The sequence below is a fragment of the Arthrobacter sp. ISL-72 genome, from assembly GCF_018613755.1.
In the GTDB taxonomy this organism is placed as follows: domain Bacteria; phylum Actinomycetota; class Actinomycetes; order Actinomycetales; family Micrococcaceae; genus Arthrobacter.
Genome location: NZ_JAGGPP010000010.1, coordinates 1 through 115343 on the forward strand (window position 1 = coordinate 1; position 115343 = coordinate 115343).

The window sequence follows — 115343 nt, forward strand, 5'->3', positions numbered from 1 at the left end:
AGGCGGTTGCGGTCAACGACGACGGTCAGGTTGTCCAGCTTCTGGTGGGATGCCGACATCAGTGCTTCCCAGTTGCTGCCCTCCTGCATTTCACCGTCGCCTGTGACAACGAAGACCCGCGAACCGCTCTTCAACAGTTTCGCGCCGATTGCGGTACCGACCGCAACCGGGAGACCGTGACCCAGCGGTCCGGTGTTGGTTTCGACCCCGGGAACTTTCACTCTGTTCGGGTGCCCATTCAGTGCGGACAGGGGCGCCATGAACGTGTCCAGTTCAGAGACGGGGAAGAAGCCGCTGTGGGCCAGAGTCGAGTAGAGGGCACCCGCGCAGTGGCCCTTGCTGAGGATGAAGTGATCCCGGTCTTCCTTGCGGGGATCCTCCGGATCGACATTCATCACCGCGTCAAAGAGCACCGTCAGGATGTCGGTGACGGAGAAGTCCCCGCCAATGTGGCCCTGGCCGGCATCCGAAATCATTTTCAGGATGGAGCGGCGCGTAGCCTGGGCGCGCTCGTGCAGCTTTGCGGCGCGGGTGGCGGGATCACCGTCCAGAACTTCCTGGCGGAGGGATCGCCAGGCTGCGGCCTGGGAAGCGTCTGCAGTTAACATTATTCATATCCATTCAGTAGTGACTGTATGTGCAACCATGTTACCCATGCCACATTTCAGCTGTCAATGCACTTGGGTGCCGGAGTCTCCGCCGGCATTCGTCGGCCGGGAGAGCGGTGGCACCTCAAAGCCCGCTCATAGTGAAGGAAAAGGGAGAGCCATCGTGACTGAATTACCTGTCATTCCGCGGGTTCACATGGCAACTGACCACGCCGGCATGGAGCTAAGCGCCCATCTGGTCGGCCACCTGATGGCCAAGGGATACGGAATGGTGGACCACGGACCCGCGGTTTTATGACGCGCCATCGTGCGCCGCGACTCTTGGCGGACCTGCAGGCGAAAGACGACACCAGCGATCCATTGCGCGCGGTGGGTGGACTGGGTGAACTTGTTTGCGTTGGCGGTGAACGAAGAAAACGCGAGCGGCGGGCGGGTGGTACGGCACCGACAAACGGCGCGGCAGGCATCATTCCCGCGGTCCTGCACTACTTCATGATGTTCACACCCGGAGCCACCAAGGAATCCGTGATCAGGTCCCTCCTCACGGCGGCGGCCATCGGCGTCCTGTACAAGGAGAACGCCTCCACCTCGGGCGCCGAGGTCGGCTGCCAGGGTGAGGTTGGGCCAGCCTGCTCCATGGCCGCCGGCGCCCTGTGCGAAATCCTCGGCGGAACCCCGCAGCAGGTGGAGAAAGCCGCGGAAATCGGCATCGAACACAATCTCGGCCTGACCTGCGACCCCGTTGGAGGCTTGGTGCAGATCCCCTGTATCGAACGTAACGCCATGGCCAGCAAGAAAGCAATCAAAGCGGCCCGGATCAGCCTGCGCGGGGACGGAAGCCACCACGTCTCGCTCGACTCGGCGATCAAGACCATGCGCGAGACCGGGGCAGACATGAAGAGCAAATACGAGGAGACCTCGCGCGGCCGCCTCGCGGTCAACGTGATCGAATGCTGAACCGGTTCAGGGCCACGTTACCGCTGGCCCCGGCCGCTCTGAACGTGGTGCGAAGGCCGGCGAGGCCGGCCATGTACTGCCGCACTCGGCCTATTTCGGGAATACAGCAGCCAGCCTGGTATTGGAGACCGTCATGAGGGGAGACTATAAGGGCGACGACGCTGCCGATGAGCATTGCCGAATCTGAGGAGAATGGCGTGAACCGGCGCGCAGGCTCCCTAACGCGGAATCCTCCGAGCCCTGTGGGGCGCGGTCACGATGGTCCGCTTGTCGCCCTTGCGGGACAGGGTGATCCGGCCCAGCTCGTCCAGAGTGAAGATCTCGGGGCCGGCGATGTTGCGAATGCCATTGAGTGGGGCGCCCGCGGCGACCTCCGCCACTGCATTGGCCACGTCCTTGGAGGCGATCGGCTGGATCGGTGCGGCGGGCAACCGCACAGTGTCGCCGTCGGCGGTCCAGGACAGGACGGCGTCCATGAACTCCATGAACTGTGTAGCCCGGACGATCGAGAGGATGACAAAGTGGCCGATACCGCCCTTCCGGGCAGCGGGTAGAAGGTTGTCCGTGGAGGTCTGGAAGAAGGTTCGGGACGCGTCGTCGAAGTCGGGGATTCGTCAGGTCGTCGACGATGTCGACTCCCGCCACCGCCTCGTCCAGTCCGGGGCCGCTGATGACATTGATGCCGGGCGGACTGCGAGTGAGGTACCGCCTGGTGCCCGGCGCTTCACACCTATGTGGTCACTCCTTACCGGATGGCAGCGAACACCGTGAGCAGTCGATGCTCACGTACGCCGAGCTGGAGTCAATTGACGACGACATCGATGCCTACCTGGTCGATGCCGGACGTCCGTCCAGGCCACGCGGCTATCTGCCAACTCTTCATCCATCAGCGGTTGCTCCACCATCCAAACCCGTCTCAGTCAAGAGTCCGGCCAGCCATCGGGCGGTGGCGAGTGTACGAGTCAGTACAGCAAAGCCCTGACGCCCGACGAACCCGACCCTGTCCTCGGAGCATTTCTCCTCAGATGATCCGACAGAGGCTGCTAGATCTGCATGGTCGGTCCGCTATCCTCGACTTCCCCGCGCCAGGCGCCGGTTTCGGTGCCGCGCGATTCGATGAAGTCCTTGAATTTACGCATGTCGGCCTTGACCTGCATTTCGTCGATCTTCAGGACCGCACCTGCTTTCTCGGTGAAGGTTTCCGGCGCCCATTCGAAATGGACCTTGACTTGGGTGTGATTGGCATCCAGCGGCGTGAACCTGATGATGCCGGCGTGGGACTTGCCGTCCGTGCTGCGCCAAGCGATCCGGTCGTCAGGCTCTTGGTCAACAATTTCCGTGTCGAATTCCCGCTGCACACCACCTATCTTTGTAATCCAGTGGTTAGTGGTGTCGGTCAGCTGGGTTACGGATTCTACGCCGGACATGAACTGCGGAAAGGATTCGAACTGAGTCCACTGGTTATAGGCCGTACGGACCGGAACTGCGACGTCAACGGTTTCTTCAATCTTTTCCATCTTCTTCCTCCTGTCAATGAGGGACGGCCCGTGAAAACGGGCCGGTAGCGGGCGCCTTTCTGCTGGAACTGGCAACCCCCACTCCTGAAAGGTAAATCCGCTGGCTACCTGTGTCCATACCTTCCAGGTCCATGAACAGCCCGCGAAAAATGACCGAGTAAGACTGGAACCGTGGTGGGCGTGGCCGCTGGCTGAATTCGTGTCGACCAAGCTCGCCGGCTCCGCTAATCAGGACTGGGGCCGGCTTACGGTTGAAGTCAAACTGGACAACCAAGGACGAATCCTGGTTGAAATCGCTGTAGCGGACCCACGTCGGCCGCAACCGCAGATACATCAAATTTGGCCGCCCGCTCCGCTCGCGCCCACCTGGAAACCTGAGGAAGTAGGGCTCCAGATCATGGCCGGCCGGCTCGTCTGCAATCCCTCATATCGCACAGTGCGTTCGTCGCCCGTCGCCAGGCCCCCGATCACCAGCGCACGCCGGGCCTCGCCCGAAGGTTCCACACCCAGCGGCAGCACGTCAGCGAGTCGAATGCACGACCTCGAACTGAGCGGTCACTGCGATCCCCACTACTCAACTCGGCCCCTTCGACGCGCCTTTCGGTGGGACCTTCACGTTTGCCGACCCCGATGGACGCTGGCTGCCCGCCGGGGACGCCCAGGAAATCCACGATGCCCTTGTAGTTGAAGGCACGCCGATCAAGATCGCCGGCCTCGACGCCGACGTCGAAGGCACCGTCTGCACGTTCGAGCGTGAGCAGGGTGCCCTCGACGCCCTCGACAGCGGGCAGACGGACAAGGGCTACTTCGTCCGCTGAGCGGCCCGAAGGGTTCAACGACCGGAACGCGGATGGCCCTACGTTGCGCCCGGGCTGCAAGTTGGAAAGAGGGCCGCGGCGGCAAAAAGGGTGTGCACAATGTGCACACCCTGGGCTCAGGACTCGTTCGTACCGCCGCCGGACTGGGCCGGTTTGGGGATTTTCTGGAGTTCCCAGTGTTTTGCAGGGGCTGGAGTCCGGTTCGAGTCCCACCTCGGGCACGTGTTTTCCTTGGTCAGAGGCTTGTGGCAATTGTTCATATGCGGGCCCCCTCGGGGGCTTTATTTCTTTTGGCAGTTACGTTCCCTGCCACCTCCATTCTGAGTGTGGCGGCCGGGTTAGGGACTGGCTGCTCTTCATGGTTTCCGCTGGCCTCCATGACATAAAGTTTGTGGATTTGGAGCGTGATGTCCAGTGGTTCCGGGTATGCGGCTGGTTCTGGATATCTGTTCATTGAGTGTGTGTTGGTTGACTACATGTCGGAATGGTGAGACGCCGAAGTGGTGTCTGTGGGCCGCCCTCGGGTCCGCATGCTGGCGCGAGCACGACCGCGCGACGCGAGGCTCCTCCGCAAGCCGATATCCGTTCTTTCATCCCTCTGGAGTAGGGGAGTGGTGGCTACCCGAGTTGGAAGTAGCTTCCCATCTAAGCGCGTTATCTCCTCCCTTTGCGGGGACAGTTCGGTTGAACCCGTATCTTGTCAGGGGCACCAGGTTGCCCGGAAGCCGGCGCTCGAGCAGTTCCAATTTTCGGAGCCGCCGTGCGGATGAAGGGACTAAAATCTGAAGCGCATATTGCTTCCTGGATTGGAAGGTTCACCATGCGCCAGTCTTCCCGTAGAAGCTCTCCGGCGGTTGGAGCCGCGGTTTCCGGGCCGCGGAAGAAGCCCGGGCGCTGGCTGCGCCGCCTGCGCATCGCGGCGCTCGTTGTCCTGGGGCTGATCCTGGTGTCCACGGTGGTCAACCTGGTCCTGGAGTGCAGGGAGAAGGCGACGATCCCTGCCTATGGTGAGCGGGTTGAGGTGGCCGGCGGCGCCTTGAACGTGGTCCGGAGCGGGAACGGCGGGGCGAACGGGGGGCCGCCGATCGTCCTGCTCAGTGGCCTTGGAACTGCCGCCCCTGGTTTGGACTTCGCTCCTTTGATCCGCGAACTCAACGGCTTCGAGGTGATCGTGGTGGAAGGGTTCGGGTACGGCTACAGCGATGTGGAAGCCAGTGCACGGATCAACGAGCACATCAGCAAGGAGCTCCACGAGGTGCTGGCCAAACTCCAGGTCCGGCAGCCCTATGTTTTGGGAGGCCACTCGATCGCCGGGTTTTACATGCTGGACTACGCCAACCGGTACCGCTCGGAGGTCTCTGCGGTGGTAGGCATCGACGCGACGATACCGAAGCCCGGGGACCATCCGGTGGAGGAGCCGCAGCCGGGCATTAACTGGGGCAAGGTCCTGGCCGCCAGCGGGTTGGTCCGTGCGGTGGTCACGGTGGCGCCTGGCGTCGTCGAACCGGACGGCAACGCTTATTCGGAGGAGGAGCTGAAGCGCATGCGCACCATGATGATGTGGAACTTCGGCAATTCCGCCGTAGCGGATGAAACTGCCCGCATCGGGAACAACGCAGCCGCGCTCCGGGGAGTCACCTATCAGGACGACTTGCCCGTCCTGGCCTTCGTTGCCGATGAAAAGAATGACAGAACAGCCACCAAGACAGCCGCGGTGCAGAAGCTCCTGGAGAACGTCAAACGGAACCGGGTTCTCACCCTTGAGGGCGGGCATTACCTGCACTGGACGCAGTCCAAGCGGATGGCAGAGGAAATCCGGTCATTCCTGACCCCCGCAGGGTAAGCCGCCTAACTGACCCCAGACATCAAGCGGGCGCCCCGACCATCTAAATCGAGGCGCCCGCTTCATGTGTGCCGCTAGGCGGGCGTCGCTACTGTCCGCCGTCGGGCTGGTGAGGCTGCAACCAGCAGGGCAGCGATGGCGACGGCGGCGCTCAGCACCAGGCCGGGCCTGTACTGCTCGAGCATGGCTGCGGCACTTGGGATCGTGCCGCTGTCCGAGTGGCCTCCACTGACCATGGCTGTGGTGACTGCCAGGACCAGGGCAGCCCCGACCTGGGTGCTGGTCTGGATGAGCCCGGCTGCCAGGCCCTGCTCGGAGTCCTTGATGCCCGCGGTCGCCTGGACGTTGATGGACGGGAAGGCCAGGGCAAAGCCGATGCCCAGCAGGACGATCGAGGGCAGGATGTCCAGGGCGTAGTTGGGTGTGGTGCCCACTCGCAGGAACAATACGTATCCGAGGCCCATGGAGGCCAGTCCGGTCAGGATCAACCGTGTGGCACCGAACACGTTGATCAGGCGGTCGGCGAACGGCGCGCTGGTGGCGACGATCAATCCGGCCGGCAGCAGGGCCATGGCCATCCCCAGCGGGCTCCACCCCAGGACGGATTGCAGGAAGAGCGTGACGATGAACTGGAAGCTGAGGTAGGAGCCAAAAAGTCCAACCGCGCTGAGGTTGGCTCGTGCCACCCAGCCCTCGCGCAGGATGCCAAAGCGGATGAGCGGGTGCCTGACTTTGTTCTCGATGACGGCGAAGGCTGCCAGCACTACGGCAGAGATGATGAATCCGGCGATTGTTGCCACAGACCCCCAACCCTGTTCCGGTGCGGACACCAGCGTGTAAACGAGTCCTAGCATGCCCAGCGCCAAGGTGACGGCGCCCCAGATGTCGTGACCGCTGTCCGTGGCATCGGGCGTGTCCCGCGGGATGAAGCGGTGGCCCAGGATGACCACCAGCACGGCGATGGGAACGGAGACCAGGAACGTCCACCGCCAGCTCAAGCTGGTCATGAGACCGCCGACGACGAGCCCCAGGGAGAAGCCGCTGGCACCGAACGTCGTAAAGATGGAGAGTGCCTTGTTGCGTTCACGGCCCTCGGCGAAGTTTGTGGTGATGATGGAGAAGCCCGTGGGAGCGGTGAAGGCGGCCGCGAGTCCCTTCACGAACCGTGTGGCGATGAGGATTGCAGGGTCATTCACGAGGCCGCCCAGCAGGGAAGCGGCCGCGAAGACCGAGAGGGCAATGAGGAAGATCCGGCGGCGGCCCAGGAGATCCGCGAGCCGGCCGCCCAGCAGCAGCAGGCTGCCGTAGCCAAGGACGTACGCGGAGACAATCCACTGCAGGGAATCCGTGCCGAGGTTCAGTTCGTGGCCGATGGACGGCAGGGCCACGCCCACCATGGACACATCCAGCCCGTCAAGGGCCAGGACGGTGCAGACAACCATCAGCAGGAGCCACTGGGCCCGGGTCCAGCGGACGGCCGTGGCGAGTGATCCGGCAGTTCGTTCGAGGGCGGTAGGTGATGTCATGTCCGCTAATCTATATGACGCGTCATTCAATGACAAGGAATATGACGCGGAATATTATGACGTGGACTTGAGTTCGCTGTTCGGCTAAAATCGGTGCATGGCATCGACGACGGACCGCACGCTGGTTGAGCAATGGCGCAGCATCCAGGACGTGTACTTCCGCACCTCCTGTGCCCTTGACCGGACACTGGAAGCCAAATTCAGCATCGGCCTGAACGAGTTCGAAATCCTGGACCTGGTGGCGGAGAACAGCAAAGCATCCTGCCGGATGAAGGAACTCAGCGAACGGACTCCCATGAGCCAGAGCGCCGTCTCCAAGGTGGTGGACAGGCTGGAGAAGGCCGGGCTGCTGACCCGGCAATCCTGTGCTGAGGACCGCCGTTCGCTGTACCTGGAACTCACTGAGGCGGGCCGAAAGCTCCACCAGGCGGCCGCCGTCGAACATCGCGCGCTCCTCAAGGAAAACCTGGCCTGAGGCTTCCGCGACCCGGCCAGGCCCGGCGCGGCGACGGACTGCTATGCACTTTCCCAGGCAATAGTCAGCTTTGCGGCGGGTGCCGGATTCGCTTTGCCTGTGAGGGTTCACGACGAGTTCGGCACTGGGACAACGCCAGGACATGGCCTTTTGACCGCATGACACGGACTGGTTGGCTGGTCCGGGCAACGATGGCGGCACTGATCCCTGGGGCCTCCATTTGCCCGTGCTGAGGCAATTGGGTCGATCGGTTGACTCGACAGCGAATGCAGCCCATCAGCTCGGCACGTCCCTTTGCCGGGGTCTTGACTGTCAGATTTGCCTGGTGTCCTGACAGCGGAGTCACTGCGGGGTTTGAGGGTCGGAAGTGCAGCCTGGGGAACCGGGCACGGCTCAGAATTTCGTGAGGAAGTAAGCGACAAAGGAGCGCCAAACGAAATCTGGATCGTGAGCGGCGCATAGCGCCCTGGTTGCGCGGAGGATCCGCCCAGTGATGATGGGGATCAGAATGACAAACAGCGAAGTTGCTTCTGGTTGTTCATGGAGGTGGGGGAGTAGGCGGCATGACGAGGAGAGGCCGGTGGGAATGCGCTGGTGCGTGCTTGAGCGCGCTGCGGATTTTGACCTCGTCGATGGGGCGCCATGATCAGTTGGGTGACAAGGTTCTTTCGCAGTGGCAACCCGCTCCTCGAGCGACGGCGAGGTGTTCTGACTCTATGGACACCTTCTCGAGAATTTTCCGACGAACATGCTTTTGCTCGTGTCCTCAAGCGAGAGTATTATGTCGATTCTTCCCAACTCACCCGCCGGTCGCACTTTCTTGGCGTTGTCGATGAAGTCTCCGATCACCGCACCCAACGGAGAGAAAACAAAGCCGAACGTCAGGGACGCAGGCCAATCGTCGGGGTCATCGCCGGAGGCAAGCGTTGCGCCCTAAGTCCGACCGACATCAGCACCACGAAGCTCTTGTGGCACTAACCTCGGGTGCTCTAGCCTATGGACTCAGGCCAAAACGAGCCTGCACAACTGGGGAGGTGTGTCATGGCTGAAATCAGCGCTTTACTGGCAGGGCTGACGGCCGAAGAACTTGAAGAAATCAGGGCGCTGGGCCCAAAGGGGCATCTGGGACGGCATCTCATCGAAGCCCTGGATCGGGCGGCAGGTGGGCCAGATGCGGGGAGGGGCTTCTACGTGCTCGACGGGTCGGTCAACGGAAACGGGGGACAGTTCCACATTCTCCGCAATGACGTTAGCGATCGGATCTTCCAACCCCAGACCGCCCAGGGCTAGGCCTGCAGAGGGTAGCCGGCTCTAACTTGCTGTGGATCAACAGCGACGCCTTGTGCGCCGGGTCGGAAGACCCGCGGTTCAGGCATCGGACGACCGGCGGGCGTGAAGGCGGCTAGTCCGCAGCCAAGTACTGCCGCACTTTGGACTCAGGGACGCGCCCGCGGAGGTTGACTCACTGGTTCACAGCTGAAAGATCCGGGCGAAGGCCCACAGGAGACGCGCGCGACAAGGGGTCCTCCTCGGGCCATGCCTGGTGGCCCGAAGGATCGGACGGATTCTCGCCTCAGCCAAGGCACTAATCCTTGATTTCGCTTCTGAGTACTTGGAACTCTTCCACTTCAAGGATCTTCATATGCTGCTCCGCGCTTGTCTCGGAGCGGATCCGGTCTGCGGCCTCACTGCTGGCCGAGAGGGCCCTCTCATCTTCCCAGAGCGATATCCGTTGAGGGGCCACGGAGGCTGCTTGCTACCAGGCTCGAGCCGTCACGTGCTCCCAAGTGGCTTGGCCTCCTCAAACAAGTAAGGATCCAATCACGTCGCTACACAAGAGCGAAGGGGGACTGGGGGTCAGGTCTTTCCCGGGGGCACTGACGTCCTCCTATTTCACGCCCGCTCGGGTTCGGCCTGCACGCCCAACAAATTTCGTTCGCCGCAGCTTGGGGCACTTCCGGGGCGGTACTGTTGGCCGCCGCGGGTTTCCTCGCCCTCCGAGTCCGCAGTCTTAGGCTGGCACACGGGCGGCTTCCCCGAGCGTGCGGTAGGGAAGCCCGTGCCTCGGATTCGTGCGGGTAGAAGCGCCCCGCCGGACCGACTTCCACGATTCACTGACCTGGGTGTAGCGTCACTTTCTCAGAGAGAGCGACATCACTTTGGCGCGCTCTCGAGAAGGTTGAGAAAGGCCGACTGCAGGACGTCGGCTTCCAGCGGTGGTTCCGACCCGGTCTTGTCAGGTCCCTGTTCACCATTGTCAGCGGGGCGGCCGTAACCGGGCCGCCGGCAATGCCACCTATTGTCACGGACCACTTCGAACACCCGGAACAGCTTTCTTACTGCGGTTAGGCCACCGCTTGCTTTCGGGTCGGGCTGCACCCGGGTAGGCGCCTGTCGATGCAAGCGACCGCCCGCGGTCATGGAGCCGACCGACGCGCTGGGCGGCGATGGCCCATGCCAGGCCTGCAAGCCCGAACAGGCCGATCACCGACGGGGGGGTAGTCGAAAGGCGGACTGCTGAGCAGGAAGGTGAGCCCTGTCCAGAAGAGGGTGAAACTCGCGAAACAGGTCACTCCCAAGGCCAAAGTCCATCGCACCGTTGTCTGCCGCCCAACCACCTGGACCACCGAAGCGATAAGCGCCGGATAGCGCAGCGGATTCCGGGCAGGCAACGCAGGGATTCCCCGGCAAAGCAACCCGGCGACGACGAGAGCCGGGACAGCCGCAAGCCGGCTGAACAGCCCTACGACTACACGGGATGGGCCTGCTGGGCCGCCCACGCGGCGACCTGGGTTCGGGAACTGAACCCGAGTTTGCCCAGGATGTTTTCCACGTGGCCGTCCACCGTCCGGGGGGACAGCACAAGGGTCTGGGCGATTGCCCGGTTGCTCAGCCCTTCTGCCACCAGCCGGGCTACTTCATTTTCCCGGGGCGTAAGCGGTGACCTTGGAGCTACCGGGCTGCCCGCCGCTGCTGTGCCGCCCAGTGTCCGTGCGATGGCCTCTTCCTTGGTGAACCTGGGCTGCTGGGCTTTCAGCTCAGCCAGGCGCCGCGGGCTCAGGTGGTTCCTGATGGCTTCCGCGGCACGGACGGAATCGGCCTTAAGGTGCGGTCCGAACGCGTCAATGCTGGTACCCAGGCCTTTCCAGGCACCGGCGGCCGCATTGCCCAGTTCCGCGGCTGCCTCAAAGTGCGATTCGGAGACCGCCGTCCATGACAGCAGCTCGATGGTCAGGGCCGTGCAGATGGCGTCCTTGAATTCCTGCTGGATTTTCAGGGCCTCCATCGCGGCCTGCCGGGCATTGGCAAGCTCCCCGAGGCGCCAGTGGCACAAGCCGGAAACCCACAGCGAATAGGCGTGTGTCCAGCGTTCTCCGTGGCGGCTGCTGAGTTCCAGGAACTCGTGGCAGGTGCTGAGCGCGCTGTTGACGTCACTGCCGTATGCCTGCGCCAAAGCCAGCTGAAAGAGGGCCGTGAGGACGGACGCTGTATCGCCGGCCTGCCGGTGGGCGGCGATGGCGGACCCGTACAGGTCCATAGCCTCACCGAGGTTGCCGCTGAAGTAGTGGTGCAGGGCCCGCCAATGCGAGGCATGAGCTGCGAGGACGGCATCGTCAAGGACGGCCGCCGTCTCGTGGCAGGCATCGAGGTAGCTCGCCGCGGCATCCCTGTCGCCCTGGATCAGCGCCACCCAACGTGGCCGCAGCTCCGAAAGCGGAAGCCCGCATCGCCGCCGCGCTGGACAGTGCGGGCGCTGTCACCGGGCTGCAACGCCTTTACAAATCGCTCGACGCCCCGCGCACCCTGCGGGCACTCGGATTTCACGAAGACCACATCACCGAAGCTGTGGACCTCATACTGCCCCAAGTGCCGCCGTCAAATCCCCGCAGCATCGACGCTGCGGATCTGCAACGGCTGCTGCACTCCGCTTGGAAGGAAAACACCCCATGATTTCACTGGTACACCACCTCGCACTGCTGTTCCATCTCAACCGCAAGCAGGACCTGATCCTCTGGGAGGAGGACCTGGCGAAGCCTGCTTTCAAGCTGACGTCATCGGCCTGGGTGGGCTGGCACGAAGAGGACCCAGTGGCCTGAGCAATGGCCGATCAAACGCAACCCTTCTGCGGGGGAGAATCAGGGTGTGCACAATGTGCACACCCTGACAGAAAACTGTGAAGCAAGTCACGGCCACCCGGCGGTGCCTGCGGTGGTTACGCCAGCCCTGGGCTCTCGGCAGCTTCAAGCGGGCCGTCTGGCTGGCGCACAGGAGCGATCACCGGTGTGTTTCCGCTGATGGACCGAGGGCACAAAACCGAGGGGTGCTGCGCGTGGCGCGGCGGAGTCAGGTCGTAGCGTGGTCCTGGCGTTCGAGCAGGCGGGATATGCCGTAGCCGATGATCACGCCCCAGAACGCGGCATGGATATTGAAGAGGTCCAGGCCGGAGATCGTGACGACGAAAGTCACCAAGGCTCCCAGGGTGAAGTTCGTGGCGAAAGCGGTAACGAAGGCCTGTTGGAGGGCCCGCAGCATCGCGAGGCCCCCCAGGGCAAGAATGAAGGCTTCGGGAGTGGCAAGCATGAACCGGGTGAGCGTGGGGGCCAGCAGGGCGCAGACCAGAGACAGCACGCCGTAGACCACAGCGGCGGTGTACTGGCGCTGTTTCTGCCCCGAGGAGGCAAGCAATGCGTTGGTGGGGCCGGTGACACAGGCCGAGACGGCGCCGAATGCGGCATTGAGCAGGGAGAACATCCCGGAGCCCATCGCGAAGACGTTGATCGGAGGGTGATGGCCTGCGGTCCGGAGCACAGCCGCGCCCTGTCCGTTCTGCACCACCAGGACCGTGAGTGCCAGGGGGATCACCAGTTCCAGTTGGGCGGCCCAAGTGAACTCGGGGGCAGTGAACGCGGGGGCGGCGAGGATCGGTCCGCCCTCCTCAACCGTGAACCGGCCGCTGAGTGCGACGGCGACGACGCCCACCGCAAGCGTGCCGAGCACCGGAGGGAGATACCTGCCCAGGGCGGGAACGGCGGCGAGCACGAGGAACGCGACCACCATCGGTGCCGCCACCGCGGGGTCGGTCCGGGTGGAGGAGACGATGTCCGTCCCAAACCGGAGGAACACGGCGGCAACCATTGCCATGACAATCGGCACGGGAATCGCGGCCATGATTGGGCGCACTACTCCGGTGGCACCAAGGGCGAGAATCAGCACCCCGGCAGAGAAAAACGCGCCGACCACCTCCGGGAAGGACAGGTGCTGCAGTGATGGCCCCAGCAGTACGGTCCCCGGGATGGACCAGGCGAAGCCCAGCGGCTGGCGATAGATCAGTGACATGACCAGTGTCGCCGCGCCGGCCGAGAGGAAAATGGCGAAGACCCAAGAAGCTAGCTGGGCCTGCGTCAGTCCGCCGAGCGATCCGACGGCAAGGGTGACTGCGATCGGTCCCGAGGCGGAGAAGGCCAAGCCGACGACCCCGTTCGAAGCGTAGTGCGGGCCGATGTCCCGCAGGACATCAAGCACTCCAGCCGGGCGGACCATGGGCCGCTCAAAGAGCGGTTGCCCTCCCGGGTCCGGGATTGGTCCTGAGTCGGTGGTAGCAGACGAGGGCCTGGAGAAGCGGGGCATGGTGGCTCCTGAGCGATGAAGGGGTGGGGACTATGTGGCCAAGGGTGGCCGTAGTGCCTGCACGGATTCCTCAGCGGATGGAGTTGGGATGCTTGGCTAGCGGTGTGACCCTTATCTTCATGTGGGGGTACATCGGGAAGCCGCTCAGGATCTGGTGCAGCTCGTCGTTGGATCCGACGTCGAACACCGAATAGTTTGCGTACTCGCCGGCCACTCGCCAGATGGAGACGAGGCGGCCTCCCTCTTGCAGGGCCTGGGAATACTCCTTCTCCAGCCCCTGCAAGCGGGTGATGTCCTCCGTGGAGAGGTGCGCTGGAAATTGCACGTCCATGCGGGCCAAAAACAACATTTTCTTCTCCTTGGTTGTCGGGCTAGGACAGGCGGTAGGCCGCGAGTTTGTCCTCGTCGATCTCTGCTCCGACCCCCGGCAGATCGCGCACGGCGATCGTGCCGTCGATTATCCGGAGCGGATCAGCCAGCAGATCGTCAGCCATGTCGAGGTAGTTTGACAGTTCCCCTGCCCGGCGGCTGGTGGCCTCGTGTGCGGCGCCAAAGGTGACGGTCGCCAGCGAGCCGACCTGGGTATCGATCTGGTTGCCCATGGTCACATCCACGCCGAGCCCGGTGCACAGCCCCAATATCTCGGTGGCTTCGGTGAAGCCCGAACGGGCGGTCTTGATACAGATGGCATTGCAGCCCCCGGAAAGCAGTTCACGGGACACGTCCCCGGCCGTGGGGACGGATTCATCGCCCACCACCGGGATTGGCGATTTGTCGACCAGACGGCGGCGGCTCATTACTTCCTTGGCGTCGCACGGCTCCTCGAGCAGGGTCAGTCCCAAGCCCTCGGTGCGCCGAAGTACGTCAAGGGCCTCATTCGCGGTCCAGCCCCGGTTCGCGTCAAGGTATAGCTCCACGTCCTCGCCCAGTCCCTCGCGCAGCACGTGGCAGGCCTCCACATCCAAGGACAGGGGCCGACGGCCCACCTTCAGCTTGAATGTGGTGATGCCGTATTCCTCGCCGAACCGCAAGGCCTCGTCGAGGAGTTCCTGCGCGGGCCGGAAGCCGAGCATATGGCTGACCCGCATCCGGTCCGTATACCCTCCCAATAGCTTGTGGACAGGAGTGCCGAGGGTCTTGCCGATTGCGTCCCACACAGCAATGTCGACGGCGCCCTTCGCTACCTGGTTGTGAATGGTCCGGCGGAGCACGGTATGGATCTGCTCCCGGTCTAAAATCTCAAGGCCGATCAGCTGCGGGGCAAAGGTTTTCTCGATGATCGTTCCGATGGACTCCTGTGTTTCGCCGTAGGTGTAAGGACGGGGAGGGGCGTCTGCCACTCCCACTACGCCGTCGTCGGTGTAAAGGCGCACTAGAACGTGGTCAGCATTTGCGACCTCGCCGCTCGCGAATTTGAGCGGATGCGTGTACGGGATGGAGTAGGGAATCACTTCAATCCGTTCGATTTTCAACGGTGCGGTTCCTTTCGGTTCGGTCGGGAGGCCCAGTGATTGGGAAGAACTGGTGCCCCAGAGCTCCAGCCCTGGGGCACCTTCAATTTGCCGATATTAGAGAACTCGACCAAGGCAAGAGCGGGAAAGGCCTCTTACTTGGACTGGCCTACCTTGGCGAGAACGTAGTCATAAGAGGCTTCCTCGCCGGCAGCGCCGTCCGTGCGCGGTTTGGTGTTGAGCATCAGTTCCGGTTTGACAGCCGAAGCAATATCGTCGGCATTGTGCGGGTCGCCGGGGAAGTAGAGCTGCTGGGTCACGGGCTGGTATCCAGGCGCTGAGACTTTGATGTGAATATGGGCGGGGCGCCAAGCATGCCACCCCGCAGCACTGATCAGCTGGCCGCAGGCTCCATCGGTGGGAATCTGGTAGGGAGCGGGGCGCATGGTGTGGACGACGAATTCTCCATCGCTGTCGGCCTGCACGTTTGCGCGGAACAGCCAGTCCGGGAGACCCGGTGCGTATTGAGAGTAGAAGCCTGCAGCGTCCGCATGCCAAATCTCCAGCTGTGCATCCGGGATGGGATTGCCGTCCGTGTCGGTGAATCGGCCGCTGAACCGCAACGGAGTTCCCTCCTCATCTTCACGCATCTCCACGGTGGCAGGTGACTCGAGCACCGGCGAGTTCGGGACATAGTATGGGCCCTCGATGGTGCCCTTGGTGCCGGGCCGGTCCTGGGAGTTGACATCTTCCACGGTGTGCTCGAGCCACACGTCAAGGAACAGAGGCCATTCTCCGTCGTTGCCCACCTTGATCAGCCAGGCTTTCAGGGCGTTGTATTCCTCGTAGGTGACTTCGTGCTCGACGACGATGTCGTTTGCAGCCTTGATGAGGGCTCCGGCGAGCAAACTCACGCGCTCCTTGGGAACCCCGGTTCCCGCGATTTTGCCCGAGGCGGCGAAACGCTCGGTCGCCTTTGAACCGGCCTCTACAGCAGTACCCTCATTTTCCTGGCGGGTGTCCAACTGATTCTCAGTCATGGTGATCTCCACACTCCTCGTTGCATCGGGAACGGGAAATGCGCCCGTTCCCCCAAACGCCGGCCGCGGGCTGTGCACCCGCAGGCTCACCGGCTTCACGTGACGTCCCTCTCATGCTAGCGAGCAGATAAGGACGAAACAAGGACTAATTTGGCCTGAATTATGTCGATTAGGAGACATAAAATCACCCTTGGTTCAGACTAGGGTTTTGCCTGATGTGAGAGCCATCACCTTGCCCCAGACTTGGTGGAACACATTCATTCCGCCCGAGGGGTTGAAACGTGGCCGCACAGTCGGTGCCCGCCCACCGTCACCCTCTCCAAAGAAGGAGCACACCATGACCGAGAATCTGACACGTGTCCGGGAAGTCCTGGCTGACGCCGTCGTCGACGATCGAGAAAACGGCGTTATCCGGGCCAAGCGTGAAATCTTCACCGACCAGGACATCTTCGAACTGGAGATGAAGCACATCTTCGAGGGCAACTGGGTGTACCTTGCCCACGAGTCGCAGCTCCCCAATGTGGGGGACTACTTCACCACATACATTGGCCGGACTCCCGTCGTCCTCACCCGGGACAAGGACGAGAAGATCAACTGCATCGTCAACGCATGCTCCCACCGCGGCGCCATGCTGTGCCGACGCAAGACCGATAACAGGACCACCTTCACGTGTCCCTTCCACGGCTGGACATTCAAGAACTCCGGCGAGCTCCTCAAGGTCAAGGACTCCCGCAATGCCGGATACCCGGAAACCTTCAACAAAGAGGGGTCACACGACCTCACCAAGGTCGCCCGCTTCGACTCCTACCGGGGCTTCCTGTTCGGCTCCTTGAATGCTGACGTTCTTCCGCTCGAAGAACACCTGGGAGACGCCACCAAGGTCATCGATTCGATTGTGGACCAGTCCCCTGATGGGCTCGAGGTCCTGCGTGGGTCTTCCACGTACACCTATGACGGCAACTGGAAGGTCCAGGCGGAAAACGGCGCCGACGGCTACCACGTCACAGCCGTGCACTGGAACTACGCCGCGACTACTGCCCGCCGCAGCGCCGGCGACTCCGCCAACACCACCAAAGCCATGGATGCCGGCAAATGGGGCAAGGTCAAGGGCGGCTTCTACTCCTACGACCACGGGCACCTGCTGCTGTGGCAAGAGTGGACCAACCCCGAGGACCGTCCCTTGTGGGACCGCCGCGAAGAGCTCGTCGAAAAGTACGGCGAGGAGATGGCCAACTTCATGATCAACATCTCCCGCAACCTCTGCCTGTACCCGAATGTGTACATCATGGACCAGTTCTCCTCGCAGATCCGTCACTTCCGTCCTATTTCAGCGGACCAGACCGAGGTGACCATCTACTGCATTGCGCCAAAGGGTGAATCTCAGGAGAACCGCTCAAAGCGCATCCGCCAGTACGAGGATTTCTTCAACGCGACCGGCATGGCCACGCCGGACGACCTCGAAGAGTTCCGCTCCTGCAACAAGACCTACTGGGCCACCTCGGCGCCATGGAACGACATGACGCGCGGCTCTACCCACGAGATCACGGGTCCTGACGAGCAGGCCACAGCACTTGGCATGTCGCGGGTCATCGCCTCTGGTGTGCGCACCGAAGACGAGGGGCTTTACCCAATCCAGCACGGGTACTGGAAGGAAGTAATGGACAAGGCCCTCGCCGACGCGGAACCCGTTGCCCAGGAATCTGTTCCGGTCACTGCGTGACCGATACCCCGAACCCACATAGAGAGTGCTGAACGCCAATGGCCAACCTGCTTAACCCCCTGACCGCGCTCAAGAGCGCCGAAGAGATCGCCACCCTCGAGACCGTCCGCGCTTTCCTTTACCGGGAAGCCCGGCTCCTGGACGACCGCCAGTTCGACGAGTGGCTCCAGTGCTACCACCCGGACTCCGAGTACTGGATGCCGGCGTGGGACGTCGACGACCGGCTGACCGTGGACCCTCAGAACGAGATCTCACTCATCTATTACGACAACCGCGGCGGTATCGAGGACCGGGTGTTCCGGATCAAGACGGACCGCTCTTCCGCTACCTCCCTGCCTGAGCCCCGCACCGGACACAACATCACGGACATTGAGGTCCTGGAGCAGGACGGCGCCGAGGTCAAGGTCCGTTTCAACTGGTTCACCCTGTACTTCCGTTACAACACCACCGACACCTATTTCGGCACGAGCTTCTACACCATCGACCTCGCCGGCGAGCAGCCGGTGATCCTGAAGAAGAAGGTTGTACTGAAGAACGACTACATCCACCACGTGGTGGATGTCTACATGGTCTGACCGCACCGGGCACCGTCCCGGCTCGACCGGGACGGTGCCGGCAGGACCAACCTGCCGGCTCATCTGCTCATAAGAGACATCCGCACTAATTTTTTCAGGGGTTGCGAGGAAGCGACACCCAACCAGGAGGAAATCATGGGCCATCAGGTAGCCCTCAGTTTCGAAGATGGCGTCACCAAAGTCATCAAGGTCGGCGACTACGAGACAGTTATGGATGCGGCCTACAAGGCACGCATCAACATCCCCTCAGACTGTCGTGATGGCGCCTGCGGCACGTGCAAGGCGTTTTGCGACTCCGGATCCTTCGACCCCGGAGACTATATCGACGACGCGATGACCGAAGAGGAGCTTGAGAAGGGCTACCTCCTCACCTGCCAGGCAGTCCCGGAATCGGACCTCGCAATCCAGATCCCGGCCACCTCCGAATCCGCGAAAACCTCTGCTGCCACCTTTACTTCCACGCTGAAGGAGCTCGACAAGCACTCGGATTCCACCATCTCCTTCGCTCTGGAGGTGCAGAACCGGGACGCCCTGGCCTTCCTGCCCGGGCAGTACGTCAACATCAAGGTCCCGGGCACCGACGCCGAGCGCTCGTACTCGTTCAGCAACGGCCCCAGGGTGGAGGGCGCTTCCTTCATGGTGCGCATCACACCGCAGGGTGCGATGTCCGAGTACCTGCGTGACCGGGCGGCGGTAGGGGACACCATCGAGTTCACGGGCCCCTACGGCTCCTTCTTCCTCCGCGAGCCCAAGCGCCCCTTGCTCCTGCTGGCAGGCGGTACCGGACTGGCCCCGCTCCTGTCCATCCTGGAGAAGCTATCCGAGAACCCCCCGGCCACTCCGGTGCACCTGATCTACGGCGTCTCCCGTGAGGCCGACATCGTCGGGCTCGACTGGCTGCGAGGTTATGAAGCGAAGCTGCCGAGCTTCACCTGGGACTACATCGCCTCCGAGCCGGATACTTCCGCGCCGCACACGGGCTATGTCACCCAGATCATCCAGCCGTCCCACCTCAACGACGGCGACGTCGATATCTACCTGTGCGGACCGCCGCCCATGGTAAACGCCGTCTCCAAGTGGCTGGACACCGAAGCCATCCAGCCGGCCAATTTCTATTTCGAACGTTTCGCGCCCAAGGAGGCCACCGGCGGGGACGCCGAGACAGGCTCTCCGGCCCCCGTGGAGCAGCTGGAGAGCGCAGGCGACACGATCAGCCGAGTGGAAGCCATTTCTTCCATGGAGACCGGCCGGCTCGAGTTCCGGAAGGAGGACAGTTTCGCACATCTGGACGCGCGCATGGGCCTTGAGCTTGCGGTCACCGAGCTGATGTTGAACCGCCTCAGCAAGGAGCAGCTGCGCCAGTTCCGTCGTCTCGCCGAAGCCACCACACATGCGGTCGACGCTGGAAGGGTGCTTGACCCGGAAAACTACGTCAAGACCAACGAAGAGTTCCACGAATACCTTTTCATGATCTGCGACAACCCCATGCTGCTGGAGTCGTACCGTCGGCTCGACGTCCACGCCCAAATGGCAGCCACTTTCGCGGAGGGCACCCACATCTTTGAGCGGGTCGCCCAGGACCACCTCGACGTCGTGGACGCGTTCGAGCGGGGCGACAAGGAACGGGCCAGGGAAGTCATCATGGCCCACGCCCGCGACGCAAAGGGCACCATGGCGGAAGCGATCAACGCCAAAGACGGCGGTTTCCAGCAGTGACGGCGTACGCTGGACGGTTCATCACGCCCGGCCGCTTCGCCGGCAAGGTGGCAGTGGTCACCGGCGCGGCGCAGGGAATCGGGCAGAAGGTAGCGGAGCGGATCGGGGCTGAAGGGGGCGCCGTCGTCGTTGTTGACCGTGCCGACATCGTGCAGGAAGTTGCCAAGGGGATCCAGGAAGCCGCGCAGAAATCCGGCTCCGGGGGATCCGCCAGCTCCGTGATCGCAGACCTGGAAAGCTTCGCCGGTGCAGGTCACGCGGTAAGCGCGGCGCTGGCTCGTCACGGCCGGGTCGATGTACTCGTAAACAACGTCGGGGGCACCATTTGGGCCCGCCCCTACGAAGAATACGACGAGGAGAAGATCGAAAGGGAGATCCGGCGTTCGCTATTCCCCACCCTGTGGACGTGTCGCGCCGTACTTCCGGCCATGCTCGACCAGGGTGCGGGCACCATCGTCAACGTGTCGTCAGTGGCAACCCGAGGAATGCACCGTGTTCCCTACGCCGCGGCCAAGGGCGGTGTCAACGCCCTGACCCAGTCCCTGGCCATGGAGGTCGGAGGACGCGGTATCCGGGTTGTCGCCACCGCCCCGGGCGGTACGGAGGCTCCGCCGCGAAAGGTCAAGCGCGGACCGGAAGCGGAGTCGACTACCGAAAAGGAGTGGTATCAGACCATTGTCGACCAGACCGTGGAGTCCTCCTTCATGAAGCGATACGGCACGCTGGACGAACAAGCCGCGCCGATAGTCTTCCTGGCTTCCGACGAAGCATCGTACGTCACTGGCAGCATCCTGCCGGTGGCAGGCGGGGACCTGGGCTGAGCATGCTGTGACGCAAACTCGTCGGCCTGGCCGCTCGGTGCGCTCGAGTAAGCTTGCCAGCATGATCCCGGGCCCCCACCACGGTGACACCGAGGAGGATCTGGCGCTGCTCGGCCGCGCCGACGTCTTCGAGGAGTTGCTGGAAACACTCCGTACTGTGCGCAAGGGTAACGTGCGTACGGTGGTGGTCAGCGGCCCGCGGGGATCCGGGAAAACTGCGTTGCTGGATCTTTTCCTGGAGCACTGCCGCGCCGTGGCGCGTGGGGTGCGGGTATTGTCCGCTACCGGAGACGAGTGGGAGGCGCAGTTTCCCCTCGCCGGCTACTCCCAGCTCATGGTCACACCGCCGCTGCGCTCGGCAAAGGACCATGGCCGCGACAGCATCCGCTCCGCGGACCCGGTCGGTACTCTCAGCCCTGCTCAGGTCGCCAACTACGCCGCGACTCTCAACGCACACCTCGATGGGCTTCAATTGCACGGGAGCGTGGTGGTTGCCGTTGATGACGTCCAGCACCTCGACGCCGAAACCCTGCACGTACTCGCCTTCGTCATGCGCCGGCTGCGCGCCAAACGCATCCTGTTCCTGGTCACTCTGGATCCCGCTCAAGCCCAGCTGGTGCCGGCGGGCGTCCTCGCGTTTCTCACCGGCCATCAGGTTTCCCGGGTTCCGCTGGAACCACTGTCACCGCAGCGGGTCCAGGATCTCGCACGGCGGCGGTTCGGCATCGACTTGAACGCGACGGCCGCCCACGAGATCGTACGGCATACCGGTGGTTGGCCCGAGCCGATTGCGGACCTCCTGGGGGAGCTTCCTCCGGAGACTTGGCAGACATGGTTTTCATCCCTGCCCCCGAGCTCGCATGTGCGGGCACGGGTGCGCAGTCTCCTCAAAGCCGCGTCTCCCGATCTGGTGGCTGTGGCGGAGGCCGTATCCGTGCTTCGACGGGGCGCCGGGATCGAAGAGGTTGCCCACGTCAGTGGAGTCGCATCTGTTATGGATGCCCTCGACGAGGGACATAAGGCCGGACTTCTGGGCCTGTCAGTAGAACAGGCCCGCTCGGTCGTGACTTTCTTTGAAGCGGGAACTATTGAATCCGTCTACGAGCAGACTGCACCAGGCCGGCGCATATGGCTACACCGTAGGGCTGCGGAAGCCGTGCAGATCGAGGGCGATCGCTTGGGCCACCGAGTGTCCGCGACCCCGGGCGCCGACGAGGCACTGGCCACGGAACTAGAGGAGTACGCCCGCCAACAGGCTCAGGTGGGTGCCTGGCAGGATGTCTCGACGGCACTGTTTTCCGCCTCCAGGCTCTCAGGGGATATCCGCGCCGGCAACGATCGCCTACTCAGGGCAGTGGACGCCCTTGTGGGCTCCGGCAACATCGCCCAGGCACAGATGTGGGCCGCGGCCGTCGATGCCATGGCACCCTCGCCGTTGCGTTCCTCCGTGCTTGGCTACCTCTCCACGGCGTCTGGACAAAACCACAGCGCCCAGACCCAGTTGGAGATGGCCTGGCGAACGAGTAACCCGCAGCAGGACCCGGCGGCCGCTGCGCAGGTGGCCCAACGCTTGGTTCTGCATGGGGTGGCCTCCTGGGATGGCCCCCTCATCACCCGTTGGGCGGAGCAGGCCATGTCCCTGACGAAGCCCGGCACCCCGGCCCACATTGAATCTGAAGCCATCTACGGCCTGGGTCTTTATGCCCAGGGCCGGATTTCGGCAGCCGAAGCTTCCTATCGCCGGGCCTTCGAACACGCCTCCGAGAACGCCCAGAAGCAGCGCGTACAGATAGGTGCGGGGTGGCTGGCCCTACGATTGGACGACGCCGAGACGGCGCTTGTAAATTTCGAAGCCGCGGCCCCCACTGAGTTCCGGGGCGGATCATTGCGGATCTCCCTATGGGCCGAGGCGTGGTTGGCCCGTACCCACCTCGTGCTCGGTAACTGGGACGCGGCCGCGGCCACAGTTGCCCGTGCCTCCGTCCGGCTTGAGACCTCGCGGATGCCACTGATCCGGCCGTTGTTGTACTGGACCGCCGCTGAGCTCTGGTCCATGCGCGGGGATTGGGACCGGGCCCGGTACTACGTCTCCCAAGCGGCCGTGCAGCCGGGCACTTATCGGGCCATGCAGGTCCCGGCCAGCCTGGCCCGGGCGCGGTTCCATGAGGCACGGGCGGACTACGAAAGCGCTTTGGCCGTGTTGCAGCCCCTAACGGAGCTGGATCCCTGGACAGAGAACAGGGTGTCGTTCTGGCCATGGCAGGACACCTACGTTAACGCCCTTGTCATGACCGACCAGCTCGATGTGGCAGATTCCTTCCTCACCGCCTTCGAGCAGGTCCCGCGGGAGCGGGCAGTACCGTCCGATCTTGCGCGGATGGCGTGGGCCCGGGGCCGGCTCGTAGCCGCCCAAGGGGATCCCGATTCCGCCAAGGAGCACTTCGAAACGGCGCTGGGGCATCTGCGCGGGCTTAACCGACCATATCTGCGGGCCCGGGTGAGCTTTGCCTTCGGGCAGAGCATGCGACGGGCCGGCAAAAGACGTTTGGCATCCTCAGTGCTGCGGGTGGCAAGGGATCTCTACGATTCCCTGGGCGCGGCCACTTATGTGGATAGATGCGATCGGGAGCTGAAGGCGACAGGCCTGGATGTCGGCAATCTGCCCGACCCGTCTGACGCCGTGCTCGCTGCTGTGGCACAACCACAGGTCCAGCTCACGGCCCAGGAGCAATCAGTTGCCGAACTAGTGGCAGCCGGTGCCACGAACAAGGAGGTAGCCCGTGCACTGTTTTTAGCCGAGAAAACCGTGCAGTACCACCTGACCCGTATTTACGGGAAGTTGGGGATCCGCTCACGCAGCGAACTGGCGGCGCGGTTCCGCCTCACGGACTGAGGAGCTGGCACCTGCCATAGGGCGGGTGTCCCATAGTCATAGGGATCCGGGAGGGGTGGGAGCGCGATTGGGTAGTCCTTTAGTTGCTGCGCCCACAACGTCGAGAAAACTTTGGAGCAGTGCTGACCGGTCCTCACGCCGCCAAGCAACGGCCAGCTCAACCTCAGGGGCTTGTTCAATATCGCGATAGACCACGCCCTCAAGCTGGAGGGCGCGGATGCTTGCTGGGATGATGGCGATGCCACCACCGGCGGCCACGAAGGAAAGCATCGTGGAGGTTTCACTAATGACCTGGGTGATGCGTGGCTGGAAACCGGCCTGGCGGCACATGGCTGCTGTGGTCCGGTAAAGCACCGACTCCGGTGGATACGAGATAAATTCCTGGTCCTGAAGTTCGTGCACGGCGACTGGTCGGTCCACGGCCAGAGCGCTGAACGAGGGTAATGCTACGATGAGCGGCTCGCGCGTCACGATGCTGTAGTCGATCTCCTGGGATGCGATGGGCGGGCGCAGCAGAGCCGCGTCGAGCGTGCCGTCCCGCAGCCCTGCCTCCATGGAGGGGGTAAGCATCTCGCCATGCAGATCCAGCGACAGCCCCGGGAGTACCTGCTTGGCTTGTCGTACGATGGGCGGCATAACCCCGTATGTCGCCGAGCCGGAGAAGCCCACACGCAGCACACCGGACGCGCCTTGACCGACCTGGTAGACGTCGGCCTGGAGCGTCCCGACCGCGTTGACGATCTGCCGCCCCCGGTCCAGCAATTCCTGCCCGGCAGCCGTGAGTTCCACCCTTCGGGTAGTGCGATTCAGCAGCTTCACCCCCAGTTGTTCTTCCAGCTGGCGGATCTGCTGGGACAGGGGCGGTTGGGCCATATGCAGGCGTTTGGCGGCGCGGCCGAAGTGGCGTTCCTCCGCCACGGCAATAAAGTAGTTGAGCTGCCTGATCTCCATTGTTGAAGCGGTCCCTCCGTGTGGTGCCTCCGGTCCGACGCCGAACACATTGATTCACGGAGTAACTATAAAGCGATCCACTCATAAATGCATCACACCTAATGACGGGCAGTGCGGTTGGCATCTGATAGCAGCAGCCGGCCGACTGCCTAAGCATGTCCCGGGCACATTGTCCCTGGACCATGGCTTGTATAGGCACCGGCCGGCCGCACCGGGTTAGAGGCGGACTGGAGGAGCCGTGGACAATGCCTCTTCCGCGCCGTGCTCTACGATTTCCTCGGCCTTGTGCTCCGCTTCTTCCAGCTTGCGCTGGTGGGGAACGAAAACCGTCACTATCGCACCCAGGAGGGCGATGCCGCCATAGATATAGAAAGCGGTAGCCCCGCCGATTCCTGCAGCAGCCAACCAGCCGCCGATAATCGGTCCCAAAATACCGCCCAGGCGGCCCACGCTCGCACACCAGGCCACGCCTGCCGCCCTGGCATTGGTGGTGTAGTAGTTGGACTGGAATCCGTAAACCAGCACCTGGGTGCCGAGGGTGCCCACTCCTGCGATGGCGATGCACAGGAACAACACCGGCAGGGGAAAGCCAAACGTCATAAGTACCAGGGTGATAGTGGCCAATACGAAGGTGCCCGCTATGACCCGCTGGGGACCCGTCCTGTCAGCGAAGCGCGAGAGCAGCAAACCTCCCGCAACAGCGCCGAGGTTCAGCGCCAGGGGGAAGAACAGGGCGTACGTCCGCCCGTAACCGTATCCCTCCATAATTTTCGGCAGCCAGGTGTTCAAGCCGTAGGTCAGCAGCAGGCCGGAGAACGACATCAAACCCAGAAGAACGGAAGCCACAGCGAACTGTTTGGAGAACACTGCCGCGAAGCCGGTCTTCTGCGGGGCGGCGCCTATCTGCCGAATGACCTGTTCTTCAATGAGCGAAACACCGGTCCGCTGTGCAGCAGCCTGGGCCTCCTCCTCCCGGCCGCGGGCCAGCAGCCAGCGAGGGGATTCGGGGAGCTTGAACCAGGCGATGGGGAGGAGTATGACGAGTGGGAGGGCGCCGATCATGAAGAGTCCGCGCCATCCAATGTTATTGAGGAGCAGAATGCCCATGACGGAGGCGAACACGCCGCCAGCGGGGACACCGGAATAGACGATCGCGTTGTAGAACTGACGCCGGCCGGCTGGGGCGAACTCTGCCATTGTGGCGCCTGCGGTGGCAATGACTACACCCAGGCCCACCCCTGTAATGAAACGCATAGCACCAAAGGCCGTGACGGTCGTGGTCAGCGCCGTGACGAACATCCCGACGGAGAACCAGGCAATGCCTAGGAGCATGAGTCGGCGGCGGCCGAAGAAGTCGCCGACCGCCCCGCAGATCAGCGACCCGACCAGCACTCCAACAAGCGCCCACGAGCCCAAGAGGCCAGCCGCGGCGGCGTCGAAGGCACCAATCTGGCTTGGGTCGGCGAGCAGTCCCGGCAGGACGGTGCCATATACGACAAGGTCGTAGCCATCGAATAACAGTGCGGCGCAGATGACGAAGGCCACCCAGTTCGTGGTGCGTGCCTCTTTGCGCGGGTGTTCGGCGATGACGGTGTGGAGCTGAGCCATATGCCTGTCCTCTCTGACGGAGCATGGAAGTAGTGCCCTGGGGTGAACCTGTGTCCCTTGGCTTGATTCAGTGTCGCAGAGGTGTGACGCCCGCCATATGCGGTAAATACCCGGGATCGGGCCGGGGGGCGATCCATACTTTCCAGATATCAATCAGAAACGTCTAGGCCTATCTTGGAAAAAATAGGACCTGCTGCCAGTAAAAGCTTTGGCGAGCCAGAGGAGATCGTGGACTGGCTCATCAAAGAGTCCGCTTCCACCGTGGGCAAGGCCCAGGTGAAGTCTCCCTGGCCGCCGGGATCACCCTGGAGGCGTCTTCCTTCCCTACCCAGGTTCACGGTCGCATCGTCGAGTCCAATACGCCCGGCAAAGAGTTGCGCGTCTACCGCCGCCCCATGGGCGTAATGCGTGTCATCAGCCCGTGGAACTTTCCGTTCCACCTGTCCGAGCGCTGTGGCCCCGGCCCTTGCCTTGGGCAACGCCGTGGTCATCAAGCCGGCCAGCGACAGTCCTGTTACGGGTGGGCTGATCCTCGCAAGGGTATTCGAGGAAGCGGGACTGCCGCCCGGAGTGCTCAACGTGGTGCTGGGGGCCGGATCCGAGATCGGCGACGACTTCGTCACGCATGCCGTTCCCGGGCTGATCTCTTCACGGATCCACACCCATTGGCCGGAACGTCGGCAAGCTTGCCGACGGCGGGAAGCACCTCAAGCACTGGAGTTAGGCGGGAACTCGCCGCTTGTGGTCCTGGCAGATGCAAACCTGGACGCTGCAGTGGAAGCTGCCGTCTTGGGCAAGTTCCTGAATCAGGGCCAGATCTGCATGTCGGTCAACCGCATCATCGTCGAGGCCCCCCTTTACGATGAATTCCTGGACCGCTTCACCGCCGCAGCCTCTGGCGTCCCGTTCGGCGACCCCGCCTCCGCGCAGACCCTAGTCTGCCCGGTGGTCAACGACAGCCAGCTTGAAGGGCTGAAAGCGAAAATCGCAACGGCCAAGGCCGAGGGTGCCCGCACCGTCCTTGAAGGCGAAATCAGGGGACGGATCGTACCGCCGGACGTGTTCGCCGATGTCAGCCCGGACATGGAGATTGCCCGCGAAGAGATCTTCGGACCTTTGGTGGGCATCATTAAGGCCGACGACGAGGCCCACGCGCTGGAATTGGCCAACTCCAGCGAATTCGGACTTTCCAGTTCCGTGTTCACCCAGGACCTCGATCGCGGCGTGCAGTTCAGCCTGGGCATCAAGGCCGGCATGACCCATATCAATGAGATGCCGGTCCATGACGAATCGCACGTGCCCTTCGGCGGCGAGGGCAACTCCGGGCTGGGCCGGTTCAACGGTGACTGGGCTATCGCCGAGTTCACCACCGACCACACCGTGGGAGTCAAGCGCATCTAAGGGCTGTTGCCCCGCCGCAGCATGGTCTTACGTGCAGCGGCGGGGCGATTCCGTCTCCTTCGTATGGGCATCAGCCACTACTGGCCGTCTGAATCGGTACGGTTTAGGTATGAATCAGCGGCTCGGACTGCCGGCTGGCGGCCGGACCAATGGATAAGGTGAATTTATGATTAATCCCGCACGCCTGCACTCCGACCTGTCCCGCCTCGGCCGGGAGACCGATATGTTCATGGCCACCGTAGAGTCGCTGTCCGACGACGAAATGGCCGCTCCATCCCTGTGCAAGGGATGGACCCGGGCAGATGTCATCGCCCACATCGCCTCCAACGGCCAGGCCTTGGTCAAGCTCATTGACTGGGCAACCTCGGGCGAGGAGCAGCAGCTCTACGCCTCGAAGGAGGCACGAGCCGAGGAGATATCCGGGCTGGCCACCTTGCCTCGCGGGGAACTGCTGGGCCGGCTTCGCCAGTCCTCCGCCTACTTTGCCGATCAGGCCCTGCGGCTGAGCGGGGAACTGGCTGTCGAGGAGGTGCACTTGCACGGTAAGCAGATTCCTGCGACATCCATTGTGGCGTTGCGTATCGCCGAAATTGTGGTGCACCACCACGACCTCGACACCGCATGGACCATAGAGGAGGCGGACCCGGACTCGGTACTCAACGCCCTAGAAGCCGCCGTACGCACGATGCGCGCTCAGGGGGCGCCAGGGATGACCCTGGTCACGGAGGAACGCGATGAATGGGTGATCGGCGACGGTGCCCTGCGCGTCACGTCCGACCGCGAGGGATTGCTCGAATGGCTCGCCCGCGGTGCAACTGACAACGTCGAGGCTGACGGCCCCCTGCCCATACTGCCGCCCTGGTAAGCCCTGCGTCTCAGGCACGTGTTCAGCACGCCGGCGGGCTGAACACCGACCTGGCCGTTAGTTAGCCCAAAGGCTCCTTGCTCTGCGGATCGATCGCTGCGGGGGACTGCTCAGCCATGATGACGCGCCCATTGGCATTTGAATTGAACAGGAGGCGGAATACGTCCGGCCTTGAGTAATGGCCAACGGGGTCGTAAGCGTTTTTCGCGGTAAGGATTTCGTTGTAATCGATCTGGCGATCCGCCAAGGACAGCTTCGCCTTGGTTCACTGCCTCCTGGGGCCCGGCGCTGGACGCTGCGCCGATGATGCCTGCCGGCAACAGGCGTTCCGTCACCTCAGACTGAGGACTCAGGAAGTGGGTGGCACTCACCTTTGGCCTATTCGGTCTTGCGCGGCAGCCGTGGGTACGGGACCGGAATGCGACAAAAAGAAGTGTGGACAGTAATGTCCACACCTTTGGCTTCGGATCGAGCCGTACGTCGTTCGGACTGGGCCGGATTGGCTATGTTTTCTGGACTTCCCAGTGCAAGGGCCGGAACCCGGCTCGAGTCCCACCTCGGGCACAGTGTCACCCAGGTAGAGAAGTGGCCAGCGGGTCACGCTAGCCCTATTCGTCGTCCCCTTTGAGGGCCTCGCTTTCGAGTTCGGACAGAACGTCTGCCGCGTCGCGATTTCCGCTGGCGGCGAGGCGACGAAGTTCTTCAACGTCGCCCTTTTCGGCGGCGAGCTCAACGAGCTGGTCCAAGCGTCTCTGCTGCCGCTGGCAGCGAGCCGACGCAGCTCTTCGAGGTCTTCTCGCTCTGCGGCAAGCTGGATGAGTTCCCCGATTGCGTCGAGGTCACCGCGGGCGGCCCGTTCCCGTAATGCTGAGAGATCAGATTCTGACATTATGAGGACCTTCCATGGACTATTGAAAAGAGATTCTCAATTTGCTGTCGAAGCCTGGTCCCGATGCCAACCGGGGAGCTGGCGACGGAAGCCGAAGATGAACTATACCGCCGTGAACGAATTAGCTGAACAGCAACGGTGCGGGCTCGAGCCGCACCGCACGCGGAGCGCCCTGCCGTGGGCAGCGTTCGGCCTCAGCTGATCTTGCGACGGTAGGTGGCGATCGCGACGGTGTAGGCGATGACGAGAATGCCGACGAGCCAGGCGAGGGCGATCCAGATGTCACTGCCTACGGGTTCCTGGGTGAACAGGGCCCGGATGGTGTTCACGATGGAGGTCACGGGCTGGTTCTCGGCGAACCATGCGACCGGCCCGGGCATCGAGTTGACGGGCACGAACGCCGAGCTGATGAACGGCAGGAAGATCAGCGGGTAGCTGAACGCGCTTGCGCCGTCGACGGTCTTCGCCGAGAGCCCGGCGATCACGGCGAGCCAGGTCAGGGCGAGGGTGAACAGGATCAGGATGCCGACGACGGCGAGCCAGGCGGCGACGGATGCTCCGGTGCGGAACCCCATGATCAATGCGACGCCGATGACGATCGCGACCGCGGCCAGGTTCGCAACGAGGGAGGTGAGCACGTGCGCCCAGAGTACGCTCGACCTCGTGATCGGCATGGACTGGAAACGGTCGAAGATGCCGCGCTGCATGTCGAGGAACAGCCGGTACGCGGTGTAGGCGATGCCGGAGGCGATCGTGATGAGCAGGATGCCGGGGAGCATGTAGTTGACGTACGACTCGTCGGATCCGGTGTTGATCGCGCCGCCGAACACGTATACGAACAGCAGCATCAGCGCGATCGGGGTGACCGCGGTGGTGATGATCGTGTCGGGGCTGCGGAGGATGTGGCGCAGGGAGCGGCCGGTCAGGACACCGGTGTCGCCGAGAACGTGGGTGGTCATCGGGATTCCTTTCCTGCCGGGACCGTGCCGTCGGTGCGGTCGGCGTGGGCGGTTTCGGCCTCGCCGGTGTCACCGACGAGGGCGAGGAAGACGTCCTCGAGGGAAGGCTGTTTCTCGACGTATTCGACCTTGGCGGGCGGGAGGAGTTGCTTCAGTTCGGTGAGGGTGCCGTTCTGGATGATCGTGCCCTGGTGCAGGATCGCGATGCGGTCGGCGAGCTGCTCGGCCTCGTCGAGGTACTGCGTCGTGAGCAGCACCGTCGTGCCCTGACCGGCGAGTTGCTTGACGGTCTGCCACACCTCGATGCGCCCCTGGGGGTCGAGCCCCGTCGTGGGTTCGTCGAGGAAGATGACCGGCGGGTTGCCGATCAGGCTCATCGAGATGTCGAGTCGGCGTCGCATGCCGCCTGAGTACGTCACCGTTTGAGATGAGGCCCTTGTATGTTCAGCTCATGAAAGAAGGGCACTCCAACCGGGCGGCATGCAGGATTCTTGGGATCAACCAGAACACGGGCCTTCGTTGGTTGAATGGACGCAACGGGGTCGAGGGCTTGGTGCAGCAGGGCTTGGATCCGCGGCCCCGTAAAGCGGTTCCGATGGCAAGTGGGTCCAGCCGCTATTTGTCAGAAGACGAACGCATCTACATTGCCGACCGGTTGCTGGTTCGGGCGAGTCTCCGATCCATTGCTCGTGATCTTGGGCGGTCGCCTGCCACGATCAGCAGGGAGGTGGCTCGGAATCGTCCCCACTCACGTCGCTATCATCCGTTTCGTGCCCAGAAAATGGCGCAGAAGAGAAGGCCGAGGCCAAGGCCGGCCAAGCTTGCCGGTGATGACGAGTTGCGGCATCACGTTGTGGAGTGTCTGTCGAAGCGCTGGAGCCCTCAGCAGGTCTGCCGAGCCCTGAAGCAAAGGTTCCCAGGGCAAAAGCACCGGCATCTCGCCCATGAAACGATCTACCGGGCGCTTTACCATTTGAGCATCCGCCCCGTCCCAACGGGGTCTGCCCGGCTGCTGCGTTCGGGCAAGTTCATCAGACGGCCGCGGTCCAGGACCAAGGTCAAGCCACGCCAGTACATTACCGATGCTCTGAAGATCGGTGACCGCCCAACCCACATCGCTACAAGGGAAGAAGCCGGCCATTGGGAAGGCGATCTCATCATGGGGAAGGGGAACAAATCAGCAATAGTGACGCTGGTTGAACGCTCTTCCCGGCTCCTCGTCGCCTTTGCGCTCCGTCCGGGAACCAGGTCCGATAACATGCGTGACCAGCTCATTGAGGCGCTCGGAGTCATGCCGGTCACGTTGCGGAGGACCTTGACGTGGGACCGGGGATCAGAGATGGCCAAACATGCCGAGGTCACCTGCCGCGCTGGGGACGCTCGTGTACTTTTGCGATCCGGCCAGCCCGTGGCAGCGTGCATCGAACGAAAACGCCAATGGCTTGCTCCGTCAGTACTTCCGGAAGGGAGATGACCTAAGCACGGTCGAACCGGCAGATGTCTTGTTCGCCGCACAGGAGATCAACAGCCGGCCCAGGGCCGTCCTGGACTGGTCCAGCGCAGCCGCCAGGTTCGCGGTCTATCACGCGGCGGCGGCCAAGTTAGATGACCCTCCACGGGTGCAGAATGTGGCTGAACCGGCAGACTCATCGGCCCTCCACTCTCGGACGACCGTCCTAGAGGGCTAACGGCTCGGGACACACGGGACACATCTGGTCAGAATAGGACACGGGTCCGGCTGTGACGCCGGGCAGTACCTCGGAGAAGCCGACAGTCCAACCGCAGATGCCGCCTCGTGACGCATGGCCGCCAGCGCAGAGGAGAATGAAATGCTGGTCGTCACAGCCGGTGAATCGCTGGGACAGATCCTGACTCGAAACGGCCGCCATTGCCGTCGCTGTTTGCAACATTAACGGAATCGCGACTTCGTAGGGACTGCGCCGGCTGAGCTATCCGCGGTGCACGCTCGTCGCTATTGAGCGCGGTGAACGTAGAGGTCGCGGAGCAGCGCGATCTCGGCTCCGTGGTGCAGGATCTCCTGGTTCTCCCACCACACGATCGTCGGAAACGTCTCCTCGGCGTCGCTGCCGTACGGGTAGCTGCTTAGTCCGGTCCGGTCGTAGTCGGACTCGTCGACACTGAGCAGTACTAGGCGCCAGTCGGCTGCGGCGTGACGGAACCTCTCGATGGCGCCGGCTGCATCTGGTCGTGATTCGTAAGTCGCTCGATCGAACGTCCGGTCGCCCCCGAGGTGGCTGGAGCGGCCCAACAGCGTCTCGGAGAGGTGATCGAGCCGCCAGGCGATCGTCGTGAGGGGCGGGGGCCACGGACTTTCAGGGGCGCCGTCTCGTCCCCACTTCCCCGCGCCGATGAGCTTGATGGCGCCCGGTCCGGGCCCATCGGTGCGCCTCCGAACCGACCAGCACGCGTTGACCGGTTCCCACAGGTACTCGGCGTCCGTTAGCACCGGTACGTCGACGTCGCTGCCATCACCTGAGTTGCTGGTGGGCCCGGCGAGGCGAGTGAGAAGTCGCTCCGTCGCCCAGTCGTACTGCTCGAGCAGTGGCTCGAGGCGCTGATTAATCATCATGGCACAAAGCCTAGTCTCAACGTCAGGCCGGTAAGGCCCCACGCACGATTGACGTTCGTCGTAAGGGCATTGGTGGCTGTCCACCACCAATGCACCATGAGGGATCTTCCTGCATTCGTCCGCCGGCCATAGAGCGCTGCGAAAACCACGCCACTTACCGCTGCGATTCACAGGCCGCGGCCCCCTGCCGCTTGGGTGTCCTACAAGGTAGGTCCCGAGCCAACCGCAAAAGGCGACCTAACTCAGAGCGCCCAAAGGCAACTTGACGAGATTTCAGAGAGTGGTTATATTTTTTTCTCGAAAGAAAAAGAGAACGGAAGTTCCCCCCACTCAAAATAGCTGTAGTTGCCTGTTTAGGGGGAAGCACCGTTGCAGTAACACCTGGTCGTCGGACAGCTTGAGACGGCCGGAGCACCACCAGTAACACCTGGTCGTCGGACAGCTTGAGACGACCAGAGCACCACCAGCAGCACCTGGTCGTCGGACAGCTTGAGACGATCAGAGCACCACCAGCAGTGCCGGGCCGTCAAGCAGTAGGAGACGGATACAGCAACACCAGTAACACCTGGTCGTCGGACAGCTTGAGACGACCAGAGCACCACCAGTAACACCTGGTCGGGACAGCTTGAGATGACCAGAGCAACACCAGTAACACCTGGTCGTCGGACAGCTTGAGACGACCAGAGCAACACCAGTAACACGGGGCGGGCAAGTTGAGAGCAACCTTATGCATTCCTTGCCCGCCCCGACCGTTCGGGTCCGCTGCCCGGTACAAAAAAGTTACCTAAAATCAACTCGGCCCCACCAAACCGGTAGACCTCGTAGCCGGCGAGCCTGAGCCGTCGGTCCTCGGAGACCATCTCGCTGTAGAGGGCTGGGCTCGCCGGTATCGCCGTTCGCGTAGTGCTGCTTCCCGTCGACCTCGAGGACCACGCGATGTCTGCTGGAGAACAGGATGAGGAAGTCCATCCGCTGCCGTGCCAACGGGCTGCCGCTCTGGCCAGCAGATAGACGAGCCGACTGGGTCGCGGGGTCGAAGTGCAGGTGGACCTGCGGGATCAGAGCCGGCCCCCACCCTCACCTGATACGTTCACGGCAAACCTGTTGCGACGTTGGTGAGAAACCGCCTTGTTTTGAACTGAGGGCTTGCCCACTATGGAAACGTGGGTATGAAGTACAGGCGGCACCGGCTTGCGGTTGCCCTGTGCCTGCTGATCCCTTTAAGCGGAACGGCGGGGTGCGTCTATGAATACCCGGAGCCGGTGCGCACGCCAACAACTGCCCCCGAACCCGTGCACACCCCGACCCCTGACCTGCCCCCCGCAGTAGGGCCCCCAAAGCCATACACTGATCCTCAAGTCCTGGAGCGCGAGGTCAAAAACTACGCTGAACTGGACCGGCTCCTTAGGCCAGTGTCGGGGCCAGTCCTCCTTTTTGAGGAGGGGCCACTGGACGGCCCCGTCAGGGGCTTCGGCACGACGGCGAAGGTGCCGGCAGCCGGGCAGTACACAGTCACTGCAGCCTGTGTTGGTGCTTCCGGTGCGAAGGTCTCCGTTGGACAAGAGTATCCCGGCGCCCCCTTTCAGCCGATGGAGCTCGCGCTGGATTGCGCCGGAGCCACTTCGCAAGTCATTGCACTTCAACAGGGGTACGTTTTCGCGCATCTGTTGCTGCCCAGCCCGGGTGATACACCGTGGACAGGGGCAGTGGGCGGAGTACGTGTGAGCGGTTGAGTCGCGTCACGCCTGCTCTGCGTCAGGCTCCCCATCATCACGATCTCGCCGGCAGCGATGTGCTCCGCGGTGCGCCGGTATGCCTCGGCGATGTAGTCTTCGAGGTCGTTGACGCCGATGCGCCACATGCCCGGCCGCCGACCTGGATGGCGTGCAGCTCCCCCGTCTTCAGCAGGGCCCGGATCTTGGTGGAGCTCACGTTCACCTCTTCGGCGGCATGCTCGATGGTCAGAAATCGGTACTTCGTGGATTCGTCGGACACCGGACTATCTGGATCGGCTGCAGAGGCCGGGACAGCCTGGATCGGGAATGAAGCTAATGCTGCGGCAATAGCCGCAGCAGAAAGAAAGTGCAAAGATTTTGTGCGCACGATATTACCCCCATAATGCCTGAACGGAACCCTGTCATTGTTCTAACCGCTTAGACTGCTAACGCGGCCCGAATGGACTTTGAGTAGTCACTCGATTATCTATTGACTAGATATATTCCCTCCTGTTTTACAGCACCCTGGCAATGTGGGCTTACGGATGCGGACGGGCGGTGGGAACAACGAGGTCGGGCTGGTTTGTGTCCGTCACGTTGACAAGGTAGTCGTACTGCCCGTCATTGCCCGTTGAGCTGCAGATAGTCGTCACTCCGACGTCGTTGGATTTCCTCGAGCAGGTGCCCTAGGTTTTCATGTCAAATCCCGTTTCGAGACCATAGCGGTGCTCGTTAACAGGGATTTCTTTGCCGGCATTCCAGCTTCGGAACATGCTGGGGCATGGTGGGTGTCAAAACAGAGAAAGCGTTCCGGTCGGACAGTGTCTTTCTCGTGGTTCCAGCCGGCTGGAATCTGAAATCGGCTGGCACGGGACTTAAAATCATCCGTGACTTTATCCTCCGCCACCCTCACCATGAAAAGAGCGGCAACCACAACGAATACAGCCACGACAACCGCGGTTATTCTGGACCACTTGCGGCCCGTCGTTGTTTGTGACCGTCGGGCTGGCTAAACCCCCGCGGCCTCCATAACCGCGACCGTTCTGGTCTCTCTGGCATAACGCTCTGTTCTTGAGCGGCAGGTCGGTCGTACTCGAAGAACCTGCCGAAACGACTTGAAGATGCCCATCTTAGGGTCGACGTTTTCCGCGGCGGACAGAGCCAATAGTGCGAGCAGTTTCTTGATGATTTCCCCCAGGTAGCAAACGGCTGTTACTGGGGACTGTATTGGTTTCACTTGCCCAGGGTCTAAGACCCGGCGCGACGGATTCAGCCAGCGCGGGCTGGGCGGCGGTTCATGTGGAGGGCCAAGCATCCTTCCCAGGCACGCAAGGTCCCTCGGGTTGCTCAGCATGTGTGGAGTCTACTGCTGCCTGGTGTGGCTGGCTGGAAGGAGGCCGGCAGCGCCTGCGGAGTTAGCTAACGCGGCGATAGCGGATGTGGGTGGCCAGCGGCGAGTGCAGCACCTCGGCGGGTTCGAAGCCGAAGAATTCAACCCCGTCGAAGATACGCTGGCCCGAACCGAGCAGGACCGGTGCGATGTCGAGGGTGAGCTCGTCGACCACGCCGGCGATCAGTGCCTGTCGCACGGTCGAGGCCCCACCGGCGATGTCCACGCCGTTGTCCCCGGCGGCGTGGCATGCCGCGGAGTAAGCCGCGTCGAAGCCCTCGGTGACGAAGTGGAAGGTGGTCCCGCCGTCCATCTGGATCGGGTCATGTTCGTGATGGGTGAGCACGAATACCGGCGCGTGATACGGCGGTTCGGCTCCCCACCACCCGGTCCATTCCTCATCCCAGTCCCCGCGGACCGGGCCGAACATGTTCCGACCCATTACATAAGCGCCCCGCGGTCGCATGAGCCAGTCGTTCGCGACCTTGTCGGCATCGTTCGCTCGCGGGTCGCCGATGTGCCATCGGTGCAGCTCCAGCCCCCGCTTGCCCAAGGGGTCCTCACGGCTCTGGTCCGGCCCGGCGACGAAGCCATCCAGCGAGATCGACATGTGGCAGGTGGTATCCGGCATCACGAACCTCCTGAGTTAACGCGACCTGCATACAGTCGCGTGAGAATTCTGGCGATCGTAGCACGTGAGGCATCCTTGCCGAGCGCCTCCGGCGGCTGGTCGCCGGCAGGTTCTCCTCTTAAGCAAACCGGGGCGCTTAGGGCGCCCCAGCGGGCGTTAAATAGAGCAGGACATCGGCCTCGAAGGTTGGGAACGCTAAGGGTGCTCTGCTGGGCGCACAAGGGGTGTCGTCTTGCCAAAACCGCCAAAACGATTTTTCGTCATGATTCAGCTTCCCGTAGGGCGGCCGTCATCGTGCGGTCAAGGGTGCAGAAGACCTCTAAGTGATGCTTGACACGTCCCTGCCGTCGGCCCTAGTGTGTTGCCAAGTCGATTTGGCAAAACGGTTTTTCAATGCGACTGACTTAAGCATTCAGGCCCCACCCCAACCGTAGATTCCGTTCAAAAGAAAGGGAGTCGACAGCGATGTCCTCTCGAACCACGATTTCCCGGATCACCGCCATTGGCGGGCTGTCCACAGCGGTGCTTCTGGCAGCAACTGCCTGCGGCGCAGGGGGCCCGGCAGCAACGTCGGGTAGCGCCGGCTCCAGCACAGTAAACGTCCTCGTCGAGGCCGGCGGCCACGCCGAACTGACAGGCGTCGCCGAACAGTGCAAGAAAGAAACAGGCGTCAGCGCCAACTTCGTCGAACTGCCCTACGACGGCATGTTCAACAGGCTCTCCAGCGAGTTCTCCTCCGGCAACGTCTCCTTCGACGTCGCCGCCCTGGACTCCGTCTGGCTGCCCAGCTTCAAAGACGCGGTTCAGCCCATCGACGAAGTCTTCACCGACGAGGTGAAGAAGGACATCTTCCCTGCGCTCGTGAAGGAAGCGAACGTGGACGGGCACTTCATTGGCATGCCCGCCTGGACCAACGCCGAAATCATCCTGTACCGCAAGGACCTGTTCGAAGACGCCAAGAACAAGGCAGACTTCCAGGCCAAGTACGGCTACGAACTCGCAGCCCCCACCACCTGGAAGCAGTATCAGGACATCTCCGAGTTCTTCACCAAGGACGGCATGTTCGGCACGGACGTCAAGGGCGGTGTGGAAACCGAATGGCTGGCCCACGTCCTGCAGGCCGGCTCACCGATGGTCCTGGACGAGAACAACAAGGTGGTCATCGACAACGCCGCCCACAAGGAAGCACTGGACTTCTACACCAGCCTCGTCAAGGATGCCCCCTCCGGTGCCGCGCAGGTGGACTGGGCCGCTGCGCAAAATCTGTTCAATCAGGGCAAGACGGCGATGACACGTTTCTGGGCCCACGCTTACCGGCAGATCCCCAAGGATTCACCGGTGGCCGGCAAGGTTGGAGCCGCCCCCATGATCGCCGGATCTGCCGGCGTTGGGGCCGTTCCCGGGCCTTGGTACCTCACCGTGCCCAAGGCCACCAAGAACACCGAAGCGGCCAAGAAATTCGTCAAGTGCGCCTACGACTACAACGACAAAGGCATTGAATCCAACCTGGGCCTGGCCTCCCGTATCTCCGCCTTCGAGAAGTACCAGGACAAGGCGGGCTACGAGAGCTTCAAGCCGCTGATCGAAACCCTCAAGGGGACCGCCACTGCCACCCGCCCGGCCACTGAGAAGTGGCAGCAGATCGTGGACACCGTGCTGGTTCCCATGCTGCAGAAGGCCGTGGCCGGCGGTGACTCCGCCACCCTCCTCGCCGACGCCAAGAAGCAGATCGAGGACCTCCTCAAGTAAGACCCCCGCGGCCGGCACCTGAGTGACCGGCGCCGGCCGCGGCCCCAACCAGCGGAAGAGAAAACCGTGCGTATCTCCGATCGCCGCTTCGCATTGTTCCTGATGACACCAGCGGCACTGTTCCTTGCAGTATTTGTCGCCTTCCCGCTGTTCCGCCTCGTAGCGGACAGCTTCTTCAAAATCTCCCCGATCGCCGGCGGCCCCCGCGACTTCGTGGGTCTGGATAACTACTTCCGGGCATTCGCCTCCGAGGCCTTCATAGGTGCCGGATGGCGGACCCTGGCCTACACACTGGTCGTGGTCACCCTCGAATTCACCCTGGGGCTGGGAATGGCACTGCTGTTCACCACCCTCGGGCGCAGCTCCCAAATCTGGCGGACCGTCTTTATGTATCCGCTGATGATCGCCCCCATCGTGGCAGGGCTCCTCTGGAAGTTCCTGATGATCGACAACTTCGGCCTCATCGGGACTCTCCTGCACCAGGCCGGCATCCTGTCCAACCCCAACCAGATCGGGTGGCTCTCCGACCCGGACATTGTGCTCTACTCCGTCGCCATCCCAGACATCTGGCTGACTACATCGTTTATGTGCCTGGTGCTCTTCGCCGGGCTGCAGAACATCCCCGGGGACCTGATCGAAGCAGCACGCCTGGACGGCGCACGCGCACCAGCGCTGCTGTTCCGCATCATCCTGCCCCTCCTGCGGCCCGTCATCGCCGTGGCGCTGGTGGTCCGCGGAATTGACGCAGCCCGCGCGTTCGATACCATCCTCATCCAAACCAACGGCGGCCCACAATCCGCCTCGGAAACCATGAGCCTGCTGATCTACCGGACCATGATCCGCTTTGGTGACCCCGGATTGGCCAGCGCCATGGGCACCCTCTACCTGCTGGCCATGCTCGCCGTCGCATTCGTCGCGGTGTCCACCATCTGGCGGCCAGGAAAGGACAGCTGATGCGCCTCGCTGAACGAACAACGCACGACGCCGGTGCGCCGGCCGGAGTGCCCGCGGAACCTGCCGTGCACACAGCCACGCGAACCACCCATAGGCGCCGGGGCGTCAACCGGGAAGGCCTGGAAGCAGGCCGTCGGAGTACCCGGGCCCTGCTCTGGGTCCTCCTCGCCGCAGCGATGGTGCTCTACGGGTTCCCCTTCCTGTACCTGCTCTTCACATCCTTCAAAACCCCCATCGATACCATCGCGGTACCGCCGACCATCCTCCCCAGGGAATGGACGCTGGAGAACTACACCAACGCACTGGGCCGCAGCGGTGTCCTGGCTTCCTTCGTCAACAGCGTCCAGACGGCCATCATCAGCACTGTGCTGTCGCTGGCGCTGGCGGTACCGGCGGCCTACGGCATCACCCGGTACAAGACCCTCAGCGGCCGGATCTTCATCATGGCTGCCCTCGTTACCCGCATGGTGCCGCCCGTGGCCATCGGCATCCCGCTCGCGTCCATGATGGCCGGGGCGGGGCTGGCGGACACTCCGATCGCGCTGTCGATCGCCCACACCACCATCTCGCTGCCGCTCTCCATCTGGCTGATGTCCAGCTTCTTCGAAGCGGTTCCACGTGACCTGGAGGAAGCAGCGACCGTGGACGGTTGCAGCAGGCTCGGCGCCCTCTGGCGGGTGGTGATCCCCGTGGTCTCCGGCGGCATCGCCGTCACCGCTATCTTCGCCTTCCTCGCCTCCTGGAACGAATTCCTCTTCGCACTCCTGATGACAGCGATCCGCTCCCAGACCACCCCAGTGGTGATCGCAAACTTCCAGACCCAGTTCGGCCTGGACTGGGGATCCATGACGGCGTTGGCCGCCGTGTACTCCATCCCGGTCATCCTCCTCACCCTTCTCTTGCAGCGAAAGATCGTCGCAGGCATGACGCTCGGCGCCGTCAAGGGCTAGACCATCAACAACGAAACGAACAACGACCAGCACGCGTTTGGCAGCACGAACCATAAGGACGTGGGAGACAGATGAGCAACAAGAACATCGGTATCAAGGACGTGGCCATCGCCGCCGGCGTCTCCGTGACAACTGTCTCCCACGTCCTTAACGAGGTTTCCTACGCCCGAATCAGCCCGGAAACCAGGGACAAGGTCAGGACCATTTCGGAGCAACTAGGCTATGGCCCCAACCGCCTTGCCCAGGCCCTTCGCACCCAGAGGACCGGCATGCTGGGTCTGGTCAGCGAGGATATCGCCACCACGCCCCACGCCGGCCGGATCATCCTCGGCGCTGACGAGGCCGCCAGAGCCCGAGGGTACAACCTCATGATCATCAACACCTCCGGCTCAGCCAGCATCGAATCCCGGCAGGCCGACGTCGAGACCCTCCTGGACCGCCGGGTGGACGGAATCCTCTACGCCACCATGTACCACCGCAATGTGGAGCTGCCGGCCAACCTCGGCAGCGTACCCTCCGTCCTGGTCGACTCGGTGGCCACCGGCGGAAACATCACAGCCGTGATCCCGGACGAAGAAGGTGGTGCACGCGCCGCCGTGGGCGCGCTCCTCGAAGCGGGCCACACCCGGGTGGGCTTCATCAACAACACCGATGATGTCCCCGCAACCCGTCAGCGGCTCCAGGCCTTCCGGGCCACGCTGACTGAAGCAGGGCTCGACGGCGACGCGGCACCTGTCGAGTCCGAGGTCTCCGAGGTGCAAGGCGGCTATGAAGCGGCCCGGCGGATCCTGGCACGCGAGAACCCGCCCACCGGCTTGTTCTGCTACAACGACCGGATAGCGATGGGAGCCTACCGCGCCGCTGCGGAGTTGGGACTCACCATCCCGGCTGACCTTTCAGTGGTCGGCTTCGATGACCAGGAACTGATCGCCGCCAACCTTCACCCGGGCCTCACCACCGTGGCCCTGCCTCACTACGAGATGGGTGCTTGGGCCATCGAGCACCTGATTGACGCCGTCGAGGGGAAGACCGACCTTACCCTCATGGCACTTCACCCAACCATTCTGAGCTGCCCCCTCGTGCGCCGCGATTCCATCACGGCTCCCCGGCAATAGGCAGCCAGCCCCTTCCACTCCCCAAGAGGAACGCCAGACATGTCCAGTTGCCTTGATGCCGCACGCCCGGAAACAGCCCAGGCCGGAACCTCCAGGTTCCGGCCTGCTATCCACTTCACGGCAAGGGATACCTGGCTGAATGATCCCAATGGCCTGGTTTTCTACGACGGCCTGTACCACCTCTTCTTCCAGAACAACCCGTATGGCAACGTCTGGGGCAACATGTCCTGGGGCCACGCCACCTCCCGTGATTTGCTGCACTGGACAGAACAGCCTGTTGCCATAGCCTGCGACGAGACAGAGGAAATCTTCTCAGGGAGTGTCGTAGTCGACCACGGCAACACGTCCGGATTCGGGACGGCGGACGCACCTGCCCTCGTAGCCATTTACACCAGTGCCTACAAAGCCGCGTCCGAACACAGCGGCACGCAGGCCCAGTCTCTGGCCTACAGCACAGACGCAGGAACGACGTGGCTAAAATACGAAGGAAACCCTGTCCTCACCAGAAACTCCGCGAACTTCCGCGATCCCAAAGTTTTCCGCTATCAAGGGGACCAAGGTGCCTGCTGGGTCATGGTCGCCGTCGAAGCGCAGCACCAAAAGGTGGTCTTCTATCGTTCGGAAGACCTCAACTCCTGGGACTTTCTGAGCGACTTCGGCCCGGCCAACGCCGACGCCGGCGAATGGGAGTGCCCCGATCTCTTTCCCTTGGCGGTGGACGGGGACCCGGACAACATCAAATGGGTACTGATCGTGAACGTCAACCCCGGCGCTGTGGCGGGCGGCTCCGGCGGCCAGTATTTTGTCGGCGAGTTCGACGGCGTCCGGTTCGTCCCGGACGCCGGTTCGCTCGCGGCGCCCGCCGGGGTGACGTCCATCAGTGATTCCGTGGCGGCTGCAGCAGCTTTGAAGGAATGCCTGTGGCTGGACTGGGGACGCGACTGCTACGCCTCCGTATCCTTTAGCAACGCCCCGGATGACCGGCGCATCATCATCGGCTGGATGAACAACTGGGACTACGCCAACGAGCTGCCCACCGCCCCCTGGCGGTCCGCGATGACCCTGCCCCGCGAGGTGACGCTCACCGCTGTCAACGGTTCCCCTCGCCTGGTCCAGCAACCGGTCCTGGCCGACCTCTGCGCAGGAGAAGATCTGCCTACTGCCAAGGACCAAATGAACGCAGACACCTTTGAGCTGCGAAATACAGCCCTTCGGTTGCCGGATTCGGTACCCGGTAGCGCCCAAATCATCGAGGCGGAGATAGTGCCCGGAAGCGCCGAAAGTTTTAGTTTCCTACTCTTCGGAAGCAGTGACGGGAGCAAAGGCACCATTCTTAGCTACAACACAACCAGCGCCCAACTCATCCTTGACCGCAGACAATCAGGAAACACGGGCTTTCACGAGAAGTTCGCGTCTGACGAGCCTGCGCCGATCGTCCTCGACGGCGGCGTGCTCAGGCTGCACATCGTCGTCGACCACTGCTCGGTGGAGGTTTTCGCCCAGGGCGGCAAGGTCGTCCTGACTGATCTCATCTTCCCTGAAACCGAAAACCCGGAGAACTGGCTATCGGCTGAGGGAGGCTCGGCAACAATATTGAAGCTCGCGGTCTCAACACTCACCTGAAGTGCCCCTTTCGCGCTTCGCGCTGAATCCGACTTGGGTGACGCTATGAAAGGTCCAGAATGCCAACAGTCCAGCACACCGACGGTGACCCCCAACCTGGGCATTGATGTCGTTGTTGTCGGTGAAGCCCTCGTGGACATAGTTGTCTCTCCCCGGGGCGTAAGAGAGCTTCTCGAGGAATCACATAAGGGCTGTGTCGTCACCTATGATCCCAACATCCGCCCTGCACGGCTCGGCAGGCAATTTGAGGCAAAAACCATCTTCGAGGAACTCGTCCCGTTCGATTTCACTGCCGTTGTCCACCCTGCTCATGGCGGGCTAACTATCATCCTGCAGCGCCACATCGTGGCTGGCCTGACTCTCGGCGCCGTCGAGGGCTGAGAAACCACAACACAAAGGGAAGAACCTATGTCAAGCAACAACTGCTACGACGTGACTACGTGGCCCGTCGGCAATCCGTCCGAGGACGTCGGTGAAGTAATCAACAGCATCATCGCTGACATCAAGGAGCGGCAGACCGTCACCGATGCGAACAATGGAGGAAAGCCAGGCGCTGTGATCTACATTCCGCCCGGGGACTACCACCTCCGTACGCAGGTGGTGATCGACGTCAGCTTCCTCAGGATCCATGGCTCGGGACACGGCTTTACGTCGTCGAGCATCCGGTTCAACGTTCCCGAAGACGAATGGCCCGACTTGCATGAGCTGTGGCCCGGGGGGAGTCGCATTATCGTCGACATTCCCTTTGGCGGAGACGGGGAGGAATCCAAGGGAGCCGCCTTCTACGTTGAGCGAAGCGGGAGCCCGCGAATAAGCTCGGTCGAGTTCTCCAACTTCTGCATCGACGGGCTGCACTTCAACTCGGATGGCTCGGGGATGCATCCGGAGAATACTTACGTCAACGGCAAGACCGGTATTTATGTCGCGAACGCCAATGACTCATTCCGCGTAACCGGCATGGGGTTCGTCTACCTTGAGAACGCTCTCACTATCTACAACGCGGACGCGCTTTCCGTTCACGACAACTTCATCGCTGAATGCGGAAGCTGCATCGAGCTGCGCGGGTGGGGACAGGCATCAAAGATCACCGACAACTTGGTCGGAGCAGGCTTCAAGGGTCACTCGATCTACGCCGAGAACCACGGCGGGCTCCTGATAACCGCGAACAACGTCTTCCCCCGTGGTGCGAGCAGCGTCCATCTCAGCGGCGTTACGCGGTCAAGCGTCACCAACAACCGTTTGCATTCGTTCTACTCCGGGATGCTGATTCTCGCAGCGAATAGTTCGGAAAACCTCGTGGCCACGAATCACTTCTTGCGTGACCATGAGCCCTGGACACCCTTCCTGGGAGTCGACAACGGACTGAACGACCTCAGCGGACTTCTCTGTGTCAGCGGCAGCAACAACTCTTTCGTCGGCAACCACTTCTCCCAGATCATCGACTCACAGAGCATCCGACCGGCAGGTGCGACGCCTGTGATCATCCGGTTGATGGCGGGGGTTGGCAACTTCGTCTCCAACAACCACGTGGTGGCGATGGACGTTCACTCCAAGTCAAGTGACTCCTGCTTCTCGGCTCAGGTGGACGCTCTGTTGACGACCGAGGCTTCGGACGGCCTCGCCGTTACGGCCGTCATGGTTGATTCCGAATCAGCTCGGAATACGATCCTTGATTCCGGAAGTGACGCCCAAGTTATCGCAGATAGGGCTGTGAACGCCCTTAGGGCCACACCCACGGTCGGTTTCCAAGCGGCACATGCACCCGTGGCCCGGTGACCCGCCCAGGCCCGGCGAGACCTCCGGAACCGCCATGATCGAGGGCGGCGGCCGCATACACGCGAAGAGGGCATGGAAACCCCGCGACCCGCCAACGAATTCAGGACGCCTCCGCGCGGCTGGGGTATGTACCCAACCGGCTCGCGCAGTCCTTGCCCACTCAGCGGTCGAACACCATCGGCCGTTGATGCTTGTTAGTTGTGACAGGAACCGACGACAGGCAAGACATCCGCAGAAAGACGCACGATTCGTGCACTTGAATGGAAACCGACCAGGACGCCGATAATGGACGTTTCGTCGTTCTGACTTCACTGGACTCGGGGGTGAGCTGATTTGGGCGCAAGAGTGCGAAAGCGTGGGGGAGGGGTGCTCGTCATGCGGGTTTCTACCCGTTTGCCCATGAGATGTACAGAACGTAGGAACCCGCTGGCATGACGCTCATCGATTCACCGCATGTGCCTTACTCCATTCGCTGGTGCTCGATCTGGGCTGTCGGCAACGTTTTGGCGCAGTCACCGGGGCCCGGCAAGTCAGGTGACGCTGTCTAACGTACGTCGTAGAACCGGCGCGCCCGACGGGCCGCGGCAGTCAGCTGGGCTGGTTCCGAGTCGGGGACCTGAGCCGTGGACCCCGGCTGGCTGCATGGCAGCGGTCGCATAGAATGGCGCCCTGCCCGGAAAGTCTCCGGAGCGGGGCGCCGCTCATACGGTTTCCTGTGCTTACCTCAACGCCGGTTCAATATTGAACCGGAGGTCACCAGAAGTGCGCTACGTCCACGACCAGCCGCGATCCGGAGCCCGGTCCGTCCAGGGTAAACACCCGGAACGGTAGCCGTGCACGGACGCCGAGGCCGATGCTTGTATAGCCTTCAAAGCTGCCTGCGTAGGCTACCTGCCGGAAGGTCTGGAACCCCGCCACGTTGGACAGTTCGGCCGCGGCAGCCGGGCTGTACGTGACCCTGCCGAGCGCGCTGTCGTAAGAGGGCGCGTTCACAGTTACCTGGAGGAACGCCCTGCCCTGCAGCGGGATCGTGAACCCGGAACCGTCCTGCACTACACGGTCAACATACTGGGCGGTGTAGCCAGCCACTGGGCCGTTGAGATTTACCACCATCCGGTCAAAGCAAGAGTGCTGCCCCGTCCTAACGTCGGTTACCGATGCGGTGCTCATCACTGGATTTGATTCGCCCAGCGATCCCCATCCGAGTCCGCAATAGGAGGTGGTTGCCGAGGCCGGCCCCGGAGCCAGGAAACCCAATCCGACAGCCAACACGATGACTGCCAGCCACGTATGAATCTTTTTCAATGTGTCCCACCCTTCGAGTGATTGGATAGCTCAAGCGTAGGAGCCGTTAACTCCCTCAAACACGGTTGTGGCCGCTTCGGAGCGGAACCGTTAGAGAGGCTAGGTTCCGGTCACGCGGGCGTAATTTCAGGGCGGTTTTGGAGCCTAAAGAAACACTTTCGACTCCGTTCCTGCACGCTACCGTTATCCGTCATAACGACGCCCGCAAGGGGTTCGCGCCGACAAAACTGCTCGTCCAAGCCGAGTTCCCTCGCTACCGGCGCAACGGGCCGGCGATGCTCCGGCGTCAATTTACGTCGTGTCGTGCTGAAGAACACCGCCGGCAGAATCCAGGACTCCAGTTCAGGTGTCTCGCAGCCCACAGCACTGCGGTGGCAAGAATGTCGCTGCTGCCGCCGTTCGCGCCTCCGACGCCAATCCGCTGGCCCGCGTTGTCGCGGCCGCAGATCTCGGGCGGATGCTGGCATATGCCATGTCATCGGTCCCCCCGCAACCTGTTGAGCTCCATGAAATCGGCCAGCGACGGCCGCATTCCCCTTCGGAACACCATCCCTTGAGGCAGCCCTTCCACTGTTACGTGGGATCCGGACACATCGATCGTAATCCGCGCCCCAGCGACTGGCAGGTTGGTGGTGTGCAGGTTTCCCCATGTTTCCGGCAACACGGGGTCCATCCAGAGCGCGCCCAAAGAGACGTGTGCCTCATAGCGCAGGAGGCTCCGGATCAACATCACCGGCGTCGCCGATGCCCATGCCTGGGGTGAGCACGCCGTTGGGTAGGGCAGGGGTTCGGGGCATTCGGAGCGGCTGAACCCGCAGAACAACTCGGGAAGCCGGTTATCTGTGAATTGGGCGGCCTCCATCAGTGCTGAGGAAAGCTGTTGCGCTTCCTTTACGAAGCCGTATCGCATGAGACCGGCAACTATCAGTGCGTTGTCATGGGGCCAGACCGAGCCGTTGTGATAGCTGACCGGGTTGTACGCACCCATGTCCGTTGCCAGGGTGCGCACGCCCCAGCCGCTGAACATTTCCGGGGACATGAGTCTGGCTGCAACCTGTGGTGCCTTATCCTCGTCGATGATTCCGGTCCACAGGCAGTGGCCCATGTTGGATGCGCAGGCGTCGACGGGTCGCTTGTCCTTGTCGAGCGCGATGGCATAATATCCGCGGTCAGGCAACCAGAAGTGATCGTTGAACTGTTTTTTCAGCCGCTCCGCCCGTTCCCGGAAATCGGAAGCGAGAGCTTTGTCGCCGACGTCGTATGCCATCCAGGCCCGGGCGATGTACGCACTGTAGACGTAGCCCTGCACCTCGCACAGCGCGATAGGGGCCTCGGCCATGCGGCCGTCGGCGAAGTTGATCCCGTCCCAGGAGTCCTTCCAGCCCTGGTTGAGGAGGCCTTGGTCGTTGAGGCGCTCGTACTCGACGAATCCGTCGCCGTCACGGTCCCCGTACTCTTTGATCCAGTCCAAGGCACGGTCTGCATGGGGCACGAGCGCTACGATGTCGTCGACGGGAAGTCCCCACCGGCTTGCTTCCCCGAGCAGGGTGACGAACAAGGGAGTGGCGTCGATGCTGCCGTAGTAGGCTGATCTGCCGCCAAGTGCCAGGCTGGTTCCGACGTCGAGCCGCACCTCATGCAGTATTCGGCCCGGTTGCTCCTCGGTCAGCGGGTCGACCTTCACGCCTTGCCGGTCAGCCAGGGTCTGCAGCGTGCCCAAGGCCAGCGTTGCATCGACGGGCAGGACCATGAAGGAGGACAGTAACGAGTCCCGGCCAAACAGTGCCATGAACCATGGTGCTCCGGCGGCGACGACCATGCGGTCCGGATGCTGCGGGTCCACGATGCGCAGCGCCCCGATGTCGTCGTGGCTGCGCAGGAGGCTTCTTTCGACGGCCGGATTGCCCACACGGGAAAGCGGAATACGCTCATCCCAGGCCTTCTGACGCCCCTCCTGTGCCGAGATCATAGCGGCTGTGAGGGAGACAGTCGGTATGCCGGCATCGACTTCGGTTTCGGCTGAAAGCAGCAGCACGGTTGCCCGTATAGCCCGCTTTCCATGCGCTGGGACGATCACGCGCAGGACGAGACCTTCGGCTGTGACCTCGGCATCGTGGACGCGCACGACGATCCCTTTCCGTGTTTCCTGCCAGGCCGCTTCGATCGTCACCGACCCGGCCTTAGCGCGCCTAGTTTGATCCCAAAGACGGTGGAATCGACCGTCCTTGACTTCAAAAAGATCTGCGAAGTCCGCATCCACGGCCAGTCCGATCTCACAGGAGGCGGGCTGAAGGCCATAGTTGTGAATCGTGATGTCCTCCGCAATGCCGGCACCCAGCTCGCGCTTCCTTACCACGGTCAGCGGACTATCGCTCCGGCCGTCGGCACGCGCGGCCCTCCCGACGTAGGTGCCCTGGTACGGCGAGGGGGTCCACGCCCCCAGTGGCTCCAGCGGTTGTCCGTTCATGGTGAGCGACCATCGTGACAGGATCCTGGTGTCCTGATAGAAAACCCCGTGAGGATGATAGGGGAAGATATCACCGTTCTGAAGCGATATGCAGAAGGACGATCCCGCCACTAAAGTCACGGCTCCCTGGCCGGTGGGTCCGGCCGCGTTTTCTGCATTCCATCCAGCCATCCCAGGCTCCTTATGAAACGCCACCTTGAATTGAGCTGAATCTACGCCCATCCCTGAACGTGTGCCAGATGGCAAGGAGACGATCCAGCCTGCAAGTGAGTTTGAAGCGGTATTTGTCCGGATCCACCAAGACTTCCCAGTGTTTCCGCCACAGACGCTATCGCGACAACCCGGCTATGGAGGTGCCCGCTTGTAGTGGAAAGACAGCCCGGACGAGCATCCCTCCACCGGTGGACAGCGGCGGGGGGATGCTCGTCCGGGCTGCGGGTATTGCCTGACCCACGTGCTAATTATCCGCAGGGGCCAATCTATGACGCCGAACTTTTCTTTGACGCGGCACCATTGACTGCCAGTGCGTCAGGGATCTCAACTGATAACGTCCGCGGGGGACCGCCCGGCGTGGACAGGATCCGAAGCCAGTTCGGTGGCAGCTGAGGTTGCGGTTTGGGTGGAGTCCGGTGACGGATGCGCTGCGACGGCCGCGGCGTGCTCTGCCAGGACGCCCGTCTGGTGGCGGATCTTCAATCGGTACAGCAGGGCTCCTCCGGCGGTGACGGTGGCGACGAAGATGACACCGCCCCACTGGAGGTACCACTCGAAGGGCGGCACCGAGTTGTAGATCTCCGGCCGCGGCCAGATCAGGTTGAGCGTCATGGCACCGCCCCACAGCACGGCCACGATATTGACCGGCAGCCCCCACTTGCCCATGCTGAACCCCGCCTTGTCGTCGCCTTTATCGCGCAACGGCCATTTCTTGAGGAACCTGTTCCGCAGCATGGGAACGGTGACCAGCAGGTAGGACAGGTAGATCAGGACGATGCTGATGCTGGAGAGGATCGTGAAGATCGCCGGTTGCATGACGTTGACGAGCAGCGGAATGATGGCCATGACGCCGATCACGATGGCCGCGATGGTGGGCGTCTTGCGGACCGGGTCCACCTTGCTGAGCTGACGGCTGAAGGGCAGGTTGTTGTCCCGGGCCATGGCAAACATCATGCGGATGGCGGCCGCGTGGACGGCCAGTGTGCACACCACTACTGCCACGACGATGCACGCCAGGAAGGCCTTGCCGAACGGGCCACCGAGGACGGAGAGCACGACGTACTGCAGGCCGCCGTCGGCCGCCGCCACCTTGGGGTCCGAGAGGTCGGGGGCTGCCAGGATGCCGAAGAGCAGGATCAGCCCGCCGAGCAGGAAGGACGCGGTAACGGCCCGCAGGATCGCCTTCGGCGCCGTGCGCTTGGGGTCCTTCGTTTCCTCGCCCAGGGAGCTGGCGGTGTCGAAGCCGTACATGACGTAGCCGGAGGCCATCGCGCCGATCAGGAACACACCAAAGAAGCCGAGATCGTGGCCCTCGCCGAAACCGGCTGTCTCAAAGAAGACCTCCGGGCCGCGCACAACGTGCCAGCCCAGTGCGAGGATGAGCAGCACGGCCGCTGCCAGCTCCACGAAGACGCCGATGCTGTTGATCCGGGTCATCAGCTTCACGCCGAACGCGTTGATGAGCGTGGAGATGGTGATCATGATGGTGGCCAACAGCACGCCGTTGATGGCAAAGTCCAGCGGCCCCGTGCCGTCGCCAACCAGCTGGAAGCCGGACCAGAGCTGCGGCAGGGTGATCTGGAGGGCCAGAGCCACTGACCCGAGGGCCATGATGGAGGACAGCAGCAGCAGCCAGCCCGCGAGCCATGCTGACGTGCCGGAGGCCAGCCGCTTGGCCCAGTTGTAGACCGAACCGGCAACGGGGTAGCGGCCTGCCAGCTCGGCAAAGCACAGCGCCACCATGAGCTGGCCCACAAAGACGATGGGCCAGGACCAGGCGTACGCAGGCCCGGCCATGGAGAAACCAAAGTAGAACAATTGAAAAACGCCGGTGAGGATGGAGATGTAGCTGACGCCCGCGGCGAAGCTGGCGAACTTGCCAATGCTGCGGTCCAGGGTCTGTGCGTAGCCAAACTCGTCCATGCCGCTTGAATCTGTACTCTTACTGGGTACTAACATCTGAGCTCCTAAGTCGAAAAGCACGATGGTGATGTCCCGCGACCGCCATTGGACGCAGGTGAATCAACGGCGCGCGCGGATGAGACCGCGCGCCGCCGTTCCCCCTTCTGGTACTGCCTAGCTGGTGACGGCCACTCCCGGTTCGGGCGATGAGCCAAACCAGCCGCTGGGTGCGGGCTGAATGTTCTGCCAGATGTGTTTGGCTTCGCGGTACTCGTCGAGCCCCGCGCGGCCCAGCTCACGGCCGATCCCCGACTTCCCGAAACCGCCCCACTCCGCTTGGGGGACGTACGGGTGGTAGTCATTGATCCACACCGTTCCGTGCCGGAGTGCGCCCGCGACGCGCTGCGCCTTCGACGCGTCCGAGGTCCAGACCGCGCCGGCCAGGCCGTACTCGGTGTCGTTCGCGATCGCGACGGCCTCGGCCTCGGTGCGGAACGTCTCGACGGTCAGCACCGGGCCGAAGGACTCCTCCCGCAGCACGCTCATCCCCGAGCGGCAGTTGCCGAGCACGGTGGGCGGGTAGAAGAAGCCGTCCGCAAGGGGCTCCTCGTCGGGGATGTAGCCACCGCACAACAGCTCTGCGCCCTCCGCGATCCCGGCCTGGACGTAGGCGTGGACCTGCTCGCGGTGTTTGGCGGAGATAAGCGGCCCCGTCTCGGCGTCGGGGTCGAACGGTCCGCCCATCCGGATCTTCTTCGCCCGCTCGACCACCTCGGCCACAAAACGCTCGGCGATCGTCTCCTCGACGACGAGCCTCGCCCCTGCCGAGCAGACCTGGCCGGAGTGCAGGAACACTGCAGTCAAGGCGTTGTCGACGGCGGCGTCCCAGTCCGCGTCCGCGAAGACGACGTTCGGGTTCTTCCCGCCGAGCTCGAACGCGACGCGCTTCACGGTCTCCGCTGCCGCCGCCATGATCGTCTGCCCTGTGGCAAGGCTTCCGGTCAGGGAGACGAGGTCGACGCGCGGGTCAGAGCTGAGCGGGCCTCCCACCCTTGACCCGGCTCCGGTGACGAGATTCGCGACGCCCGCCGGGACACCGGCTTCCGCTAGCGTCTCCATGAGCAGAATCGAGGTCGACGGCGTAAGCTCGCTGGGCTTGAGTACGAACGAGTTTCCGGCAACGAGCGCCGGCGCCACCTTCCACGCCGCCTGGAGGAGCGGGTAGTTCCACGGCGCGATGAGGGCACAGACCCCGAGCGGCTCGTAGACGACGCGACTGATGGCGTTCTGCCGTCCCGTGTCGATCACCCTGCCGGCTTCGAGGCCCGCGATCTTCCCGTAGTACCGGAAGCAAGCGGCGATATCATCGATGTCGTATTCGGCCTCGACGAGCCGCTTGCCCGTGTCGAGGGCTTCGGCCCTGGAGTAGGCGGCCTTGTCCCGCTCAAGCAGGTCCGCGACGCGGAGCAGCACCGTGCCGCGCTCGATGTCGGTGAGCCGCCGCCACGGTCCCCGGTCGAACGCGGTGCGGGCACTCGCGATCGCCCGCTCCGCATCCTCCGCCGTCGACGCGGCCACGACTGCCACCTCGTGCCCGTCAGCCGGGCAGCGCACAGCGGTGGTCCCGCCGTCGGACGCCTGCTGCCAAGCGCCGTCAACGTACAAGCCCCGGGCGAGATCCAGTTTGGTCTCGATCGTCACGCTCATGCCCTTAGCCCCTCACTGCCGCGGCGGCCGCTACGGGCCCGGATCCGCCGCGTTCCAGCGGGCTCACGCCATGCCTGTAGAACTCGGCATGCTGGGGCGCGAGCGGCGCCTTGCCGGCGATCAGGTCGGCAGCCTTTTCGGCGAGCATCATCACCGGGGCGTAGATGTTGCCGTTGGTGACGTAGGGCATGGCCGAGGCGTCCACCACGCGGAGGCCGCGTGTGCCGTGCACGGTCATGTCCAGCGGGTTCACCACGGCCATCGGATCGGAGTCCGGTCCCATCTTCGCCGTGCAGGACGGGTGCAGGGCGGTCTCGGCGTCGCGGGCAACCCAGTCAAGGATCTCCGCGTCGGTCTGCACGCTCCTGCCGGGCGACAGCTCGCCGCCGTTGAAGGGCCCCATGGCGGACTGGCCGAGAATGTCGCGGGCCACGCGGACCGCCTCAACCCACTCGCGGCGGTCCTGGTCGGTGGAGAGGTAGTTGAACAGCATCGACGGGTGAACCGTGGGGTCCGTGGACTTGATCTTCAGGCTGCCGCGGGCGTCGGAGTACATGGGGCCGATGTGCACCTGGTAGCCGTGCTTGGCGTCCGCCTTCTGGCCGTCGTAGCGGACGGCGACCGGGAGGAAGTGGAACATCAGGTTGGGGTAGGCCACGTCCTCGTTGGAGCGGACGAAGCCGCCGCCCTCGAAGTGGTTGGTGGCAGCCGGACCCTTCCGTCCCAGCATCCACTGCAGCCCGATCAGCGGATAGCGCCATAGGTCCAGGGCCGGCTGCATGGAAACCGGCTGGGTACAGGCGTGCTGGATGTAGACCTCGAGGTGGTCCTGGAGGTTTTCGCCGACGCCGGGCAGGTTTACCACGGAATTGATGCCCATCGAGTTCAGGTGGGCAGCGTCGCCCACGCCGGAGAGCTGCAGCAACTGCGGGGTGTTGATGGCGCCGCCGGCCAGGATCACTTCACCCGCGGTCACCTGGTGGGTTTTGCCGTTCTGGCGGTAGGTGACGCCGGTGGCCACGTTGCCCTTGAAGTTGACCTTGGTGACGAGGGCCCGGGTCAGGACGGTCAGGTTTTTCCGGCCGAATTCGGGCCGCAGGTAGGCGCGGGAGGCCGAGAGGCGCTGGCCCTTGTGGACGTTCCGGTCGAACGCGGCGAAGCCCTCCTGGCGGTAGCCGTTGACGTCGTCGGTCAGCGGGTAGCCTGCCTCCTGCGCGGCGGCGAAGAAGGCCTGGAACAGCGGGTTGGTGGCGGGGCCGCGCTCCAGCACCAGCGGTCCGGAGTGTCCGCGCAGTTCATCGTCGGGGTCGGCGGCCAGCGCGTTTTCCATCCGGTTGAAGTACGGCAGGCAGTGTGCGAAGTCCCACGTTTCCATGCCGGCGTCGGCGCCCCAGCGTTCGTAGTCCAGCGGGTTGCCGCGCTGGAAGATCATGCCGTTGATCGAGCTGGAGCCGCCCAGGACCTTGCCGCGGGCGTGCGCCACCCGCCGGCCGCCCATGTGGGGCTCGGGATCGGACTCGTAGCGCCAGTCATAGAACGGGTTGCCGCTGGGGAAGGTCAGCGCGGCAGGCATCTGGATGAAAAGGTCCCAGGGGTAGTCGCTCCGTCCGGCCTCAAGAACCAGGACGCTGCTCTGGCCTCCGTCGCTCAGGCGGTTGGCGAGCACGGAACCCGCACTTCCGCCGCCGACGATGACGTAGTCGTAGGTGGTCTGTGTCATGCAAAATCTCCTTCTAGCTGGTGCAGATCAACCGCCGGGAGCGGGTTGTCCTTCATCCGGAAGCTGGCGGTGGGCGTTGACGAGATGGTCAGGGAACTGCGGCGAGCGGAGTTTCTCTGAGCCGCAATCCGGATGTCGCCGCTGAAACGCAGTTATTGCCGCGCGACCCCGTTTGTGTGGTGTAGATCATACTCAAGCACAGTAGTACACCTTGAACAAGTGTTCAAGGTTAAAACTGAACCGATGTTCAAGAAATTTTAGACACAGGTCTTCCGCGGCTCGGGTTTAGTTGTTTTAGCTTGGGGCTTGTTACCGCTAGGCGGCGAAGGCAATCTGCTCCGTGCGGGCGAGGCTCCGCTGGATGGCCGCCTGGTCGACGCCAAGGAGCGCCGTGAGCCACATCCCGTTTTGCACGACGACAATGTCGGCTGCCCGCTCCCTGCATTCGTCGCGGGAAAGCTCGGGTTTGGCATTTTCTATCAGCGTCGCGAGGCCATCGAGGTACCGGTCGAAGGCAGCCGCATTAATGAGCGCAAAGTCTTCATGGGCTTGCGCGAGAGCCCAGAGGTGGAGGCGCAGGGACAGATATCGTGTGGTCAGGAGTTCCGGGCCCGCAACGCGCCGGAGTGCCGCGCGGAGCTGTTCGTCCGGGGACGACGCAGGGTCGGGCGCGACCAGCGCAAGGTCGTGCTCGTCAATTCGGTGCAAGGCCGCACGGATCAAGCTTGTCTTGTCGTCGTAGTAGTAGTTCACGAGCCCTAATGCGACGCCGGCTTCGCGCGCCACGGCGCGCATATTGACACCTGAGATGCCGTGGCGCGACAGCAGGTCCAGGGCCGCTTCGAGAATGCGCGACTGCCTGTCAACCTGTTCGCCGGAGTTAACGGTGCTTGTATCCACCCGGCCAGACTATTGCGAAACCCGGATGAGTGCATCCCGCTGACCCGGCAGAGGAAGATTGCGGGCCTTTTCGCCCCAAAAGCCCGTTGATTTTTGGCGGTGGAAAAACCCGGCAGGAATGGGGTTTCGAGCCCGAAGGCCGGACCGAGGAGGGCTCCGGCCACCGTTTCGGTGGGCGATTCCGTCGAGATCGAATACTTCGGACGGCCTATCACGGCCACTGTTTCAGAAGAGACCCTGTACGACCCGAAAACGACCAGGCTCCACGGCTAAGCAGCCGCAGCGGTAACAAGGGCAGCGGCCCGGACCCATATACCTTCACACCCGGGTCCGGGCCGCGCCTCGTTAACTATGCTGTGGAACCCGCCCAAGCTCTTCGTCCAGCGGATTCTAATCGGTGATTGTGCCGTCGGTGAAGTACTGGCCGGGCACGCCGGTCGGCACTAACCGATCGGTGCGGGGGGGCGGTCCCCGCCGAGCACAGCGAGCGCGTTGTCGGCGGCGAGCATCGCCATCGCGGTGCGCGTCTCCACCGTGGCTGAGCCCAGATGCGGCAGTAGCACCACGTTGTCGAGCTCTAGCAGTTCGGGATGCACCCGGGGCTCGTGCTCATAGACGTCCAGTCCGGCACCCGCGATCCGGCCCTCACGAAGCGCGGACGCGAGCGCCGCTTCGTCGACGATGGGTCCGCGGGCGGTGTTGACGAGGTACGCCGAGCTCTTCATCGCCCCGAGTTGCTCGGCGCCTAGCAGATGATGCGTGGCAGGCCCGTATGGGCAGTGCAGCGAAACCACATCGGAGACGGTCAGCAACTCGTTGAGATCGACACGCCGGGCGCCCAGCTCCGCGGCGACCCCGGGATCGATCTCACTGCGCGACTGGTAGACGATCTCCATGCCGAAGGCCTTGGCCCGGCGCGCGGTCGCCTGCCCGATGCCGCCCATGCCGACGACGCCGAGGGTCTTGCCTTGCAGGCTGCTGCCGAGCAGGAAGAACATGCCCCACTTCCAGGCCTGGCCGGAGCGGATGAGCCGTTCCCCCTCGCCGAGCCGGCGGGTTGCCATGAGAATGAGGCTGAGCGCAATGTCGGCTGTGGCGTCCGTGAGCACACCGGGCGTGTTGGTGGCCACGATGCCCCGTTCGGTGCAGGCTGGCACGTCGATGTTGTCATAGCCGACAGCGACGTTCGCGACGACTTTGAGCTGCGGGCCGGCCGCGTCGAGCAGCTCAGCGTCGATGCGCTCGGTGAGCAGGCTCACGACGGCATCGGCGCCGGCTACTCGGCGCAGGAGCTCCTCGCGGCCAATGGACTCCGGCCCCGACCAGGCATCGACCTCGTGCTCGGCGCGAAGCTTCTCGATCGCGGCGTCGGGTACACGTCCCGTGACGACGACCCGGCTCATGCTGTCACGATCCACTCCCGCAGGCGGCCGATGCCGTCGCGGATGTCGGCGACGTCGATACCCGAGTAGGCGAGCCGGATGTACTGCCGCTCCTCGCCTGGCTGGCGTCGGCCGAAGTGCTCGCGTGTGCAAAAGGAGACGCCGGTCTTGTACAGGGCGTCCGTGGCGAAGTCGCCGACTGCCGAGTAACCCATGCGCTCCATGACCTCGGTGACGTCGGGGAACAGGTAGAACGTCGACTTCGGCACGGCGACGTGAATGCCGGGGACGGCATTCACAAGCTCGCATGCGGTGTCCCGACGCTTCTGCAGGATGTCTAGCATCTGCTGCACAGATTCCTGGGGGCCACGGAGCGCTTCGACGCCGGCCCACTGCACGTAGTGCGTCGTGCACGACTCGTCATTGGTGTTGAGCGTGCTGAGCACTTGGGCGATCTCACGCGGAGCGACGGCGCAGCCGAGGCGTGAGCCGGTCATGGCGAACTTCTTGCTGAACGTGTAGAGGATGACGGTACGCTCGGCCATGCCGGGAAGCGATGCGATCGAGCTCGAGACCCCCTCATAACGAGTCTCGAAGTAGGCCTCGTCGGAGAGCACCCACAGGTCGTGTTCCATCGCGAGCTGAGCGATGGCTTCGCGCTCCGCTGCAGTCGACTCGGCTGAGATGGGGTTCTGCAGGTCGTTGTAGATGATTGCAACCGTGTTCGGGGTGATCGACGAGCGGATCTGCTCGAGGTCGATCGCGAAGCCCGTGCTCGTGGGCAAATAGCGGTACGGCACGGCCGTGCCGCCGAGGTACTCGATCTGCGATTCATAGATCGGGAAGCCGGGGTTGGGGTAGAGCACTTCCTGGCCGGGGTTCATGACCGCCTGCAGGAACTTCGTGATAACGGGCTTGCCGCCGGTCATCACGACCACGTTGTCAGGGGAGAGCCCGATCCCGCGACGCGAGCCGATGTCGTCGGCGAGGGCCTCGCGCAGCTGCGGGATGCCGGGGCCGGGACAGTAGCCCGTGTAGCCGTCAGCGATCGCCCGGTTCATCGCTTCCACGATGTTCGGGGCGGTGGGAATGTTGATATCGCCGAGGTGGAAGGGGTACACGCGGTTCCCCTTCGCCTTCCAGGCGGCCGCGGCTTGGGCGACGCTGAAGGCGGTTTCGGTGCCCAGCCGTTCGAGCCGGTGCGCAAGTTGCTGCATACTGTTCCACTCCTCATCGAGTTGGCAATCGATCGTCTACTGATCCGCACTAGTATAGGACTAATATATCAAACAGCGAAAGCTGATGTGCGGATTAAATCCCATGCAATAGCGAAGCGAGATCAGATGCCCGCCGACAACGAACATGTGTTCGAGCGAGGTGGGGCTGAAGAGGCGCAACGGCGCCGTGGCTAATTTTCTATCCGAGTTGAACGTTTGTTGAGCTGAGTGATTTGCTCGACCATATACCGCGCGCCTTCATCGATCTTCGCCTGCCAGCTGAGCGCTGCACCGTTCTTGTCGCCTTCGCTGATCGCCTCAAAGATGGCCGTGTCTTGCTCTACTATGCGGCTGGGGGATAGGCATAACGAATGCCTATTACAGAGATGAACGTTAGCGTTTGCTTAGATAAGGATTCCAACATGTTGGGGATGCGAGCTAAGCCTGAAGCTTGGAATAGCGCGTTCTGAAACGCCAGGTCTGCCTGTTGCTCGACGTCGATATCCTGGCGTTCAGCGCAGAGACGCAGCTCCTCAAGCAGGTGGGCAACGGACTCGCGACTATCAGGTGCCCAACGGCTTGCGGCACGGACGGCCATAGTGCCGAGAGCCCGTCTCGCGGCATAGGTTTCGACGACATCTGCGACCGCGGGCAAGCGTACAACGACCGTACTTTCTGTGGTCGCTGTAACGAGGCCCTCGTCGGCTAGCATCCGTAATGCTTGACGGATGCGACCTCTGCTTGTTCCCAGAAGCTGTGACAACGTTCTGTCGGAGATTTCGTCGTAGTTCTTAAATGTTCCCGCAGCCAGTCCTCGCCGAATGGCCAGGACAATAGCGTCGGCTAGAGCGTTTTGACTTACGGGTCGGCCCCTTGGAACACCTTGGACAGCGGAGGTTTCAGCAAGGGCTATTTGTTCTGGCTTCGCAACCCAGGAAAACGGTTCTCCACGAAACGCGCTGTCCTCCATCTGGTACCAGCGTCGCAATCGCCCTTCGACATCACTAAAGTTTTCAGCATTTGCGCGCTCAGCCAAGCGGCACAGCGCACGGAACGTCCCCTGCCAAGCCCCTACGTTCGAGCAGGCCAAGGGAGGCGAGCCGGTTTCCGGGACGGGAATATCGCCGGAGAACATGATTACAAGATGAGTGTACGGATGGCCCAAGCTGCCAATCGCACGCCAGAAGTCATCGATGAGAGCACTGGGATGCTCACAGTTCAGCTCTTTCCTGAAGAGGTCGGCAGCTAGAACGGAACGCAGGCGACGGCGGGTTTGTTCGGCCAATGGCACAAACGGTTGCAGCGCGAAATGTTCAGCGGCTGGGTTAGGTACCAGGCAGGATCCTGATGGAACGATCAGCACGCCGGTAAGCTTCATGGCCTTCTGCGACAGAACAGAATCAAGATACGAGGTCACATCCGATTCGACCATCGTGTCGCGCCACGTGCGGGCTACGAACGACTGACTGACTCCCAGTGCATCCGCACCATGATTGGCAAAGCTGTCGATTAAGGGAACGCCTCAAGGAGAAACAGAGCAAAAACGAGTCTTTGAGTCATGTCCCTTCTCTACCTGGACTGGCCGCACGGAAATGAAGGTGATCCAGTTCCAGTTCGCCTGGTGTCCGCAAGCACGCCCAGCGGGGCGGCGGCCGACTTCCGCAACTGCTTGGTGGAGGTCCGAGTGCGGTTCGGACTCGACCACTATGGTCGTCGCATAGGTCTGATCAGGCGTTGGCGAGCGGCAGCACCAGCATGTAGCCGGTCGGAATATCGCTGCTCCAGCGTCGCGGCTCGCGGACGACGAACTGCGTCGCCAACTGCTCGGGGGTGAGCAAGCTGTTGGGCGCGGGGGACGGTCCCCACTGCACGTCGCCGTACGGGTAGAGCGGATCTTGGACTCGGATGCCCGTGACCGAGAACTCCAGGAACTGGTCCGGATCGCCGAGTGACTCGAAGCCGCTCATCACCCACACGTGGCGACCGCGCCACATGACCAGCCCGACCGGCCGGTCCGTATCAGCGATGGCGCGCGCCGCGGTCTGCAGTGCTTCCTCGTAGTCGGCGACGCTTACGACAGCGTACGGTCCCATCCCGACCTCAGTCAGCACTTCCGCCCAACCCAAGGGGTTGGCACCGTTGAACGAGTTTGACGATCGTGCCCGGGCCATCTCCCACAGCTCGCCCTGCTGAGCGCGATCGGCCCACGTGCCGGCCCCAGTATCGTCGGTGAGGTTGTGCATGATCTGGATACTCGCCGCCACGCACCAGTCAAAGGTGTACTGGGGAACGAAGTCACCCTCTTGGTAGAGGTTGAGGGCGGACGCCTGTGGCGCCGGGGTGGGCGTGGGAACCGTTGTCGGTGTGGAGGACGGGGTCCCGTGAGGAACGGGGACGTCATCGCGTGCGGCTGGCGGGGCCGAGGAGGTCTGGATCGGTCGACTGGTGTTGGCCTCAAGGGTGATACCGGGCGCGCAGGCCGAGAGGAGGGTCGCTAGGATGACGAACCAGGCCAGAAGACGGAGCTGGGCACCGATCATGATCGATCCAGTTTATCGCGATGGCCGCGGGAATGCGTCGGGCAGGGGATGGCACCCATGAGCCTCCCTGGACGTCACGGCAGTGGTCCTCATACCGGAGTGGGTCGGCCGGCGCAGATATTCTTCGCATAGTGCGTTTGTCATGACCCAACATTTTAGGGAGCGATTGTCTGCGCGGTTCAGCGGCTCCGGCCAGCAGCGCTGCCGGCTTGGTGGTCGGCGACGTCTTCCACACGTTCTACATTCGCGGGTTGAGAGACGCTGATTTGGGGCTGGACCTCCGGCAGCAACCATCGCGCTTCCTCGTCCGGGGCAGTCAGAGCGCGCACGATGACCTGTAGTTCCGATCGCAATTTATCGCTATCAACGGCCGCGCTTTCCAGGACTGACCGTTCCAATCCGCGGGCCTGTTCCCTCGCTGAAGTCCCCGCATCCGTGATGGATACAACCTGGCTGCGCCGGTCGGATTGGCTGCGCTGGCGATCGATGTAGGCATAGGACTCCAGTCGCATGAGAGTTCTGCCGATTGTTTGGGCCTGTACACGGACGACCTGTGCAAGCATGGACTGCGTCATCGGTCCTTTGGCTTCCAGGACGTCCAGTGCGATCACTCCGGCGTGAGTCAGTCCAATGTCGCCCAGCTTCGCGTTCCACGCGTTTTCGACGAGCCGAGCCGCAGTGGATAACAGGCGGCCGGTAGGCCACAGTCTCATGTCAGGCATAGGCGAAGTATAGACCGGAGGCATTTGTGCGCAAGGGGCCTTGGCCTGCCAGCTCTGCACGGGGGGCAGCCTGATACCGGGAGGCATTTTCTCGCTATCAGGCGTCCACACGAGACTTGAGCAAGCGCATCCGGAAACGGAATCAGGCCTAGCCGGCCCCCAATCGGAGCGGTGTTGGAAAAGGTTGCGAGGCAGGATGAAGCGACGGCGGTCTCAAGGCACATAGCTGCAGGCCCCGTTCAAGCGGCTCGCCGGGACTGACTGGGGACTGGAAACCTACGCTAACTGTGCATGTTTAGGACTGCGACTCGAGAACCGGGAAATCCGAGACGGTGCCCGTACTGCCGGGCCGGTCAGTGGGCCCGACCCGGGGAGACATCAGAGGGGGGACAACGACCTGACTAGACAAGGTCAGGGGCGCTTGCCACGATATAATCCGTCGCGGCCGGACCGGTCATAGCCAGCCCGTTGTTGCCTGGCGCGATCCCTTTTTCCCCGAGGACGTCCCAAAATCTCTGGGGAGGTTCCGGTGTGAGGCTGTTGATCAGGCACCAGCTTGTGTACAACCCGTACAGCTCATCCCCGCTCAATCCGCCGTCGGTTTCGCGGTCTCTCGTGACCGCCTCCGCGAGGAAGCGGTCAAAGTGCGTTGAAGTCATATCAGTTCCTTTTACGCCATTCCCATGAAGTCGCCGGTCTGCTTCAGCGCGATCGAAAACCGCCCCAGACAGCTCCTAGACACAAAAGTAGCGACAGGCAGACAACTCTGTCCACTTTGCCAAGCGCACCTGCGCCGGGACCACCGGCTCTGCATGGAATGGGGCGGACATTTGGAGCGGCGGAGGGACTGTCGGAATAACGGTGGATCCGCGGTTGGCCTGACACGCCGGGCGGTGCCTGGCGGGGAGGACTGATCATGAGCGGAACCATGGATCCCATGGCGAGTGAGGGGTTATCGGTCGACGGGGTGGTCTGGTTCGCGGCCGGCGAGCACATCGATTATGGCGTGGGCCGCTGCCAGGGCGGCCCGTGTCCGCGCTTGCGCTGTTTGGCCCGCGAGGTGTGAGGTGATGATCAGGTTGTTTAGGCCCCGCAGTGGACTGTTCAGGGGCAAAGGTTCGTGCTCGAGAACGTCGAGGGCGGCGCCGGCGATGGTGCCGGTGCCAGGGCTTTGGCCAGTGCGTCTTCGTCCACGAGGGAGCCGCCGGCGGTGTTGATGAGGACTGCTGTCGGCTTCATCGTTTGCAGCCGGGGGCCGTCGATGAGCCGCCGCGTGCTGTGGTCGGCCCGCGTGTGCAAGGACAGGTAGTCCGCGTTCCGGATGACGGTGTCGAGGTCGGTGAAATGCACGGCCGGGTCGTCGGTATCCGGGTGGGAGGTGCTGACTTGGACGGTCATTCCGAGGGCGGCCCCGATCTGGGCTGTTGCGCGGCCGCTGGGTCCGTAGCCGATGATGCCGAGGGTTGATCCGTGCAGTTCGTGGCCGGCCCCGCGGGGCCAGCGGCCCTGTTGCACGGCTGCGGTGACCTCGGCGAGGCGGCGTGCTGCCATGATGACCAGGCCGATGGTCAGCTCGGCGACGGAGTGGTGGTTGGTGCCGGGTGCGTTGCAGACGCGGATCCCCAGCGCGGTGGCGGCGGGGACGTCGATGGAGTCGTAGCCGACGCCGCTGCGGGCCAGGACTTTCAGGCGGGGCGTGTCGGTGAGCATGTCAGCGGTGACTGGTTCGCTGGCGAGGATGGCGCCGTCGACGCCGTTGAACAGGGTTTCCCGGTCGGCGGGTTCCCTGGGTCCGGTGTAGGGAAAGTAGACGGGTTCGTGGCCGTGCCGGCGCAGGAGGGTGTCGATCTCGTCGCCGGCGGTGAGGTAGCCGGTGGTGATCAGGATGCGCGCTACGGTCAGGTGCGTCCTCTCTACTGTGATGGTGCGGTGAGATGCCGCTTAAGCGGACGGTTCCGGTGCGGGGTCGATGAGGGTTTTGTAGCCGTCGTGGCGGTGGAAGATGCGGCGCCCTTCGCAGCCGCCCTGGAGGATCCAGATGAGGGAGCCGTCGGCGGAGACGGCATCGACGGCTCCGGCGAACGGCGTTCCGCCCTGGTCAGGGCTCAGCAGCACGATGTTGTCGCCGGGGGTGAGTTCGCGCCAGTCGGCCACGACTGAGCGTCGGTAGCCGTGGCGGGTGGGCTGTGCTGTCGGTGTCTGGGCTGTGTCCATCGGAGGGGTCCCGTCAGGTTGTTGTAGGTGCAGGGAGGCGGAACCGGTGTGGTTCCGCCTCCCTGGGTGGTTCTGCTGTGGAGTGGGTGGTGGCCGTTTAGCCGGCGGTGAGGTGGATCAGGGATGCTGCGGAGATGACGGTGGTGACGCCGCCGATGCGGGTGGAGATTTGGGCGAAGGGCATGAGGTTCATGCGGTTGGAGGCGGAGAGGATGGCGACGTCGCCGGTGCCGCCGAGCCCGCTGTGGCAGACGGTGACGAGGGAGGCGTCCACGGGGTACATGCCCAGGGCCTTGCCGACGTAGAAGCCGACGAGGGCCATGGTGATCACGACTGCCGCGCAGGTGATGACGTAGCCGATGGAGAGGACGCTGATGACGTCGGCCATGGGCACGTAGAGCATCCCGAGTCCGATCATCGTCGGATAGATCAGGTGTTTGGAGATGATGGCGTAGACGGCGCGGGAGGAGCCTTCGACGCTGGCGGGGACGATGCCTGCGACTTTGAGGATGACGGAGAAGACGATGACCAGCACGGGTGCGGGCAGGTGGAGGAAGGGTTCGGCGAGGCTGGCCAGGACGAACATGCCGCAGATGAGCAGGATGCCCATGGCGTAGTTCGGGTTGGCCTGGACGGTGTCGTGGTGCGCAGCTTCGAAGATCTCGGCGTCGTTGGAGCCCTTCTTGGGCTTGACGAGCATGCCGCCGCCGTCGAGGTGGGCTTTGCGTTCACCTAGGCGGCGGAGCATGCCGGCGAGGATGATGGCGACGATGTTGCCGATGACGGCGGCCGGGATCAGCTGTGCGATGAAGTCCTGGGGGGTTCCGCCCAGAGCGTTGGCGTAGGCGGCGGAGAGGGGGATGACGCCTTCTCCGATGCCGCCGCCGATGATGGGGACGACGATGTAGAACAGGGCGCGTTCGAAGCTGTAGCCAAAGAGCATGGCGACGCCGATGCCGGCGGCTACGGCTGCGGCCGTTCCGGCGACGAGGGGTGGGAAGATGCGGACCAGGGCCGGAGCATCATGGTCCGGTGCATGCCAAGGATGCTGCCGACGACCAGGGTGCAGATGACGAAGTAGAGGAAGTTGGCTTCCTTCATCAGGGCTGTGGTTGCTTCGAGCATGTTGGCGTTGAAGACGCCGAAGTAGACGAGCAGGGACGGGACCATCAGGCAGACCAGGGCGCCGCCGCCGATCTTGGAGATGACCGGGAGCCGGTTGCCCAGCGGGCCGAGCAGCATGCCGAAGGCTGTGATGATTGCCAGGCCGCCGATCATGTTGGTGGGGACCGCGTCGAGGGCGCCGGCGGTGATGACGATGCCGGCCATGATGACCGGGACGATCAGTGGCACTCCGCCCAGCTGGAACCGGGGGACCCGTGTTGGTGCTTCCGTGCTTTCTGTGGTGGTACTCATGGTGGTTTCTCGCTTCATTGGGAGGGTGGGCGTCGCTGCCCGGGTGATAGGTGTCTTGTCCGTTAGTTCGCGGAGCGGGCGGATCGCTTCCGGACCGTGATTTGTGCTGCGAGGCGTTCGAGCAGCGGTTCAGCGTTGCGGATGGCAGTGGCAATATCCGGTGCTATGTCCGTGATCGCGTGAATGGTGTCGAAGTCCGGGTGACGGGGTGCCGGCGTGAGCTGGCTGGACCCGCATACGGCGATGGTGGGGATGTTGTGCCGGGCTGCTGCCATCAGCACGCCCATCGGTGCTTTGCCGTGGAAGGACTGATCGTCCAGGCGGCCTTCGCCGGTGATGACGAGGTCCGCGCCGGCCAGATGGGATTCGAAGTCCAGCAGTTCCATGATCAGTTCGATTCCCGGGCGGGCCGTGGCGCCGAGCACCGCCAGCGCGGCGTAGCCGATGCCGCCCGCGGCACCGGCACCGGGAAAGTGCGCGGCTTCGGGGGCGACAAGAGAGGCGAAATGGCCAAGCGCCCGGTCAAGGACGGTGACGTCCTCGCTGCTGGCGCCCTTTTGCGGGCCGTAGACGGCGGCGGCGCCGTCCGGACCGCACAACGGGTTGGTGACGTCGGTGGCCAGGATGATCTCCGTATCCCAGATTCGTGGATCAAGCCCGGAGATGTCGACCGTGTGCAGATCCAGCAGGCTGATCCCGCCGGGGTACAGGACCGCACCTGATCCATCGCGGAGGGACACGCCCAGGGCCTGGAGCATGCCCGCTCCTCCGTCGGTGCAGGCGCTGCCCCCGAGGCCGATGATGATCCTGCGCGCCCCGGCGTCGAGGGCGGCCAAGATGGCATCACCGACGCCGCGGCTCGTGGCGCTCAGCGGGGACAACGGCCGGTCACCGCGCATGGCCAGGCCTGAGGTCAGTGCGGTCTCGATCACGGCCGTGCCGTCCTTGAGAGCCAGGGTCGAGGACTGGAGATCGTTATCCGGTCCGGTCACGGAAATTGGATGCGCGACGTATCCGCTGGCGAGAAAAGCATCCAGGGTTCCGTCGCCCCCGTCGGCGACCGGCAATTCGATCACATTCAGTCCAGGCTGGTCCTTGCGGAGGCCATGGGCGATGGCCCGGGCCACCTGGGATGCGGTCAAGGAGCCTTTGAACTTGTCCGGCGCGATGAGCACCGAGAGACCTGCTCCACTGACGCGGAGCCGGTCTTCGACTTGGGTAACGGTCATTTCAGTGGTTCGTTGCGGTCAGGGCCACGGCCGTAATCTCTTCGGCGACAGTCTTGCCCAGGATTTCCGTGGTGGCTTCGCCGCCCAGATCCGGGGTGAGGATGTGCTTGCCGCCGTGTGCCAAGACGTTTTCGAAACCTTGCTGGACAGCTGCCGCGGCCTCTCGTTCGCCGAGGTGTTCGAGCATCATCGCAGCACTCCAGATCTGGCCAACCGGGTTCGCGATGCCCTTGCCGGCGATGTCCGGCGCGGAGCCGTGGACCGGTTCGAAAAGGCTGGGGAACTTGCGTTCGGGGTTGATGTTCCCGCTCGGGGCGATGCCGATGGTCCCCGTGCAGGCCGGGCCCAGGTCCGAGAGGATGTCGCCGAACAGGTTGCTGGCGACCACGACGTCGAACCAGTCCGGGTGCATCACGAAGTTAGCCGTCAAAATATCGATGTGGTACTTGTCGACCTTCAGGTCAGTGAAGCCTTTGGCCATCTGCTCCACGCGCTCATCCCAGTAGGGCATCGAGATGGAAATGCCGTTGCTCTTTGTCGCTGACGTGAGGTGCTTCTTCGGCCGGCTCTGCGCAAGGTCGAAGGCGTACTTCAGGATCCGGTCAACACCGGTGCGGGTCATGACGGTTTCCTGGATCACCGTTCACGGTCAGTGCCTTCGAAGATTTTCCCACCGATGCTGGAGTATTCGCCCTCGGTGTTCTCCCGCACGACGTAGAAGTCCACGTCCCCGGGCACGCGGCCGGCCAGGGGGCTGTCCATTCCTGCCAGCAGCTTTACCGGGCGGAGGCTGACGTACTGGTCGAAACCGCGGCGGAACTGGAGCAGGCTGCCCCAGAGCGAGACGTGGTCCGGGACGACGTCCGGCCAGCCCACGGCGCCGAAGAAAATCGCATCAAAAGTGCTCAGCTCTTCGAACCAGTTATGCGGCATCATCTTGCCGTGCTTGGTGTAGTAGTCGGCATTCGCGTAGTCGAACTGCGTGGTCTCCAGCTTGAAGTCGAACGCCTCGGAGGCTGATTCCAGTGCCCGCAGGCCCTCGGGCACAACTTCCTGGCCGATGCCATCTCCGGCGATGACTGCGATGCGGTGTGTCCTGGTCATGATCATGGTCCTTCTCGTGTTTCGAACGCCGTTGTCCCGGGTCGGGGTGCCCTCAGATGGCAAGTACTTCGGCCGTGTGCTTCCTGTCACACAAGCGTACGAAACAAGAAGCCTGCGATTAAGAGCCTGTGAGACAATGCAATTTTTCCTGAAAAGAAAGAATCCGCTATGGACCTGTACCAGATAGATGACCTGGAGTTCTTTGAGCAGATCGCCCGCTCCCAGAGCCTGACTGAAGCCGCCCGGACCTGGGGCAAAGGTGTGGCCTCGGTCAGTAAACGCCTCAGCGCACTGGAAGCGCGCCTGGGCGTGACGCTCATCAGGCGCAGTACCCGCCGGCTGACGCTGACCGAAGAAGGGCACCGCTACGCCGCCGGGGCACTGTCCATCCTGCAACAGAAAGCCGACCTCGAAGACCTGGTCTCCCACCAGCACGGCGAGCTCAAAGGCAGGATTACCGTCCACTCCACGCTGGGCATCGGGCGCGCCCACATCGCACCGCTCCTTGGTGAATTCGTGCTCGAACACCCGCGGATCCACGTCAATCTGGAACTCTCCGCCCTGCCGCTGAACATTTCCGGCACGAACTTCGATATCGCCATCCGTGTCGGAGCACTGGAGGACTCCAGACTCAAAGCCAAGCTCCTCGCCCGGAACCGCAGGATCGTCTGCGCCGCTCCCCAATATCTGGAAAACAATCCGCCGCTTCAGAACGTCGAGGACCTCGAACACCACAACTGCATCGTGCTGCGCGAAAACAACGCCGACTACGCCCTCTGGCGGTTCGGGGCCGGAAACCAGCAACAATTCGTACGCGTCAACGGAAACATGGTCAGCGACGACGGTGACGTCGTCACCGGTTGGTGCGAACAAGGCCTCGGACTGATAATGCGCTCCAGCTGGCACGTCGGTCCCCTCATCCAAAGCGGGAAGCTCCGCCAGGTCCTTGACGATGTTCCAACCCCCGACGCCGACATCCACGCACTGTACTCCGCGACGACACAGACGCCCCGACGCATCACTGCTGTCATTGACCATCTCCGCGAAGGCCTCACCGCGCGTCTCAAAACGCGCTGAGTGGCAGGATATTGTCTCCAAAAACTACAGCTTTTCAAGACAACCCTCCCAAGCTCAGGTGGGCCGGTCGAGTTGGCGGAAAAGCCGGACTTCTTATGTCTCGGAAACGCATCTCACCATAAAACGTGTCGCCGGGGATGCATCCTGGACTTTTCGAGTCAGAATGGCCTGGTGAGACAACTAGGCCCCACGCGCGTCAGTACTTCCAGCGCCGGGCGGGCAGTGGGGGCGCGTGCGGGTTTCATGCTTCCCATGCAACCGTGATTCATTGACGGCCGGGAGTCACTGACGTTCAGGGTAATGACAGTCCCTCCCTCGAGGATTAGTCGCCGCGTAGCGTTGATGCCATGACACACAGCGACGACGTGCGGAGGTTCCGTACCTCCCGCCGAGCCAGAATCACGCCTGAGGAGGCAGGACTGCCCCTCTACGGCGGCAACCGCCGGGTCACCGGCCTGCGCCGCGAAGAAGTCGCCATGCTCGCCGGGATGAGCGTCGATTACTACGTCCGGCTGGAGCGCGGCAACCTCACCGGGGCGTCGGACAGCGTCATCGAGGCCCTCGCCCGGGCACTGAAGCTCGACGACGCCGAAACGGCCCACCTTTTCGACCTGGCCCGCGCTGCCACCGCCACCCCCCGCGCGCGGCGGAAGCGCAGCCCGCAGACAGTGCGGCCAGGCGTGCAGCGTGTCATTGATGCGATTACGACGGTTCCGGCATGGGTCCGCAACGACCGGGGGGACGTCCTGGCCGCCAACGAACTCGGCCGCGCCCTGTACCTGGACATGATGGCGGAACAGACCATCCCGCCGAACAGCGCACGGTTCACCTTCCTGAACCCAAAAGCGCGGGAGTTCTTCGCCGACTGGGAACGCAGCGCTGACGACATCGTCGCTGTCCTGCGGTCCACCGCGGGCAAGAACCCTTACGACAAAGACCTCACGGACCTGATCGGTGAACTCTCAACACGAAGCGAGGAGTTCCGCACCCGGTGGGCACGGCACGACGTGAAGTACCACCGCACCGGCCGCAAACGGCTCCACCACCCGATCATCGGCGACTTGGACCTGACCTTCGAGGCCCTGGAGCTGCCCGGAGAACCGGGGCTGCGCATCAACGTGTACACCGCCGAACCCGGGACGCCGTCGGAGGACGCACTGAAAGTCCTGGCCAGCTGGGCCGCCACCCAGCGTGAAACGACCAAAGCCGCGGTCGAGGAGAAGAAATGACTAACCGTCCTTCAACAGTCTTGATTGCCGGCGCTACCGGCAGCATCGGCCGTTACGCGGTAGCCGAGGCCCTGCGCCACGGCTACACAGTACGGGCCCTCGTGCGTGACAAGACTCGCGCCGCGCGCATCCTTCCCGACGGCGCCGAGCTCGTGGTCGGCGCGCACTGGGCGGCCGCCGGACACGCATCACCCTCATGACTGCCATCGGCACCACCCGCGCTGGTGTCGCCTACGCCCAATGGAAGCTCAGGAGCGAGCGGCTCGTCCGGGCCAGCGGCAACCCCTACACGATCGTGCGGCCAGGCTGGTTCGATTACAACCAACCCGACCAGCGCAAGGTCGTCATGCTCCAAGGCGACAGACGACAATCCGGCTCACCCGCAGACGGCGTCATAGCCCGTGACCAGATCGCCCGCGTGCTCATCGATAGCCTGCACACCGATGAAGCTGATCACAAAACCCTCGAACTCGTCGCCGACCACGGACCCGAACAAGAGGACCTCGCCACAGTCTTCGGCTCACTGACACGTGACTCAGGTGAATCTCTCGACGCGGCCGAAGACACTGTCGACCTCCCCGTCGCCAAGGAACCAGAAAGGTTCCGCCAGGACCTGGCCACCGTCTCGGCAGAGCTCTCCATCGCCCCACTAACAGGAAGGGACCGCGTTAGCCCTCGAAAGCCCGGAGAATATTTTGGGCGTTGTAGTTGAGCGCCACACGAGCCGTGTCGGAAACCTTGTCGGGACCCTTCTGCTGGGGTCAAGAAGCCCACAAAGCGCTGGACAGCCTGAGCTGCCTTGGCTGCGTCGCCGTCCTCCACGGCCCTCGCGGCCTGTTGAAGACTTGCGGTGAGCTGGCTGGCTACGGGTCCGGTGATGTCGCCCGCCTCGACCAGGTCCTCAAGGACGTGCTGCAGCGCCTTCACGCTGCCCGGCATCCAGGCCGCATGCAGCGGGACGTCGGCGAAGTCCATGTCTGAAGCGAAGTAAAAGTCGGTGTAGGAGGGCTGGTTGTACGTCGTGTTCTGCCGGGCAACCTCTGCGCGGTACTGCGGATCGTTCATCAGCGTGTACAGCTTGTGATTGGTGACCTCCGTGCTCATGAACATGCGCAGGGCCGAGCTGTCCGCGGTCCGGACCAGCATCTCCTCGCGCCAGTCGCCCACCACGCCCGCCACCAGGCTTGGTGTGCCCTTGGTGCCGTTGTTCGTGCGGGTGCCGTCCGCGGTCAACAGCCGGCCGCGCTTCCAGTCGTCAATGGTGGGGGTCGAGTCCCCGGCGCCGTTGATGATCTGCGTGGTCATGTCCGCGGCCCACTTGATGCTCATGTTGGTGCCGGGCTGGCTGGTGGTGAGCTTGTCGCCGTCGGCGGACTGCATGCCGATGGCCCAGTTCTCGATGCCGGGAACGGAAGGATCGACGTCGCCGATCATGCCGCGTCCTGTGTCCTTGCCCGAGTACGCGCCGAACAACGTTTCCCCGGTGGCGGCGTCGCGCATGGCGTAGCCGTAGGGAGCGTAAGTGGCGCCCTCATGCACGGTGAAGATTTCCTTGCCGGGGCGGTTGGGGTCGATGTCGGTCACGTGCATGGCGTCACCGTGGCCCAGCCGCGCCTCATCGCCGGGAACCGCGCTGCCGGTTGGGAGGGTGTCGAAGGAGCTGTATAGCAGCGAGCCGTCGTCGTCGATTGTGGCGGAGCCGTATACGATCTCCTGCTTGCCGTCGCCGTCAACGTCGGATGCGCTCAGGGAGTGGAATCCCTGCGTGGTGAGCTTGCCGAACTCGGGGTCTCTCCCGTCCCGGCCGTGCGGTGAGTCGTTGAACGGGTTGGACATCGGGGCCCAGCCCGAGTCGATGTTCCAGACGGGGGAGAGGTTAACCCCGTCCCAGGTGTAGGTGGCAAGGGTGGTGCGCGTATAGTAGCCGCGGGCAAACACCGCTGCCGGCCTTTCACCGTCCAGGTAGGCGACGCCGGCCAGGAACCTGTCCACGCGGTTGCCCGGCTCGATACGGGGTAGGGCGTAGTCGCCCCACATGAGTCCGTCGTCGTGCCTGCCCGGTTCGTAGGCGACTGTCTTCAGTTCCCTCCCGGTGGCGCCCTCGAAGACGGTGAGGTATTCCGGGCCGGACACGATGAAGCCTTCGAAGGCACGCAAGTTGTTGCGGGTGCTGCGCGAGGGGGCGTAGACGTCCATGAAGTAATTGGTCAAAGCTTCGGCGTCGGCCTGGGACAGCGGGTACTTGTACTGCGGTGCAATGCCAAAGGCCTCCTCCAGCGTGGCGGGCCAGTTCCCGGCCTTCACCTCGGGGTGCTCGGTCCAGCCCTGGAACGTCTTCACCATGTGCTGGTAGTAGTCTCCGGCACTCATCCGGTAGTCATCTGCTTTGGCGTAGCCGGCGGCGAGGTCGGACTGCAGCAGGGTGATGAACGCATCGGAGGCAACGGTGCCGTCCGGGTTGTAGCTGGTGCTCTTCGTTCCCGGGGCGGTCTTCATCATCATCTCGGCACGCCCGTCGCCGTCGAAATCGTTGACGAGCATCTGTGTGTAGTGGGCGCCGGAACGGATATTTACGCCCAGGTCGATCCGGTGCAGGAGGGTGCCGTCCGCTTTGTAGGTGTCCACATAGGTGGTACCGGTGTAACCCACCTGCGATACATCCTTGGAGTTGTTCGGGTCCCACTTGACGATGAACTCGTACCGGCCGTCGCCGTCCACGTCCCCCACCGAGGCATCGTTGGCCGAGTAGGTGTATGCCTGCCCGGCAGGCGTGACGCCGTCGGCCGGCTTTTTCAGGGGAATGTCTTTGAAGTCGCCATGCCAGGAGGTTGCAGTGGCGCTTTCGTCCAATTCAATGCCTTCGACGACGGCCCGCACTTGATACGCCGAGGCGGCACTTCCTGCGGTGTCCAGGTAGTTCGTGCTGTCCGTGACCGTGGCGAGCTTCTGCCCATCCCGGTACACGTTGAAGTCGGTGCCGGTGAGGCCAGTGCCCGACGAACCGGTGGCCTCGTGGCCGAGGAGCCGCCAGCTCAGGAAGACTCCTTCGCATGTGCCTGCAGCCACCAGCCCACGGTCAAGATGGTCCAGCTGCGTGCCCTGCCTAGGAGAAGAAGGCGCGACGGCGGAGGCAGGCACGGCGAGGCAGCCAACGGTCAGGGCAACGCTGAAGGCAGCGAGGAGGCGAACAGAAGCCCTCTGGGGATTCATCGGGGAATCCTTTCACTAGGATGGCAAACGCTTTCCCGAGAAACTTAGAGGGTGGCGCGAGCAAAAACAAGCCTTGCTTTCGGGGCGAAGACCGCCCAGTGAAACGATGCATGCGTGCTTGCGCCCGGCGGTAGAGAGACGCCTTCCGTGGAGACGTTGACGTAATGCAGCTCACCCTTTACGATTAATGAATCGATTCAAATGCGCTGGCCCCTGGCTTGCGCTTTGGCTTTCCGGCCGCTCGAACAATCACGATCATGAAGATCATCCGGAATGGAAACAGTCCCGGTTCCTTGCCAATGACGACGAAGGAAATCAGCCAATGAGCATTACGCCCCCAGGGGATGTCCGCTACAACCTCGAAACCAGCATTAGTCGCAGGGACCCCAAGAAGGCTGCGATGAGCGGCTGGATCGGAAGCGCACTTGAGTACTACGACTTCGCGTTGTACTCGCTGGCCGCGACGCTCATCTTCCCCGCCATCTTCTTCCCCTCCCAGAACCCGACCGCCGCGATCATCGCCTCGCTTGCGACCTATGCGGTTGGTTACATCTCTCGTCCGGTCGGCGCTGTGGTCCTGGGGGCGTACGGAGACAGACATGGCCGCAAGCACGTGCTCGTCTTCGCTATGCTGCTCATGGGCTTCGCGACCTTCGCGGTCGGACTCTTGCCAACCTACGGACAGGTCGGGATCCTCGCACCCGTTCTTCTGGTGATCCTCCGCCTGATCCAGGGGTTCGCAGTCGCAGGCGAGCTCGGCGGTGCTAGCGCGATGATCGTCGAGCATTCCCCGGATGCCAAGCGCGGCTTCTTCACGAGCTTCAGCCTTCAGGGCACCCAGGTCGGCTCGATCCTGGCCACCGCTGTCCTGCTTCCGCTCGCCGCTTTTCTCCCCGACGACCAGTTTGAGATTTGGGGATGGCGCATCCCGTTCCTGCTCAGCGCCATCGTGATCCTGGCCGGGTATTTCATTCGTCGTCGGGTGCAGGAGCCCCCGGCGTACGTAGCGCAATCCGAAAAGGGTGAGGCGAAGCGCCGGTTCCCGCTCTTTGACCTGCTGCGCACCCACCCATGGGTCATGGTCCGTTGTGTCATCATGACGTTCACCAACGTGATCGGCATGGCAACCCTCATCTTTGGCGTGTCCTACGCAACCCAGAAGGGCTACGGCATCGGCTACTCCAGCAGCGAGTTCCTGTGGGTGACGCTCATGGCCAATTTGGCTGCAGTGGTGACAATCCCGATGTTCGGCGCGCTGTCCGACAGGATCGGCCGGCGGACGCTCATGGTGGCGGGCGGTATCGGTGGCGGTCTGCTTGCGGGGGGATACTTGTGGGCGATCGATCAGAGGAGCCTTGTGCTCGTCTTCGCGTGCGTCGTGATCGTGCAAGGAATCTTCTTCCAGATGTGGAACGCAACCTTTGCCACTTTCTTTCAGGAGCAGTTCCCTATGCGGATCAGGGTGACCGGGTTCGCGGTGTCACAGAACCTCGGCCTCATGATCGCGTCGTTCTTCCCGAGCGTCTTCACGGCGATCGCTCCGCCCGGGTCGACGAACGTTCCGGTCGTCATCGGGCTGACCACGTTCGGCATTTGCCTCGTCGCGGCGTTTGCTACCCTCCTGTCCTCCGACACCAAGGGCAAGTCGCTCGAAGACCTCGAAGTTCATAAGGCCCATTCGCGACCACTCAGGAGCGGGCGGGCATGAGCTCGGCCATGATCGAGGGACCGAGTCGCAGCTCGCGCCTCCCCCCGCCCATTTTGGAGCGCCGATACTGGACCATTCGTCTGCCTGACCCGGCTCGGGGCGCCGGGCCTTTGGGCGGCAGGGCCTGCGGTGAACGTCTCTAATTGTCCAGGGTTCTCTGGACAATTAGGCGAAGAAGCTATTTCCGGCAACCTGATCCTGACATAGGGTGAGAAGCACCACAGGAGATGCGGAATCGGGTCCGATGAGAGCGAGAGATACGAGCATGATCCTTGCCGGCAGCGCCCTTGGGCGACCTTTTGGCAGTCATGTCATTTCCTGCCGGCCGCCAAAATACTCAGGGCGGCACGGACGCAAAACCAGCATTTCCATCCGCCAAACGAAGGAGACTCTCGTGTTGCTTTGGATAGCCATCATTATCGCGGTTCTCTGGCTTCTCGGCCTGCTCGGCAACATCGGCGGCGGGTTAATTCACTTGCTTTTGGTGATAGCCGTGGTCGTCCTGATCTTCCACTTCATTCGTGGCAGGTCCCGCGCCTAAATTCGAAACTCTGTTCCCCCGCCGCGGGCGGGGGAATACGACTGCCCGGCCACATTCGCAGTCTTTCCGGACGGGCAACGTTGCCTCTACAAACGCGCCCGCAGTTGAATCCGCCCTTCTTGGACCCGCGCCTCGTAGCTTGGTTCAGGCGAGCTTGCCGGTCCATGCACGACGCTGCCGTCGACGAGGCGGAACGTGCTGCCATGCCAAGGGCACGTCACGCAGCCGTTCTCGATCGAGCCCTCGTGGAGGGGACCGCCTGCGTGGGTGCATGTGCTGTCAAGGGCGACGATCCGGCCGCCGTCGCGGAGGACCATCACCTCTACATCCCCCGAAGGGAGTAGTTTCAATGGTGAATATCGCGGTGGTTGTTGGCAGCACCCGGCCCGGACGTCGGAGCAACATCGATCCCGTTCGAGGCAGGCACCAGCCAAATGGAGCACCGCTGAGTCGCTTGGTGTCGGTGGGGCGGCCTGCTCGCCGTCCTTGCGGGTTCGTTTGCTTCAGCGTGCCTATGGATAGTCGTCAGTGGAGTCCAACAGTGAGTCCTTACGCCCGTGCTCTTCGGCAGCCGGAAGTGCGGTGCCGGTTCCGGCGGTCGGAACCGCGGGAAATCTGGACGCCATATCGTGCACGACTGCCTGCAGGTAACGCATGGCCGATTCGTTCGTGAGCCCGAACTCGCGAATCAAGGTCCAGACCGCCAGCTCAATTACGGAAAGAAGGGTTTGTCCGGTGCCGGCCCCGGCTTTTCGTCCCAGCTCCAGCAACAACTGACAGACCTTGGTCAAGCGGCGCGTGAAGGCAATCGCTGCCACAACATCAGCGCTGGTGAACGCGTGGGGACAAGCTCCGTATAGGCTGAACGCGGCACTGGCCTCCTCCACGGTCATGGGGACCGAGAGTACCGAACCGATGCCCTGGCTGGCGACGGCTGCTGAGAACCCCGGCCATCTACGGTCGACGGCGGCATCGGGTATGTGGATGAATTCCCCGCCGGCTACGGCGGCGCGGGCAGGACCGTCAGCGAACTGCCGTTGAACGCCGTCGATCTCACATGCCTTGCTGGAGCCTGATGCCCAGTTGCGGAGTTCACCTGAACCCACCTGTGTGATGGCCCACAGAAAACCGCGTGCCTGCCCGCCCGTTTCGCCCAGGAATTCCTGTACCGCATCAATCAGGAACGCCTGCACGTCAGGGCTGTCCAAGATCGCGACAGGGAAGATGCCTCCGGCTTCGGGTCGGCTGTTCAAGGAGGCTGCTTCGGCCATGGTCCACGCTCAAAACAAGATGCGACGGCCTACTTCAAAACCTGTAGCAACAGCATACGACTAACCGCCGGTTTCTGCGCATGCATTATTCCGCGCGGTCAGAACGAGGCCTAAGCCCATCCATTGAATCCAGTGTCTTTGCAGTCTTGGTCGCAGTTCATGCGTTTATTTAGGCGCAACGGGCGAACCACTGCTTGCTCCGCATCCGCTGGACGGGCCGGGCGGGGGAAGTTCATTGACCTGTTCGTCGCTCAGGGGATGCAACATGAGTCCCCGGCCGGTGATGGCCGGGGACCGCGGGGCGGGACATCCGTGCACAGCCGCTGCATGTGCGCTACAAGGCGCGGTGGCGTTCTTCGAATGCCTGCTGGCCTCCCTTGGTCTCGATTTCAATCTTCCGCGGCGTCGCCTGGGCCGCGACCGGGATACGCAGCGTCAGGACCCCGGCGTCGTAGCTGGCCTTGACCTTGTCCGCCTCCATGGCGTCACCGAGAATGAGCTGACGGCTAAAGACGCCGCGGGGCCGCTCGGCAGCCACCAACTCAGTGTCCTTACCGAACACGTCTTTCCTCTCGGCGCGCACCGTCAGCACGTTCTTCTCCACGCCCAGATCAATCGAATCGACGGCCACCCCCGGCAGGTCGAGCGCGACGATGTATTCATCGCCTTCCCGCCATGCGTCCATAGGCATTGCTGCCGGATGGGCCGCCGTGCCCAGGACCTGTTCGGCGAGGCGGTCCAAGCGACGGAACGGATCGAGCATCAACATGACATGCCTCCTTGATCATCTTCGATCAGGCTGATCTATATCCGCTGACATAGATTTAAATAGCACCGGGCGCCGCAGCTGGCAAGAGTTTCAGGCGGGGTTTAAGCCAGTCTTTGGGCTAGCCGTGGCGGCTTGGCACCCTCCTCGTTGTCCTCTTTCCGGGCGAGTGTGCGGGTTGAAGCCGGATCTGATCACCCTCAACGGCGGGGGTAACGACCTGATTTTGAGACCCAAAGACCTGCCCGAACGCAGCTGGCGGGAAGCCAAAGCCGACGACATTCTTTGGGCACGCGAACACCTGTTCCCCTGGGTTCTTCAGCGCCTGAAACAACGCATATCGGAAGAAGAACACCCGATGGCAAAGCGGCCTGATGCCGGCCCCGTTTTCGGAGCCGGCATGCCACCCCGGACAGACATCAAAGCACACCCCAAACGCTAGCCAGAAGGCGATGGACTAGGACTAGCGGGCGGCTGATGTACCGGCCGCCGCCGGGGTCAGCTGTTGCAGCACTTCCGCCCAGTTGGTAACTACGCGGCGTTCCGTGATGCGGCCGTCAACCACGCGCTCAAGGGTCAGGCTCTGGCTGGACACCGGAAGTCCGGCCGGAGCTATCCCTTGGAATTCGCCCCCGCTGTGAACCGCCGTCATTGTCACCCTGCAGGCAACGAGGTCACCCTCGGCCACCTGGTCCTCCACGGTGAACCGGGTGTTGCTGAAAGCGGTGTTCCAGCCACGAATGACCTCGATAAGTTCGTCACGCCCGGCCGGCTCGGCGTCTCCGTGGACATAAGCCCGGAGTTCAGGCGAGAGGATGTCCTGCAGCGCGCCGTAGTCCTGCTCCTCGAAGGCCGTGAAGAATCTGCGGACAACTGCCTTGTTCTGTTCGGTGTTCATCGTGATTTCCTTTCCGTGCCCCGGTGCCGTCTGCACCGGACACGCTCAAGGTACGGCTCGAGGCCTCGGTCCAACACCGTGTGCTTACGCATAAAGGAGGGGGAGTTCAAGGCTTGGGGAGGGGCTTTCTGCCTGCCGGCACCAAACCGGTGGCCAGCCCATGCCGGAAGGCGAAATGTGCTGCGGCAGTCCGGGCAGCGGGTCCGCTGACACCCAGTTTTAAATACAGATTGGCGATGTGCCGTTCAACAGTCCGGATGCTGAGCCCCAAGGCCGCTGCAATGTCCTGGTTGCTGGCACCCGAAGCCAGGTGCCCCAGCACTTCAACCTCCCTCCTCGTGAGCGGCCGGCCGGCGTCGTCCGTTCCATCCGGCAAGGACGACGGCGTTGCGGCCTTTTCCACCGCGGCCACCAGGTGTTCGGGATGGTCGGCTGAGGCTGCACCGCGACTGGCGATGGCCTCGAATGCTTCGTTCCCCATCTGGGCCCGCACCATCCGGGACGTGTGGGAGTACTCCTTCCGGTCGACAGTCCACAGCCGCGCACCGTAATTCTCCAGCCGGGCCTGAGTAGCTCCAAGCAGCATTGCTGAGGCCTCCAGGTCGCCCACGGCAGCCGCCAACGACCCGTACGCGGCCAGGGCCATAGTCAGGCCCCAGTCGTCACCTGCGGCCCGGGCTGTTGCCCACGACTCGGCGAGGTAGCGGCGGGACCGGTCAAAATCTCCCCCGATCCGGGACAACTGGCTCAGCCGGACGCAGCGCCGGGCGATGGCGAACTGGTTGCCCAGGCGCCTGGCGATAGCAAGGCTCTCTTGGTGGCACTTGGCGGCGCCCTCCAAGTCCGGCTGCAGGAAAGCCGCGTCACCTTGTGCGAAAAGACACGCAGATACCCACCAGTCGTCCCCGGCCGCCCGCTCAAGTTCCACCCCACGGGAGGCCAATGCCGCAGCCTCCTGGGGATCAGCTTCCATGGTGATGTGGGCCAGGTAGTTCAGCTGGCGCCCCACACCGGCATCATCGTTGACAGAAGTGAACTTCTCGATGGCCTGCTGCCAATACTGGCGGGCCTGGTTCACCTGTCCCGCGTGCACGGCCAGGAAACCGCTGGAATCAAGGAGTTCTGCAGTGTCCCCAACGGACAGGTCCTGGCTGCGGGAAAGATAACGGAGGTGCCATCCCAATCCTTCTTTGAACTCGCCGCGCATCTGCCAGAACTGTGCGAGGCTGCCGGCGGCGCTTGCTCCCAGGGCGGCACCTTCGGTGGAAGCAAGCCCCCACGCCAGGGCCTCCCGGAAGTTGCCCCGGTTCCGGTCCAGCCGCTGCATCCACACTCGCTCCCAGCGGCCGTTCAATTCCTGCGCGGCCTGGCGGGCGACGGCGGCAAAGTGCTCCGCGTGCCGGGCGCGGAACCGGGACCGCCCCCCGCTGATACGGAGCTGTTCGTCCGCATACTGCCGCACCACCTCAAGGAGCCGGAACCTTCGGCTCCCGTCTGTCCGCGATTCAACCACCACCAAGGAGTGATCCACCAGATCGGACAACGCATCCAGGATGTCACCATCGCTTAGGACGCCGCCAGGACAGACGTGCTCAGCATCGTCGAGCTCCCATCCGCCGGAGAATACCGACAGCCGGGCCAACAACGCCTGCTGGGCAGGTGGCAGGAGATCAAAGCTCCAGTCGAGGGCACGGCGGAGCGTGGCGTGGCGTCTTGCTGCAGCGGGCTGGTTCCTCGTCAGCAGGGACAAAGCATCCTCCAGCCGCTCTGCCAGCTGGTCAGCCGTCAGGATTTTCATTCTTGCCGCCGCAAGCTCAAGGGCCAGCGGAAGCCCGTCCAACGTCCGGCAAATGCGTGCAACGGCGGATGCATTGTGCGAACTGAGGCCAAAAGAGGTGTCGGCCGCCCTGGCACGTTCAGCGAAGAGCGCGACGGAGGCAACTCCGGCAATGTCGGCGGGAGCCGCCGCAGCGGCCGAGGCTGGTGGAGGTACCGCCAGGGGTTCAAGCCGGAGGCAACGGCTGCCGGATCCCCCAAGAGCCGCCCGGCTGGTGGCAAGGACCGAAAGGAGAGGGCAGGCGGCAAGCAGGAAGACGCCCACACTGGTGCATGCCGCGGCCAGGTGCTCGCAATTGTCGAGAACCAACAGCGTGGGGGCAGCATTCAGGCTTTCGGCGAGTGCCGGGACCGATATGTGGCCGGAGCTGACCTTGACATCAAGTGCCGCAGCAATGGCGGAGTCAACAAGGGCCGGGTCCGTAGTGGCTGTCAGGTCCACCCAAAACACCTGGGACCCGGGCCGCCTGCTTATCTCGGTGGCAACAGCAAGGGCAAGACGGGTTTTGCCGCATCCGGCGGCCCCCGTGATGGTCAGCAACCCGCCACTGGAACCCAGCCATTCCAGTAGCTGCGCCAGCTCCTGCGCCCTGCCGATCAACGGGTTGGGCGGCTGGGGCAGGTGGGCCGGAGAGGCATTCGGATTGGATGCACCATCGGTGGTGTTTGCCGGGTCGTGCAGCTGGCGGGCACGTGCCACCGCGTCCTGATGGCTGTGCACGCCGAGCTTCGGAAATACCTGGCGAAGATACCATTTCGCCGAACCACGAGCGATGCCAAGGCGTTCGGCGATCCCTTCGGCGGCAAGGCCCTGCGCAAGCATTGCAACCACCTCGGCCTCCCGCCGGGTAAACCCCTGCAGCCCGGCCGATCCGGGCGGATGTTGTTTAATTGGGGTCATTCTGCACCTCGAGCCGCAACGGTTCAGGTCAAATGGTCGAAGTCTCCTCGCGCCCAAGCAGCGTGGCGTTGGGCGGAATCGTGCAGGATGGCCTTGGCTCCGGACGCGATTACATTGTTGAAGTTGCCGTAGATCCGGTCGAACTTGAGCTCTCCCAGCTGCGCGGCGATTCGCAAGGCCACCGAACCGGATAGCGGCAAATGATTCGGGTAGCTGCGCATGAAGGCGATCGAGTGACGGTCTGGATTCGGATAAACGCTGTCACCGGTCAGCAGAACTCCTTTGCCGCCAGCTCCTGCCGCCCAGTGTGCCACCGCGCTGCCCGGGAAGTGCCCCCCGGTCTGGTGCAGTGTCAACCCTTCGGCGATAGTTTGACTGCCGGACCAGTATTCGATGGCCGGATCATTGCGCCCCAGCCATTCCCGGTCTGCGTCCGCCACAAGTATAGGAACGCCACCGAGCCGATGCGACCATTCGACCTGTACACCAAACATGTGTGGATGGCTGGCGGCGATCGCCAGGACCGGGCCTCGCTCGAGCATTGCCTGCACAGCGCCGTCATCGACAAATCCAACCGGATCCCACAGCAGTGAACCCTCGTGTGTCACCACAAGCTGAGCGGTCTGGCCGATCCCGACTTTGGGCTCCGTCTTGAGCCCGCTCAGTCCCGGCTCGTTCTCCTTCAACAACGTCTGCTGGCCCTCCTGTGCCAGACCGTCCAGTGTCAGCCACTTTTGTCCGTCCTCGGGCACATACTGCCGCTCATCTGTGCAGATCGGGCAGAGCCCCGGGGTAGGTTCATCGCGCTCGACGGCGCAGGTTGCGCAAATCAGCATGGTTGGTCCCTTCTACCCGCTAGCCGTCGCTCTTGGGCGCCAGGTTTCGGCGTAGCATTTCCAGCTCCGAAAAGTTGTCCAGCGGAGGCCTGGTTCCCCTGTGGAACACCATTCCTTCGGGCAATCCCTCCACAGCCGCCTGCGTTCCGGAGATGTCCACGGTAACCCGCGCCGCACCGACCGGCACATTAGATGCATGCATGGCTCCCCAGGATGCCGGCAGTACCGGGTCCATCCAAAGCCCGCCCAAGGAGACATGAGCCTCATAACGGAGAAGGCTGCGGAGCAGCATCACCGGTGCTGCAGACGCCCACGCCTGCGGGGAGCAGGCAGTCGGGTAGGGGAGGGGCTCAGGGCACTGAGAGCGGCTGAACCCGCAGAACAGCTCCGGCAGTCTGTTGTCCGTGTATTCGGCGGCCTCCAACAATGCAGAGGAAAGGGTCTGGGCTTCCTTCACAAATCCGTAGCGCATCAGGCCGGCAACTATGAGTGCATTGTCATGTGGCCAGACGGAACCGTTGTGGTAGCTGACCGGGTTGTATGCACCCATGTCCGTCGCCAGGGTGCGCACGCCCCAGCCGCTGAACATCTCCGGGGACATGAGCCGGTCGGCAACGTGGTGAGCTTTGTCCGCATCCACAATGCCGGACCACAGGCAGTGACCCATGTTGGAGGCGCACGCATCCACCGGCCGCTTGTCCCGGTCCAATGCGATCGCGTAGTACCCGCGGTCCGGCAACCAGAACGCCTCGTTGAACCGCTTCTTCAATCGGGCGGCGCGGTCCTGGAGCTCGGCCTCCAGCTGCATGTCGCCGGCGTCGTGGGCCATCCAAGCGCGTGCGATGTATGCGCTGTAAACGTAACCCTGCACCTCGCACAATGCGATGGGAGCCTCCGCGAGGCGGCCGTCGGCAAAATTGATTCCATCCCAAGAGTCCTTCCAGCCTTGATTAATAAGGCCCTGATCGTTGAGGCGCTCATACTCGACGAAGCCGTCACCGTCACGGTCGCCGTAGTCCCTGATCCAGGCCAGAGCTCGGTCCGCATGGGGAAGCAGCGCTGCTATGTCCTCCGCGGAGACTGCCCAGCGGGACACTTCGCCCAGCAAGGCCACGAACAGGGGCGTGGCGTCGGCGCTGCCGTAGTAGGCGGACTTGCCGCCAAGTGCCAGACCGGTGCCGACGCCGAACCGTACCTCGTGCAGGATCCGCCCCGGTTGCTCTTCCGTCAGGACGTCCTCCACTGAGCCTTGCCTGTCGGCCAGAGTCTGCAGTGTTCCGAGAGCAAGCGACGCGTCGAGCGGCAAAATCATGGAAGAGGACAGCAGCGAATCCCGCCCGAAGAGCGCCATGAACCATGGTGCACCCGCTGCGGCGACCATGCGGTCGGGATGGTCCGGGTCAACGATTCGCAGGGCACCCAGGTCAGCGTGGCTGCGAAGCATGGTTCGTTCCACGGACGGATTGCCCAGGGTCAAAACAGGGATAGTCGCAACCCAGGCCTGCTGCCGCCTGTCCTGGGGAGAGGGGGTGTCCGGAGCCGGGCGAAAATGCAGCTCTTCCGCGACCTCTCCCAATTCAGGAACTACCGTAGCTTGGACACTCCATTGTCCTTGGGCAGGAATAATCGTGTGGAACTGGAGACCGTCGGTGCTGACGTCGCAGCCAGGTGCCCGCACGATGACGGCCTTCCTCACCCCCTGCCAGACGGCCTCGATCCTCAGAGCCCCGTCCTCGGGCCGGCGTGTATGTTCCCACTGCCGATGGAACCGCCCGTCCTTCACTTCAAAGAGGTCAGCGAAATCCGTATCTACGGAGAGCGCGATGTCGCAGGCAGCTGGCTGTTGGGAGTAATTGTGGATCGTGATGTCCTCCAGGATGCCGGCACCCAACTCTCTGCTGCGTTCAACCGTTAGAGGGCTATCGGCCCGGCCGTCGGCACGCACTGCCCTGGCGATATAAGTTGCCCGAAACGGTGAAGGAGTCCAGGCACCTAGCGGCTCCAGCTCTTGACCGTTGATGGTGAGGCACCAGCGGGAGAGGATTCTGGTGTCCCGATGAAAAACGCCATGAGGGTGGTGGGCGAAGATGTCCCCGCTCTGCAGCGATATGCAGAAAGACGATCCCTCCACCAGAGTTACCGCGCCCGGTCCAGTGGGACCGGCCGCATTGTCCGCATTCCATCCGGCCATCTTGGCCCCCTTTTGCAGAACGTCCACGCGTATCGTGTCGGATTATTTGAATCTACGCCCGGCAATGAACGCGCGCCATATCGTCGGCCACCCCGGCCGGCAGCTATGGGAATTGTCTGAACAGCGTCAGACCCGCCGTGTTCGCGAGCCGGTCTGACGCTGTTCAAAGGTGTACTTATGCCCGGAGCCTTCGGGGGACGGTGAAGACAACGACGGCTCCGAGGACCGCAAAGATGGCGAACATGTAGAAGTTCATTTGCCAGCCGAAAGCCAGGCTCGCTACCGCGCCGCCAATGATCGGGCCGCAGATCGCGCCGATCCTGCCCACGCCCAGCGACCAGCTCAAAGCTGTTGCACTGAGTGACTGCGGGTAGTGGGTGGCGCAATAGCCACCTACCAGGATTTGGGTTCCCACCGAACCGAGGCCGGCGAAGGCAACGATGACCAGCAGCATAGCCAAGGGCAGTTGGAGCGTCAGCATCAGAATGGCAACGAAGGCCAGCAGGAAGGACGCGGTGACCACTTTCTTAATGCCTATCCGATCGGCAACCACGGAGGCGCTGATGGAACCGATGATGGCGCCTGCATTGAGCACAAGGAGGAAAGTCAGCGAGTCTCCAAGGTTGAACCCGGCCTGCCGCATGATTTGTGGAAGCCAGGTGTTCAGGCCGTAGACCAGAAGCAGGCCGCAGAAATTTGCCAGGGCGAAAAGGATGGTGGAAAGCAGGAACTTGCGCGTGAAGATGATCCTCAGGCTGGATCCGGCCGCAGTCCCCCGAGCAGTGTCGTCGCTGGAAACGATGTCGGAATAGATCAGGCCGAAGCGGTCCGCGGTGGCCTTCGCTTCCCCGGTGCGCCCGGTGCGCGCCAGGTATGCCACGGACTCGGGCAGCAGCTTCCATGCCACCGGCAGGAGAGTCACCAGTGGCAGAGCCCCGATCGCATAGAGCCAGCGGAATTCGACGTGCTGGAGGAGGTTGATCGCCAGCAGAGACGCTGCCACGCCGCCAACGGAGTATCCGCTGAACATCACTGCGTTGGCTATCTGGCGCCTCTCTTTGCGGGCATACTCGACGGTCAAGGCGATGCAGGTGGGAACAATGCCACCCAGGCCAAGCCCGGTCAGGAAGCGCAGTGCGCCGAAAATTTCGGCGGAAGGTGCAAAGGCCGTCAGGAGCATGCAGACGGAGAACATGGTGATGCTGGCCAGCATGATTCGACGACGGCCCAGCCTGTCGGTGAGCATCCCGACCGACATGGTCCCGAGTAACATCCCGACCAGGGCGAGGCTGCCGATCATGCCCGCTTGGGCAGTTGTCAGCCCCCACTCCTGGTACTTACACGCCGCATGCTCGCGATGTTCTCCAAGGAAAGCAGGGGACAGGGATGAGCACCGTACGCGAAGCAACTGCAACAATAACGAGGAGCATCACCGTGTCCGATACCGTCTCCGGTCCGTTGACAGCAGAGTCCATAGCCGGGGCTGCGTACATTGCCGCGGCCCTGCTGTTTATTCTTAGTCTTGCAGGCCTGAGCAGGCACGAGAAGGCACGTTCAGGAGTCATCTACGGCATCTGGGGTATGGCGATCGCCTTGGCCGCCACCATCTGGCTGACCCTCCAAGACGCGTGGGGGACAGCGCACGGCCGTACCGGGCTTGTCCTGCTCGTGATCGCGGTCCTGATCGGCGGTGCGGTCGGCCTGTGGCGGGCCCGCGTGGTCCAAATGACCGGCATGCCCGAGCTCATCGCCCTGCTGCACAGCTTCGTTGGCCTCGCCGCCGTGCTCGTCGGCTGGAACGGGCACCTCGAAGCTCCCGAACTGCCCGATGGTCTCAAGGCTATCCACCACGCTGAAGTCTTCATCGGAGTCTTCATCGGAGCCGTGACCTTCACCGGCTCCATCGTCGCCTTCCTGAAACTCTCGGCCCGCATGAAGTCATCACCCCTCCTGCTGCCGGGCAAGAACGGCATCAACCTCGGCGCCCTAGCCGCGTTCGTCGCCCTGACCATCTGGTACGTCAACGACTCCCAGCCGTGGCTGCTCGTGGTCGTCACGCTGCTAGCCCTGGGACTGGGCTGGCACCTCGTTGCCTCCATCGGTGGCGGCGACATGCCCGTCGTCGTCTCCATGCTCAACAGCTACTCCGGCTGGGCCGCAGCCGCCGCCGGATTCCTGCTCAACAATGACCTTCTCATCATTACCGGCGCCTTGGTCGGCTCCTCGGGCGCCTACCTTTCCTACATCATGTGCAAAGCCATGAACAGGTCCTTTGTCTCCGTGATCGCCGGCGGCTTCGGCCTAGAAGCCCCCAGGGGAGGGGACACCGACTACGGTGAGCACCGTGAGATTACGGCCCAGGCAACCGCTGAACTGCTCACCAACGCCGCCAGCGTCGTCATTACCCCCGGCTACGGCATGGCGGTCGCCCAGGCCCAATACCCCGTCGCTGAACTCGCCCAGCAACTGCGGGAGCGGGGAGTGGACGTCCGGTTCGGGATACACCCGGTCGCCGGCCGGCTGCCAGGTCACATGAATGTCCTCCTTGCCGAAGCCAAAGTTCCCTACGACATCGTCCTGGAGATGGATGAGATCAACGAGGACCTCACGGGGACTTCGGTCGTCCTGGTCATTGGAGCCAACGACACCGTCAACCCGGCGGCCGCGGAGGATCCTGGCAGCCCCATCGCCGGCATGCCCGTGCTCCGTGTCTGGGAAGCAGAGAACGTCGTGGTCTTCAAACGCTCCATGGCCGCAGGCTACGCAGGGGTGCAGAACCCTCTGTTTTTCCGGGACAACTCCCAGATGCTCTTCGGCGACGCCAAGCAACGGGTCGAGGATATCCTCCGTGCTTTCTAACCCATGATCAGGTTGTGGGCGGCCACAGGAGGTGCGGCCCTCACTAGCTTTAGAGGACGCCGGCTGTGGAGACGAGCTGCGCCCGGCCCTCTTCGAGCCGGTATGCGACGCCGACCACCGCGGTGGAGTAATTGTCCACGACGTCGAAAATCATTCGTGAACTGTCCAGCAGCCGGCGCACGGTCTGCTTGACGTGTTCGACGACCATGTCGTCGACGTCCGTCTTGTCCTCACGCAGCGCCCTCAGGACCGACGGTGTGATCCGTTCAACCAGGTCGCGGATGTGGCCCTGGGGTTCCTCCCCGGTTTCCACGGCTTCTTTCGCGGCTGTGACGGCGCCGCAATTGTCATGTCCGAGGACTACGATCAGCGGGACGTGCAGGACCGAGACCGCGTACTCGAGCGAGCCGAGAACGGCGTCGTCGATCACGTGCCCGGCTGTGCGCACCACGAAGACGTCGCCGAGGCCGACGTCGAAGATGATCTCCGCGGCGAGACGGGAGTCCGCGCAGCCAAAGATGACTGCGAACGGATTTTGGGCATTCACCAGCTCGCTGCGTCGGGAGGCGCTCTGGTTCGGGTGCAGCGAGTCTCCCGTGACGAAACGCTCGTTGCCGTCAAGCAGGCGGTGCCATGCCTCGTACGTGCTGATTCTGTTGCTCACCCTACTTACTGTAAGGGGGCTTCCTGACGGAGCGCTCGGCAACCTACTCTGCGGATGGCCGCCGTCGCTGCCGTTTAGTCGCCGCCCGCTGTTCCTTGGCGGCGAGCCGGCGACGCTGGGAGCCTCGGGTGGGCTTGGTCGCCCGGCGGTGAGGAGCCTCCGGAGCAAGAGCCTCTGCCAACAGGTCGGCGAGTTTGCTCAGGGCTTCCTCCCGATTGCGAAGCTGGGAGCGGCGCTCGGAGGCGCTCAGCGTGATCACCCCTGCGATGAGACGCTTTCCGAGACGCGTGACCAGCGTCAGCCGCTGGCCGTCCGAAAGTGCCGCTGACGCGCCGATGTTCCATGAAAGTTCGACGCGGCTGTCCGAGGTGTTGATGTGCTGACCACCAGGCCCCGACGATCGCGAAAACCGCCAGCGAAGTTCCGACGCGGGAATTGTTAGCGCGGGCGACACCTCCAGATCCATGGGACAAGCCTTGCACGATCTGCAGGATCACGCCTCCGTGTCGCCCCGCCGTTGCAGCGTCGTCGACACCACCGTCGCCAGTCGGGCCTGTGATTCCAGCCGGGTAGTCGAAACTCCAGCGCTTCCTTGTACCCCTGGAGCCGTCCGTCCTTGGCCGGGGCCGGGATTGTGGCGTTAATGAAGGCGATGCGCCGGTGCCCGCCGTGGAGCTGGCCGTGGAGGACCGCTACTACCTGCAGGAACAAATCACATACCCCACGTGGGCTGAGACCCGCGCAACGTGGCAGTCCGATATCGACGCGAACCGGCATTACTCGTTCCTCTGGTGCCCGGACGACGGTTCATGCGAACTCCTGGACCTCCCCGGTTCGTTCGGAGCGAGGACGGGCTGGCCGCCGTTGAGGCCGTCCAGGACCTGATCCGCACCAAGTATCCCGAGCAGAAATACCCTGTGGAGGTCCGCTGGATGAAGGCCGATGAAGGTTACATGTCACAATTCCAAGGACGCGACAGTACTGTCATCACCCTGACCACTGAACCGGGGACGGACTACTGGCAGTTCTTCCGGGAGGCCGATGCTGTCCTGCAGGAGTTCGAGCGGCGCCCACTGGGGAAAGATCCATTTCATGACCAGGAGCCGCCTGGAACGCCTCTACCCGGAACTGGAAACTTTCATCCAGATACGCCGCGAGTTCGACCCCCGGGGAATGTTCCTCAACGACCACACGCGTGCCCTGTTTGGCTGACCGGTGGTTGTCGCCCCACGCCCGTCCAGTGCCCAAGCTAGCGTGTTACGAGACGTTTCTCGAGGCGCTGGCGGGCACCGGCCAGGGACTGCTTGGTGAGCCTCGTGGCTTCCTTCACGTCACGGGCGCGGGCCGCCTCGAGGATGGCAGGCTGGGGCGTCCAGAGACTTGCGTCGTTTTGCTCGATTGCTTCTGTGGCACCAATGACCTTATACGGGCGGCACTGCAGCCAGAGGTTATCTATGACGTCCATCAGCACAGGGTTGCCGCCTGCCGAGTACAAGGTGCGCAGCAGGTCTTCGTCATCATCCAGCGCATCCCACACGCGGCCCTCCTTGACGGCCTTTTGCATGCGGACGCACGCGGCCTCCATGCGGGCGACGTCCTTGTCAGTAACCTTGGCAGCACCGCGGCGGGCCGCTTCGACTTCCAGGGTGGCCCGCACTTCGTAGATATGAATCAGTTCGCCGACGGTGAATTCCCGGACGACCGCACCGCGGTGTGCGGCAACACGGGTTGCAAGTCCTGTTTCCTCGAGCCTGCGGATTGCTTCACGGACAGGCATGACGCTGGTGCCGACCATCGCCGCGACGTCCCGGACCCGCAGGGGCGAACCGCCAGCCAACTCGCCGGTGAGGATGGCTGTGCGCAGTGCCTCGTACACTTGATCCGCTACGAGGGTGGGCGTGATCGAAAAGGACGACGACGATCCGGACCCCTGCAGGCCCTTGGTGATCTCCGGCTTTGGAGCGGCGTCAGCTTTTTTTCCTGGCATGGAATCGATCCTAAGGTGGCCGGGCCGGTTTTGCCTTTATTCCTCTGAGATCGGTGACCGCCGTCGTCGAACATTGACAAGGAGCGGTCAGCCGCCTCAGGCGGGGATGCCCGCGTGGCTCAGCTCCGCCGCGGCCTCGCGCGTGGAGGCGATGAACCAGCCACGGGCGTCGTCTGTGTCCGCACGTTCCAGCGGCACCATGGTGGTAACTACTCCGGCAAGGGTGCCCGCCTCGCTGAAGACAGGGGCGCTGACTCCCCAGATGCCCGGTGCCAAGGCACCCGAACTGGTCGCGTACCCGCAATCCCTGATGGCCTCCAGATCGTTGCGGATGCTCAGCAACTCATCGCCGGCCAGGAAATGGCCAGCCAGGACCTCGTCTCGTTCCTCCTCCGGCAAGAAGGCAAGGATTGCCCGTGCACTGGCGCCGTTCAGGAGGGGCCGGGAGCGTCCGGCGGCGTAGCTGCAACTGAGGATATGCGCGCTTTCGACGGATTCAACACAAAGAGCGTCCCGGCTGCTTTGCACAAGGTAGGCGGCCAGTTCGCCCGTCTCGCGCGACAATTGCTCGAGCCTTTGCCTAACCTCGCCTTGGGCTAGAGCCTCCTGGCGGTAGTTGTCCGCCAGCCGTATGACCTCGGGGCCCGCCGAGTACCGGCCGAGGATTCGGCTTTCCACCACGAATCCTGCCTGCAGCAAGGTCTGCAGGTGCCGGTAGACCGTTGATGCCGGAAGGCGGAGGAGGCTGGCGATTTGCTCTGCGCTGAGGCTCCGGTGCCGGGCGAACAGGAGCAGGATGGACATCGCCGTACCGCGGTCATCCCGCCGTTTCGTGGAGACGGCCGGCGCGGTCTGATTTTCTGGAGTCGCTTTGCGGGGGATGGTTCGTTTCTTCATGGGAAAACTTCCGAGGTTGTTTGGAAGGCCGGAGAGGACAGCAGCCGCCGCCTGAGCATGGTCAGGCGGCGGCTGCTGTGTAGCCGTTGGACCGTTGCGAGGGAGCCGACGGCGGTTGGAGGCTAAGTGCGCGGGTGCGCACCCAGCCGGCTACTGGGACCCGAGGTTGCGGGGTCCGGGTTTTACTGGGCGAGGTACGGCTGCCGCCATTCCGACGACGGCGAGAAGTTCTCGTGGATGAAGCGGCCGCTGAGCCACCTCTGCAGGGCCAGGCGGGAACCGGCCTTGTCATTGGTGCCGGAGCCGCGGCCACCGCCAAAGGCGACCTGTCCCATGAGGGCGCCGGTGGGCTTGTCATTGATGTACGTCATGCCCGAGGCGTTGCGGAGCTTGTCCAGGGCAAACGAGACGGCCCGACGGTCATTGGCAAAGATGGACAGGGTCAGGGCATAGTTGCTCGTCTGGTCCACCAGGTCCAGGACGGACTCCCACTCGTTGTCCTCGTAGACGTAGACCGTCAGGATGGGACCGAAGAACTCCTCGCTCATGGTGAAGGCGTGCGGATCGGTGGTCTCGAAGATCGTGGGCTCAACGAACCAGCCCTCTTCGGCGTGGACGCTGCCGCCGGCCAGGAGGGTGTGGCTCGGGAGGGCCTTGGCCTTCTCGAGGGCAGCCTCGATCTTGCGCAGCGACGTCTCATCGATGACTGCTCCGAGGAACGTCTCGTGCTCGGCCACATCGCCCACGCGGAGCGACTTGACGGTCTCGACGAGTTCGTCCTTGATCTGGGTCCAGATGCTGCGCGGGATGTACGTGCGTGATGCCGCGGAGCACTTCTGGCCCGAGTACTCGAAGCCACTCCGGATCAGGGCGGCGCGCAGGGCATCGGCGTCGGCGGTCGGGTGTGCCACCACAGCGTTCTTGCCGCCCGTTTCGCCCACCAGGCGGGGGAAGGAACGGTACTGGTCGATGTTGTCTCCGGCTTTTTTCCAGAGGCTGCGGAACACGTCCGTGGAACCCGTGAAGCTCAGGCCCGCAAAGTCCGGGTGGCTCATCGCCTGGTCGGAGATCGCACGGCCCGAGCCGTGGACGAGGTTGATCACACCTGGCGGAAGGCCGGCTTCCTCGAACATCCGCATGAGGACGTCATTGCTGAGGGCCGCCTTCTCGGAGGGCTTCCAGACAACGGTGTTTCCCATGAGTGCGGCAGTGGTGGGAAGGTTGCTGGCAATGGCGGTGAAGTTGAACGGCGTGATAGCCAGGACGAAGCCTTCCAGGCCGCGCTGGTCCAGCGAGTTGCCTTCGCCCTGCAAGGACTCGGGCTGATCAGCGAAGATCTGCTGGGCGAGGTGGGCGTTGAAGCGGAAGAAGTCCGCTACTTCGCTGGCGGCGTCGATCTCTGCCTGGTGGAACGTCTTGGACTGCCCCAGCATGGTGGTGGCTACCAGTTCGTCCCGGTACTTGCCGGCGGCCAGGTTTCCGGCGCGCAGGAAGATTGCGGCCCTTTCCCACCAGGGAGTCCGTGACCAGTCGTGCTGGGCGGCCAGGGCTGCGTCGATCGCCGACTGGGTTACTGACTCATCGGCAGTGGGGATGCGGCCCAATACCTGGGAGTGGCGGTGGGGAGCTGTGACGTTGCGCAGCTCGCCGGTCATGGAGCGTACCCCGTTGATGACGTGGGGCAGGTCGCGGACGCTGGATGTGACCTCGGCGATCATCTTCTTGACCGAGGCCGCCTCCGGTGAGCCGGGACGGAATTCCCGCGACGGCTCGTTGTAGGGCGTGGGGACCTTGAAGTTTCCAGTAACGCTGACAGATTGGGTGGACATTATCTGGGTTTCTCCTTTTGGACGTTCCCGGACCTTGGGGGTCGCGGGTTGGTTATTGGGTTTCGAGCCGCAGCTCCAGCCGGCGCAGCGCGCTGGCCAGGGAGTCCGCGGTGATAGTGGTGGCGGCGGCGGTGTCGCCGTCGAGTAGTGCCTGGACCAAAGCTGGTTGCGGAGTCCAGAGCGTGTTGTCGTTCTTGGCAAGGGCTTCCGTTGCGCCGATCACCTTGTAGGGCCGGCACTGGAGCCAAAGTTGTTCGATGGTGCTGACGAGGACGGGATTGCCCGAAGCCCGGTACAGGGTCCGGAGCACATCCTCGTCCAAATCCAGGGCGTCGATGATGCGGCCTTCCGCAACGGCCTTCCGCATCCTGCCGCAGGAGGCCTCCATCTCCCGCAGGCCACTTCGGCTGACATGGGGGGCTCCCTGTGTCGCAGCTTGCACCTCGAGGATGGTCCGTACGTCGTAGATGTGGATCAGTTCAGTGGCAGTGAACGTCCTGACCACCGCACCTTTGTGGGGGATGCGGGTGGCCAATCCTGCTTCTTCCAGCCGGCGGATGGCCTCCCGGACGGGCATGACGCTGGTGCCTACCATGGCCGCCAGGTCGCGGACCCTAAGGGGCGACCCGGATTCCAAAGTGCCAGTCAGGACGGCTTTCTCCAGGACCTCATACACCTGGTCTGCCACCAGCGTGGGGGTGACTGGACCGGTCATTTGAAGGCTCATGGAGATCTCCGTTTCTAGCTGGACTGCGGTAGACGTGATATTTGATCACATCCCAGCTTACGCCAATACGGTTAGCCTCCGATGAGGGAGCGAAGGAAGAGCAGCAGGTTGGCTGGTTTCTCCGCCATGCGGCGCATCAGGTACGGGTACCACTGCGTTCCGTAGGGGAGGTACACGCGGACGCGGTATCCGTCGCGGACCAACTCATCCTGCAACTTCCTCCGGACTCCGTACAGCATCTGGAATTCGAAGTCCCGCTTGCCCAGTCCAAGCTCGGCTGCGGTTTCCTTGACGACGTCGATGCAGGTGTCGTCGTGGGTTCCGAAGGCCGGGTCGGGGAGGTGCTGAAGCGCCCAGCGGGAAAGATACTTGTACTGCTCGGTGACCTCGTCCGCAGCGCACAGTGCAGCGGACGAGGATTCGTCAAAGGCGCCTTTGACAAGACGGATCCGGGGCTTGATGTCTGTAAAGGACAAAAGATCCTCGGGCGTTTGGCGCATGTTCGCCTGAATCGCGACCCGCGTGTTCGGGTGGTCCGGCAGGATGCTCTTGTAGATGGCAAGAGTCTCCCGGCCAACCGAACTGTGTTCCATATCGACCTCCACGGTTGCCCCGTGAGTGGCCGCGGCGTTGAGGAGGGTCTTCAGGTTGTTCGCACATTCCTGGGGGTCGATCATGATGCCCAGTTGCGAAAGCTTCACCGAGACGGTCGAGCCAGGAGCATGGCCCTGGATGTTCTCGATGGCGCCCTGGTACTCCTGGGTGGCTGCTTTTGATTGCGCTAACTGGTGGACCGATTCGCCCAAAAGATCCAGGCTGACATCGATACCAGCCCGGTTGAGGGCCTTCGTGGCAGACCAGGCCTCTACCAGCCCGCGTCCCGCAACATACCGGTCCACAATGGGGCGGGTCAGCCGGTTGCGCGTGGCAATGGCTTCAAGTTTCTTATTCTCTGCGACATGCAGGAGAAGTCTGTTCGGCATAGGTGCACTTCCTAAAAGTCGCCGCGGTGGACCGCGGTTCCCGGCTGCCGGCCATTCCCTGGATGCGGGGGCCCGGGCAGTTAATGTGGCCCAACTCTCTTCCGAGTGTTGTTTAGACCACATTAGCTTGTGATCACAAATCACACAATAGGTATTTTGGATCGCATGAAAATGACTCTTCTATGGGTTGTGTCAAGCCATGATGGTTTGGAGCTGCCGAAAGATGGAGCGGCAGACGTAGCGTTTGAGGTTCCGGCGGATCTCACGGTTTGATTTTCCAATTGCCCTGCTGCGTGCCACGTAGTTCTTGGTTTCGGTGTCGAAACTCATGCGGGTGCGGACGATGACGTCGAAGGCGCGGTTGAGTTGGCGGTCTCCAGATCGGTTGAGCCGGTGCCGGGTTGTGTTGCCTGAGGACGCCGGGCGCGGGGCGACGCCGCCGAGTGCGGCGAAGGCAGCCTCTGAGCGGATACGACCGTGGTGAGAGTAGGCGCAGATGATGATCGCTCCTGTTACGGGCCCGACTCCGGGGACGGATTGAAGCCCCGGAGCCAATTCTTCGGTGAGTTGGGCCAATTCCTTGTGATTTTCAGCGAGTCTGGCGGTGAGGTCCTTCACTGCCAAGGCGAGGCGTTTGGCCTCGGTACGAGCGATGCGGATCACGGGGTCGACGCCGTTTAAAGTCCGCCATGCTGCGATGGCGGTGATCTGTGCGTCCCGCAGGGATGCTCGGGCGTCGATTCCGAGGTCTATGCCGCGGAGCAGAGCCGTGAGGGCGTTGCGATTGGCGGTGCGTTGATGATCGAGTAGGGACCGGGAGGCCAGCAGTATCCTGATCGCGGCTCTGGTCCCTGCCGCGCGGGGTTCTGTCACCTGGTCGCGCGGTCGTCCCAAGACTGAACGGGCCGCGGCTTCGGCGTCGATGGGATCCGACTTACCGGTGAGGGCCCGCGATGAGCGGGTGGGTGGCCTGACCTCGCCTACGTCGATGCCAGCTGCAAGTAGGGCCTGGGTGAGCCGGGCTCCGTAGGAGGACGTGCCCTCGACGGCAGCGAAGACCCTCTGCCCACCGGTGCGTCGTCGGATCCAGGTGATCGCGCGGTCCATCCCCGATGAGGTGGCGGGGAAGGCCGCGGTATCGACCACTGCGCCTGTGGAGGCATGAATGGCCGTGAAAGTGTGTGTGCGGGCGTGGGTATCGACTCCAACAACGAACTCAAATTCCTCGGCGATAATTGCCATCGTGTGTTCTCCTTCTATTGAACCGGACAGGTGGGCAGGACCTGCGTGGGTTGCATCGGAGACGCATCTGTAACGGGTCACACCAGAGGCGGACAGTCTTCTGATCAGGTCATCCGGGGCGGGCAGGCCGGTGCCCGGGGAACGGTGCGGACGAGTCATTTTCAAGACACCGCATACGCGGGTCGGATATACCCTGAGTCACGCCCCACTCTCCGGGACCAGCCTGCCAGCTGGCCTCGGGCCGGCTACTGACCATTACAGACGTTCCCGGGTTTGAGAACGGTGCCAATTCCGTGCTTAGCTCTGTCCTGCCCACGGCTTCGCTTGGATGATGGCTTGCACAGCGGCAGGCCAGGAAGCCGGTGGCGGCCCGTCCCGCAGCGGGGCGGGGACATTGCGCCCACGGCACTGCCTAACGACGACGATGTCTGCGGGGGCGGCCTTGGCCGGAAGTGGACGGCTGCGTCTACTGCACGGGACCTGAGGCGGACTAAGATCCGTCGGCGGACCTGGCTACTACACCGCGCGAACCCTTGCGATAGCCATAAGGCACCCTTCGGCTTCAAGCTCCTCGGATTGTGCGCCCAGGACCAGCGTTGCCAGGTCCGCCAGTTTCCTGCCATCAGATAGTGCGGCCGTGCCTTCAAGGACGGTTACCGCAACAATGCCGGTCCGCGGATCCAGCACCACGTTCCCGTCAAGCCGCTCGACGCCCGTCGATCCGGTGCTGGAGCCACGGCGGGTCATGAGATTCAAGCCAAGCTGGGGCGCCGCCCTATCGAGTTCGATCGCCACGGCTGCTTCGCCTGTGAACTCAACCTGCTGACCCAGGCGCAGAGTGCAGTCCAGGTCGTCCACGGTCATTTTCAACGGTCCGTAGCTTGCGAGCGTAAAGACCCGGTCGATCCCGGGAAGCAACGAAAAATCCGCCTCCCGGGTCAGTTCGGCCAGACTCAGCCGCCACTCGTAGCCCACGGAGCGCATGTCCGAAGAGTGCTCGGGGCCGCTCTTGGTGCTGATACTGATTTCTTTCGTGTAGCCGGCGCGGTTGGCCCAAGGGGCTGGTGGCAGCTCCTGCGGCAGGACGATGCGGGCGGTGTGCTGGACAGTCATGTGCTTCCTCTGCGGGCTGGGGCGGCATGGTTGGAACGAATTTACAAACCCGTTACACCAAACCATTGACCTGATATGTGATCACAGATTACATTTTAGGTGTGACACCAACCACACTCGACCACCGTTCCCCGGAGGCCGATCTTCCCGGCACTGAACGCCAGGGCTAAAGACCATCAGTCGGCGGGTGAAAGCCCGCCGGCACCAGCGCCTCCCGGCGCCCATCTGGAGGATGAGTACCCAGTGATCGACAATCAACAAAAACGCACCGAGGGTGCGGCCGGCACCACCGACGCGCAGAAGGCTCCGCAGCTTCAGCCGAAGGACATCCACAAGGAATTCAACGGGAATACCGTCCTGTCCGATATATCCCTGGACGTCAACGCCGGTGAAGTCGTGGCGTTCATCGGTCCTAGCGGCGCCGGCAAGAGCACACTGTTGCGTTGCGTGAACTACCTGGAGACGCCATCGAGCGGTGATCTGCTGATCGACGGAAAGCCCACCGTGAAGATCGCTTCCAAGCCGACGCGGAACGAGCTGATGAACTTGCGCCGTCAGGTGGGGATGGTTTTCCAGTCCTTCAACCTCTTCCCGCACATCAGTGTGCTCCGCAATGTGGCACTTCCGCAGGAGCGGGTCCTGGGACGTTCCCGCAAGGAAGCCGAGGAACGGGCCATGGAATTACTGACGCGCGTGGGCCTTGGAGACAAGGCGGACGCCCGCCCGAGCAAGTGCAGCGGCGGGCAACAGCAGCGCATTGCGATCGCCCGAGCACTCGCGTTGGACCCCGAGATCATGCTCTTTGATGAACCTACATCCGCCCTCGATCCCGAATTGGGCGGGGAAGTGCTGGCGGTCATGCAGGAACTCGCGGCAACCGGCATGACGATGCTTGTGGTGACTCACGAGATGTCCTTCGCCCGTAGGGTCTCGGACCGCACAGTCTTCATGGCCGACGGGCGGATCGTGGAGCAAGGAGCTCCCGAACAGGTTTTCGGGGCACCCCGCGAGGCCCGGACCAAGAAGTTCCTCGAGGCGGTGCTGGAACGGTGATCGAGGCAATCCCCTTCCTTCTCCAGGGCCTGGGTACAACGGTGATCATCACCTTTGGATCCTTCCTGATCGGTGCATTTTGTGCCGTCCCGCTCGCATTGGCCAGGCTCTCAGACATTGCGCCGTTGCGCTGGCTGGCCACGGCCTACATCGAAGTTGTTCGAGGCATTCCACCCATTGCCTGGATGTTGGTACTTTTCTACGGGCTCGGGCGCTACGTCACCCTCCCGCCGCTCTTGGCAGCCTGCCTGGCGCTGGGTGCAGTCTCCACCGCGTACCTTGCGGAAAACTACCGTGCTGGCATCCAGGCTGTTGCCGGCGGGCAGTGGGAGGGAGCCGGAGCCCTTGGCCTTTCAAAAGGTGATACGTTCTGGCGCGTCATCGCACCCCAGGGCATTGGGGTGGCGCTGCCGCCGTCGGCGTCTTATGCGGTGGGGCTGCTCAAGGACTCGGCAGTCGCTTCCGTCATCGGTGTCAGTGACATCGCGTTCCGGGCGCTGACCCTGAACCAGCAGGGCAACCCGGGCCTCCCGATCTTCCTGGCCGCCGGTGTGGTCTACATGGTCGTCAGCGTCCCCATGGCTGTTCTTGCCCGCAAAGCTGACACCTTCATTCGAACCAGAAGCGCGGTGTAACCATGTTTGAGCAATGGATCCAATGGCTGCCGGGCCTCCTCACCGGCCTCCAGACCAGCCTGGCCGTCACCGGCCTCAGCCTCCTGCTGGGCCTTCCTCTTGGCCTCCTGTTCGCCTTCGGAATGATCTCCCGTACCCGCATCCTGCGCCAGGCGACCATCCTCATCGTCGAGCTCGGTCGCGGCATTCCGCTGCTGGTCGTTCTTTACGTCGTCTACTTCGGACTGCCCGACGGCGGTATCGTCCTTGAGTCGTTTGCCGCGGCTGTGGTGGCTATTGCCTTCAATACCGGGGCGTACACCAGCGAGATCTTCCGTGCCGGACTCCTCAGCGTTCCCCGCGGCCACATCGAGGCCGCCCAAAGCCTGGGACTCAACTGGACTGATGAGGCCCGATACATCGTTCTTCCACAGGCCCTCCGGGCGATTGTGCCTCCCCTCATGTCCTACAGCGTCATAGTGTTCCAGGCCACGAGCCTTGGCTATGCGATCGCACTTCCGGAATTGCTGAACAGCGCCTACCAGATCGGTTCGGTGACTTTCGAATTCCTGAGCGTCTTTATCCTTGCCGGATTGATCTACGCCGCGCTGTCCATCGTTGTATCCCGCTTCGTAGACGCCATCCACAGCAAAACCGCACACTAACCCCCTCATATCTCCAGGAGTATCCCCATGCGTAAGTTCAAGATCACCGCCGTAATGTTCGCAGCGGCCCTGCCGCTGGCAGCCTGCGGCACCCCAAGTACCCCCACCGCAGTATCGTCCGACTGTAAGCCGGTGGTGTCCGGCGTCGAGACCGCCACCAAGGGCAAGCTCACCATGGCCGTCGCCGAGTACCCGCCGTACGTGTCCATGAAGGGCGGCTCGCTCTCCGGCGTCGACGGCGAAGTCCTCAAGAGGGTGGCCAAGGACCTGTGCCTCGAGCCCGATGCCAAGACGTCCAGCTTCACCGCCATCATTGAGTCCGTAAAGAACGGCAGCGTCGACCTGACGGCCGGTAACTGGTACATCAATGAAGAGCGCGGACAGCAGTTCGCCGTCAGTGAGCCCGTGTACCTGGACAAAATGGCCCTGCTGACGTCTGACGGCGCCGACACCATCGACGGCGTGTCCGGCGGCACGGTGGGTACCCCGCAGGGATACCTGTGGGTCGGGGACCTCCAGAAGACCCTGGGCACAGACAAGGTCAAGCTCTACGCCACGGAGGACGCTGTCTACCAGGACGTGAAGTCCGGCCGGGCCGGCGCCGGCGTGATGACGTACGGTGCTGCGCTGCAGTTGGTCAAGAACAACAATGACAACAAGCTGAAGGTCGCCGAACTCAAGCCCGACGAGAGGATCCAGGCTTCCGTAGGCGCGGCACAAACCGCCGTCCTGGTGAACAAGGGCAAGACCACTTTGCGGGACGCCGTCAACCAGATCGTCGAGAAGATGCGTGAAGACGGATCCCTCAAGAAGGCGCTCGAAGACAATGGCCTGCCGGGCACCGCAGCCGATGTGAAGGCTGCTGCCGCCAGCTGATCCACAGGCACTTGTCAAACAAAAGGCGGTTGGATCCTTCCAAGGATCCAACCGCCTTTGCGTTGCCCCGTGTTAGTAGTTTCGCTCCGCCGCCGTTGGGTGAGTCCGGGAGAGAATCCATGAGGCAAGGATGCGTATCTTGCCGTGGGCGGCGGAGCCTGGCTCGGCTGTCCATAGAACGAGTTGCTGGTCAGGGTCTCCGGTGGTTTGGAATGAGTCCCAGTTGACGGTGAGGTCCCCAAGCTCAGGATGACGGATGGTTTTGGTGCGGAACTCCGGGCGGGTGACGTGGCGGGCCCCCCACCACTGACGGAATTGGGGATTCGCGAGGGATAGTTCCCCGACCAAGGCCGACAGCCGGGGGTCATGGGGGTTGTCGAGGGCTTGCATGCGCAGGATGGCCACACTGGTGCGGGCCATGGATTCCCAGTCCTCGTAGAGGTTCTTCATCCGCGGGTCTGTGAACATCATGCGGACGTAGTTCCGCTCGCGTGGAGGCAACTTGTCGACGTCGGCCAGTAGCGCCGCGGCCAAGCCGTTCCAGGCGAGGATGTCGAGATATTTACCCACCACGAACGCCGGCGTATCGGTCAGCTGATCGAGGAGACGCTGGATCTGCGGTCCCACCGGTTTGGACTGGCGCCGGGGAGGGGTGCGCCGGTCAGCTTGCTGGGCGAGTCCTTCGACGTAGGCGCGCTGGTCCGGTGTGAGGTGCAGGGCGTCGGCGATGGCTTCGAGGACGGTGCCGATGGGGCAAGTCGTCCCTGTTCGATTCGCGTGTAATAGTCGTGACTGATCGCCACACTCTGGGCGACTTCTTCCCGCCGGAGCCCGGAGACACGACGGATGGCCGCGTGGGGCGCGGTCAGCCCAAGGTCTTCGGGAGTGAGGTCGGCACGCCGCGCCTTCAGGAACTGCCCCAACTCTTCCAGGTGTGGGTTTTTCACGGTCACATCACTCACCGCCTTGTGGAGGGCGTCGCGTCCGGGACTGGTCCCCGGAGCGACGCCGACTGTTGATTTGACTGTGGCCCGGGTGTCAGACGGCCAGGGCCTTGCCGAAGAAGTCATCGAGCTTCTCGACAGCCGGTGTCACGTGCTGGTCCTGATCGTACAGCGACATGTGGGTGGCACCCTCGATCAGGAACAGCTCGCTCGGACCGCTCGCTTTCTCGACGGCCTTTTCGCTGTAGGGCCGGCTGAAGGCCTCGGTCCCGGCGATCATCAGCACGGGGCGGGGCGCGATCATCCCCATGAAGCGGAAGGCGTCGAACTGGACGAGCCGGTCGATGCTGCGCACCAGCTGCCTGTTGTCCGAGCGGGGTGCTGGCCACGGGGAGTGCGGTGGTACTCGTAGCCCTCCCCACCTTCCTCGAGGGACTCCGGCACGATCGGCGCGTAGGCCGGGTCGGCACCGTTGACCTCAGCGGTCCGCAGCGCGGTCGACAGGTCGAGGATCTGATGCAGGCCGGCGGGGGTCTGTGCGCCATCGAGCCCGTTGCGGACTGCGTCGCCGGCGTCGAAGGCGCTGACCGTGCCGACAGCTTTGATCCGGGTGTCGGTTTGTGCGGCGAAGGGAACGTACCCACCCGATGCGCAGATCCCCAGGGCTCCGATTCGCTCCGGATCAACGTCGTCGCGGGTGGTCAGGTAGGTGACGGCGGACTTGACGTCCTCGCTGCGCTGGTAGGGGTCTTCCAGGCCGCGGGGCAAACCTTCGCTCTCGCCCTGGTAGGCGGCGTCGAAGACGAGGGCGGCGTAACCCTTGTCGGCGAGGCGCTGTGCGTAAATGCTCGCGGTCTGCTCCTTTACTCCGCCTCCCGGGTGGCCGATGACGACCGCCGGTAGGCGATCGCCTGTGTCACGCTCGGGGGTGAAGAACAGTCCGGCAATACGGAGTCCATTGCTTGTGAAGCCGACTGGGGTAGACATGTAAAGCTCATTCCTTTTCGTGGAGTGTTGGCTAAGGCCACATATAGAGAATGACGCGGGCTAACGACGCCCACAATGGGAAGGATTCTTCCTAGGCACGAAGTTCGCCAGCCACGAAGGGGAACATGAGGGTCAGCCTCAAAGCCACAGGAAAGCACCCGCACCGAACGGATCGGTGCGGGTGCTTTTGGGCGTTCGTATGGAGTTAGGCCATCAGTCCGTGAAGGGCATCTGCGAGCGTTTGTGCGCCGGTTTCAGCGTCCTCGTCGACCACGTGTTCTTCGGGGGAGTGGGACACGCCACTCGGGTTCCGAACGAAGACCATGGCCGTTGGGACATAGGGCGAGAGGACGCCGGCGTCGTGTCCGGCTCCGGTGTCCAGGATGGGTGCCTGCGGGAGGGCCAGCTGAAGCTCCTTCTGCAGGGCGGGATCGAAGTGAACGGTGGGGCTCAGCGATTCCTCGCGGAGCTCTACGGTGCAGCCTTCCTCGGCGGCAATCAGCCGGGCCTGGGCATGGATGGCTTCCACCACGGCGGCTGTCACGGCGTCGTCGGGGTGCCGGACATCCAGCCAGAAGTCAACACGCGAGGCGATGACATTGGTCCCCCCAGGCACCGGCTGCAGCCGTCCGACAGTCGCCCGCGCCGGGGCCTGGCTTCGGGCAATGTCGCGGATGGCCACCACCATCCTTGAGGCCGAAACCATCGGGTCGTGCCGGTCGGCCATCAGCGTTGTTCCGGCGTGGTTGCCTTGACCATGGACGCTCAGGCGCCAACGTCCGTGTCCGAGGATCGATGAAGCAATGGCTATGGGCTGGTTCAGGTCGATCAGGCCGCGGCCTTGTTCAACATGGAGTTCAACGAAGGCGCCGATCTGGCCCAGAAGTTTCTCGTCCCGGCCGATGAAACGCGGGTCCAGGCCGTTGGCCTGGGCCACGTCGGCGAATGTGGAACCGTCTTGGTCGCGGAGGTTCCGGGCCTTGTCGGGGTCGATCGCGCCGGTCATGAGGCGGGAGCCCAGGCAGGCGACGCCGAACCGTGAGCCTTCTTCTTCCGGAAAGACCACCACGGCCAGTGGCCGGGTGGGTGTGGAGATCCGGGATTTGAGGATGTCCACGGCCACCAGGGCCGACGCTACGCCCAGAGGGCCATCAAAAGCGCCGCCGCCGGGCACCGAATCGAGGTGGCTGCCGGTCACGAGACTGCTGCTGCGGTCTCCGCCGCGTACATCCCACCATGCCCAGATTGCTCCGTTGAGGTCGGTTTCGACGCTCAGGCCCCGCTTGGTGGCCTGTTCGATGAACCAGTTGCGCAGGTCAAGCTCTGCGGTGGAATACACCGGACGGGTGTAGCCGCCCCTGAGCTGATCCGTACCGGTGCCGGCGATCTCAGCCAAGAGGCCTGTGACGGTTGCGGCCGGACCGGGGGTCAAGGTTTCGGTGGCGGGGGTCATGCGTGGGCCCCAAGCGCTGCGTGTCCGGCCTGGGCTGCGAGCCGGAACTGGTCCGGAACGGAGGCCGTGCCGGTGGCCAAGCCAGCGGCAAGCTGGCCGATCAACGGTGCAAACTTGGCACCATGGCCCGAGCAGGGCGAGAGGATGGTGATGCCGTCGACGCGGTCAATGATGAAGTCCTCGGTGGGAGTGTTCGTGAACAGGCAGGTGGTCTCGGCATACGGTTCCGGAATGAGTCCCGGCATGTACTGCTCGACGTATTCGATGACCCGACGACGGTTCGCGGGGTCGATCCGGCCGTCCTGGTCCGCTGCGGACGGCAGGATCTTGCCACCGTTGTACTCGGCCACCTTCTGGCCGCGGAAATCGGCGTCGCGGCCACCGGGAAGGCCGTAGGCCTGCCAGCCTGCGCGCTTGTGGATGAAGGTGGGCCACGGCGATACTGCCTTGTCCGGCCGATCGGCGTAGGGGAAATGGTAGGCCTGTTCCTGGCGCACCTGGATCTGCGGAATGGCCGACAGGAACGTGGAAGGCAGGGACAGCGAACCCAGGAGCTGGGGAAGCCAGCCGCCGGCTGCGACGATCACGTTGGCGGCGTGGATTGGGCGGCCGTCCTCGGAGGTCAGCACGTAACCGCCGTTGGCTGCCTTGATGGAGGCTACGGCCCAGTTGTTATGGAGCTGCGCTCCGTGTGCCACCGCTTGGTCCACCATGGAAGCAACGGATTCGTGCGCGTCGATCACGCCGGCGTCGGGGTGCCACAGGACCTGGGTGTCGAAGGCGATCTGGGGCCAGCGCTCCCGGGCTGCTTGGGCGCTCAGAAGCTCGTGGTCGATGCCGCGCTCGGCGAGGATGGCGGCCAGGCGTTCCGGCTGGCGGACCTGGCCGTAGTCCACGGCGCCAGTAGGGGTGATGAGTTGCTTGCCGCTCAGGCGGGCCAGCTCGTCCCACCCTGCCTTCGCTTCCTGGACCAGGCCGGTGTAGAACTCCTCGGGATAGGCATAGCGGAAGATCCGGGCAGATCCATGGGAGCTGCCGGCATCGTTCGCGGGGGTTGAACGTTCGAGCAGGGCAACGTCGTGCCCGCGGGCGGCGAGATGCCAGGCAGTGGCAGCTCCAGACAGCCCTGCGCCGACGACGGCGTATTCGGTCGATTCCATGGATGGCTCCTTTGATGCGGTGTGGCACCTTGGCGGGTGCCCTCTTCTCATCCAGTAACTCACCCGTAAATGCATCGAGTCCAATATCATTTGACTAGTAATTATTAGCGTCAATCGAAAGAATCCCATGGAACTCCGGCAGCTTCGGTACTTCCTCGTTGTCGCAGACGAGTTACATTTCGGCCGGGCGGCAGAACGCCTGCACATCACCCAGCCGCCGCTGACCGTCGCCGTCAAGGGCCTCGAACGCGAGCTTGGTGTCCAGCTCTTCGACCGCACCACCCGCCGCGTGACGCTGACGGCGGCCGGCCAGGCGTTCAAGGACCGCATCCAGTCCGCCGTGGCGGACCTCGACGACGCCGCCGGAGATGTTGCCGACGTCGCTGCCGGCAAGAGCGGCAAGATCAGGGTCGGGTTCGTCAGTTCCGCGAGCTACACCACCGTGCCCGAAGCCATCCGGGCCTTCCGCCAGCGGCGCCCCCGCATTGACCTCGTGCTGCACCCGCTTACTAGCGGAGAGCAGATTGAGCAGTTGCTGGACGGAAACCTCGACCTGGGACTGATCCGGGATCCGGGAGACGTGCCCGGGCTGAACCTCGAACTGCTGAGTACGGAAGACCTGGTGGTGGTCCTGCCGGAAACACACCGTTTGGCGGCGGCGAAGGAGGTCCGCCCCGAGGACCTCGAAGGGGAGCCAATGATCCTGTTTCCCTACCGGCTGATGCCCGGGTTCGTGGCGAGGGTGCTCCGGCTCTTCGAGTCCCTCCCCACCCCGCCCGTCGTCGTCCAGCAAGCCATCCATCAGGAAACCGTCCTCGGCCTTGTCGCCGCCGGACTGGGGGTCTCAGTCCTCCCTGAGTCGGTACAGCGATTCCAGATGCCGGGCGTCACCACGCGCCGGTTTGTGAACAGGCCGCAGACTGAGCTTCACGTGGCCCGTGCTTTTGGCCGTTCCCCCGCCGTGGATGAGTTCGTCCGCTGCCTCAGGGGAGAGACTCCGGAATAGCGTGCCACCAGCGACGGCGGACCAGAACTGCTTTTGGCCCGGCACGTGGTGATGGCGGTGCCGGCCCCGCTGGTGGCCGGCGTCTGCGAGGACCTGCCTGAATGGAAGCGTGAGGCGCTCCGGGCTGCTGAAACCCCGGGCAGCACGACGTTTACCATAGCCACCAACATCGAGGGCTTGCCGGACTTAGCGGACTGGTCCTTCGTTTCCACTGTCGGCAAGAAGTTTGACGCCATCATCAATCCGCAGCCGGGTGTTGTGCCGACCGACGGGATCGTCAGGTTCACCTGCTACGGCAACTCGGCAGGGTTCATTCCGGGGATCGAAAACGACGACCGGCTGATCCAGGAGTGGATCGAGGATTTCCTGGAGGTCGCTCCCCAGCTTCGCGGGCGGATCGCGGGCGCGGCAGCAGCCACATGGCAGCACTGTTTCTCGGTGCTGTGCCCGAAGCGCAACGCTGCGCTGGCGGAGCTCCAGCGCAGTGTAGGAATCATCCACTTTGCTTCCCGCTGACAGTCGTTGCGTTGAAACGGTGGATCACTAAGCCCCTGTAGTCAGGCGGCTCTCCTCATTTTTCGGGAAATCGCAGCCCCTCGGGGCTGCGCTTCACCATTTTGTAGCCCCGTTCTTTTCTTCCAAAAAGAAGTATAAAAATGGGTGGGTGTGATCACATATCTCATCTATACTGTGATTCAGCCGACTATCACGAGGTGTCTCGAACCTCGGTGGAGGCGACCAAATTCTCGCTACCCGGATCAGGGCGCTTCTGCGCAACCCCGGGAGCCAACCGACATTTTGACGTGAGACGTGGACGTCTCTGACCGCAAGGGAGATAACGTGGCCACCGCCCGGATTGACCCAGACACCCGTATCCTCATCATCGGCGCAGGCGTCGTTGGAGCCGCGCTGGCCGACGACCTGACACGCCAAGGCATGAAGTCCGTAACCGTAGTGGACCAAGGTCCCCTGTACCGGACAGGTGGGTCGTCCTCCCACGCGCCGGGCTTCGCATTCCAGACCACGGGCACAGCCGTGATGTCCGAGCTTGCAAGGCGGACGCTGGACAAGCTGGACGGACTCTCCTGGGACGGTGAATGGATCCTCAAGCGGGTTGGGGGCCTCGAACTGGCCTGTGATGGGGAGCGGCTGGAGTACCTGCACCGCCGGCAGAACCTCGCACAGTCATGGGGCGTTCCCTCCCGCATTGTTAGTCCTGAAGAGTGCGGAAAGCTGTTCCCGGCCCTGGACACTTCCAGCGTGCTGGGCGGTTTGCACACTCCATCGGATGGAGTCGTAAAAGCGGTCCGCGCCGTGGAGTGGCAAGCTCGCCGGGCCATCGAAAATGGGGCACGCTTTTACGGCCATACCCAGGTCACAGGGTTCCGAATCGAAGCCGGCCGGGTCAGCGGCGTCGATGTCCGGGCGACGCCGCCGGTGCCCGGCAACCCCTGCAAGGGGGAACGGCTCCCGGAAGGAACCTCATTCCTGGAAGCCGATGTCGTCGTCGTGTGCGCCGGACTGTGGGGTCCAAGCCTCGGAAGGATGCTCGGATTGGAGCTACCCATGGTTCCCATGGAGCACTGCTCATCGTCAACCAGTGCCCTTCCTTCCCTTTCCGGCTTCAGCGAGCGGGAGGAAATCGCCTTGCCCATGGTGCGCCACCAAGCCACGGGCTCGTACTTCCGACAGTACGGTGAACGGCTTCTCTGGGGCAGCTATGAGCATCGCGTCATTCCCGTGGACCAGTCGGAGATCGCCAGCCCCGAAGACTTTTCCAGTACTCGGACCGAGCCCGCCATCCACCCCTTGACCTGGAACGACCTCAAAGACGGTTGGACTGAGCTCAAGCGGCTGTTTCCCGAGGCCAATAACTGTGAACCGGAAGATGGCTACAACGGAATTTTTTCGTTCACTCCCGACGGCAACCCGCTCCTAGGCGAGGTTCCAGGGATCCGGGGTCTTTGGCTGGGTGAGTCAGTATGGCTCACCCAGTCGGCGGGCGTCGCCGGTGTCCTCGCCGAGTGGATTGTCACCGGAGATCCGGGCATCGACACCACTACCCTGGACTTCCGCCGCTTCGACCAGGCACACCTGACGAGGTCAGCCAGCATTGCCAGGGCGAGTGAAAATTACGACGAGGTCTACGACATCCACCACCCACGCTGGCAAACCAAGCAACTAAGGAAATTCGCGACCACCCCCTTCTACCTTCGGCAGGAAGCCCTGAAGGCAGAATTCGGAACCTCGCAGGGCGGCTGGGAGCGTCCACTGTGGTACGCCAGTGATGCAAAACGGCTGCACGCCGAACGGGACGCTTGGGGAACGTATGGATGGTCCCCGGCAATTTCCATCGAGGCTCGGCATGCCCTCCATGTCGCCGGGCTCGTCGACAGAGGAGCTACCAGTATCTTTGAGGTGCGCGGTGACAACGCGGGAAGACACCTGCAGGAAATCCTCTCCTCGCCACTGTCCTTGCAGGTGGATGATTCTGCCCCGGCTCTCGTGGAAAGCCCGTCCGGCGGTATCGCAGCCGAACTAACGTTGGTCCGCGCCGCCCAGGACTCCTACCTCGTGATCGGCAGCACCCCGGAGGATATCTGGCAGCTCCGCCGGGAGAGCCGGCACTCCACCACGGTTACCGTCTCCGACCTGTCCTCCTCAACAACGGCGTTGGCCCTGATAGGGCCTGAAGCTGCCGCGGTACTCCGTTCAGTAACGCACGGGGCGCTGCCCCCGACCGGGTCCCCCCTCGCCCCAATCCTCGACGTCGGCGGCGTCCCCGTCCGCGCGGTGGCAGAATCCCTCACCGGCCTGGGCGGATGGACGCTCTATTCTGCTACGGAGCACGGGCTGTACCTTTGGGACCTCCTCCTCGAGGCAGGTGCACGGCACGGGCTTGGACTGGTCGGCGATGAAGCATTCACCGCCCTGCGGATCGCCAACGGGGTCCCGGCGTTTGGAATCGAGTACGGCCCACAGGACAACGCCCTTGAGGCAGGGCTGGTTGAGGCACGGGCCGGTCAAGGCCCACGTCCCGGCCACCGGCTGCTCGTGCGGTTGAGGATGTCGAGCGATCGCCATGCAATCATTTCGGGTGAACCGGTATCGCTGGACGGTTCCGTGGTTGGGTATCTCACGAGCACGTGCTGTTGATGCGCTTATGGCCTTAGACCGAGGCTTCCATGGGCTGGACGGCATCGGCAACCTGGAAACACTGGGTCCTCCGGGTCCAGAACGTAGGTGCTGAAGCCTGTGATCCAGGCCGTCCGCTGATCCTGGGTACCACGCCGCTCCGTCCGGCGATTTCAACTTTTTCGACCAACTCGCCGGTGTAGACGGTACCCATCATGCCCGTGACGGAAGGGCTCGTTCAGTGCGAGCTCGCCTTTTACGTGCAGGGCAGCCATTTTGGCGCAGGTTCCTGTCCCGCAGGGGCAGCGGTCCACCCCGCCCGCCCCCTGAGGGGATGGGTGGTTCACACGGGTTGAGCGGCTTCACGCAGACGCTGCAGCGTCCCGGCGTCGATGTCGAGTTGATCTGGCAGTTCGGTGAGTCCCATAGCAGGAATCCGGACCTGATGCTGATCCTGCAGGGTTCCGAATTGCTTGGTCAGGCGTTCCACCGAACCGCCGAAATTGGCAGGGTCGATACTCAGCAGGAAGACCCCGATGCCAGGGGAAGTGCCGCCTTGATCGAACGGTGCGGCGTCCACGGAAAACGAGGCGCCTGAGAGCGTCGCAAGGATTTCCATCAGCAGGGCCACGTTTCCACCGCGATGTCCACCGAAGGGCAAAAGGGTTCCCTGAAGGGCTTCGTTGGCGTCCTGCGTCTGTTGCCCGCTGGCGTCAAGGGCCCACCCTTGCGGAACGGGGTCACCAGCATCTGCCGCGCGCCTGATGTTGACGAATGCGGTGGAGGATGATGCCTGATCAATGACCAAGGGCAGTATGCCTGGCCGGGGAATGCCGTAGGCGAGGGGATTGGTACCGAGGACCCGTTTCGGGGACCCTCCGATGGACATCAACGCCGGGCTGTTGGCTGAGGCGAAAGCGATGAACCCCTGTTGCGCCAGCCGCCGTGCGTAGTAGCCAAGCTCGCCACAGGTGTAGGACTGCCGGATCCACAGTGCGGCAATGCCCGACTCCCGCGTGGCATTCAGAAGCTCGTCAAAAGCGGCGGCGAAGGCGGACTGTGCAAGGCCGCTGCCGGCGTCGACGTCTATCACGGCGGGAGCCGCGCGGCGGACTTTGGGCTGGGCGTCTGAAACGATACGTCCCTGCGTGTAGCCGTCGAGATAGTCGAACAAGTGGGCCACGCCAACCGCGCGGTTGCCAACCTGCTCGGCTTCGACGGTGGCTTCGGCCGGGACATGGGCGTCCCGCGTTCCTGCACCGGAGTGCAACAAGGCTTGTTCGCACAATTTTGCAAGTACTTCCCGTTGAATGATGCTCACTGGAAGTACGTTCCTCTCATGGGGCTTTTCGTCCAGAGGCTGGTCTCTCTTGGACACATGACGCTGTTCACCTCGGACGGCGTGGCTCCTGGATGGATCTGTTGGGCACATGATTGCGGGGGAGTTCGCGATCCTTGTCCCAATGCGTGTTGGTGTGCGGAGAAATACAGCGGAAAGGGTGAAGCTGCCTGCGGCTGCTGGGCCAGCTTGATCCGTCCTTGTCACGTCGACCCTGGCCGCCGCTCATGCACGGAGCACGGTGTGGCTGTAGTCACAGTCACGAATGTAATGTGTGATCACATATCGAGTCAAGAGAGGGCCGATTGTTTCCTTCAGGAAGAGCCGGTCGTTGACGTGATATGTGATCACACGCTAGATTGGTTGTGATGGTTACCACACCATGATGAGAAGCTCCCATCCTGGGAACGCGCGAAGAGCCCGATCCGAGGTTCACAAGCGCCTCCCTCCTCCTCGACGAAGGAGAAATCCCATGTCCATCCCTGAGTACAGGAGCCACCGGTGCCTTCCCTAAAGAACACAACACAAACCACCGAGGATGCCTCAGTCAAGGCGTTTAAACGCCGCTTTCTGACCAGGCTGACCGCCGTTCTGGTCGGGGGAATGTTCCTGGACGGCTACATCCTCGGGATTGTCGGCACGGTGATCGGCACCATTACCACTGAACTGAGCTTCACCCCCTTGTGGGAGGGCCTGATCGTGGCCTCGTCACTGCTCGGCATTCTGGTTGGTTCACCGGTCGGCGGCTGGCTTGGCGACAAGTTCGGGCGCAAACCACTGTTCATGATTGACATGGGCATCTTCGTCATCGGCTCCGCCCTCCAGTTCTTCGTCCATGAACCGTGGCAGTTGTTCGTGGTGCGACTCCTCATGGGCATTGCCGTCGGCGTCGAATACTCCGTTGGCTGGCCGCTGATGTCGGAGTTCGCCCCCGCCAGAATGCGGGGACGCCTGATGGGCCTGACCCTGGTCGCCTTTTACGTCGGCTTCATGGTCGCCTTCATTGTGGGCTACGTGCTGACCAAGAACACTACGGTGGACTGGCGGATTATCCTCGGTTCGAGCACGCTTCCTGCGGTCATACTGTTCTTTGCCCGCTTCGGCCTGCCGGAGTCGCCTCGTTGGCTCTGGAGCAAGGGCCGTCACGACGAGGCCCGCGCGGTGGCGTACAAGTACATGGAAGACGCCACCGACATGAACGACGTCGAGCACGAGCACGACCGCCCACAGGGCACCTTCAAGATGCTGTTTTCACGCCGGTATTGGCGGGCTACTCTGTTCTGCTCGATGTTCTGGCTCTGTGCGGTCACCCCGTACTTCGCGATCGCCACCTTTGCCGAGAGCGTGCTCGAAGGCTACGGACTAAGCCAGGGACTTGCCGGCGGGGTGGGACTCTCGGCGGTTGCCACAGCAGGCGTAATCCTGACCGTGGTCCTGATCGATCGGCTCGGCCGCCGCGTATTGACCGTCCCTCCGCAGTGGCTTTGCTTCCTTCTCCTGATGGTCATCGGCCTCTGGGCGGGTGCGCCGGCCTGGGTGGTCCTGGCCTGCTTCCTGGCCTTTTCCTTCTTCAACGCGGGCTACAACACACTGACAGGTATCTATCCCGGAGAGGTGTTCCCCACTGAAATCCGCGGCATCGGAACTGGCTTCGCCACTGCGGTCAGCCGTGTTGGAGCGGGTGCCGGGACCTTCCTGCTGCCGTGGTCCATGGTGACCTACGGGGCGCAGATAACAATGCTGATGGCCGCCGGGCTCACTCTCATCGGTGCCGTCCTGTCCCAGTGGCTGGCGCCCGAGACCAAGGGTAAGTCCCTCACCGAGACCGCTTCCGGATTCTCCCACTAACCGACTTTGGCGCCCAGTGCCTCCACGACACCACGACAGTAAAGGCAAGGATAATAATGAGCTCAAAAGTCAAGGAACTTTCAGAAACCACGTCGACGGTCGAACTCGATGACACCTGTGACGGTCCGGACTGCTTCTTCTGCCGCGGACCCGAAACCGACTAGGGCGTGTCTCCTAAATGGGCTGGGCGTTGGTTGAATAACTGGGGTGGTGTCGCGTTTCCAGATTTCACTGATGAGCAGTGGGCCCGCGTTGAGCCTTTGTTACCAAGTTCCGATGGCCAGCGCGGGTGCCCGTTCCGTAATAACCGCCAGATTGTAGAAGGCATGGCGTACCGGTACCGGTGCGGGATAGCGTGGCGGGATCTGCCGGAGCAATTCGGGGCGTGGCAAACCGTTTGGAAGCGGCACCGCCGCTATGCTGCGGACGGGATCTGGGACCGTATCCACGCGGTATTGCTGGCTGAGGCGGACGCCAACGGAGAGATCGACTGGACTGTTTCAGTGGATTCGACCATTAACCGGGCGCACCAGCATGGAACGAACCTTCCCCGCACCACAGGGGGATCCGCCGAATTACAAGAAACTCTGGATCGAGCCTGAGGACCACGCCGTGGGCCGGTCCAGGGGCGGGCTGAGCGCAAAGATCCATCACGCCTGCGACCGCCGGGGCCGTCCCTTGGCGTTCATTCTGGGACCGTGCCAGGGACCGGACTCACGCATGTTTCCCCACGTCACCAATGCGATCAGCGTGCCGCGGCTTGGCGGCGGCCGGGCCAGGAACCGACCTGACGCGGTCATGGGCGACAAGGCCTACTCGTCCCGGGCCAACGGAGCCCTTCTGCGTGAGAAGAAGATCAGGGGCCATCATTCCCGACCCAGGGACCAGATCGCCAACCGTAAACGCAAAGGCTCCCGCGGCGGCCGGCCCGTGGACTTCGATAGCGAAGCCTATAAAGGCCGGTCCGTCGTCGAGCAATCCTTCAGCCTCTTCAAACAATGGCGCAGCATCGCCACCCGATACGACCGACTCGCCATCACCTACCGGGCAGGCGTCGCTCTCTACGCCTCCCTGATCTGGTTATGGCAATAAGGAGACACTCCCTAGTGCGGGCCGGCGCCCGCGACGACGCCAGCTTGGGCCAGCCTCTCGCTTAGAGGCGGAGTTCCATGAAAATGCTGCTTGGATCGAGGACGTAGCCGGCAAAGGAAGGGCACTCGGTGAATCCGTTGCGGACATACAGGCGCCGTGCGGGCGCAAAATAGTCCTCGGTTCCAGTCTCAAGATAGATGCGCTCGAAGTCCAGGGTTCGGGCCGCGTCAAGGATGTGCCTGAGCATCAGCGTGGCGACCCCTCGCCCCCGCGCGGTTGCCGTGGTGCGCATGGACTTGATTTCGCCGTGCTTCGCTGAGCCGTGCGGGGAATCGAGGAGCTTGAGCGCGCCACACCCCAAGAGCTGGCCCTCCTCGCGTGCCGTCCAGAACGTGACCGATGGTGCGGACAGTGCGGAATGGTCCAGAGCGTGCACGCTTTCGGCCGGCGACGTGGCGAACATGTCTGCCAGGTGCTCGCTCAGGAGTTGGCGGACATCTCCCCGCGCCGGGTCATCCTGGTCAATGTGAATCATCGCCCCAAATTTACCCGGCTGCTGAGCCGGTACGAAAGTTGGGTGCGGACGCCAGCGGGAGTCCCCACGCGTGGATGCGGCAGAGCCGCACTTCCCTGGGTCGCCACTTCGACCCGGTCACGTGCCGGATGCTGGACGCACTGATCGAAGACTCCTTCCTGCACGCAGCTTTGGATACCGAACAGCACGACCGGGCCGTGACGGCGGAGGCGGTCGCCCGGATCACCACACCCCGTTCCGTGCAGGGGCGCTGACGGCTTCGTTCAAAACGCAAACGGACGACGGCGGGCCGGAGCAACCCGTCTCCGTCAGCTCAGAACGACCAGGCCGTCGGCGACAAGCCTGCCGTCGTGGATGACGGTGCGGTCGGTGCCGCGGTCCATAACGGTGCTGGTGACGGTCTCGCCGTCGACCAGGACAATGTCCGCCCGATCCCCGGGTGCCAAGCCGGGCAGGTCGTCGGGACTGGTGAGGCGCTGGATGGTGCGGTCCATGATGGACGCGCCTCCGATGGTGGCGATCGCCGCACAGTGCTCGATCAGCCGGTCCTTGCGCAACCGGTGCGTGAAGGCCAGCTGCCAGGTGCGGTCGAGCATGTCGCAATTGCCGTACGGGCTCCAGTAATCCCGCTGGCCGTCCTCGCCCAAACCGACACGGATCCCGGCCTCGGTCATGCGGGCCAGGTCGAACTGCGTGCCGCCGGTAGCCGGGGCGACCGTCGCCCAAGCGACGTCCAACTCGGCCATCTGCTCCACGAGCCGGGCCGTCACATCGGGTTGGACATTGGCCAGATCGTAGGCGTGGGACAGCGAGACGCGTCCTTCCATACCCAGCGCGCGGGTACGTTCGAAGACAAGTTCCGCGCTGAAGACACCCAGGTGGCCTGGCTCGTGCAGGTGAATATCGACGTCCACCCCGTACTTCTCCGCCAGGCCGAACACGATATCCAGGTGGCGCACCGGGTCACGGTCCAGCTGGCAGGGATCAATGCCGCCGACGGTTGTCGCACCCGCACGCAGGGCCTCCTCGAGGAGCGGAACGGTGCCGTCCTCAAGCAGGAGGCCTGCCTGAGGGAAAGCCATAACCCGCACGTCGGCGGCGTGGGCGAAGCGCTCCTTCGCGGCCAGCACTGCCTCGAACCGCTCAAGCTTGCAGTCCACGTCGATCTGCGCGTAGGAACGGACTCGCGTGGTCCCCAGCGCAATCATTCGCTCCAGCGTTCCCGCCACGACATCCCTGTAGGGAATGGGGGTGTCGCGCCAGTTTTCCCGGTCGTTGCACATCATGTTCCACACGCCGGGCGAGGCGGTGTGCTCCCGGAACGGCAGCCCGATCCGTGTCGAATCGAGGTGGACGTGTACGTCGGTAAAGGCGGGCATGGCGATCCGGCCATGTCCGTCGATGGCCCCGCCGGAGGAGTCAGCTACTTCCACGGCGGTCCCCGCCGGGTGAACGGCGGCAATCCTCCCCTCGCGAACCTCAAGGTCTACGGCGTCCCGGCCCCAGGGGCGGACATTGGTGATGAGCATGGTTCATTCCTTTCGACTGAGAAGTTAACGACGGCGGGGAAGGCACCGATCCGCGGGGACCGGTGCCCTCCCACAGCAGCACGTACTAGAAGTGGAAGGCAACCTGCGCGATGACTGCCGCGGCGAGGAAGCTCGCGGTGAACGTCATCAGTGCAACGATGACGATCTTCCAGCTCAATGAGCGCAGCGCCTTCACGTCGCGGCCCAGCGACATGCCGATCAGGGCGATCATGGGCAAACCTGCGAAGAGGACGTTGATGTGCTGCGTGGTGGAAGCGATGAAGGGGCCGATGGGCAGGAACGTTGCGGAGGCGATGGTGGCCAGGGCCAGGACCCAGATGCTGGACGGCACCGCCGGGACGAGCTTCGCAAGCACCAGCGCGACGGCCGTCAGTGCAAGTAGGATGAGCACGCCGACAACATCCAACGGCCGCGCGGAACCGGTGCCGAGGGCGTTCAGCAGGACGCCGACCACTCCGGTGGCGGCGAACGCGATGAGCCACGTCCTCGGTGTCCGGACAACAGTGGGGTCCGCTTCGATGCCGTTGACGTCCACTGTGTCGGTGCCGGACGCCTCCTCCGCGTCCATCACCGCGCTGCCCGGGCGCGCTGAGCTCGAGCCGCCTGCTTGGACGCCAGCGGCAAGGCCAATGAGAGCGCCGCGGCGGACACGGCGGCCGAGGTCGTCCCGCCCGAAGATGCGGGACCACATCTTGTAGAGCTTCCGGCACATGGGCAGCGCGATAAAGACCCCGGCGTAGAAGCCGACGATGTTGGTGACCAGGTTGGAGAGGGCCGCGAGGGCCATGATCTCTCCCGCCATCTCCGGATACAGGATGGACAGCGCGCCCACGCCGCCGAGCATCATGGAAGCGGACCCGAGTCCCAGCCCCAGCGCGAGGGCGCGGGGATCAAAGAAGTCCAGTCCGCCGAGGAGCCCGGCCAGGAGGGAGATGAACACGGCGCCGAAGACGCTGCCCAGCACCCACACAGCGAACACGCCCCGGTACTCGGGGGAGCGGACGCCGAAGCGCTGGATGGCGAAGGCGAGGTAGGACTCACGGTCGATCGACCACGTGGCTCCGATCGCCGTTCGGCCCAAGCCCAGCGCAACTGCGACTGGAAGAGCCAGGATCACCGTGCCGACCACGTGGCCCACCTCCTGCAGGAGGATCGCGGGACCGATGTTGGTGAACTTCGTCAGTGACGGGCCAATTTGAGTGCCGAGCCCTGCCAGGAAGAAGACGATGGACACGTCCATCAGGTGCGTGGACACTGCACGCGCGCGCCCTCCGATGGGTTTCCACCCCTGGACGCCGAGGAATCCACCGATGAGCACAGTCCACAGGATGGGCATCAGGACGATGGCGGCCGGGCCGAGATGGAACTTGTGGGTTCCGATCATGATGGCCACGGCACAGACGGCGGTGGAGATCGCGATCATCGCGAACCACAGGGCGGGTCGGGCACGGAAAGTACGCGACGGTACCGCATCCACGAGGACGGGCACGGACCCGCCTGTGGTCTTCGCTTCATTGCGCATGGCGCAG

The 115343-nt window shown here is 63.2% G+C and carries 101 protein-coding genes and 9 pseudogenes; 44 read left to right on the plus strand and 66 right to left on the minus strand.

The window, feature by feature from the left end; genetic code table 11:
- A partial coding sequence (locus J7I92_RS11405; RefSeq protein WP_251039823.1) for a transketolase occupies positions 1-608 on the minus strand: 608 nt, incomplete at its 3' end.
- A 196-nt stretch (positions 609-804) separates the two neighbouring features.
- On the opposite strand from J7I92_RS11405, the pseudogene J7I92_RS11410 reads away from it, so the two are divergent.
- Both J7I92_RS11410 and J7I92_RS11415 read left to right on the plus strand, forming a co-directional pair.
- Positions 805-894, plus strand: a pseudogene (locus tag J7I92_RS11410) (ribose-5-phosphate isomerase); the annotation flags it as partial.
- Between the two features lie 2 nt (positions 895-896).
- Positions 897-1565: pseudogene (locus J7I92_RS11415) on the plus strand (L-serine ammonia-lyase); the annotation flags it as partial.
- A 218-nt stretch (positions 1566-1783) separates the two neighbouring features.
- Here the strand turns inward: J7I92_RS11415 and J7I92_RS11420 are convergent.
- Positions 1784-2050 (minus strand): hypothetical protein, encoded by a 267-nt coding sequence (locus J7I92_RS11420; protein ID WP_214840565.1) that lies wholly within the window; start codon positions 2048-2050, stop codon positions 1784-1786.
- 194 nt (positions 2051-2244) lie between these two features.
- Between J7I92_RS11420 and J7I92_RS23860 the strand changes: the two genes are divergently transcribed.
- The gene (locus J7I92_RS23860) at positions 2245-2547 is read left to right on the plus strand and encodes a DUF5956 family protein (RefSeq protein ID WP_285290094.1); all 303 of its coding nucleotides are present in this window, start codon (positions 2245-2247) and stop codon (positions 2545-2547) included.
- A 61-nt stretch (positions 2548-2608) separates the two neighbouring features.
- Here J7I92_RS23860 and J7I92_RS11425 read toward each other — a convergent pair whose 3' ends face one another.
- The gene (locus tag J7I92_RS11425; protein WP_214840567.1) at positions 2609-3082 is read right to left on the minus strand and encodes an SRPBCC family protein; all 474 of its coding nucleotides are present in this window, start codon (positions 3080-3082) and stop codon (positions 2609-2611) included.
- Between the two features lie 467 nt (positions 3083-3549).
- Positions 3550-3918: a hypothetical protein gene (locus J7I92_RS11430; RefSeq protein ID WP_214840569.1), complete on the minus strand. Its 369-nt coding sequence runs from the start codon at positions 3916-3918 to the stop codon at positions 3550-3552.
- 802 nt (positions 3919-4720) lie between these two features.
- On the opposite strand from J7I92_RS11430, the gene J7I92_RS11435 reads away from it, so the two are divergent.
- Positions 4721-5743, plus strand: a complete 1023-nt coding sequence (locus J7I92_RS11435) for an alpha/beta fold hydrolase (RefSeq protein WP_214840571.1) — start codon at positions 4721-4723, stop codon at positions 5741-5743.
- Positions 5744-5817: 74 nt separating this feature from the next.
- On the opposite strand, the gene J7I92_RS11440 is transcribed toward J7I92_RS11435, so the two are convergent.
- Positions 5818-7269 carry an MFS transporter gene (locus J7I92_RS11440; RefSeq protein ID WP_214840573.1) on the minus strand — a complete coding sequence of 484 codons (1452 nt, stop codon included), beginning with the start codon at positions 7267-7269 and terminating at the stop codon, positions 5818-5820.
- A gap of 97 nt (positions 7270-7366) precedes the next feature.
- Between J7I92_RS11440 and J7I92_RS11445 the strand changes: the two genes are divergently transcribed.
- Both J7I92_RS11445 and J7I92_RS11450 read left to right on the plus strand, forming a co-directional pair.
- Positions 7367-7744, plus strand: coding sequence for a MarR family winged helix-turn-helix transcriptional regulator (locus J7I92_RS11445; RefSeq protein WP_214840575.1), 378 nt, complete (start codon positions 7367-7369; stop codon positions 7742-7744).
- A 1041-nt stretch (positions 7745-8785) separates the two neighbouring features.
- Positions 8786-9034: a hypothetical protein gene (locus tag J7I92_RS11450; RefSeq protein WP_214840577.1), complete on the plus strand. Its 249-nt coding sequence runs from the start codon at positions 8786-8788 to the stop codon at positions 9032-9034.
- Between the two features lie 1459 nt (positions 9035-10493).
- On the opposite strand, the gene J7I92_RS11455 is transcribed toward J7I92_RS11450, so the two are convergent.
- Entirely contained in the window at positions 10494-11435 is a 942-nt protein-coding gene (locus J7I92_RS11455) for a LuxR C-terminal-related transcriptional regulator (protein WP_214840579.1), read from the minus strand.
- Positions 11436-11440: 5 nt separating this feature from the next.
- Here J7I92_RS11455 and J7I92_RS11460 point away from each other — a divergent pair, with 5 nt between their 5' ends.
- Together J7I92_RS11460 and J7I92_RS11465 are read left to right on the plus strand one after the other, a co-directional pair.
- On the plus strand, positions 11441-11695 hold the full coding sequence (locus J7I92_RS11460; protein WP_214840580.1) for a hypothetical protein: 255 nt from the start codon (positions 11441-11443) through the stop codon (positions 11693-11695).
- A complete protein-coding gene (locus J7I92_RS11465; RefSeq protein ID WP_214840582.1) occupies positions 11692-11841 on the plus strand; it encodes a hypothetical protein in 150 nt (49 codons plus the stop codon). The genes J7I92_RS11460 and J7I92_RS11465 overlap by 4 nt, the downstream gene beginning before the upstream one ends.
- Positions 11842-12088: 247 nt before the next feature.
- On the opposite strand, the gene J7I92_RS11470 is transcribed toward J7I92_RS11465, so the two are convergent.
- From J7I92_RS11470 to catA, 4 genes are all read right to left on the minus strand, one after another.
- The gene (locus J7I92_RS11470; RefSeq protein ID WP_251039824.1) at positions 12089-13285 is read right to left on the minus strand and encodes a benzoate/H(+) symporter BenE family transporter; all 1197 of its coding nucleotides are present in this window, start codon (positions 13283-13285) and stop codon (positions 12089-12091) included.
- A gap of 157 nt (positions 13286-13442) precedes the next feature.
- Positions 13443-13721, minus strand: coding sequence for a muconolactone Delta-isomerase family protein (locus J7I92_RS11475; RefSeq protein ID WP_214840586.1), 279 nt, complete (start codon positions 13719-13721; stop codon positions 13443-13445).
- Between the two features lie 22 nt (positions 13722-13743).
- Positions 13744-14844 carry an enolase C-terminal domain-like protein gene (locus J7I92_RS11480; protein ID WP_214840588.1) on the minus strand — a complete coding sequence of 367 codons (1101 nt, stop codon included), beginning with the start codon at positions 14842-14844 and terminating at the stop codon, positions 13744-13746.
- Positions 14845-14978: 134 nt separating this feature from the next.
- On the minus strand, positions 14979-15863 hold the full coding sequence (gene catA / locus J7I92_RS11485; RefSeq protein ID WP_214840590.1) for a catechol 1,2-dioxygenase: 885 nt from the start codon (positions 15861-15863) through the stop codon (positions 14979-14981).
- Positions 15864-16200: 337 nt separating this feature from the next.
- On the opposite strand from catA, the gene benA reads away from it, so the two are divergent.
- From benA to J7I92_RS11510, 5 genes are all read left to right on the plus strand, one after another.
- Positions 16201-17583 carry a benzoate 1,2-dioxygenase large subunit gene (gene benA, locus J7I92_RS11490; protein ID WP_214840592.1) on the plus strand — a complete coding sequence of 461 codons (1383 nt, stop codon included), beginning with the start codon at positions 16201-16203 and terminating at the stop codon, positions 17581-17583.
- A 38-nt stretch (positions 17584-17621) separates the two neighbouring features.
- On the plus strand, positions 17622-18158 hold the full coding sequence (benB, locus tag J7I92_RS11495; protein WP_214840594.1) for a benzoate 1,2-dioxygenase small subunit: 537 nt from the start codon (positions 17622-17624) through the stop codon (positions 18156-18158).
- A gap of 135 nt (positions 18159-18293) precedes the next feature.
- A complete protein-coding gene (gene benC / locus J7I92_RS11500) occupies positions 18294-19874 on the plus strand; it encodes a benzoate 1,2-dioxygenase electron transfer component BenC (RefSeq protein WP_214840596.1) in 1581 nt (526 codons plus the stop codon).
- On the plus strand, positions 19871-20695 hold the full coding sequence (locus J7I92_RS11505) for a 1,6-dihydroxycyclohexa-2,4-diene-1-carboxylate dehydrogenase (protein WP_214840597.1): 825 nt from the start codon (positions 19871-19873) through the stop codon (positions 20693-20695). The genes benC and J7I92_RS11505 overlap by 4 nt, the downstream gene beginning before the upstream one ends.
- A gap of 61 nt (positions 20696-20756) precedes the next feature.
- The gene (locus J7I92_RS11510) at positions 20757-23588 is read left to right on the plus strand and encodes an AAA family ATPase (protein ID WP_214840599.1); all 2832 of its coding nucleotides are present in this window, start codon (positions 20757-20759) and stop codon (positions 23586-23588) included.
- Between the two features lie 36 nt (positions 23589-23624).
- Here the strand turns inward: J7I92_RS11510 and J7I92_RS11515 are convergent, their stop codons facing one another.
- Both J7I92_RS11515 and J7I92_RS11520 read right to left on the minus strand, forming a co-directional pair.
- Entirely contained in the window at positions 23625-24539 is a 915-nt protein-coding gene (locus J7I92_RS11515; RefSeq protein WP_214840601.1) for a LysR substrate-binding domain-containing protein, read from the minus strand.
- A 216-nt stretch (positions 24540-24755) separates the two neighbouring features.
- Positions 24756-26147: an MFS transporter gene (locus tag J7I92_RS11520; protein ID WP_214840603.1), complete on the minus strand. Its 1392-nt coding sequence runs from the start codon at positions 26145-26147 to the stop codon at positions 24756-24758.
- Between the two features lie 305 nt (positions 26148-26452).
- Here J7I92_RS11520 and J7I92_RS23865 point away from each other — a divergent pair.
- From J7I92_RS23865 to J7I92_RS11530, 3 genes and pseudogenes are all read left to right on the plus strand, one after another.
- Positions 26453-26533, plus strand: a pseudogene (locus tag J7I92_RS23865) (hypothetical protein); the annotation flags it as partial.
- Positions 26534-26555: 22 nt separating this feature from the next.
- Positions 26556-27548 (plus strand): aldehyde dehydrogenase family protein, encoded by a 993-nt coding sequence (locus tag J7I92_RS11525; protein ID WP_311380283.1) that lies wholly within the window; start codon positions 26556-26558, stop codon positions 27546-27548.
- Between the two features lie 166 nt (positions 27549-27714).
- Complete coding sequence (locus J7I92_RS11530) at positions 27715-28413, plus strand: maleylpyruvate isomerase family mycothiol-dependent enzyme (protein ID WP_214840604.1); 699 nt, start codon at positions 27715-27717, stop codon at positions 28411-28413.
- A 61-nt stretch (positions 28414-28474) separates the two neighbouring features.
- On the opposite strand, the gene J7I92_RS11535 is transcribed toward J7I92_RS11530, so the two are convergent.
- The 4 genes and pseudogenes from J7I92_RS11535 to J7I92_RS11550 form a co-directional block, all read right to left on the minus strand.
- Entirely contained in the window at positions 28475-28660 is a 186-nt protein-coding gene (locus tag J7I92_RS11535) for a hypothetical protein (RefSeq protein ID WP_214840605.1), read from the minus strand.
- 361 nt (positions 28661-29021) lie between these two features.
- Positions 29022-29159 carry a hypothetical protein gene (locus tag J7I92_RS11540; RefSeq protein ID WP_214840606.1) on the minus strand — a complete coding sequence of 46 codons (138 nt, stop codon included), beginning with the start codon at positions 29157-29159 and terminating at the stop codon, positions 29022-29024.
- A 337-nt stretch (positions 29160-29496) separates the two neighbouring features.
- Positions 29497-30261, minus strand: coding sequence for an ABC transporter permease (locus J7I92_RS11545; RefSeq protein ID WP_214840607.1), 765 nt, complete (start codon positions 30259-30261; stop codon positions 29497-29499).
- Positions 30258-30692 (minus strand): annotated as a pseudogene (locus J7I92_RS11550) (ATP-binding cassette domain-containing protein); the annotation flags it as partial. The gene J7I92_RS11545 and the pseudogene J7I92_RS11550, both read right to left, overlap by 4 nt.
- Positions 30693-30712: 20 nt before the next feature.
- Between J7I92_RS11550 and J7I92_RS24570 the strand changes: the two are divergent.
- A complete protein-coding gene (locus J7I92_RS24570; protein ID WP_214840608.1) occupies positions 30713-31735 on the plus strand; it encodes an IS30 family transposase in 1023 nt (340 codons plus the stop codon).
- Between the two features lie 498 nt (positions 31736-32233).
- Here J7I92_RS24570 and J7I92_RS11560 read toward each other — a convergent pair whose 3' ends face one another.
- The 3 genes from J7I92_RS11560 to J7I92_RS11570 form a co-directional block, all read right to left on the minus strand.
- The gene (locus J7I92_RS11560) at positions 32234-32851 is read right to left on the minus strand and encodes a DinB family protein (protein ID WP_214840609.1); all 618 of its coding nucleotides are present in this window, start codon (positions 32849-32851) and stop codon (positions 32234-32236) included.
- Positions 32852-34490: 1639 nt separating this feature from the next.
- Positions 34491-34712, minus strand: coding sequence for a hypothetical protein (locus J7I92_RS24380; protein ID WP_311380284.1), 222 nt, complete (start codon positions 34710-34712; stop codon positions 34491-34493).
- Between the two features lie 1269 nt (positions 34713-35981).
- Positions 35982-36587, minus strand: a complete 606-nt coding sequence (locus J7I92_RS11570) for a dihydrofolate reductase family protein (protein ID WP_214840610.1) — start codon at positions 36585-36587, stop codon at positions 35982-35984.
- Positions 36588-37052: 465 nt separating this feature from the next.
- Here J7I92_RS11570 and J7I92_RS11575 point away from each other — a divergent pair, with 465 nt between their 5' ends.
- From J7I92_RS11575 to J7I92_RS11605, 7 genes and pseudogenes are all read left to right on the plus strand, one after another.
- Entirely contained in the window at positions 37053-38336 is a 1284-nt protein-coding gene (locus J7I92_RS11575; RefSeq protein ID WP_214840611.1) for an ABC transporter substrate-binding protein, read from the plus strand.
- 66 nt (positions 38337-38402) lie between these two features.
- The gene (locus J7I92_RS11580; RefSeq protein WP_214840612.1) at positions 38403-39290 is read left to right on the plus strand and encodes a carbohydrate ABC transporter permease; all 888 of its coding nucleotides are present in this window, start codon (positions 38403-38405) and stop codon (positions 39288-39290) included.
- Positions 39290-40240, plus strand: a complete 951-nt coding sequence (locus J7I92_RS11585) for a carbohydrate ABC transporter permease (protein WP_214840613.1) — start codon at positions 39290-39292, stop codon at positions 40238-40240. Before J7I92_RS11580 ends, J7I92_RS11585 begins: the two co-directional genes overlap by 1 nt.
- Positions 40241-40311: 71 nt before the next feature.
- Positions 40312-41355, plus strand: coding sequence for a LacI family DNA-binding transcriptional regulator (locus J7I92_RS11590; protein WP_214840615.1), 1044 nt, complete (start codon positions 40312-40314; stop codon positions 41353-41355).
- A gap of 39 nt (positions 41356-41394) precedes the next feature.
- Positions 41395-42978 carry a glycoside hydrolase family 32 protein gene (locus tag J7I92_RS11595; protein WP_214840617.1) on the plus strand — a complete coding sequence of 528 codons (1584 nt, stop codon included), beginning with the start codon at positions 41395-41397 and terminating at the stop codon, positions 42976-42978.
- 159 nt (positions 42979-43137) lie between these two features.
- Positions 43138-43260 (plus strand): annotated as a pseudogene (locus J7I92_RS11600) (carbohydrate kinase); the annotation flags it as partial.
- Between the two features lie 126 nt (positions 43261-43386).
- On the plus strand, positions 43387-44754 hold the full coding sequence (locus tag J7I92_RS11605; protein ID WP_214840619.1) for a right-handed parallel beta-helix repeat-containing protein: 1368 nt from the start codon (positions 43387-43389) through the stop codon (positions 44752-44754).
- Between the two features lie 753 nt (positions 44755-45507).
- Here J7I92_RS11605 and J7I92_RS11610 read toward each other — a convergent pair.
- The 18 genes and pseudogenes from J7I92_RS11610 to J7I92_RS24580 all read right to left on the minus strand — a co-directional run bounded on the left by J7I92_RS11610 (position 45508) and on the right by J7I92_RS24580 (position 66792).
- A complete protein-coding gene (locus J7I92_RS11610; RefSeq protein ID WP_214840621.1) occupies positions 45508-46059 on the minus strand; it encodes a hypothetical protein in 552 nt (183 codons plus the stop codon).
- Positions 46060-46534: 475 nt separating this feature from the next.
- Positions 46535-48697, minus strand: coding sequence for a glycogen debranching N-terminal domain-containing protein (locus tag J7I92_RS11615; protein ID WP_214840746.1), 2163 nt, complete (start codon positions 48695-48697; stop codon positions 46535-46537).
- A 366-nt stretch (positions 48698-49063) separates the two neighbouring features.
- Entirely contained in the window at positions 49064-50698 is a 1635-nt protein-coding gene (locus tag J7I92_RS11620; RefSeq protein ID WP_251039825.1) for an APC family permease, read from the minus strand.
- Positions 50699-50815: 117 nt separating this feature from the next.
- Positions 50816-52348 carry an aldehyde dehydrogenase family protein gene (locus J7I92_RS11625; RefSeq protein ID WP_214840623.1) on the minus strand — a complete coding sequence of 511 codons (1533 nt, stop codon included), beginning with the start codon at positions 52346-52348 and terminating at the stop codon, positions 50816-50818.
- Between the two features lie 4 nt (positions 52349-52352).
- A complete protein-coding gene (gene betA / locus J7I92_RS11630) occupies positions 52353-54068 on the minus strand; it encodes a choline dehydrogenase (protein WP_214840630.1) in 1716 nt (571 codons plus the stop codon).
- A 315-nt stretch (positions 54069-54383) separates the two neighbouring features.
- Positions 54384-54968, minus strand: coding sequence for a TetR/AcrR family transcriptional regulator (locus J7I92_RS11635; RefSeq protein WP_214840632.1), 585 nt, complete (start codon positions 54966-54968; stop codon positions 54384-54386).
- Between the two features lie 443 nt (positions 54969-55411).
- Positions 55412-56371, minus strand: a complete 960-nt coding sequence (locus J7I92_RS11640) for a D-glycerate dehydrogenase (protein ID WP_214840634.1) — start codon at positions 56369-56371, stop codon at positions 55412-55414.
- Positions 56368-57567 carry a pyridoxal phosphate-dependent aminotransferase gene (locus J7I92_RS11645; RefSeq protein ID WP_214840636.1) on the minus strand — a complete coding sequence of 400 codons (1200 nt, stop codon included), beginning with the start codon at positions 57565-57567 and terminating at the stop codon, positions 56368-56370. Before J7I92_RS11645 ends, J7I92_RS11640 begins: the two co-directional genes overlap by 4 nt.
- 343 nt (positions 57568-57910) lie before the next feature.
- Complete coding sequence (locus J7I92_RS11650) at positions 57911-58999, minus strand: GntR family transcriptional regulator (RefSeq protein ID WP_214840638.1); 1089 nt, start codon at positions 58997-58999, stop codon at positions 57911-57913.
- 295 nt (positions 59000-59294) lie between these two features.
- Positions 59295-60107, minus strand: a complete 813-nt coding sequence (locus J7I92_RS11655) for a hypothetical protein (RefSeq protein WP_214840640.1) — start codon at positions 60105-60107, stop codon at positions 59295-59297.
- Between the two features lie 179 nt (positions 60108-60286).
- Positions 60287-60853: a MarR family transcriptional regulator gene (locus tag J7I92_RS11660; protein WP_311380295.1), complete on the minus strand. Its 567-nt coding sequence runs from the start codon at positions 60851-60853 to the stop codon at positions 60287-60289.
- Between the two features lie 377 nt (positions 60854-61230).
- Complete coding sequence (locus J7I92_RS11665; RefSeq protein ID WP_214840642.1) at positions 61231-61488, minus strand: hypothetical protein; 258 nt, start codon at positions 61486-61488, stop codon at positions 61231-61233.
- Between the two features lie 293 nt (positions 61489-61781).
- Entirely contained in the window at positions 61782-61943 is a 162-nt protein-coding gene (locus J7I92_RS24575) for a hypothetical protein (RefSeq protein ID WP_396020376.1), read from the minus strand.
- Positions 61934-62752 (minus strand): NAD(P)-dependent oxidoreductase, encoded by an 819-nt coding sequence (locus J7I92_RS11670; protein WP_311380296.1) that lies wholly within the window; start codon positions 62750-62752, stop codon positions 61934-61936. Before J7I92_RS11670 ends, J7I92_RS24575 begins: the two co-directional genes overlap by 10 nt.
- A gap of 18 nt (positions 62753-62770) precedes the next feature.
- The gene (locus J7I92_RS11675) at positions 62771-63043 is read right to left on the minus strand and encodes a hypothetical protein (RefSeq protein ID WP_214840644.1); all 273 of its coding nucleotides are present in this window, start codon (positions 63041-63043) and stop codon (positions 62771-62773) included.
- 97 nt (positions 63044-63140) lie between these two features.
- Positions 63141-64477: pseudogene (locus J7I92_RS11680) on the minus strand (2-hydroxycarboxylate transporter family protein).
- A 44-nt stretch (positions 64478-64521) separates the two neighbouring features.
- Positions 64522-65688, minus strand: a complete 1167-nt coding sequence (locus J7I92_RS11685) for a glycerate kinase (RefSeq protein ID WP_214840646.1) — start codon at positions 65686-65688, stop codon at positions 64522-64524.
- Position 65689: 1 nt separating this feature from the next.
- Positions 65690-66792 (minus strand): annotated as a pseudogene (locus J7I92_RS24580) (tartrate dehydrogenase).
- A 168-nt stretch (positions 66793-66960) separates the two neighbouring features.
- Here J7I92_RS24580 and J7I92_RS11695 point away from each other — a divergent pair.
- From J7I92_RS11695 to J7I92_RS24585, 4 genes and pseudogenes are all read left to right on the plus strand, one after another.
- Positions 66961-67869: a LysR substrate-binding domain-containing protein gene (locus J7I92_RS11695; RefSeq protein WP_214840648.1), complete on the plus strand. Its 909-nt coding sequence runs from the start codon at positions 66961-66963 to the stop codon at positions 67867-67869.
- Between the two features lie 347 nt (positions 67870-68216).
- Complete coding sequence (locus J7I92_RS11700) at positions 68217-69098, plus strand: helix-turn-helix transcriptional regulator (RefSeq protein ID WP_214840650.1); 882 nt, start codon at positions 68217-68219, stop codon at positions 69096-69098.
- A complete protein-coding gene (locus tag J7I92_RS11705; RefSeq protein ID WP_214840652.1) occupies positions 69095-69298 on the plus strand; it encodes an NAD(P)H-binding protein in 204 nt (67 codons plus the stop codon). The genes J7I92_RS11700 and J7I92_RS11705 overlap by 4 nt, the downstream gene beginning before the upstream one ends.
- Positions 69295-69528 (plus strand): annotated as a pseudogene (locus J7I92_RS24585) (NAD(P)H-binding protein); the annotation flags it as partial. The gene J7I92_RS11705 and the pseudogene J7I92_RS24585, both read left to right, overlap by 4 nt.
- Before the next feature lie 23 nt (positions 69529-69551).
- Here J7I92_RS24585 and J7I92_RS11715 read toward each other — a convergent pair.
- A complete protein-coding gene (locus tag J7I92_RS11715; RefSeq protein ID WP_251039826.1) occupies positions 69552-72308 on the minus strand; it encodes a rhamnogalacturonan lyase in 2757 nt (918 codons plus the stop codon).
- A gap of 322 nt (positions 72309-72630) precedes the next feature.
- On the opposite strand from J7I92_RS11715, the gene J7I92_RS11720 reads away from it, so the two are divergent.
- Positions 72631-74016, plus strand: coding sequence for an MFS transporter (locus tag J7I92_RS11720; RefSeq protein WP_311380297.1), 1386 nt, complete (start codon positions 72631-72633; stop codon positions 74014-74016).
- A 394-nt stretch (positions 74017-74410) separates the two neighbouring features.
- Entirely contained in the window at positions 74411-74557 is a 147-nt protein-coding gene (locus J7I92_RS11725) for a lmo0937 family membrane protein (protein WP_139362912.1), read from the plus strand.
- Positions 74558-74643: 86 nt separating this feature from the next.
- Here the strand turns inward: J7I92_RS11725 and J7I92_RS11730 are convergent, their stop codons facing one another.
- The 3 genes from J7I92_RS11730 to J7I92_RS11740 all read right to left on the minus strand — a co-directional run bounded on the left by J7I92_RS11730 (position 74644) and on the right by J7I92_RS11740 (position 76597).
- Positions 74644-74874 (minus strand): Rieske (2Fe-2S) protein, encoded by a 231-nt coding sequence (locus J7I92_RS11730; RefSeq protein WP_214840752.1) that lies wholly within the window; start codon positions 74872-74874, stop codon positions 74644-74646.
- Between the two features lie 195 nt (positions 74875-75069).
- Entirely contained in the window at positions 75070-75810 is a 741-nt protein-coding gene (locus tag J7I92_RS11735) for a GAF domain-containing protein (RefSeq protein ID WP_214840656.1), read from the minus strand.
- Positions 75811-76162: 352 nt separating this feature from the next.
- Complete coding sequence (locus J7I92_RS11740) at positions 76163-76597, minus strand: Hsp20/alpha crystallin family protein (protein WP_214840658.1); 435 nt, start codon at positions 76595-76597, stop codon at positions 76163-76165.
- 175 nt (positions 76598-76772) lie between these two features.
- Here J7I92_RS11740 and J7I92_RS11745 point away from each other — a divergent pair, with 175 nt between their 5' ends.
- Positions 76773-77036, plus strand: coding sequence for a hypothetical protein (locus J7I92_RS11745; protein ID WP_214840660.1), 264 nt, complete (start codon positions 76773-76775; stop codon positions 77034-77036).
- 21 nt (positions 77037-77057) lie between these two features.
- Here the strand turns inward: J7I92_RS11745 and J7I92_RS11750 are convergent, their stop codons facing one another.
- The 5 genes from J7I92_RS11750 to J7I92_RS11770 form a co-directional block, all read right to left on the minus strand.
- Entirely contained in the window at positions 77058-77492 is a 435-nt protein-coding gene (locus J7I92_RS11750; protein ID WP_214840662.1) for an ester cyclase, read from the minus strand.
- A gap of 106 nt (positions 77493-77598) precedes the next feature.
- Positions 77599-80229: a LuxR C-terminal-related transcriptional regulator gene (locus J7I92_RS11755; protein ID WP_214840664.1), complete on the minus strand. Its 2631-nt coding sequence runs from the start codon at positions 80227-80229 to the stop codon at positions 77599-77601.
- A gap of 23 nt (positions 80230-80252) precedes the next feature.
- Positions 80253-81065: a hydrolase gene (locus J7I92_RS11760; protein WP_214840666.1), complete on the minus strand. Its 813-nt coding sequence runs from the start codon at positions 81063-81065 to the stop codon at positions 80253-80255.
- Between the two features lie 19 nt (positions 81066-81084).
- On the minus strand, positions 81085-83256 hold the full coding sequence (locus J7I92_RS11765) for a glycogen debranching N-terminal domain-containing protein (RefSeq protein ID WP_214840668.1): 2172 nt from the start codon (positions 83254-83256) through the stop codon (positions 81085-81087).
- 175 nt (positions 83257-83431) lie between these two features.
- Positions 83432-84673: an aromatic acid/H+ symport family MFS transporter gene (locus J7I92_RS11770; protein ID WP_311380289.1), complete on the minus strand. Its 1242-nt coding sequence runs from the start codon at positions 84671-84673 to the stop codon at positions 83432-83434.
- On the opposite strand from J7I92_RS11770, the gene pntB reads away from it, so the two are divergent.
- Positions 84643-86115: a Re/Si-specific NAD(P)(+) transhydrogenase subunit beta gene (gene pntB, locus J7I92_RS11775; RefSeq protein WP_251039828.1), complete on the plus strand. Its 1473-nt coding sequence runs from the start codon at positions 84643-84645 to the stop codon at positions 86113-86115. The genes J7I92_RS11770 and pntB overlap by 31 nt on opposite strands.
- A 49-nt stretch (positions 86116-86164) precedes the next feature.
- Here the strand turns inward: pntB and J7I92_RS11780 are convergent, their stop codons facing one another.
- Positions 86165-86779 carry a carbonic anhydrase gene (locus J7I92_RS11780; RefSeq protein WP_214840672.1) on the minus strand — a complete coding sequence of 205 codons (615 nt, stop codon included), beginning with the start codon at positions 86777-86779 and terminating at the stop codon, positions 86165-86167.
- 43 nt (positions 86780-86822) lie between these two features.
- Positions 86823-87245 carry an alternative ribosome rescue aminoacyl-tRNA hydrolase ArfB gene (arfB, locus tag J7I92_RS11785; RefSeq protein WP_214840674.1) on the minus strand — a complete coding sequence of 141 codons (423 nt, stop codon included), beginning with the start codon at positions 87243-87245 and terminating at the stop codon, positions 86823-86825.
- Positions 87246-87439: 194 nt separating this feature from the next.
- Here arfB and J7I92_RS23870 point away from each other — a divergent pair, with 194 nt between their 5' ends.
- Together J7I92_RS23870 and J7I92_RS11790 are read left to right on the plus strand one after the other, a co-directional pair.
- Positions 87440-87664, plus strand: a complete 225-nt coding sequence (locus J7I92_RS23870) for a hypothetical protein (RefSeq protein WP_251039849.1) — start codon at positions 87440-87442, stop codon at positions 87662-87664.
- Positions 87589-87991 (plus strand): annotated as a pseudogene (locus J7I92_RS11790) (D-arabinono-1,4-lactone oxidase). Before J7I92_RS23870 ends, J7I92_RS11790 begins: the two are co-directional and overlap by 76 nt.
- 37 nt (positions 87992-88028) lie before the next feature.
- On the opposite strand, the gene J7I92_RS11795 reads toward J7I92_RS11790, so the two are convergent.
- From J7I92_RS11795 to J7I92_RS11825, 7 genes are all read right to left on the minus strand, one after another.
- A complete protein-coding gene (locus J7I92_RS11795; RefSeq protein WP_214840676.1) occupies positions 88029-88766 on the minus strand; it encodes a GntR family transcriptional regulator in 738 nt (245 codons plus the stop codon).
- Positions 88767-88862: 96 nt separating this feature from the next.
- Complete coding sequence (locus tag J7I92_RS11800; protein WP_214840678.1) at positions 88863-89663, minus strand: IclR family transcriptional regulator; 801 nt, start codon at positions 89661-89663, stop codon at positions 88863-88865.
- Between the two features lie 182 nt (positions 89664-89845).
- Positions 89846-91492: an L-glutamate gamma-semialdehyde dehydrogenase gene (gene pruA, locus J7I92_RS11805; RefSeq protein WP_214840680.1), complete on the minus strand. Its 1647-nt coding sequence runs from the start codon at positions 91490-91492 to the stop codon at positions 89846-89848.
- A 52-nt stretch (positions 91493-91544) separates the two neighbouring features.
- Positions 91545-92219 carry a GntR family transcriptional regulator gene (locus tag J7I92_RS11810; protein WP_214840682.1) on the minus strand — a complete coding sequence of 225 codons (675 nt, stop codon included), beginning with the start codon at positions 92217-92219 and terminating at the stop codon, positions 91545-91547.
- Between the two features lie 71 nt (positions 92220-92290).
- Complete coding sequence (locus J7I92_RS11815; RefSeq protein ID WP_214840684.1) at positions 92291-93202, minus strand: proline dehydrogenase family protein; 912 nt, start codon at positions 93200-93202, stop codon at positions 92291-92293.
- A 192-nt stretch (positions 93203-93394) separates the two neighbouring features.
- On the minus strand, positions 93395-94444 hold the full coding sequence (locus tag J7I92_RS11820) for an IS110 family transposase (RefSeq protein ID WP_214840686.1): 1050 nt from the start codon (positions 94442-94444) through the stop codon (positions 93395-93397).
- Between the two features lie 516 nt (positions 94445-94960).
- Positions 94961-95557, minus strand: coding sequence for a HutD family protein (locus J7I92_RS11825; protein WP_214840688.1), 597 nt, complete (start codon positions 95555-95557; stop codon positions 94961-94963).
- Between the two features lie 243 nt (positions 95558-95800).
- On the opposite strand from J7I92_RS11825, the gene J7I92_RS11830 reads away from it, so the two are divergent.
- The 4 genes from J7I92_RS11830 to J7I92_RS11845 are packed head-to-tail and all read left to right on the plus strand — an operon-like array spanning position 95801 to position 98765.
- Complete coding sequence (locus J7I92_RS11830; RefSeq protein ID WP_311380291.1) at positions 95801-96610, plus strand: amino acid ABC transporter ATP-binding protein; 810 nt, start codon at positions 95801-95803, stop codon at positions 96608-96610.
- Positions 96607-97245 (plus strand): amino acid ABC transporter permease, encoded by a 639-nt coding sequence (locus J7I92_RS11835; RefSeq protein WP_214840690.1) that lies wholly within the window; start codon positions 96607-96609, stop codon positions 97243-97245. The genes J7I92_RS11830 and J7I92_RS11835 overlap by 4 nt, the downstream gene beginning before the upstream one ends.
- Before the next feature lie 2 nt (positions 97246-97247).
- Positions 97248-97889 (plus strand): amino acid ABC transporter permease, encoded by a 642-nt coding sequence (locus tag J7I92_RS11840; RefSeq protein ID WP_214840692.1) that lies wholly within the window; start codon positions 97248-97250, stop codon positions 97887-97889.
- A gap of 27 nt (positions 97890-97916) precedes the next feature.
- Positions 97917-98765 carry an ABC transporter substrate-binding protein gene (locus J7I92_RS11845; protein ID WP_214840694.1) on the plus strand — a complete coding sequence of 283 codons (849 nt, stop codon included), beginning with the start codon at positions 97917-97919 and terminating at the stop codon, positions 98763-98765.
- A gap of 72 nt (positions 98766-98837) precedes the next feature.
- On the opposite strand, the gene J7I92_RS23875 is transcribed toward J7I92_RS11845, so the two are convergent.
- From J7I92_RS23875 to J7I92_RS11870, 6 genes are all read right to left on the minus strand, one after another.
- On the minus strand, positions 98838-99392 hold the full coding sequence (locus J7I92_RS23875) for a hypothetical protein (protein ID WP_311380292.1): 555 nt from the start codon (positions 99390-99392) through the stop codon (positions 98838-98840).
- Positions 99356-99712 (minus strand): helix-turn-helix transcriptional regulator, encoded by a 357-nt coding sequence (locus J7I92_RS23880; RefSeq protein ID WP_311380293.1) that lies wholly within the window; start codon positions 99710-99712, stop codon positions 99356-99358. Before J7I92_RS23880 ends, J7I92_RS23875 begins: the two co-directional genes overlap by 37 nt.
- A gap of 91 nt (positions 99713-99803) precedes the next feature.
- Positions 99804-100064, minus strand: coding sequence for an alpha/beta hydrolase (locus tag J7I92_RS11855; protein ID WP_214840696.1), 261 nt, complete (start codon positions 100062-100064; stop codon positions 99804-99806).
- A complete protein-coding gene (locus tag J7I92_RS11860) occupies positions 100010-100696 on the minus strand; it encodes an alpha/beta hydrolase (protein ID WP_214840698.1) in 687 nt (228 codons plus the stop codon). Before J7I92_RS11860 ends, J7I92_RS11855 begins: the two co-directional genes overlap by 55 nt.
- A gap of 205 nt (positions 100697-100901) precedes the next feature.
- Positions 100902-102149 carry an allantoate amidohydrolase gene (locus J7I92_RS11865; RefSeq protein WP_214840699.1) on the minus strand — a complete coding sequence of 416 codons (1248 nt, stop codon included), beginning with the start codon at positions 102147-102149 and terminating at the stop codon, positions 100902-100904.
- The gene (locus J7I92_RS11870) at positions 102146-103309 is read right to left on the minus strand and encodes an FAD-dependent oxidoreductase (protein WP_214840702.1); all 1164 of its coding nucleotides are present in this window, start codon (positions 103307-103309) and stop codon (positions 102146-102148) included. The genes J7I92_RS11865 and J7I92_RS11870 overlap by 4 nt, the downstream gene beginning before the upstream one ends.
- 127 nt (positions 103310-103436) lie before the next feature.
- On the opposite strand from J7I92_RS11870, the gene J7I92_RS11875 reads away from it, so the two are divergent.
- The 3 genes from J7I92_RS11875 to J7I92_RS11885 all read left to right on the plus strand — a co-directional run bounded on the left by J7I92_RS11875 (position 103437) and on the right by J7I92_RS11885 (position 107471).
- On the plus strand, positions 103437-104315 hold the full coding sequence (locus J7I92_RS11875; RefSeq protein WP_214840703.1) for a LysR family transcriptional regulator: 879 nt from the start codon (positions 103437-103439) through the stop codon (positions 104313-104315).
- A gap of 33 nt (positions 104316-104348) precedes the next feature.
- Positions 104349-104831 (plus strand): hypothetical protein, encoded by a 483-nt coding sequence (locus J7I92_RS11880; RefSeq protein ID WP_214840705.1) that lies wholly within the window; start codon positions 104349-104351, stop codon positions 104829-104831.
- A 294-nt stretch (positions 104832-105125) separates the two neighbouring features.
- A complete protein-coding gene (locus J7I92_RS11885) occupies positions 105126-107471 on the plus strand; it encodes an FAD-dependent oxidoreductase (protein WP_214840707.1) in 2346 nt (781 codons plus the stop codon).
- A gap of 152 nt (positions 107472-107623) precedes the next feature.
- Here J7I92_RS11885 and J7I92_RS24590 read toward each other — a convergent pair whose 3' ends face one another.
- Both J7I92_RS24590 and J7I92_RS11895 read right to left on the minus strand, forming a co-directional pair.
- Positions 107624-107797, minus strand: a complete 174-nt coding sequence (locus J7I92_RS24590) for a proline racemase family protein (RefSeq protein WP_396020377.1) — start codon at positions 107795-107797, stop codon at positions 107624-107626.
- Entirely contained in the window at positions 107794-108771 is a 978-nt protein-coding gene (locus tag J7I92_RS11895; protein WP_214840711.1) for an Ldh family oxidoreductase, read from the minus strand. The genes J7I92_RS24590 and J7I92_RS11895 overlap by 4 nt, the downstream gene beginning before the upstream one ends.
- Before the next feature lie 519 nt (positions 108772-109290).
- Between J7I92_RS11895 and J7I92_RS11900 the strand changes: the two genes are divergently transcribed.
- Positions 109291-110637, plus strand: coding sequence for an MFS transporter (locus J7I92_RS11900; RefSeq protein WP_311380294.1), 1347 nt, complete (start codon positions 109291-109293; stop codon positions 110635-110637).
- A 194-nt stretch (positions 110638-110831) separates the two neighbouring features.
- Positions 110832-111729, plus strand: a protein-coding gene (locus J7I92_RS11905) for an IS5 family transposase (RefSeq protein ID WP_251039831.1) whose coding sequence is annotated in 2 segments (ribosomal slippage) — positions 110832-111209 and positions 111211-111729 — 897 coding nt in all. Because the reading frame shifts where the segments join, the coding sequence is not laid out codon by codon here.
- 61 nt (positions 111730-111790) lie between these two features.
- Here J7I92_RS11905 and J7I92_RS11910 read toward each other — a convergent pair.
- Positions 111791-112264, minus strand: a complete 474-nt coding sequence (locus J7I92_RS11910; protein WP_214840713.1) for a GNAT family N-acetyltransferase — start codon at positions 112262-112264, stop codon at positions 111791-111793.
- 74 nt (positions 112265-112338) lie between these two features.
- Between J7I92_RS11910 and J7I92_RS11915 the strand changes: the two genes are divergently transcribed.
- On the plus strand, positions 112339-112518 hold the full coding sequence (locus tag J7I92_RS11915) for a hypothetical protein (protein ID WP_214840715.1): 180 nt from the start codon (positions 112339-112341) through the stop codon (positions 112516-112518).
- 54 nt (positions 112519-112572) lie between these two features.
- Here the strand turns inward: J7I92_RS11915 and J7I92_RS11920 are convergent, their stop codons facing one another.
- On the minus strand, positions 112573-113793 hold the full coding sequence (locus J7I92_RS11920; protein WP_214840717.1) for an amidohydrolase family protein: 1221 nt from the start codon (positions 113791-113793) through the stop codon (positions 112573-112575).
- Between the two features lie 85 nt (positions 113794-113878).
- Positions 113879-115336, minus strand: coding sequence for a DUF3100 domain-containing protein (locus tag J7I92_RS11925; protein ID WP_251039832.1), 1458 nt, complete (start codon positions 115334-115336; stop codon positions 113879-113881).
- Positions 115337-115343: the final 7 nt, after the last annotated feature.

Bases quoted from the DNA above. Each gene is read 5' to 3' on its own strand.
- J7I92_RS11420 (WP_214840565.1), bottom strand. From the start codon at position 2,050: ATGGAGTTCATGGACGCCGTCCTGTCCTGGACCGCCGACGGCGACACT.
- J7I92_RS23860 (WP_285290094.1), top strand. From the start codon at position 2,245: ATGCCGGGCGGACTGCGAGTGAGGTACCGCCTGGTGCCCGGCGCTTCA.
- J7I92_RS11425 (WP_214840567.1), bottom strand. From the start codon at position 3,082: ATGGAAAAGATTGAAGAAACCGTTGACGTCGCAGTTCCGGTCCGTACG.
- J7I92_RS11435 (WP_214840571.1), top strand. From the start codon at position 4,721: ATGCGCCAGTCTTCCCGTAGAAGCTCTCCGGCGGTTGGAGCCGCGGTT.
- J7I92_RS11440 (WP_214840573.1), bottom strand. From the start codon at position 7,269: ATGACATCACCTACCGCCCTCGAACGAACTGCCGGATCACTCGCCACG.
- J7I92_RS11445 (WP_214840575.1), top strand. From the start codon at position 7,367: ATGGCATCGACGACGGACCGCACGCTGGTTGAGCAATGGCGCAGCATC.
- J7I92_RS11450 (WP_214840577.1), top strand. From the start codon at position 8,786: ATGGCTGAAATCAGCGCTTTACTGGCAGGGCTGACGGCCGAAGAACTT.
- J7I92_RS11465 (WP_214840582.1), top strand. From the start codon at position 11,692: ATGATTTCACTGGTACACCACCTCGCACTGCTGTTCCATCTCAACCGC.
- J7I92_RS11470 (WP_251039824.1), bottom strand. From the start codon at position 13,285: ATGGTCCGCCCGGCTGGAGTGCTTGATGTCCTGCGGGACATCGGCCCG.
- J7I92_RS11475 (WP_214840586.1), bottom strand. From the start codon at position 13,721: ATGTTGTTTTTGGCCCGCATGGACGTGCAATTTCCAGCGCACCTCTCC.
- catA (WP_214840590.1), bottom strand. From the start codon at position 15,863: ATGACTGAGAATCAGTTGGACACCCGCCAGGAAAATGAGGGTACTGCT.
- benA (WP_214840592.1), top strand. From the start codon at position 16,201: ATGACCGAGAATCTGACACGTGTCCGGGAAGTCCTGGCTGACGCCGTC.
- benB (WP_214840594.1), top strand. From the start codon at position 17,622: ATGGCCAACCTGCTTAACCCCCTGACCGCGCTCAAGAGCGCCGAAGAG.
- benC (WP_214840596.1), top strand. From the start codon at position 18,294: ATGGGCCATCAGGTAGCCCTCAGTTTCGAAGATGGCGTCACCAAAGTC.
- J7I92_RS11510 (WP_214840599.1), top strand. From the start codon at position 20,757: ATGATCCCGGGCCCCCACCACGGTGACACCGAGGAGGATCTGGCGCTG.
- J7I92_RS11515 (WP_214840601.1), bottom strand. From the start codon at position 24,539: ATGGAGATCAGGCAGCTCAACTACTTTATTGCCGTGGCGGAGGAACGC.
- J7I92_RS11520 (WP_214840603.1), bottom strand. From the start codon at position 26,147: ATGGCTCAGCTCCACACCGTCATCGCCGAACACCCGCGCAAAGAGGCA.
- J7I92_RS11530 (WP_214840604.1), top strand. From the start codon at position 27,715: ATGATTAATCCCGCACGCCTGCACTCCGACCTGTCCCGCCTCGGCCGG.
- J7I92_RS11545 (WP_214840607.1), bottom strand. From the start codon at position 30,261: ATGACCACCCACGTTCTCGGCGACACCGGTGTCCTGACCGGCCGCTCC.
- J7I92_RS24570 (WP_214840608.1), top strand. From the start codon at position 30,713: ATGAAAGAAGGGCACTCCAACCGGGCGGCATGCAGGATTCTTGGGATC.
- J7I92_RS11560 (WP_214840609.1), bottom strand. From the start codon at position 32,851: ATGATGATTAATCAGCGCCTCGAGCCACTGCTCGAGCAGTACGACTGG.
- J7I92_RS24380 (WP_311380284.1), bottom strand. From the start codon at position 34,712: ATGTGGCGCATCGGCGTCAACGACCTCGAAGACTACATCGCCGAGGCA.
- J7I92_RS11570 (WP_214840610.1), bottom strand. From the start codon at position 36,587: ATGCCGGATACCACCTGCCACATGTCGATCTCGCTGGATGGCTTCGTC.
- J7I92_RS11575 (WP_214840611.1), top strand. From the start codon at position 37,053: ATGTCCTCTCGAACCACGATTTCCCGGATCACCGCCATTGGCGGGCTG.
- J7I92_RS11585 (WP_214840613.1), top strand. From the start codon at position 39,290: ATGCGCCTCGCTGAACGAACAACGCACGACGCCGGTGCGCCGGCCGGA.
- J7I92_RS11590 (WP_214840615.1), top strand. From the start codon at position 40,312: ATGAGCAACAAGAACATCGGTATCAAGGACGTGGCCATCGCCGCCGGC.
- J7I92_RS11595 (WP_214840617.1), top strand. From the start codon at position 41,395: ATGTCCAGTTGCCTTGATGCCGCACGCCCGGAAACAGCCCAGGCCGGA.
- J7I92_RS11605 (WP_214840619.1), top strand. From the start codon at position 43,387: ATGTCAAGCAACAACTGCTACGACGTGACTACGTGGCCCGTCGGCAAT.
- J7I92_RS11615 (WP_214840746.1), bottom strand. From the start codon at position 48,697: ATGGCTGGATGGAATGCAGAAAACGCGGCCGGACCCACCGGCCAGGGA.
- J7I92_RS11620 (WP_251039825.1), bottom strand. From the start codon at position 50,698: ATGTTAGTACCCAGTAAGAGTACAGATTCAAGCGGCATGGACGAGTTT.
- J7I92_RS11625 (WP_214840623.1), bottom strand. From the start codon at position 52,348: ATGAGCGTGACGATCGAGACCAAACTGGATCTCGCCCGGGGCTTGTAC.
- betA (WP_214840630.1), bottom strand. From the start codon at position 54,068: ATGACACAGACCACCTACGACTACGTCATCGTCGGCGGCGGAAGTGCG.
- J7I92_RS11640 (WP_214840634.1), bottom strand. From the start codon at position 56,371: ATGAGCCGGGTCGTCGTCACGGGACGTGTACCCGACGCCGCGATCGAG.
- J7I92_RS11645 (WP_214840636.1), bottom strand. From the start codon at position 57,567: ATGCAGCAACTTGCGCACCGGCTCGAACGGCTGGGCACCGAAACCGCC.
- J7I92_RS11650 (WP_214840638.1), bottom strand. From the start codon at position 58,999: ATGGTCGAATCGGATGTGACCTCGTATCTTGATTCTGTTCTGTCGCAG.
- J7I92_RS11655 (WP_214840640.1), bottom strand. From the start codon at position 60,107: ATGATCGGTGCCCAGCTCCGTCTTCTGGCCTGGTTCGTCATCCTAGCG.
- J7I92_RS11660 (WP_311380295.1), bottom strand. From the start codon at position 60,853: ATGCCTCCGGTCTATACTTCGCCTATGCCTGACATGAGACTGTGGCCT.
- J7I92_RS11665 (WP_214840642.1), bottom strand. From the start codon at position 61,488: ATGACTTCAACGCACTTTGACCGCTTCCTCGCGGAGGCGGTCACGAGA.
- J7I92_RS11675 (WP_214840644.1), bottom strand. From the start codon at position 63,043: ATGGACACAGCCCAGACACCGACAGCACAGCCCACCCGCCACGGCTAC.
- J7I92_RS11685 (WP_214840646.1), bottom strand. From the start codon at position 65,688: ATGACCGTTACCCAAGTCGAAGACCGGCTCCGCGTCAGTGGAGCAGGT.
- J7I92_RS11695 (WP_214840648.1), top strand. From the start codon at position 66,961: ATGGACCTGTACCAGATAGATGACCTGGAGTTCTTTGAGCAGATCGCC.
- J7I92_RS11700 (WP_214840650.1), top strand. From the start codon at position 68,217: ATGACACACAGCGACGACGTGCGGAGGTTCCGTACCTCCCGCCGAGCC.
- J7I92_RS11705 (WP_214840652.1), top strand. From the start codon at position 69,095: ATGACTAACCGTCCTTCAACAGTCTTGATTGCCGGCGCTACCGGCAGC.
- J7I92_RS11715 (WP_251039826.1), bottom strand. From the start codon at position 72,308: ATGAATCCCCAGAGGGCTTCTGTTCGCCTCCTCGCTGCCTTCAGCGTT.
- J7I92_RS11720 (WP_311380297.1), top strand. From the start codon at position 72,631: ATGAGCATTACGCCCCCAGGGGATGTCCGCTACAACCTCGAAACCAGC.
- J7I92_RS11730 (WP_214840752.1), bottom strand. From the start codon at position 74,874: ATGGTCCTCCGCGACGGCGGCCGGATCGTCGCCCTTGACAGCACATGC.
- J7I92_RS11740 (WP_214840658.1), bottom strand. From the start codon at position 76,597: ATGTTGATGCTCGATCCGTTCCGTCGCTTGGACCGCCTCGCCGAACAG.
- J7I92_RS11750 (WP_214840662.1), bottom strand. From the start codon at position 77,492: ATGAACACCGAACAGAACAAGGCAGTTGTCCGCAGATTCTTCACGGCC.
- J7I92_RS11755 (WP_214840664.1), bottom strand. From the start codon at position 80,229: ATGACCCCAATTAAACAACATCCGCCCGGATCGGCCGGGCTGCAGGGG.
- J7I92_RS11760 (WP_214840666.1), bottom strand. From the start codon at position 81,065: ATGCTGATTTGCGCAACCTGCGCCGTCGAGCGCGATGAACCTACCCCG.
- J7I92_RS11765 (WP_214840668.1), bottom strand. From the start codon at position 83,256: ATGGCCGGATGGAATGCGGACAATGCGGCCGGTCCCACTGGACCGGGC.
- pntB (WP_251039828.1), top strand. From the start codon at position 84,643: ATGAGCACCGTACGCGAAGCAACTGCAACAATAACGAGGAGCATCACC.
- arfB (WP_214840674.1), bottom strand. From the start codon at position 87,245: ATGGATCTGGAGGTGTCGCCCGCGCTAACAATTCCCGCGTCGGAACTT.
- J7I92_RS11795 (WP_214840676.1), bottom strand. From the start codon at position 88,766: ATGCCAGGAAAAAAAGCTGACGCCGCTCCAAAGCCGGAGATCACCAAG.
- J7I92_RS11800 (WP_214840678.1), bottom strand. From the start codon at position 89,663: ATGAAGAAACGAACCATCCCCCGCAAAGCGACTCCAGAAAATCAGACC.
- pruA (WP_214840680.1), bottom strand. From the start codon at position 91,492: ATGTCCACCCAATCTGTCAGCGTTACTGGAAACTTCAAGGTCCCCACG.
- J7I92_RS11810 (WP_214840682.1), bottom strand. From the start codon at position 92,219: ATGAGCCTTCAAATGACCGGTCCAGTCACCCCCACGCTGGTGGCAGAC.
- J7I92_RS11815 (WP_214840684.1), bottom strand. From the start codon at position 93,202: ATGCCGAACAGACTTCTCCTGCATGTCGCAGAGAATAAGAAACTTGAA.
- J7I92_RS11820 (WP_214840686.1), bottom strand. From the start codon at position 94,444: ATGGCAATTATCGCCGAGGAATTTGAGTTCGTTGTTGGAGTCGATACC.
- J7I92_RS11825 (WP_214840688.1), bottom strand. From the start codon at position 95,557: ATGACTGTCCAGCACACCGCCCGCATCGTCCTGCCGCAGGAGCTGCCA.
- J7I92_RS11840 (WP_214840692.1), top strand. From the start codon at position 97,248: ATGTTTGAGCAATGGATCCAATGGCTGCCGGGCCTCCTCACCGGCCTC.
- J7I92_RS11845 (WP_214840694.1), top strand. From the start codon at position 97,917: ATGCGTAAGTTCAAGATCACCGCCGTAATGTTCGCAGCGGCCCTGCCG.
- J7I92_RS11860 (WP_214840698.1), bottom strand. From the start codon at position 100,696: ATGTCTACCCCAGTCGGCTTCACAAGCAATGGACTCCGTATTGCCGGA.
- J7I92_RS11865 (WP_214840699.1), bottom strand. From the start codon at position 102,149: ATGACCCCCGCCACCGAAACCTTGACCCCCGGTCCGGCCGCAACCGTC.
- J7I92_RS11870 (WP_214840702.1), bottom strand. From the start codon at position 103,309: ATGGAATCGACCGAATACGCCGTCGTCGGCGCAGGGCTGTCTGGAGCT.
- J7I92_RS11875 (WP_214840703.1), top strand. From the start codon at position 103,437: ATGGAACTCCGGCAGCTTCGGTACTTCCTCGTTGTCGCAGACGAGTTA.
- J7I92_RS11910 (WP_214840713.1), bottom strand. From the start codon at position 112,264: ATGATTCACATTGACCAGGATGACCCGGCGCGGGGAGATGTCCGCCAA.
- J7I92_RS11915 (WP_214840715.1), top strand. From the start codon at position 112,339: ATGCGGCAGAGCCGCACTTCCCTGGGTCGCCACTTCGACCCGGTCACG.
- J7I92_RS11920 (WP_214840717.1), bottom strand. From the start codon at position 113,793: ATGCTCATCACCAATGTCCGCCCCTGGGGCCGGGACGCCGTAGACCTT.
- J7I92_RS11925 (WP_251039832.1), bottom strand. From the start codon at position 115,336: ATGCGCAATGAAGCGAAGACCACAGGCGGGTCCGTGCCCGTCCTCGTG.